Here is a 112,122-nt window from a genome sequence, read left to right on the forward strand (position 1 = left end):
AGTCAACCAGACTATAGGGCGCATTCGGCAACCGCCAGCGGCGCCCCGCCCTCGTTGTGCCGGTATATAGACCCCACCCAACAAACCTGTCAACATCGATTTTGAAGAAATTATGAAAAATATGACAGAGACTTTTGCGGCGCGGCTTTCGCACGCAAAAGCTGCGCCTCGTGGACATAGCCGGCGAATTGAAATGTGATTGGACCGGCCACAAACATGCCCAAATCCCGACATAGCGCTCGCTCCCATGCCACACGACCAGTCCCGCTTATCATTCTGCACCATGCAGCATTTGCACAGGCTTGCGGGACCGCGCGTTGACATAGGCAAGCTGGGAGGGCAAAACTGCGTCCCAATCGATTTCATACCAGTACAAGGCTGGTCGGCAAGCGCCGAAAAACCTCATAAGCCCGCAGTCCGTAACGGCGACAGGATCAACACTTAACAGTATGAACGAGTACGAGGGGCACTCATCAATCGATCCGGGCAACGAGCCGCCGTTGATTACGGACGGCCGCCGTGGCCCGCCGGATCGTCGAGAGATCTCGGCACGATGGCTTGCCGGCACCTTTCTTACCGGGATCACTTCCAGCATATTGATGGGTGTGGCCCTGTTTGCGGCGCTTGACGGCCGCGAACAGCTGGCAACGCCGCCGGAATTGATGGCCCGCAACGCGATGCCCGCGCCGGGCGGCAATTCCGATGTCACCAAAGGCGCTCGCGTTGCCGCAACGACACCCATCCAGAAGAACCGCGACCGCAGGCGGCTCGATGTTTCGACGATGTTCAAGGATGGCGAGCGTGACGTTATTCGCTCAATGCCGTTCGAATTCGTCCACATCGCGCTCGCCGACGTCCATAATACCAATCGCCGATATCCCGCGTTCAATCCCCTCGATGTCTTTGCGGAAGCCAATGAGGGCACGGACCCCACACCGAAAACCGGCCTGATCTACGGTGCCAAGGTCGAGAGCGAAGTCAGCCTCCGTACCGTGGACTTCCCCCTGGCCACGGCGCAATACGATCCCGCCGATGATCTGAGTGTGGATGATGTGGAAGAGGTTGTCCGCAACACTGGCTCGCTTCTGACCGACGGCGCAATCCAGGTCGCCTCTCTCCATTACGTGGACCCGCTGCGATTTGGTACAGACGAGGATCCTTACAATCTTCGCAGTCCCCTTGCCGTCAAAATCATTCAGGAAAACGTCAGCGTCTCTCCCCGGTTGTCCGAAGACGCCGAGAGCGCAGGCTATTCGGAAGAACTTATTCCGTTCCGCAGTGACAAGGATATTCTGGCGGCGCTCAACGATGCCGGCTATGAGGACGGCGACGCGACGGGCATGTCGGAGGCCATCGCCAAGCTGTTGAACTCGCCGCGTTTGAAGAGCGGCAGCGTATTGCGGCTAGGAATCGAGTCCCGGAGCAATACCGACAGGATCATGCGTGCCAGCGTCTACAATGGAAGCACGCATGTCCTGACCATCGCCCTCAACGACCGCGACCAATATGTCCCGGCAGACGAACCGGAGATGACACCTGGCCTTCAGGTTGCATTCGACGACAATCCCCCCGTCTCGCGCCGGACCGAGGATTTGCCCACGATCTATGACGGCATCTATCGCGCCGGCGTTGCCTACGGCATGACGGATTCCATGATCAAGCAGCTCATCAGGATGCTTGCTTCCGATGTCGATTTCCAGTCGCAGCTTTCCCCCACCGATGAACTGGAAGCCTTGTTCTCGCTCCCGGCAGATTCGGAGAAGGCTGGCGACGATTCGGAAATTCTCTATGTTGCTGCCAATTTTGGCGGCGACCTGAAGAAATTCTACCGGTTCCACAGCAAGGACGGCAACACCGATTATTATGACGAGGATGGCAAGAGCTCCAAGCAGTTCCTGCTGCGGAAACCCGTACCGAACGGCATCTTCCGTTCTCCCTTCGGCATGCGGCGTCATCCTATCCTTGGTTATTCCCGCATGCATACGGGGGTGGACTGGTCAGCTCCGCGTGGAACACCAATCATCGCTGCAGGCAATGGTGTCGTCGAACGTGCGGGGTGGACCAACGGCTATGGCAACCAGACGCTCATTCGCCATTCCAACGGCTATGAAAGCAGCTATTCGCACCAGAACGCTATCGCCAGTGGTGTGACCCCGGGTGCAAAGGTGCGGCAGGGCCAGGTTATCGGCTACCTCGGATCGACAGGGCTTTCGACCGGCCCTCATTTGCATTACGAAGTGATCGTCAACGGCTCCAAAGTCGATCCGATGCGCATCCGCCTTCCAAGCGGCGGTGAACTTGGCGGCGATGATCTAGTCGCATTCAAGCGTGAACGTGAGCGCATCGATCAGCTTCTTAAGGACGACGAAGCGAAGGGCACCAAGGTCGCTGCCAGCGGCTGAACTTATTCCTGGAATTCGACCGTCACGCCCTTCTGCACGAGCTTCGACAGTTCCGTCGCATCCCAGTTGGTCAGACGCACACAACCGTGGCTGTTCGTCTTGCCGATCTTTGACGGTTCAGGTGTGCCGTGGATCCCGTAGGTCGGCTTCGACAAGGCGATCCACACGGTCCCGACAGGTCCGTTCGGTCCCGGCGGTATCGTCAAAACCGAATTGTTCTCACCTTGCTTGAAATTGATTTTCGGGTTGTAGGTATAGTTCGGATTGAGAGCGACGCGCTCGACCTGCACCGTACCTGAAGGCGATGGAGTATCCGTCGACCCGATCGTTGCCGGATAGGCAACGACCAGGCGCCCTTCGGCATTATATCCGCGAACTTGCTTGCGTCCCTTGTCGGCGATGATGCGCGTTACGGCACCGCCGGCATTTTGCCCGATATTTGCAACCTGAATGGCAACGCCCGGCGTGTTGAAATCCATACCCGGATTGAGCTCTTTCAGATAGTTCTCGTCCATGTGAAACCGCTCGGCCAGCATTTCCGTCACTGAGGTGAAGGCCATGCGCTCCAGTTGCGCCTTGTGGCTGTAATCTTCCGGAATGGATGCAACGAATGGGTAAGCGGCATCTTCGGATGTGATCGTATAGGACATGAACGCCGGACCGCCGGTCTGTTCCAGCGATGCGTTGATGCCTTCTTCGTTGAGAGGATCGAACTGCTGCCCGGTCATTTCCTCGAATGCGGCAACAGCCTTGTCGACGTTCCCGCCCTTGTGACCATCGATAACGCCTGGCGACACACCTATCCGGTCAAGCAGAACCTGGATGGCGGCGATCTTGGCTTTCGCGCCCTGCCCCTTCGGCAATTCTATCGCCGGTGCCGGGTTTGGATGAACCGGTATCTGCTCCTGCTGCGGAACGTCTGTCAAGCCATCGCCAGGCGAACCCGGCTCTACAAAGTTCGGATCGGTGGGCTGCAAACCCGATTCGCCGTTTGCGGGAGGCAAAGGTTCGCGGTTGACGCTGCCATAGTCGCTCTCGGAAGGCAGTGCCGTGCCGTAAGGATCATTCGAAATCGCACCCGTGTCATAAGGATCTTGTGGCGCATCGGGAAAATAATCCGTCCCCTCATTCGATTGATTGGTTTGCGCCTCTTCGACCGAAACGATCCGCCCACGACGATCCACGGTAATTTTACGGCCATACTCGTCGAAATAGGATCGATAAGCTTGCCGCCGCTCACGCGGTTCGAACCATTGCGCAACGGTGTAGGAAGGCTGATCGTCAACGACGGGCACAGCGCTTCCTGCGGCTTGCGCGGCGAACGGAGCGGCAGCACCAATTGAAGCAATCAACAACATACCAAATAATGAATAACGATAAGACGTCATGCCTTTAGCTTCCGGTTTTCTGCCACTCACTTGTCGTTAAGCATAAATGACCGATTTTCCTGTCTTTATGGTTAATGACGATAGGCGTTTATCGTTGCATTTATCGAATGAACGGGACGTGAAAATGGCCGCTATATGGCGGCCATCTCCTTTGTTTGCTGTTTTGTGCAGCGCGGACTTACGCGGCCTCGCTCTTTTCCCGTTCGGGAGTGGATTTAACAGACTTGAAGTTCAGCCTGTCCGACCCCGCGGTGATCTTGACCGTGGAGCCATCCAATATATCGCCGAGCAGTATCCTTTCAGCCAGCGGGTCTTGTACTTCCTTCTGGATCACGCGCTTCAACGGTCGCGCACCATAGGCAGGATCGTAACCTTTCTCGGCCAGCCAGTTCGTTGCATCCTCATCGATCTTCAAAACGATCTTGCGATCCGCCAGAAGCGACTGCAGATGCTGCAGCTGGATTGCCACGATCTTGCCCATCTCCTTGCGCTGCAACCTATGGAACAGAATGATCTCATCCACACGGTTGAGGAACTCCGGTCTGAACGATGCCTTGACGACGTTCATCACCTCTTCACGAACCTCCTCGACATCCTGGCCTTCTGAGAGCCCGACGAGGTACTCGGCCCCAAGGTTCGATGTCATGATGATCAGCGTGTTGCGGAAATCGACAGTGCGCCCCTGACCGTCGGTCAAGCGGCCATCGTCGAGAACCTGGAGAAGCACGTTGAACACATCCGGATGAGCCTTTTCGATCTCATCGAAGAGAACCACCTGATAAGGCCTGCGCCGGACAGCCTCGGTAAGAGCACCACCCTCTTCATAACCGACATAGCCGGGGGGCGCGCCGATCAGCCGCGAGACCGAATGCTTTTCCATGTATTCGGACATGTCGAGCCGGACCATGGCCGTCTCGTCGGAGAACAGGAATGAAGCCAGAGTTTTCGTCAACTCCGTTTTGCCGACACCTGTTGGCCCAAGAAAGATGAACGAGCCGATAGGCCGGTTGGGATCCTGCAATCCTGCACGCGCACGGCGAATGGCTTTCGACACGGCCTGGACTGCTTCGCCCTGACCGACGACCCGCTTGGCCAGCTCATCCTCCATACGCAACAGCTTCTCACGTTCGCCTTCCAGCATCCGGTCGACCGGTATGCCAGTCCAGCGCGAGACAACCTGCGCGATATGATCCGGTGTCACGATTTCTTCGACCATCGAGGTTGAACCGTCATGCTGTTCAGCCTCCGCCAGCTGCTTTTCCAACTGAGGGATCGTCCCGTAGGCAAGCTCGCCGGCCTTCTGGAATTCACCGTTGCGCTGAGCAGACGCAAGTGCATTGCGCGCATCGTCAAGCTGCCGCTTCAAGTCCGCCGCATGACCGAGTTTCTGCTTTTCAGCCTGCCATGTGTTGGTTATCGCGGTTGACTGTTCTTCCAGATCGGCGAGTTCCTTTTCCAGCCGCTCAAGACGATCGCGGGATGCGTCATCCTTTTCCACCTTCAGCGCCTCGCGCTCGATCTTCAACTGCATGATACGCCGGTCGATCTCGTCCAGTTCTTCCGGTTTGGAATCGACTTGCATGCGAAGCCGTGCTGCGCCTTCATCGATCAGATCGATCGCCTTGTCGGGCAAGAACCGGTCAGTGATGTAGCGGTTGGACAGTGTCGCCGCAGCAACAAGCGCCGAATCGGAAATTCGAACTTTATGATGCTGCTCGTATTTCTCCTTCAGGCCACGCAGGATCGAGATGGTATCTTCCACCGTCGGCTCGTCGACAAACACCGGCTGAAACCGGCGGGCAAGCGCCGCGTCCTTTTCGACATGCTTGCGATATTCCTCGAGCGTCGTCGCGCCAACACAGTGCAGTTCGCCGCGAGCCAGTGCCGGCTTCAGGAGGTTGGAAGCGTCCATTGCGCCCTCGGCCTTACCCGCGCCCACAAGCGTGTGCATCTCGTCGATGAACAGGATGATCTCGCCGTTTGCCGAAGTGACTTCGGACAGGACACCTTTCAGCCGCTCCTCGAACTCACCACGATATTTCGCTCCGGCAATCAGAGCGCCCATGTCGAGCGCCATCAACTGCTTGTCTTTCAGTGATTCGGGCACATCGCCATTGACGATGCGCAGCGCAAGGCCTTCGGCAATTGCCGTCTTGCCGACGCCCGGCTCGCCAATCAGCACCGGATTATTCTTGGTACGACGCGACAAGACCTGAATAGTGCGGCGGATTTCATCGTCGCGTCCAATTACCGGATCGAGCTTCCCGGCCCGTGCATCCGCAGTGAGGTCGCGTGCATATTTCTTCAAGGCATCGTAGGTGTTTTCGGCTGAAGCCGAATCTGCGGTCCGCCCCTTGCGAATATCGTTGATGACGGCATTGAGCCCCGCAGCGGTCACCCCGGCACGGCTCAATATGTCCGCTGTCTTGGCCGACTTTTCGATGGCCATCGCGGTCAAAAGCCTTTCGACAGTAACAAAACTGTCGCCCGCTTTCTGCGCCAGTTCCTCCGCAGTCGTGAAAACCTTGGCCAAGGGCTGAGCAAGATAAAGCTGGCCGTTACCGCCGGTCACTTTGGGCAGGGCGTCAAGCGCCGCCTGCAAGCCAAGGCGTACATCAGCTATGCGGCCGCCTGCCCGCTCGATCAGGGATGCGGCAAGGCCCTCCTCGTCATCGACCAGGACCTTCAACAAATGTTCGGGTGCAAATTGCTGGTGGTTGGATGAGAGGGCAAAGGTCTGTGCTGACTGGATGAACCCCCGGACGCGCTCAGTATATTTTTCAATGTTCATATGGTGTGTCTCCTTTTCCCGAACGACCCTTCAAGCGGCATCGCACGGTGTGTTGGTGACGGGCCTCCTGCAAGAGGCAGACCCATTCGCTCGAAGCAGATATGGGAATATTGTCCGCTGCCTGCAAGATCGAAATTCCAGCTTTAGTACTGCCTGCGACTGGTTGTTCTAGCACAAAAAGCCCCACCATTGCCACGCCCTCATCCGACTCTGGCCATAGCTGCATGCTGGGGAGGTGGGGCGGTCGTCGAAGCGCGTCTTGGAAGAGAAGCGATCAACATTGCCATCCGGCAAAAATTGTACCCTCGGTCTGATACTTCTCATCGACAACCGAAATAAAAACGCCACCCGCAGGTTTCCCCGCGCGTGGCGTAATTTTCGATCCAATCAGATCAATCAGGTCAAATGTCGGATTCGACCGCCGTCCGGCGCTTCTTCACCTCGGCAACGATGCCGGCAGGCGAAAGATCGTTGGCGGTGTCCGGAGCACTTGCCTCCGCACCATTTTCCTCCGCGACACGCGGCCGGGCTGGCCTACGGCCACGCGGGGCGCGACGCGCTGGCTTTGCTTCGGCAGCAGCCTCCGCCTCGGGTGCCGCTGCGGCGCCGTTTTCAATCGGCTGAACCTGTGGCTGAGGCTGAGGTTGACGCTGGCTGACCGTGTCGTCGTCATAAACGACTTCGGCGGGCGTACCCTGAATGATTGGCTGTGGTCCGCTGCCATTGATCGGCTGATGCATAACACGCTCATGCCGTTCTTGCCGGTCGCGGCGATCCTGACGTTCCGGACGATCTTGGCGCTCAGGCCGGTCCTGGCCATCTTGACGCTGCTGACGATCCTGACGCTGCGAGAATTCCTGGCGTTCAGGACCCTCCTGACGATCGGTATCGCTGCCGTTACCGTTGCCATTATTCATGCCATCGTCATCATAGCCGTTCTCATCGTCCTGATCCTGATCCTGGTCATCGCGCTGATACTGGACAGGCGCCTGAGCCTGAGCCGCAAGAATGATTCGATTATAGTGCTCGGCGTGCTGGAGATAGTTTTCAGCCATCACGCGGTCACCGGCACTCTGTGCATCCCGTGCAAGAGTGGTATATTTTTCGGCGACGTGCTGAGCATTCCCCCGGATTTTGACATCGGGGCCGTTGCTCTCGTAGTTACGGGACAATGGGTTGGGACCTTTGCTGCGGTTATTATTGTTACCGCGTCCGCGCATGCGCCTATTCTGCTGTACTGGCCTCATACTTATCTCTTTTCAGAAAATCAGGGGCGCTAATTTGCTCACCATTTGAGTCAAAAAGCTTCGCTTCTCAAGTGCCGACCTGAAGCGCGCCCCGCGCTTCAATCGCATCCAAAGTTTCATAAAACTTTTGTGCTGCCGCAAAAACCATTTCCCCAAAGCTATTTCCGAAGAGAAATCAAACACCCGGAATTTCCGTATCAATCTCTTGACAGGCAGACCAGATTTGTTTCGGTTTAGTGCGGTACCCGGAAACTAGCCGTGTTCCGGCCAAATTCCAAGCCTTTTTTCAATCTTTTTACATTGGTGTGAATAAAAGTGCCCTTTCGCGCCCACCAATATCTCTCTGGACACCACCCAAAGCGAATTTTTCCTTTGAAAAGATCGCCTCGATATCACTGCGTTGCCCAAAACCGATTTCCAGTGCGACCGCACCACCTTGCCTGAGATGCTGCCGGGAGTGCCCGGCAATGATTCGGTAGGGCGCGAGGCCATCCTGCCCGCCATCCAGAGCCTTCACCGGATCATGCAGCGCTACTTCACGTTGCAAGCCTTTTATATCGGCGGATGGTATATATGGCGGATTGGAAACAATCAGGTCGAATGAGCCACTTATCTCGGAAAACCAATCCGAATGAAGGCCTGCAAAACGATCCGACATGTTGTTGATTTGGGCATTGTCACGCGCCGTATCAAGAGCACCTGCAGAAATATCGACGCCCACTGCACGCAATAGGCTGAATTGGTCGAGCAACGCCAATGCGATCGCGCCCGTCCCGGTTCCAAGGTCGATTAGGTCCGCTACACCCTGTTCCTCGATACGCTGGCGCAGAAAGGGGATCGCCAGCTCCACCAGGGCTTCGGTGTCGGGCCTTGGCTCGAGTGTGTCTGCGGAAAGCCCAAGTTCGATACCAAAAAAGGCACGCTTGCCGATGATCCGATGCACGGACTCGCCATCGATTCGCCGGATAAGGACTGTGTGAAGTTGCGCAACGATCGCCTGGTCGATCAACCGGGCCGGATTGCGGATCGCCTCCAGCTGATCACAGCCGGTTAGCCATTCGACCAACAGCCGTGCGTCGAGATCGGCCGTTTCGAGTCCCGCTTTTGCTAGAAGAACGCGGGCCTCTCTATGCACATCGGCGAGGCGCGTCCCAGGCTTTGTCATGGCGCTCAAAAGCTTTCGTTCATCTGGGCGAGTAACGCTGTCTGGTAGTCGGAGATCAGCGCGCTGATAAGTTCGTCGAGATCGCCTTCCATGATGCGGTCAAGCTTGTAGAGCGTCAGGTTGATGCGATGATCGGTCACACGCCCTTGCGGAAAATTGTAAGTGCGGATGCGCTCGGAGCGATCACCCGAACCCACCTGGCTGCGCCGGGCCTCGGAGCGCTCGCTATCGGCCTTCTGGCGCTGCATGTCGAACAGGCGCGAACGCAGAACCTGCATGGCCCGGGCACGGTTCTGGTGCTGCGACTTCTCCGCTTGCACCACGACGATGCCGGAAGGAATGTGCGTGATACGGACCGCCGAGTCTGTTGTATTGACGTGCTGGCCGCCCGATCCCGATGCACGCATTGTATCGATACGAATATCGTCGGGCCGGATATCGATGTCGATCTCCTCGGCTTCCGGCAGTACGGCAACAGTCGCGGCGGACGTATGGATGCGGCCGCTCGCCTCGGTATCCGGCACGCGTTGTACCCGATGGACTCCCGATTCGAATTTCAGCTTGGCGAAAACGCCCTTGCCCGAAACCATGGCAATCACTTCCTTGTAGCCGCCGGCTTCGCCATCGCTGGCCGATATCAACTCGACGCGCCAGCCATTTGCAGCTGCATAGCGCTCATACATGCGAAACAGATCACCGCCGAATAGGGCCGCTTCAGAGCCGCCAGTGCCGGCGCGGATTTCGAGGATGGCGTTGCGCTCGTCGGCGACGTCTTTTGGCAAGAGCAGAACCTGGATGTCCTTCTCCAGCTCCGCGATGCGCTCCTCGATGTCTGGCAGCTCGGCTTCCGCCAATTCCCGCATGTCCCTGTCGGTAGCATTGTCATCGAGCATCACTTGCAAGCCTTCCGCTTCGCTGCGCGCAGCGAGCAAATCGCGGATCTTGGCGACCACGGGCTCAAGCTCGGAATATTCCGATGCCAGCTTCACATAGGTTTCGGAATCAGGATTGCTCGCCATCTGCGTCTCCATCATGGAGAAACGCTTCAGCAGTTGATCCATACGATCCTGCGGAATAGAACTCACTCAAACCTCACAATGGGACGCCAGCTCGCTCTGCGAACTTGGTTAGGACATGGCGCAACGAACCGGTTTCGCCGTGGTTGTCGATCGCATCGGCGAGTTGCGCGGTAAGTTCTGCCACGTCGACCGTGCCGAGCATGGCCTTGATCGGGCCGATCGATGCAGGCGACATCGAGATGGAGCGATATCCAAGCCCGATCAGCGCCATGGCAGAAAGCGGTTTTCCGGCCATTTCACCACAAAGCGTCACGTCGGTGTTGTTGCGGTTTCCCGCATCGGCGATCTGACGCAACACCCGCAGGAAGGGCACCGACAGATTGTCGAACCGGTTGGTGATGATCGAATTGCCGCGGTCGACCGCCATGACGAATTGAAACAGATCGTTCGAGCCAACCGAAACAAAATCCACCACCGACATGAGTTCGTCGAGTTGCCACAGCAACGATGGCACCTCCACCATCGCCCCGATCTTGACCCGCGTCGGCAGATTGTGGGCGAAGCGCGACAGGTGTTGCACCTCACGGTTTATCAGTTCGCTAGCCTTGCGCACTTCTGCCACTTCCGTGACCATCGGCAGCATCAGCCGCAATTCGCGTCCGCCCGCCGCTTTCAAAAGCGCCCGCACCTGCGTGCGCAAGAGCCCCGGGCGATCGAGCGTCAGGCGGATCGCCCGCCAGCCCATGGCAGGGTTTTCTTCATTGGCATCGCTGCGGAAATAGGGCAGCACCTTGTCGCCCCCTATATCGAGCGTCCGGAATGTCACCGGTTTATCACCCGCGGCATCCAATACGGAGCGATAGAGCCGCTCCTGCTGTTCGGCACGCGGGAAAGTCGAGGCGACCATGAATTGAAGTTCGGTACGGAACAGGCCGATACCCGCAGCACCCGCTTCCACCAATTGCGGCAGGTCGACGAGCAGACCGGCATTCATCAACAGCGAAATATGCACTCCATCCTTCGTCACCGAAGGCTGGTCGCGCAATTCCCGGTAAAGCGCCTGACGCTTGGCACGGAACTTGACCTTTTCCGTGTAGGCGGCCTCCACGTCCGACTGCGGGCGCAAATGCACTCGGCCGTCATCACCATCGACGATCACCGCGTCGTTGTTTTCGGCCATGGAGACGACGCCCTTGACCTGCCCGGCAACCGGGATGCCCATGGCACGGGCTACGATCACCACGTGGCTGGTCGCGGCACCATCTTCGAGCACAAGACCTCGCAGGCGTTCGCGCGGGTAGTCGAGGAGTTCTGCGGCGCCCATCGAGCGTGCGATAATGATGGCGTCCTTGGCGAGGGAACCCGCCATGGTCTTGACGTCGCGGCCCATCAGCTGGCGCAGCAAACGGTTGGCAAGGTCGTCGAAATCGCTCAGCCGCTCGCGCATATAGGGATCTGTCAGGTGCATCATCCGGGCGCGCGTATCGCTCTGCACCTTCTCGACGGCGGCTTCCGCGGTCAGGCCGTTGCGAATTGCCTCTTCGAGACGCCGCACCCATCCCGTATCGTGAGCGAACATTCGATAGGCTTCGAGCACCTCGCGATGCTCGCCCTCAAAGGCCACATCGCGGCGCGACAACATGTCATCGATCGAAATGCGCAATGAACCGAGCGACGTTTCGAGCCGGTCGATTTCCGTGTCGATATTCTCGTTGAAGAGATTTGTGACGACAATGCGCGGCTCATGCAGCACCACGTGCCCGAGGCCCACGCCATCATTGAAGGCGCTGCCGCTGAAGCTCATGGGCTTGCCCATGTCGAGTTCGACCCCTGGCCGCGCAAGCCGCGTCAGACTGCCAGCGGCAACCATTTCCGCCAGCACCATGGCCGTCGTTTCAAGTGCTTCGACCTCATCCTCGCGATAGACGCGTTTTGTCCGGTTCTGGACGACGAGGACGCCCAAGGTGCGACCCGCCCGGAGGATCGGCACACCAAGGAATGAGTTATAAACCTCCTCGCCTGTCTCCGGCAGATAGGCGAAGGCCGGGTGGGTCTGCGCGTCGGTCAGATTGAGCGGGCGGGCGCTGGCTGCGATGGTACCGACAAGGCCCTGCCCAAGACGCAATTGCGCCAGATGCACGGCGGACGGATTCAAACCTTCGGTTGCGTAAAGTTCCAGGACACCATCGGAGCGAAGCACGTAGAACGAACACACTTCCGCAACCATGTTCTGCGCAATATCGCGAACAATCCGGTCAAGCCTCTCCTGCGGCTCAAGCGCCTCCGCCATTAGCTCGCGAAGACGCTTCAGCATGACACGGGGACCTGTTGTCTGCTCGCGCGTTGGCACTGGGAGCCTTTCTCCATAAGAATACCGGCAAGACCGGATAGCCTCACCGCATTCGAGTGATCATGTCAGCCAGCGACGCGGCCGACAAACATTTTCTTGATTCTAATGCTTATCCAGACCGTACACAGAATGCAAAGTGCGTACGGCAAGTTCCGCATACGGGCCATCAATCAGAATGGAAATCTTGATCTCCGAGGTCGTGATGGCCCGGATGTTGATACCCTTGTCCGCGAGCGCGCGAAACGCCGTCGCTGCAACACCCGCGTGACTGCGCATACCAATACCTATGACCGAAACTTTGACCATGCCGGCTTCCGACTGGATGATATCGCAGCCGATCTCCGCCTTGACTTTTTCGAGGACGACGAGAGCTTTGTCGAGATCCCCCGAAGGCACGGTAAAGGTCATGTCAGTTTTGGTGCCGTCTTCTGACACATTCTGGACGATCATGTCGACATTGATGTGGGACTCGGCGAGCGGGCCAAAAATAGCGGCGGATATGCCCGGACGGTCGGCAACACGGCGCAGCGAAATCTGGGCTTCGTCCTTGGCGTAGGCAATTCCTGTGACAACCTGCTGTTCCACGATTTCTTCCTCGTCGCAAATAAGTGTTCCGGGCGGATTGATGAGATCACCCATGCCCGGCGCATCGGGGTCCTCGAAACTGGACCTGACAAAGGTGCGCACTTTGTGCACCATGGCAAGCTCGACAGATCGCACCTGCAGGACCTTCGCGCCAAGAGATGCCATCTCCAGCATTTCTTCGAACGATATGCGCGACAGCCGCCGCGCCTTTGGTTCAACGCGCGGATCGGTCGTATAGACACCATCGACGTCGGTATAGATATCACATCGATCGGCCTTCACCGAAGCTGCGATTGCAACCGCACTGGTATCTGAGCCGCCGCGTCCCAAGGTGGAAATGCGATTGTCCGGACCAATGCCCTGAAATCCGGAGATAACAGCCACCTGGCCCTCGGCGAACCGCTCGATGAGGAATGAACCGTCGATATCGAGAATTCTGGCAGCGCCGTGGGCGTTGTCGGTCTTGATCGGAATTTGCCAGCCTTGCCAGGAACGGGCGTGGACGCCCATCGCCTGCAGGGCGATTGCAAGCAGACCAGCCGTCACCTGCTCACCCGATGCGACAATTGCATCATACTCGCGCGCGTCGTGCATTGGCGATGTCTGCCGCGTCCAGGCCACGAGCTCATTGGTCTTCCCGGCCATGGCGGAAACCACAACAGCGACCTCATGTCCCGCATCGACTTCGCGTTTGACATGCCGGGCCACATTACGGATGCGGTCAATATCGGCCACCGAAGTGCCGCCGAATTTCATCACAATGCGTGCCATGGGAAGGTACCGTTCTGGAATGCCTGAAATATATTGGTGAGGAGCCGCTTGAATCGAAAGAGCCACCCGCCAAATGAATGCGGCTCCCATAGCGAAAATATCACCGGACTGCAAGAACGCCCGACGGTTGTTTGATCTATCGCTCACTCCGGCAGAACGACGCGCCCCAGCCGCAGCGGGCAATTGCAATGACAGTGCCGTTCGTCGTAAACATTCCGTTCGCTGATCTGGAGGAGACGCAGCATGGACCGATTCACCGGCGGCTGCCTGTGCGGCAACGTTCGAATTGTGGCGTCGGGACGCCCATACCGGGTCGGACTTTGTCACTGTCTCGACTGCCGCAAGCATCATGGGGCACTTTTCTACGCTGCCGCGGTATTCCCTCAGGATGCGGTGACGATCGACGGTGAAACACGGGACTACGCCGGGCGTTTTTTCTGTCCCCGCTGCGGCTCGTCCGTTTTCGCCCGCACAGCCGACGAAGTCGAAGTGCATCTGGGAGCTTTGGACGCCCCAGACCAACTGATGCCAACCTACGAAAGCTGGACCATTCGTCGCGAGGCGTGGCTGCCGCCCTTTCCGCTCATCCAACGATACGACCGTGATCGTGAAGGCGCAGGGCGTTTCGAGGATTAGAGCTCCAGGCCGTCAGGGTCAAATGCCGAGTACGGCTTGACATTTTTTGCTGGAAGGGTCCACTCGAAGAGAGCAACAAGGACAGAACCGATGGCAACAGCACAGCGCACCACAATTGATGACGCAGAAGTCGAGCGTTTCTCGCGCATGGCAGCAGAGTGGTGGAACCCGCAGGGCAAATTCCGTCCGTTGCACAAGTTCAATCCGACGCGCCTTGCCTATATCAAGGAGAAGGTCTGCGCCCACTACGGCATCGATCCGAATGTCCCGGCGCCTTTCGCGGGCTTGCGTATTCTTGATATCGGTTGCGGTGGTGGCCTTCTGTGCGAACCCATGGCGCGTCTGGGAGCGACAGTTGTTGGGGCCGATGCCGGCGAAACAAATATCGAAGTCGCGAAGATTCACGCGGCGCAGAGCGGACTCTCGATCGATTATCGCGCAACGACAGCCGAAGCCCTCGCCGATGCGGGAGAACAGTTCGACGTCGTTCTGAATATGGAAGTCGTCGAGCATGTTGCCGATGTCGAGCTCTACATGACTGCCTGTTCCCAAATGGTCAAACCCGGCGGCATGACCTTTGTCGCCACCATCAACCGGACCCTAAAGGCGCTCGGCCTTGCCATCTTCGGCGCGGAATATGTGCTTCGCTGGTTGCCGCGCGGAACGCACCAATATGAAAAGCTGGTCCGCCCGGAAGAACTGGAAACTGCCTTGTCGCAGGCAGGGCTGGAGGTCGTGGAAAAAGTCGGCGTGACCTACAATCCCTTGGCAGACAGCTGGAACCGTTCACGCGATACCAATGTAAATTATATGGTTCTGGCTACGCGACCTTAGTAGCTGTCTGCTGCATCTGCTGGGCCTTCGTGGTCATCAACACGCCAATGGTGATGATCGCCGCACCGATCCAGGTTGCGAGCTGATAGACCTCCCCAAGAAAAAGCGTTCCAGCGAGCAATGCAACTGCCGCGCCGACATAGCCGATCTGGCTGAGATAGACCGGTCCGCCGACGGCCTGGAGCCGGAAGTACAAAGCGAACATGCAAGCTGACGCCAGAACCTGGGCAAAGACCAGCCAAGGCACAGCGCCGAGCGGTTCAGCGGGAAATGTACCTGTCACCCAGAAAATAATCGGAACCAGCAGCACCGCTGTGGTCAAATGGCTGCCAGCAGCAAGCTCGGTTGGATCCGCATCGTCCGGCCAATCGATCGTGCGATAGACATTGCCGAGGGCGAGCAGTACCGGGATGAGCAAGCCGATCGCCACCCAGAGAGGTTCAGCCGGCTGGCCGACCTGACCCCGGGTAAACCCTACGAGGACGGCCCCTGCAAAGCCGGTAAATATGCCGAGAAGTCCAAGGAGATTGGGGCTGCGCATCTTGAAAAGGATGGAAAGCAGCAGAGTAAATACTGGTGACAACGTGTACATGATCCCCGTAAACCCCGAGCCGAGATGCGGAATCGCCGAGAGTGTCATCAGGTTAGGAATGGCATAGGAGATCAGTGAGGCGATCAGATAGTACCGGATCATATGCGCATCGAGACGCGGACGCTTTCCCATGAGAAGGAAGGCCACCAGAAGCACCGTTCCGGCACCGACCGAGATAACGAACGCCCATAGAGATGGAGCAATGCCCGCGGCAAAAGCCAATTTGCCGAAGGGCAGAGTCAACCCCAGAAAAGCGCCCGTTAACACGAGCAGCGCGGGGGCGGAATTCAGAAATTGCATGGAATTCATCCGGTTAGTCAGAATCGACTACCGCACCATAGACATCGCCATCAGCCTATCAAGCTCAATTGTGGTCGTCGGGAAAGACCGGCAGAGGCATTACATCGACACCGTCATCCACGAGCGCTTCGACTTCGTCGCGCGTGGCCTCGCCATAAATGCCGCGCTTTTCTGCCTCGCCAAAGTGAATTTTGCGGGCTTCCTCGGCAAATTCATTGCCAACATAGTCGGAATTTTCGCGAACCTTCCTGGCCATTTCACGTAATTCACTTGCCATCTTGCTCATTGCGATGGCGATCTTTTCCTTTTGACGGCCAACTGCAACCGACGGCGCCATCAAGGCCTTGTCGACTTTGTGCGAACCACAAACGGGGCAGGAAAGAAGCTGTTTCTCCACTTGCGTGTCGAAATCGTCATTGCTGCGAAACCAGCCTTCAAACTCGTGGTCATCGTCGCAATGGAGGGAAAAATGAATCATGATGCGGCGTTGAACCTCGTCACCTGTCCATCGTTTTCCACGACAACCCCGAACGGTCGGGCGTTCTTGAGGTTGGGCACCTTCGTGCGCGCCGCTGCACTCAGTGCCGGATCGATATCCGCCACGATAACCGCGGGTGCCGCATGATTGGCCTCCGCCAAAACCTCACCCCACGGCGCGACGATGATGGAATGACCATAGGTCTCCCGGCCATCCTCATGCACGCCGCCCTGAGCCGCCGAAATCATGAAGGCGCCATTCTCGATCGCCCGGGCACGCTGCAACACATGCCAATGCGCTTCACCGGTCTGCCGCGTGAAGGCGGCGGGTGCCGAAATCACCGACGCACCGGCCAATGCCTGGGCCCGGAACAATTGCGGAAAGCGCACGTCATAGCAGATGGCGAGACCGAGCCGAGCAAAAGGCAGATCAATCACGACCGTATCGGCGCCCGGCGCGTAGACAGCGGACTCGCGCCAGCTCTCGCCATTGTCGAGATCGACGTCGAACATGTGGATCTTGTCATACCGTGTGAGAATACTGCCATCCGGCCCGAAGAGAAACGCCCGGTTGGCAATCTTGCCATCGTCGCGAGCAATCGCAGTCGATCCTATATGAAGATGAATTCCGTGCGATGCCGCTAGCTCCGAAGCCGTGCGAACGATGATGTCGTCGCTCTCGCTTTTCAAAACACTGGCAAGAGCCTTGCGATCGCGCTGCAACGAACCGGTCATTTCCGGTGTCTGGACGTAGACAGCACCTTGTCCGGCAGCCTCGGCAACATAGGTCGCGAGATCGGCGGCATTGGCTTGAGGGTCTGTGCCCGAGCGCATCTGGATGGCGGCAGCGCGAAATGAACTCATATCATCGTCCTCAAGCGAGTTCGCCGGTCTTCAACAATCTGTCGAGACGGCCCTGATTTTCCAGCGCATACAAATCATCGCAACCACCGACATGTGCGTCGCCGATGAAGATTTGCGGAAATGTCGAGCGGCCATTGGCACGCGCCAGCATTTCCTGACGAGCGGTGGGCTCGATCGAGGCATTGTGCTCAGTGAAAGCGACGCCCTTTTTAGACAGAAGGCTTTTGGCGGCTGTGCAATAACCACAACCGTTACGCGTATAGATTGTTACATCAACCATTAGAAAGCTCCGTTTGCCTTTCTATATAGGCATCAAAACTTCAGGCGAAAAGACCTGTTTTTTGCGCATAAGTAGTGCCAGGGTACACTCAAAGCGACAATTCTTTGGATAACACCCGGCCGAAAGTCAGGACATCAACGCTGACTGCACCGCCTCGAAGCAAGGCGCGGGCCGCGGCCTGGACGGTCGCACCGGTTGTGTAGACGTCGTCGATCAGGAGGACATTGCGGCCGCGCACCTTGATTTCCTGCGTCACGGGCACCTTGAACGCTCCGCGCACATTGGCGACACGTTCACTCAGACCGAGGCCCACTTGCTGTTTCGTCTGTTTAATGCGTTTGAGCGCATCCGGATCGAATGCCTTGCCGCTCGACCGCGCCAGATGCCGGGCAAGTTCGGCGGATTGGTTGAACCGGCGAAACCAGAAACGCCGTGCGTGCAGCGGCACAGGCACGATAATATCGCATTCATCCAGCAATTCGCCACCGGCGCGCACCATCCAGCGCGCCATCCATGGCCCGAGGTCAGTGCGATCATTATATTTCAGCCGGTGCACCAAATCGCGGATAACGCCTTCGTGCACAGCGACCGAGCGGGCGCGCCGGAACGGGGGCGGGTCGGCAATCGCTTCCGCGGAGAGGATTTCAGCGCCAAGATCATGACTGAAGGGGATGCCGAGCACCGGGCAATAGGGCTTCTCGATGAAACGCACCCTTGACCAACATTGACCGCACAGTGAGCCCGGCTCGGCCACATGCTTGTCACAGCCGGCGCAAACCGGAGGAAACAGCAGTCCAAACAACCCATTGGTTGCGCTGCGTGCGAAGAGACTTATCGCTGCTCCGATTGTTTTCCCGCTGGTTTCCATTGCAATTCGTTCCAATGCAACGCATCTACGCCCCAACTATACAGACATCAGAGAAATCCGGAATGGATCGGCATCAGGTCTTCGATCGAAATTTACTGCTGGTGAGGCGTTTGCGCGCTTTGCGTCAGCATGGAAATTCGGCGGATTTCCTGCTTGCGCGCGCTTGCGAAGATCTGGAGGAGCGCCTGTCGGCCGTTGAACGCAAGTTCGGCGTTGCCGTGGATCTGGCAAGCCACACGGCTCTCGCCGCGCAGGCAATCCAGCGGTCCGGCAAGGTCACGACAATCGTGCGCGTGGAGCAAGCACAGCAGTTTCTCGACAACGCGTTCCCTGCAATCGTCGCGGATGAGGAGATCCTGCCGCTTAAACCGTCCAGCATCGACCTTATTGTGTCACTATTATCCTTGCATCTCACCAACGACACGCCAGGCACCCTCTTGCAAATCCGTCGAGCGCTGAAACCCGACGGTCTGTTCCTCGGTGCGATGGCCGGCGAGAATACGTTGGCGGAATTGCGCGAATGCCTGTTGGCGGCAGAGAGCGAGTTTTATGGTGGTGCCTCCCCGCGGGTCGTACCGTTTGCCGATGTCCGCGATGCCGGCGGCCTGTTGCAGCGCGCGGGTTTTACCTTGCCGGTCACCGATATGGAGACCTATACGGTGCGCTACGACTCGGCCTTCGCCCTGATTCGTGACCTGCGTGCCATGGGCATGCAGAACGTCCTGATCGGACGGTCGCGGCGGCCATTGAGGCGGCATTACTTCATGCGGGTTGCGGAGATTTATGCGGAGCGGTTCAGCGATCCCGACGGCCGGATAAGGGCAACTTTCTCGTTCATCTGGATGTCAGGCTGGGCTGCGCATGAATCGCAGCAGAAGCCTTTGAAGCCCGGCTCCGCCAAGGCATCGCTTGCCGATTTTCTGAAGGATGCGGAAACACTCGAGAAGAAATAATCGTGTGCCCATATATCCCGCCACGGTAGAGTTTTCTCAGCAGTCGCCGATCTTTGAGCCATCGCTGTTCAATATACAGACCGCCTTGGGCGAAGACTGCAGGACGCTCCGGCGAATCGTATAGGTGGACGTCGTTACCGGTTCGGGCTTCTTGATCGACCCGGTCTGGATCTCATCTATGGAGCGGCTGGTCGAATAATCGACGACAGCCTGCGAACCGCGGTCGGCAAGCGGCGCAATGATCAAAGCCAGCGCAACGGCTGCGGAGCCGAAAAGCAATGTGATCCGCAAGATACCTCCGGCTGCACCCGAAAGAGCGCTCGGTTGCAACAGTTCATCATCGAGATAGTCGTTCTTACGCCCCATGCCCCACCTGAAATACGCGTCAAGATTAACTAAAAGTCGCTCAATCAGGTGAAGGATCAATTAAGCATCAGAGTTAACGCGGCAAGAATACAGTCTGGGGTTGCGAAAAAATTATAGGAGATCGACGAGGAACGGGATGAGCGGGATATCTGCCGGCGGCATTGGATAGTCGCGCATATCCTTTGGCCGTACCCATTTGAGAACCTGGCCCTCAATCCCGCGGGGTATCCCCTCATAGCGCCGGCAGATAAACAACGGCATCAGCAGATGGAAGGTTTCATAGGTGTGGCTGGCAAAAGTCAGCGGCGCGAGGCAAGCCGGTTTGACAATGATGCCGAGTTCTTCGTGCAGTTCGCGGATCAGGCATTCTTCCGGCGTTTCGCCCGGATCGACCTTGCCGCCCGGAAACTCCCAGAGACCGGCGAGCGATTTACCTTCCGGACGCTGCGTCAGCAACACCCGTCCATCCGCATCGACCAGCGCGCAGGCCGTCACGAGAAGGATCGGTCGTTCGCTCATGTCCCCGGCGCCTGCCTGTAAGAATAGCGATAAGCTTCATTAAAGCCCATCTGCTCGTAGAGCGCGACGGCGCCGGTGTTGGCTACTTCGACCTGCAACCACGCTTTCTTCGCGCCGTGCTGCACGGCCCATTTCAATGCCGATTTGATAATCGTGCGGCCGAGGCCCACGCGACGCCGGTTAGCCGCCGTTCCTATATTGAAAAGACCTGCAAGTGCGCCATCCTGCACACAGATCGCCGTTGACACCGGTACTGCACCCTCTTCGATAACGAACAAGCCCTTGGATGGACGAATAGCATTGATAACTTCAAAAAGGCCAGGTTTTAGCGTCGCATCGTCTCCCTGTACCTGCAAGGCGGCGTCGATAAATCGACCTATGTCTTTGAGCGGAATTTGATCGATTGCGTCCGCAAGATCGACATTCGCCAGATCGACGACCATGACCATGGATTCGTCGAAACGTACCCAGCCGAGCTCCTCGAGGTATTCGTCGAGCGCTTCCGGCGCGAGTGGTGACTGGCGGAAAATCGGCGGTCTGCCATAGGCGCGAAACCGTTGTGCTGCACGTGCCACCCGCTGTTCGAGATTGCCGGTATCACCGGGATCAAGCGGATTGACCGAATTCAACCGCTTCGATGGGTGGCTGGCCGTCATGCGAATTGCCCAGCTTCCATCGTAATGCACCGACGATGCGGGCCAGGACCGGAAGCCGACTGCCTCAAACTGTCTGATTTGGGCTAACTGCATGCATGATCCCTACTAAAGCCGAAGCGAAAATTCGTCAGGGCGTGGCATAAATGTTTTTTTCGAGCACCCAAGCGCAGCGCAAATTGGGTACGTGGGCATCGGAGCGGAAAAAAGCGCCATTTGCTGCACGTCATGGCGAATTTTCGGAGGGCTTTCAGCTGCGATAATCGCCATTGATCGCCACATATTCCTTGGTCAGGTCACAGGTCCAGACAATCGCCTTGCCTTTGCCGAGACCGATGTCGACACGGATCTTGATATCGTCATTCTTCATATAGGCGGAGGTCGCTTCTTCCGAATAGTCCGGATCGCGCTCGCCTTCGCGGGCCACGCGGATATCCCCGAACCAGATCGCCAGCCGGTCGCGGTCCGCCGGTTCGCCCGCCTTGCCGACGGCCATGACGACGCGGCCCCAATTGGCGTCCTCGCCAGCAGCAGCTGTCTTGACCAGCGGCGAATTTGCAATGGACAACGCAATGCGTTTGGCAGATCGCGCGGAGGTTGCACCCGTTACGCTGATTTCGAGCATCTTGCGTGCGCCCTCGCCGTCGCGCACCACTTGCAGCGCGAGATCCTTCAGAACGCGGTCAAGCGCTTTGGCGAAAGGCTTGAGACGCTTGTCCTTGAGCTTCGTAACCGGCGCGGCGCCCCGCTCGGCAGCCGCCCCGGTGGCGAAAAGCAGCAGTGTGTCGGATGTCGATGTATCGCTGTCGACGGTCACGGAATTGAAACTCTTGCCCACGGATTTCGACAGGAGCTTCTGCAGCACATCGGCCGCGATCGGCGCATCGGTGGCTACGAAAGACAGCATCGTGGCCATATCCGGCGCGATCATGCCAGCACCTTTGGCGATGCCGTTTATTGTCACCGGCACGCGGCCCAGGAGTACTGTTTCGGTTGCGACCTTGGGAAATGTGTCGGTCGTCATGATGGCGCTCGCGGCATCTTGCCAGCGCTCGGCAACGGCATTCTTCGTCATGTCCGTCAAAAGATGGCTGAATTTACCCGCATCGAGCGGCTCACCGATCACGCCGGTCGAGGCCAGAAAAACCTGATGAGGCTTGCATCCCACAGCCTTGGCGGCCGCTGCAGCGGTCAACTTGGCAGACTCGCGACCCTTTTTCCCGGTAAATGCATTGGCATTGCCGGAATTGACAACGACGGCCCGCGCCGTGCCACCCTCAAGACTTGTACGGCAGTAATCCACGGCTGCCGAAGGGCATTTGGACCGTGTGAATACACCGGCCACCGCCGTTGGCCGATCGAATACGATGAGCAAAACATCTGTCCGGCTCTTGTATTTGATACCGGCTTCAGCTGTGGCGATCTTTACTCCGTGGATTTCCGGCATGGTCGGATAATGTTTCGGAGCCAGCGGAGAGACGGATGTGGACATCGGCTACCTCAAGAAGCGCTTTTTTGACAGGTCACAAATTACCGAAGGAAGACCCGGCGACTTGCACCGGGTCTTATAGTGTTACTGCTGGGCTTCGGTTGCAGCCTTGATCGCCGCTTCCGTTGCCGGATCGGTATATTCGATCTTCAAGTCGCCGCGGTCCTTCTTGACCAGCTCCATGTACTTCTCGCGAATGAGGATGGATTTCACCTGGTCCTTGACCTGATCGAACGCCGGCGGCTGTTGGGTGCGCTTGTCTTCGAGCTTGATCACATGGAAGCCGAACTGGGTCTGTACGGGTTCTTTGGTGTACTGGCCGACTTCCAGCGCATTGGCTGCCTTGTCAAACTCCGGCACCATCTGTCCTGGTCCGAAGTAACCGAGGTCGCCGCCCTGGGCAGCGGAGCCGTCCGTCGACTTCTCCTTGGCGACGTCTTCGAATTTTGCTCCGCCATCGAGCTGCTTGATGATGGCTTCGGCCTCTTCCTTGGTCTTCACCAGAATGTGACGGGCGCGGACTTCATTTTGTGGCGGCATCGCTGCGATTTCCTTATCGTAGCGGGCGCGAATGTCAGCGTCGGTGATTTTGTCGACAACTTGCTGCTTGAAGTAGTCATTGTGCAGGGCGCGGTCCTTGAGGAACTCGAGACGAGCCTGGAATTCAGGGGTCTGGTCAAGCTTTTCGGCCTCAGCCTTGGCCGCAAGCGACTTGATGTCGATAATGGCAGCCAGGGCGGCCAATCGCCGCTGGTCGTCAGGCAGCTTGGCAAATTGCGGATCGAGGTCCGCAGAAATCTGGTCTACATCCTTGTTGGTGATCTTGCTGCCGTTGATCGTTGCAAGCACTTTGTCGGGATCGGCCTTGGCAGTATCCGCCTGTGCGGCATCTGGCTTGGCTGGTTCCGTTTTACCGGCTTCCTGGGCCATTGCCACAGAGGATATACCGGTCAAAAGTGCAGCGACAGTCATTAATGAAAGGGTTTTACGCAATTGGTTCATGGGTCAATTTCTCCTTGGGAGGACCGGTACGGGGTATGAATACGGCAGAATTTTGCCATGAGGCTGCGATCGATCGCTTGTTGCTTCAACATTGACATCATTCGTGCCCCCTCTTATCTGTCCATCGGCTTTGCGTCCAGATAGCTTGGCAACAGATAGACTTATACCTTGGGCTTGGTGTCCGTAATGTATCAGGCGTCTTGAATGTCAGGTTTTGGATGCCTCAAATGCCACAGTTGCTGGCAAAACGTATTATAGAGAGGACCAGGGATGGTCAGTTTCGGCGGCCTCGCCCGCAAGATTTTCGGCTCCTCGAATGAGCGCCGCGTCCGCAGCTTCAAACCCCGCGTTGACCAGATCAATGCGCTTGAGGCAGAAATCTCGTCGCTTACCGACGAAGAGCTCAAGGCAAAAACCGCGGAATTTCGCGAAAAGCTCGCCAATGGCACCAAGCTCGACGATCTCCTTGTTCCGGCATTCGCCGTGGCACGTGAGGCTGCCAAGCGTGTTCTTGGCATGCGCCCGTTCGATGTCCAGTTGATCGGCGGCATGGTTCTGCACAATGGCGGCATTTCCGAAATGCGCACCGGCGAAGGCAAAACGCTTGTCGCTACCCTGCCGGTCTATCTGAATGCGCTGGAAGGCAAAGGCGTTCATGTCGTCACCGTGAACGACTACCTCGCCACCCGCGATGCGCACTGGATGGGCCAGATTTATAATTTCCTCGGCCTCTCCTATGGCATCATCGTGCATGGTCTCGACGATGAAGAGCGTGCCAAGGCCTATAACGCCGATATCACTTACGCCACCAACAACGAACTCGGCTTCGACTACCTGCGCGACAATATGAAATATGAGCGCGCCCAGATGGTGCAGCGTCCGCACAACTACGCGATCGTCGACGAAGTGGATTCGATCCTCGTCGATGAAGCGCGCACGCCACTGATCATTTCCGGACCGCTCGACGACCGGTCCGATTTCTACAATCTCATCGATACGTTTATCAAACCATTGAACCCTGAAGACTATGAGATCGACGAGAAGCAGAAGACTGCGATCTTTACGGAAGAGGGGACCGAGAAGCTCGAAAACCTCCTGAAGGAAGCCGGCCATCTCAAGGGCGAAGGCCTTTACGATATCGAAAACGTTGCCGTCGTCCACCACGTCAACAATGCATTGCGGGCGCACAAGCTCTTCCAGAAGGACAAGGACTACATCGTTCGCAACGACGAAATCGTTATCATCGATGAGTTCACCGGCCGTATGATGCCGGGCCGCCGTTTCTCGGAAGGCTTGCACCAGGCGCTTGAAGCCAAGGAACATGTGACGATCCAGCCGGAAAACCAGACACTGGCTTCGATCACCTTCCAGAACTATTTCCGCATGTATAAGAAACTTGCCGGCATGACCGGTACAGCTTCCACCGAAGCGGAAGAATTCGGCAACATCTATGGTCTCGAAGTAACGGAAATTCCGACCAATCTTCCGGTTCAGCGTCTCGACGAGGACGACGAGGTCTACCGCACCGTCGAGGAAAAATACAAGGCGATCGTTCGCGATATTCGTGAAGCCACGGCCAAGGGCCAGCCTGTTCTCGTTGGCACTACGTCGATCGAAAAATCCGAGCAATTGGCTGAACGCTTGCGCAAGGAAGGTTTCAAGGACTTCCAGGTTTTGAATGCGCGCTATCATGAGCAGGAAGCCCATATCGTCGCGCAAGCCGGCGTACCGGGTGCAATCACCATCGCCACCAACATGGCAGGTCGTGGTACCGACATTCAGCTAGGCGGCAATCTGGAAATGCGCATAGCACGCGAACTCGACGATATGGCCGAGGGCGAAGAGCGCAAGGCAAAAGAAGCGGCGATCCGGGCGGATATCGCCAAGCTCAAGGAAAAGGCACTTGCGGCTGGCGGGCTTTACGTTCTTGCGACCGAACGCCATGAAAGCCGCCGCATCGACAATCAGTTGCGCGGCCGTTCAGGCCGTCAGGGCGATCCCGGGCGCTCGAAGTTCTTTCTGTCGCTGCAGGACGATCTGATGCGGATTTTCGGCTCCGAACGCATGGATGGCATGCTGCAGAAGCTTGGCCTCAAGGAAGACGAAGCCATCGTCCATCCCTGGATCAACAAGGCGCTGGAAAAAGCGCAGAAAAAGGTCGAGGCGCGCAACTTCGATATCCGCAAGAACCTTCTGAAATATGATGACGTGATGAATGATCAGCGCAAGGTCATCTTCGAACAACGCATCGAACTGATGGACAGCACCGATCTCAGCCAGACCACCAGGGAAATGCGCGAGGATGTGGTGGACGATCTGCTCGCACGCTACACGCCCGAAGGCGCTTACGCGGAACAATGGAAGATCGCCGAACTCGACGAGGATGTGCGCAATATTCTCAATCTCAACCTGCCGATCACCGAATGGGCCCTTGAAGACGGCATTACGCCGGACGATATCCGGGAGCGTCTGACGGAAGCCGTTGAGAAGGCAGCCGCCGATCGTGCCGAGCGCTTTGGTCCGGAAATCATGGCCTATGTCGAGAAGTCTGTCATTTTGCAGACCCTCGATGCCCTGTGGCGCGAACACCTGGTCAATCTCGACCATCTTCGTTCGGTCGTCGGCTTCCGCGGTTACGCCCAGCGCGACCCGCTCAATGAGTACAAGAGCGAGGGGTTCGAGCTCTTCCAGACGCTTCTTGCCAATTTACGCCAGAACGTCACGAGCCAGCTGATGCGCGTGGAGCTCGTGCGCGAAGCCGCAAGCGCGCCTGAGCCGGAATTGCCGGTGATGGAAGCACATCACCTCGATGGCCTCACGGGTGAGGACGATTTCGGTGGCGGCAGTGCTCTTGCGGTACAGCAGGATTTGCGCGTCGTCGATCCGAAGGATCGCGATCCGAATAATCCGCAGACGTGGGGCAAGGTTGGCCGCAATGAGGCCTGCCCTTGCGGTTCGGGCAAGAAATACAAGCATTGCCACGGCGCTTTCGTCTGACACACCCGAAGGCCGCGTCCCAACGCGGCCTTTTCTCTTCCTCCAACTGCACAAGCCGTTGACTTTCCGAACCGTTTCTAAACGTTTACGCAGTAAGCGTCTTTCATTGGAAACGAGTGGAGCTGCCATTGCGAATTTCTGCGGTCAAAGCTGCAGACCGGTATCTGCCGGGGAAACTGTCAAAGCAGCTCCGTCCGTTGCTCGTCCGCTGCGACCAGCTGTTTGACGGTTCAATGGAGCACGCCGCAGCGCAGCGCGTGTCACTCATCGCCTTTTCCATCCGTATCATCAGCGCCGCCATCGCACTCGTGTCGCAGGTCATCTTCGCACGCTGGATGGGCCAGTTCGAATACGGCATTTTCGTCCTTGTCTGGGTGACGGTCGTTATTCTCGGGAATCTCTCCTGCCTGGGTTTCCAGACCAGTGTCATCCGCTTCGTGCCGGAATATCTGGAACATGGCCAGCTTGATCACCTGCGCGGCATTTTGTTCACGAGCAAGATATTCGCGCTTGGCCTGACAACCTGCATCGCGATCATCGGCGCTGCCGGCGTCTATTTCTTGCGCGATGCAATCGAATCCTACTACGTCGCGCCCTTCATCATCGGCTTCATCTGCCTGCCGATGATAGCGCTCGGCGATACGCTGGACGGAACCGCCCGGTCACGATCCTGGGCATTGGTCGCGTTGACGCCGACCTATATCATCCGTCCAATTCTCACCCTTGTCATCATGACCATCGCCCATATCGCGGGCTTCCCGCCGACAGCAGTCGCAGCGGTGATATCGGCCATCATAGCAACCTATATGACCTCTTTGGTGCAATTATCCGTCGTCAATCACAGGTTCAAGGAGGTTGTATCGGCCGGTCCAAAAGCGATCCGTTTTGGAGAATGGTTCGCGGTCTCGCTGCCGATCTTTCTGGTCGAAGGATTCTTCTTCCTTTTGACCAATGCCGACGTCCTGATGGTCGGCCGCTTTATGGATCCGGACAAGGTCGCGACCTATTTCGCGACGGTCAAATTGCTCGCATTGGTCCATTTCGTCTATTTCTCGGTCAAGGCGGGTGCCGCCCAGCGCTATGCCGAGTTGATGCATACCCATGATCATGACCAGCTTGCGCAATTTGCCAGCGATACGGCGCGCTGGACCTTCTGGCCATCCTTGGCTATGGCGCTCATCCTTCTCGTTCTCGGCAAGCCGCTGCTTCTGCTCTTTGGCGCCCAGTTTACCGATGGTTATCCGCTGTTGTTCATTCTGGTGATCGGTGTCGTCGCCCGCGCTTCGGTCGGTCCTGCGGAAAGCCTCCTCAATATGGCCGGCAAGCAGAAAATCTGCGCCATGGTCTATGCGGTCACACTGATTGTTAATATCTGTCTCAGCATTGTATTGATACCGGCCTACGGCCTTGCCGGTGCCGCTTTTGCGACTGCATTCTCGATGGTGTTTGAAGCGGTGACGCTGGCGCTGACTGTTTACAATCGTCTGAACATTACGATGTTCGTTTTTGCGGGCAGGACAGACGCTGCCAAGGAAGAAGTCTGATGGCAGCCATACCGCTTCTCGAAGAACTTGCCGGAGGCCCGTCCTCGCAGATTCTCTCCCAGCTCTCGGGCTTCGAGTCGCACGAGGCAAGCAAGCAGCTCGAGGAAACCCTGGGCACGCGTGCCGTTCCACGCAAGCTTTCCGTCTATTCTGCCTCTGCCGGTTTCGAACTGCTCGATGAACTCGAATATCTGACCTATCGCACGGTCGAACCGAACATCTTCTTCAATCCGCGTTTCCTCGCCCCCGCAATGCCACGTCTCGACGACCGGCAGGTCCGCTTCATGGTCATGCGCGACGAAAACGATGTGAAGAGCCGTCTGCGCTTCCTCATGCCCTATACGATCGAGCGGCCGGGGTTCAATGTGACGGCTTCCATCATCCGCGCCTGGGCCACGCCCTTCGGGCCGCAGGGTACGCCGTTGATCGACCGGGACGATCCGGTCGGCGTGCTCAATGACCTGTTCGACATGCTGGGGCGCAAGCACCTGAAGTTCCCCGAAATTCTGGTGCTGCCGGACATACTGCTGAACCGCACCGCGGCACAGCTGATCCGCGCCATCGCGCTGGATCGCAATCTTACGATGGTGACCGTCAACCAGGTCGAGCGGCCCTTCCTTGAAAGCACCAAGGAAGGCGAAGAGTATTTGCGTGCTGCAATTGGTGCCAAACATGCCAAGGAATATCGCCGGCTGTGGCGCCGCCTCGCCGATAAGGGCAAGCTGACCTATACCGTCAGCCGCAGCGAAGAAGATATCCGCGTGCGGCTGGAGGATTTTCTCGTGCTCGAAGCCAGCGGCTGGAAAGGCCAGCGCGGCTCCGCCATGGCGGTCGACCGTTTCCGGGCTGCCTTTGCCCGCGAGGCGGTCAACAACCTCGCGACCCGCGATCTTGCTCGCATCCACACACTCGAACTCGACGGCAAGACCATCGCCGTTCTCGTGGTCTTCGTCGAGGCCGGCGAAGCGTGGACGTGGAAAACCGCCTATGACGAAAGTCTCGCAGCCTATTCGCCCGGCGTTCTCCTGATGATCGAGATGCTGAAAAACCATCTGGACGATCCGAACATCGATCGGACGGATTCCTGCGCCGTACCTGACCATCCTGTCGCATCGCGCCTGTTCATGGAACGTGAACCGGTTGGCACGCTGGTGATCGGGCTGACACCCGCCGCCGACCGCGCCGCCCGTCAGGCGGCTTCCCAGCTTCACCTTTACCGGCGCACGCAGAATATCGCGCGTCTCGTCCGCGAACGCCTGCGGAATTTGACGGGCCGGAAGTAGGCCGGGTTATTGTCAGGTCATGCGGAGAGAGCGTCGCTGTGCATTTGGCGTTGCCAGGATAGCGTCAGGCTTCTAGATAGCAGAAGCGCTCCTCGACGATCTTTCCATCCTGGACCGTATAGATTCCAACTTCATCCATGGTCATGCGCTGACCCGTAGCCTTGGGTGTAACGTCCATGGTGAAGCGCACAACAAACTGGTCGCCGTTGACATATGGACCTTCCACGTTAGCACCATGCACGTCGTGGTTCGCCTGCCACCACTCGCCCTTGGCCTTGACGGCATCCTTGCCACGGCAAACGGCCATTGGGCCTTCCATGGCTTCATAGCTTACGATGGCGTCGGAATTGTATTTTGCGCCCGCGCCCTCGTGATCACCGTTTTTCAGAATATTCGTGAAATCCTTTGCAAGTTCTAGCGTTGTCATGTGCTGTCTCCTGTTCAAAGCGATAGGCTCTCACCATACCATTCACCGCCGATGGTGAATATGTTCTTCTGAAGAGGTCACGCCACTTTGAATTTTGGGAAAACGAAACCGCCCATCCAACGGCATTTATACGGCCCGCAGACCTGTACCCGTGAAGGTTCGGACCTTGATCTGACCGCTTTGAACAAGACGCTCAACCTTGCCGTCGGTAGAATTGCCGCTGCGCTTCTGGTACTCGGCCTGAAATATTTCGCCTACGTGCCGACTGCTGGCATTGCCTTTTCGGAAGCACTGGAGGACATCATCCTGTTGGTGCCCCCTGCCGGAATCGAACCAGCACTCCTTTCGGAACCTGATTTTGAGTCAGGCGCGTCTACCAATTCCGCCAAGGGGGCCGCAAGAGCGTCGGACATGGGTGGACCCACGACCGTGAAAAGCCAAATACATGCAGAGCCACCCTTCGGTCAACAGCAATAAGAGGATTTCTTAAATGTAACACAGTCGTGTGTTGCCCTGCCCGCATGAGACAAATAGAGGCCAATGGCCAGGAAAACAGCCTTGGCAAAAATTGAGCGAAACGATTCCATTTGGTTTCGGTTTGCTCTAAAGATCACCCGACCTTTCAAAATAGCCTCCCCACAGGAACCGACTTGATGCTGCGCAGACTATACGATTGGACCATGTCTCTGGCTGCGCGCAAATCGGCGGAAGTCTGGCTTGCCGTCATTGCATTCATCGAAAGCTCGGTGTTCCTTGTCCCCGCCGATGTGCTGTTCCTCCCGATGGCGCTGGCGCGTCCGCAGCGCGCCTACCGTTATGCGCTGGTGGCGACCGTCGCGTCTGTCCTTGGAGGCATAGCGGGCTGGCTGCTCGGCTACTACGCCTATGAAACATTGGCGAAACCGATCCTTGAAATGTACGGCAAGCTCGAGGCCTTCGAACAATTGCGCGGTTCGACCAGCGCCGATGCGATCCTGCTCCTGCTCGTCACATCGGGCCTCGCCCACCTGCCGCCCATCAAGGTCGTGACGATCCTTTCCGGAGCGGCTGGCATCAATATCTGGCTGTTCATTATCTCGGCGGTGCTTGCGCGCGGCGCGCGCTTTTTCTTCCTGGCCTGGCTGTTGAGGCGGTATGGGGAGCCTATTCGCGGCTTCATCGAAAAGCGACTTGGCCTGATTGCAGGCGCAGCAGCCCTTGTCCTGATTTTGCTCTATGCAGTGTTCCACTACACACAATTGTAAGGCGATTGCCATGAACGAGGACGCGAGATACGATGACTGCAACCAATTCCTCCATCCATTTCAGGACGGCTCTGTTTCTTCTCCTCGCCATGGTTTTCACGGTCGGGACCGCGCTCGGCTTCCAATATGTTGGCGGATATCTGCCGTGCAAACTGTGCCTGGAACAGCGCTTTCCCTATTATGCCGGCATTCCGCTGATGGCATTGGCCGTTGCTTCGTCCAGTCTGAAATGGCCAGCGAGCCTTACGCGCCTGCTTTTGGCACTGGGAGGGCTCCTCATGCTCATTGGCCTCGGCCTCGCCGTCTTCCATGCGGGCGTCGAATGGAAATTCTGGGCGGGACCGACGGATTGTACCGCAGTGTCGATGTCCATCACCACCGATGCGGGTAATCTTCTGAAGGATATGAACGCCATTCACCCGCCCGCATGCGATACGGCCGCGCTGCGCGTGCTTGGCCTGTCCTTTGCCGGCTGGAATGCCATCGCGAGCTTTATCCTGATGATCGTTGCTTTCCGGGGCGCAAAGAAGGCGTAGGCGGCACTTGTCTTTCCCCCAAGAAGGGGGTCGGCACAGGTCTCAGGGTTCGAGTTCGACATCCCAGTAGAGATAGTCCATCCAGCTTTCGTGCAGATGGTTTGGCGGAAACAGCCGGCCGTTATTGTGCAAATCATGCACCGTCGGCTCATAGGGCTTCTGCCGCGGCCACATTTTGGCACGGTTCGGCATCAGCCCGCCCTTGCGAAGATTGCAGGGCGAACAGGCTGCCACGACATTCTCCCAGATCGTTTCGCCGCCGGCGCAGCGCGGGATGACGTGGTCGAAAGTCAGGTCTTCTTCCGAGCCGCAATATTGGCATTCGAACCGGTCGCGCAGGAAGACGTTGAACCGGGTAAAGGCTGGATTGCGGGAGGGTTTGATGTATGTCTTGAGCGATACCACGCTCGGCAGCCGCATCGCGAAGGAGGGCGAGGAAACCTCATGCTCATATTCGGCGACGATGTTCACACGGTCAAGAAAAACCGCCTTGATCGCGTCCTGCCAGGACCAGAGCGACAAGGGATAATAACTGAGCGGACGGTAGTCCGCATTGAGTACCAGAGCCGGTAACCCGTCCGGCGAGACGGCTATTGTCAAGGAATCAACTCCCAATCCAACCATCAGGCTTGCATTATTGTAAGCTGGACGTGACAGGAATGTGAAGCAAATTGCGGTGTTTGCTGAGGAAAAACCCCGTTATTTCAACTTCATGGCACTGGTGTGCCATCACGGCCACGCGTTGCGGCATAGTAAGCCCAGAAAAGTCGGGCGGCAACACCGCGCCACGGCGTCCAGCGCTCGGCAAACAGCCGCAGCGCCTTGGAGTCCGGCCGCACTGATTCGCCGTAGGCATGGGCATAGGCGTGCTGAAGCGCGACGTCTCCCGACGGGAAGACATCCGCATGGCCCGCAGAAAACAGCAGATAGACTTCCGCTGTCCAGGGACCGATGCCCTTCACACTGGTCATGACCTGCATGGCCTCGTCGATCGGCATGTCCGCCAAAGCGGTCAGGTCCAGTCTTCCGGCGATGACCGCTTCGCTGATCCGGGCGAGAGTCGCCTGTTTGGCGCGGGATAGGCCGGCAACCCGCCACGCCGCCTCGCCGGCCGCAAGATAGTTTTCCGGTGTCAGGGGGTCGACGATGCTGACAAGCCGCTTCCAGATCGAATCGGCGCTGGCCTTGGAGACCTGCTGCGAAACGATCACCGAGGCGAGGCTTTCGAAGCCCGGTACGGAGCGGCGCAGCGGCAGCGGCCCGGCGCGTTCGGCTATCGCCACAAGTTCGGGGTGGGTTTGCAGCAAGGCATCCAGTCCTTCCGCGATATCCTCCAGCGTATCAATTCTGCGCATTTCAATCGTTCACTTTGCTTCGTTTGGGAAACACCGTATCAATTGCCGCGATACCCACGCAAGAACGCCACGCATCACTCATGACAGTTCCGGTATTTCGTTTTGCCCCAAGTCCCAACGGCCATCTGCATCTCGGCCATGCTTATTCGGCGTTGCTCAACCAGCAGATGGCGCGCGATGCAGGCGGCAGATTGCTCCTGCGCATGGAGGATATCGACCGGGAGCGCTGCACCCCGGAACTCGAACAGACCATGCAGGAGGATCTGCGCTGGATCGGCTTCGATTGGGAAAAGCCGGTCCGCCGCCAGTCGGAACACTTCCCTGTCTACCGCGAAGCGCTGGATAAACTGATCGATATGGACCTTGTCTATCCATCGTTTCTAAGCCGCGGCGCGATCAAACGCGAAATCGAAAACCTCGGCGGAAATGCGAGTTGGCCGCGCGATCCGGACGGAGCCCTGCTCTATCCGCAAACGGACCGGCAGCTGTCAAACGTCGAGCGCGAACGGCGTTTGAGTGAAGGCCAAGCGTTTTCGTGGCGTCTGAACATGGACCGTGCACTCGAACATATCGGCGAGCCACTCTTCTGGACCGAACTTGCCGGTGAAAGACGTACCATTGAGGCCGCACCCCGCGATTGGGGGGACGTCATCATTGCACGAAAAGATATGCCGACGAGCTATCATCTATCCGTCGTCATCGACGATGCGCTGCAAGGCATCACCCACGTCGTGCGCGGCAAGGACCTTTTCCAGGCGACGAGTGTTCATCGCCTGCTGCAGCGATTGTTCGATATCGCGCCCCCTCTCTATCACCACCATGCACTTATCCTGGATCACGACGGCGAGAAACTTTCAAAAAGCCGCAAGGACACCGCGTTGCGTTCACTGCGGCAAGAAGGTGTCACCTGTCAGGAGATACACGCTATGGTCGGGTTGTGATCTATCGCCGATGTTCGTTCGGGTATAGATCAGCATCACAATGCATTCCCGATCCGGTCCCGTGACTATGCCTGTCCGCTATTTTCCCGCTCTGTTCGTCGTCCTTTGGGCCACCGGCTTCATCGGCGCGCGCTATGCCATGCCCTACATAGAGCCGTTCTATTTCCTCACGGTACGGTTTTTGATCGCGGGCGCCATCCTCGGCCTCTGGGTGGTACTCGATGGTAATCATTGGCCCAGTAAACGCGGTGCAATGCACGCGATCATTGCGGGGTGTCTCATTCACGGAGCCTATCTCGGCGCTGCGTTCTGGGCCATCCATAATGGATTGCCCGCAGGCATGTCGGCACTCGTCGTTGGCCTGCAGCCCTTGATCACGGCACTGCTCGCGGGGCTGGTACTCGGCGAAACCATCCAGCCGCGCCATTGGGCCGGACTTGCCGTCGGCTGCATCGGCGTCGCCATGGTCCTGTGGCCGAAGCTCGTCATTTCCGCCGGCGGCATCACCCCGGCGACTGTTTCGGCAGCAGTCTTTTCGGTTGTTGCCATCAGCATCGGCACCGTCTGGCAAAAACGCTTCGTCGGCACCATCGATCTGAAGGCGGGTACCACCCTCCAATATCTTGGCGCCGCGGTCCTTACCGGCCTATGCTCGCTGTTGCTGGAGACACACACGATCATCTGGTCGGGCGAATTGGTATTTGCCATGTTCTGGCTGGTATTCGTCCTGTCGATCGGCGCCGTGCTTCTGCTGATGCTGCTCATCAATCAGGGTGCGGTGTCCAAGGTTGCGTCGCTGTTCTATCTGGTTCCAGGCGTTACGGCGCTGATGGCCTATGCTCTGTTCGGCGAAACACTGACACCGTTCCAGCTCGTGGGAATGGTTATTGCCAGCCTGGGCGTTGCGCTCTCGACGGGTCAGAGACGCGCGGCTTCCTCGATTTCCCAATAACGGATGATCGCGGCGTTGATTTCCGCGCCGATGATGAAGATCGCCGCGACGATATAAAGGAAAACGATCGCCGCCATGATCGATGCGAGGCCCGCATAAGTCGACACATAGGTTGCAAAGGTTTCGAGATAGCTTGCAAAGATCGTGGCACCAACGGTCCACGCAAGCAGCGTCAACAGGACCCCGGGCAATATCTCGACAAAACGGCGATGCCCGGCCGGCAGCCACAAATGCACCACCAGCAAGCCGATAATCAGCACGGCCGAAGCAATACAATAGCGCCAAAAACTGATCGTTCCTGACACGAGAACGAGCTCCGGGATATAGATGGTCGCGATACGCATGGCGAGCGGTGCCAGGATCAGCAGGAAGCTGATAGCCATGATGCCTATCGTTGCGACGATGACATAACCGAGGCTTTGCAGGCGGCAATAGATGATCGAGCGCGTATCGATCACGCGATAGGCACGGTTGAGCGCCACGCGCAGCGCTTCGATACCGTTAGAGGCGAAATAGGCCGCCGCGATCACGCTGATCGTCAAAAGCCCGCCGCGCTGAATATTGAGGACATTGCGCACTTCCTGCGCAATCGGCTTGGCGATCACCTCCGGCCAGGTATCGAAAATCACGTGGACAGCCGTATCGGTAAAGGCGCTCGCCCCAAGAAAACTTGCGAGGGAAGTCGCAAATATCAGGAATGGAAAAAGCGCGAGAATTCCCGAAAGGGCAACATGGCTTGCGAGTGCCCACCCATCATCGGTGCTGAAATGCCGCCACGTATCAACGACAACACGCCAAAGAAAAGATTTTGCCCTACGCATTGATGATTGTTCGCCCCTTCAACTGAGCAGATTGCAAGGCGCCGGGGAATATGTGAAGTCTTTTCATGCAATCAATTGAAAAACATCCGGAAAACATGACCCGTTCTAGAACGATTTTGATCACAGGATGTTCCAGCGGGATAGGTGCCTATTGTGCCCGGGCGTTGAAGCAGGATGGCTGGACCGTCTTCGCAACCGCCCGGAGTCCCGCCGATATTGAAATGCTTCAGGCCGACGGCCTGGCCGCCTTTTACATGGACTACAGCAAATCCGCATCGATTTCTGCGCTGGTCGAAGCAGTGCTCATCGAAACAGGCGGCACGCTGGATGCCCTTTACAACAATGGTGCCTATGCGTTGCCCGGCGCTGTCGAAGACATTCCGGTTGCAACACTCAGGGAACAGTTCGATGCGGCGTTCTTCGGCTGGCATGAACTCACGCAGCTGATCGTCCCGGTTATGCGGGCACAGGGTCATGGCAGGATCGTACATTGCTCATCCATTCTCGGGCTCCTGCCGATGAAATGGCGCGGCGCCTATGTCGCAGCGAAGTTTGCGCTTGAGGGTCTCATGCTGACACAGCGCATGGAACTGAAAGGCTCCGGCATCGAAGTCTCGCTTATTGAACCTGGCGCAATTGAATCGCGCTTCACCTCGCATGCCTTCCAACAGGTCGAGCGCTATATCGATGTCGAAAAATCGGTGCATCGCGAGGTCTATCGCAAGCTCGTCGGTCAATTCTCGCTGGAAGGTCGCAGGTCGCGCTTCAAGCTTGGTCCTGAGGCTGTTTACGCTGTTCTGAAGCATGCGCTGGAGAGTCCGCGCCCCAAACCGCACTATCTTGTGACGCGACCAGCGAAAATTGCCAATTTTGCGCGCAGATTTCTATCCGCACGTGCGCTATATCGCGTGCTTGCGAGCCAGTCATGACAGGAGCAGACTGCAGGCAAGTCTGACGATCAAGGAATAGAGTATGGATGTCATTTTCAAATTTCTGGCCCTCGTGGCGATTGCCGCGGTGACCATCGTGCTCCTCATTGGACTGCGCAACATGATGAAGGGTGGCGACGCCAACTTCTCCAACAAGATGATGCAATTGCGCATCTTCCTGCAGCTGATCGCCATCATCCTCATCGTCGGTGCGATCTATTTCCACCGCTCGGCAGGCTGATCATATGGTCAAGCTGAACAAGATTTACACGCGTACGGGCGATGACGGCACGACCGGCCTCGGCAGCGGCGAACGGCGCGTGAAACATGATTTGCGCGTCGAAGCCTATGGCACGGTGGACGAAGCAAACTCTTGTCTCGGGCTCGCGCGCCTGCATACGGAAAAAGACTTCCCCGAGCTGGACGCCATGCTCATGCGCATCCAGAACGATCTCTTCGATCTCGGTGCCGATCTTGCAACGCCCGATACGGGTCAAACCCTCCCTTACGAACCCTTGCGCATTATCGACAGCCAGGTCCTGCGGCTTGAAGCGGAGATCGACATTTTGAACGCAAACCTTGCACCGTTACGCTCTTTTGTGCTGCCCGGCGGCTCGCCGGCATCCGCCGCGCTGCACCTTGCCCGCACCGTGGCGCGCCGCGCCGAGCGGCAGATGGTCGAACTCGCGCAGAAGCCTGGCGAGACAGTCACGCCGGCCGGCCTGAAATACATCAACCGCGTGTCGGATTTTCTCTTCGTCGCCGCCCGCGTGGTCAATGACAATGGCGCGAGCGACGTGTTATGGGTGCCCGGACACAATCGCTAAATGTCGCAATCGCTGAGGCAGGGAACCGGCGCCGATGTTCATTCCATTGCATGACGCCAACAGTCTCAAATACATCAAGCTGGAATATGTGACGCTTTCGCTGATCGTCATCGACGTGCTTGTCTATCTGGCCATGGCTGTTGACGGCGAGGCTGCCCAGGCCGCAGCGATCGGCCTCGGTTACATACCCGCCGTCATCCATGACATGGCAGTTCTGCCTGCCAGGTATTACTTCGTCCCGTCCGATTTCACCTATATCACCTACGCTTTCCTGCACGCCGACATCTTCCATCTCGGCGGCAATATGCTGTTCCTCTGGGTTTTCGGCGACAACGTCGAAGATGCGCTTGGCCACATCAAGTTTCTGATCTTCTATCTTCTGTGCGCCGCCGCCGGAGCGTTCCTGCATGGCGTGATCCTGCCAGATTCAGAAGCACCGCTCATCGGTGCTTCTGGCGCCATCGCCGGCATTGTCTCGGCCTATCTGCTATTGCATCCACACGTAAGGGTCTGGGTGCTGGCCTTTGGGCGCATACCCCTGCGCATCCCGGCGATCTATCCGCTCGTGCTCTGGGTCGTGACACAATTCGCGATGCTTTTGTGGGGCGGGCAGGAACAGGTTTCCTGGCCGGCCCATGTCGGCGGCATCATCGCCGGCGCTGTTCTCATCGTGTTCATGAAGCGCCGAAGCGTGCCATTGTTTGACCGGGCTATCGTCTCGCCGCGCGCCGTCGTGGTGGAGAAAGAACCGGAACCCGTCACCCGCGAGGCAGAACCGGTCAAGTGGGGCCGCTGATCGTTTTCATTCAATCGTTTGAACTGCCGTAAGCAGATTGACCTTTAGGTCGCTCATATTTACGGTCCCGCGCAACTCAGACGCGCCAGTGTCGTTTTTTTCACCTCCATGTCGGCTTCCGGCAAGCGGGTAGCACCATCGGACAGGTAAATCTGTCCTTCGTTTATTTGAGAGGGAATCCCTATGAAAGTCCTCGTACCGGTAAAGCGGGTAGTCGATTACAACGTGAAGATCAGGGTAAAAGGCGACGGTTCCGGCGTCGAACTTGCCAATGTGAAGATGTCGATGAACCCGTTCGACGAAATCGCAGTCGAGGAAGCGCTTCGTCTGAAGGAAGCCGGCAAGGTAGAGGAAGTGGTCGTCGTATCGATCGGACCGGCGCAGGCGCAGGAAACCATCCGCACCGCCCTCGCCATGGGTGCCGACCGCGGTATTCTGGTCAAGGTCGACGATATCGTCGAGCCACTCGCTGTCGCCAAGATCCTGAAAGGCGTCGTCGATGCCGAACAGCCGAAGCTGGTCATCCTCGGCAAGCAGGCTATCGACGATGATGCCAACCAGACCGGTCAGATGCTTGCGGCGCTGCTCGGCTGGAGCCAGGGCACCTTTGCCTCGAAGGTCGAGCTCGGTAGCGACAATGCCAAGGTCACGCGCGAAGTCGATGGCGGTCTGCAGACAATCGAAATCACGCTCCCCGCTATCGTCACCACCGACCTCCGTTTGAACCAGCCGCGTTATGCCTCGCTGCCGAACATCATGAAGGCCAAGAAGAAGCCGCTGGATGAAAAGTCCGCTGCCGATTATGGCGTCGATACCAAGCCGCGCCTCAAGGTCATCAAGACTGAAGAGCCGGGCGGCCGCAAGGCAGGCGTCAAGGTCAAGGATGTGGCGGAACTCATCGGCAAGCTGAAGAACGAAGCCGGCGTTCTGATTTAAAGGATAAGGAATTTCACCATGGCTATTCTTCTTTTTGCCGAACACGATAACGAGACCCTTTCCGACCAGACCGCCAAGGCGCTGACGGCGGCGCTAGCCATCGGCTCGGATGTGCACGTCCTTGTCGCGGGCAAAGGTGCCAAGGGCGTCGCCGAGCAGGCTGCAAAGCTCTCGGGCGTCAAAAAGGTTCTCCTCGCCGATAGTGACGATCTGGCCAACCGCCTTGCCGAGGCAAGCGCAGCGCTCATCGTTTCGCTCGCCGGCAATTACGACACGATCATTGCGGCCGCGACCACCAACGGCAAGAACATCCTGCCGCGTGTTGCTGCCCTCCTGGACGTCATGCAGGTCTCGGACATCATCGAGGTGGTCTCGCCCGATACCTTCAAGCGCCCGATCTATGCGGGCAACGCCATCCAGACCGTACAGGCAACCGATGCAACGAAGGTCATCACCGTGCGCACCGCAACCTTCGCGGCTGCCGGTGAAGGTGGCTCGGCTTCCGTCGAGACCATCTCGGCTGCAGCCAACCCCGGCCTGTCGAAGTTCGTCGAAGCCAAGCTTTCCGGCGGCGACCGTCCAGAGTTGACGTCCGCCCGCATCATCATCTCCGGTGGCCGTGCTCTCGGCTCGAACGAGAAGTTCAAGGAAGTCATCCTTCCTGTCGCCGACAAGCTCGGTGCGGCTGTCGGTGCCTCGCGCGCTGCGGTGGATGCCGGCTACGCTCCGAACGACTGGCAGGTTGGCCAGACCGGCAAGGTGGTGGCGCCGGATCTATACATCGCCGTCGGCATCTCCGGCGCGATCCAGCATCTGGCCGGCATGAAGGATTCGAAGGTCATCGTCGCCATAAACAAGGACGAGGAAGCCCCGATCTTCCAGGTCGCTGATTACGGTCTCGTCGGCGATCTCTTCGTCATCCTGCCGGAGCTTGAAAAGGCACTTTGACTATTTAATTCGAACTTTAAAATGAAATTGCTTGGCCGGGGTAGACGAACGCTACCCCGGCCATTTAGTTTGTGTGATATATTCATAATAAGACGGGATGGAAACATGGCTGGCACGATCAAAACCGTAGGCATTGTTGGCGCGGGCCAAATGGGCAGCGGCATTGCACATGTCTGCGCTTTGGCTGGATACGATGTTTTGATCCATGACCAGTCGGCCGAACAGATCGAAAAAGCCCTCGCCACCGTCAACGGCAACATGGCCCGCCAGGTTTCCCACGGCAAGCTCGAGGAAGCGCAGCGCGTCAAGGGAATGTCGCGTATCCGTCCGGCATTGCGGATGGAGGACCTTTCCGGTGTCGATCTTGCGATTGAAGCGGCCACGGAAGATGAGACCGTCAAACGCAAGATTTTCGCGCAGCTTTGTCCCAACCTCAATCCGGAAGCCATCCTCGCCACGAACACGTCATCGATATCGATCACACGCCTCGCTGCGACCACCGATCGCCCGGAGCGATTCATCGGCATTCACTTCATGAATCCGGTTCCGGTGATGCATCTGGTCGAGCTTATCCGCGGCATCGCGACAGAAAACGTTACATTCGAAAGTGCCCGCGAATTTGTCGCCAGCCTCGACAAGACCATTACCGTATCCGAGGATTTTCCGGCATTCATCGTCAACCGCATCCTTTTGCCGATGATCAACGAAGCGATCTATGTGCTCTATGAGGGCGTCGGCTCGGTCGATGCCATCGATACCGCGATGAAACTCGGCGCCAATCATCCCATGGGGCCGTTGCAGCTGGCCGATTTCATCGGCCTCGATACCTGCCTGTCGATCATGCAGGTTCTTTATGACGGGCTGGCGGACTCCAAATATCGCCCCTGCCCGCTCCTGGTAAAATATGTTGAAGCCGGTTGGCTCGGACGCAAGGCCGGCCGCGGCTTCTACGATTATCGCGGCGAACATCCCGTTCCGACACGCTGAATGTTCTCCACGCATGACTGTTGAGATTCATGCTATGACGGGACGACAACCGTGGTTTTCGAGCACCGGAGCGCGGAAAAACGCCATTTGCAAGCCGTCAGAGCCTGAAAATCGATGAGCGGCGACGACAGCACACCGTATGGTCCGGACACACGGCGCTTGTCCAAAGTCCTTGTCGAGATCGGCGCGGATCCGGCGTCGAGAATATCGTTCGACGACATTCTCGACGCCTTGTCTGAGCGCAGTTTCGGTGCGCTGATGATCCTATTCGCGGCGCTCAATCTTGTGCCGCTTCCACCGGGCACGTCCACGATCTTCGGCATTCCGCTGGTGTTGCTTTCGATCCAGATGCTGCTTGGTTTTGAACAGCCGTGGTTTCCGGCCTTCATGCGGCGGAAATCGATGCATGTCGAAACGTATCGCCGGTTCATTGCAAGGCTGGAGCCCATGCTCGTTCGCTTTGAAAAATTGGCGCGCCCGCGCTATTGGTTCGTTCCGCAAATGCTTGTCGAGCGGGTCGTCAGCATCGTCGCGCTGCTGATGTCGCTGATTGTCATCCTGCCGGTGCCGCTGATCAATCAGCTGCCGGCGCTCAGCATTGTCCTTTTGGCCATCGGCCTTGGCGAACAGGATGGCGTCTGGCTTGGAACAGGCCTCCTGGTGGCTGCGCTTGCCGCGGGCATCGCCATAGGCCTTGGCGCTTCGGTCGGCCTCGCGGCCCTGCATATTTTCGGTTGAACATGAACGAAGATAAAAAGATCACAATCTACGTCGACGCCGATGCCTGCCCGGTCAAGGCGGAGATCTACCGTGTCGCCGAGCGTTATGGCGTGAAGACCTTCGTTGTCTCCAACTCGATGATGGCAATTCCGCGCGATCCGATGATCGAGCGTGTCATCGTCAGCGATGGTTTCGACGCAGCCGACGACTGGATCGCGGAGCGTGTCTCGCGCGGCGATGTTGTGGTGACGGCGGATATTCCGCTTGCCAGCCGCTGCGTCAAGGCTGGGGCCGATGCCATTTCACCAACCGGTCGCGCCTTCACGCAAGCATCGATCGGCGATACGCTGGCCACGCGCAATCTCATGGACGAGCTTCGTTCTGCCGGGCAGATCACCGGCGGGCCGCGCCCATTTTCCCCGAAAGATCGTTCGAGCTTTCTTTCCGCTCTCGACCTCGCTATTGTGCGTTTGAAACGTGCGGGCTTCACCTCCTGACGGGAGTGCGGATGGGAGCTATGCGTTTCTTGGCATTGACGGAACGCGTCGCAGGCTCTACGAGAGCGCAACAAAGCTACATGCGTGCCGCTCGTGCTCCCATTGACGCCGAGCCAACAACACGCTCAAACCAGCACTGAAAGTTCATTGATGACTATTTTTGATTCTATCGCTCCGGCGTTGTCCGGTGCATTGGCAGCCCGTGGCTACGAGACCCTGACGCCGGTCCAGACCGCTGTGCTGGCCCCGGAAGCCGAGGGCGCCGACCTTCTGGTCTCCGCCCAGACCGGCTCCGGCAAGACTGTCGCCTTCGGTATCGCTATCGCCCCGACCTTGCTTGAAGGCGACGACCGCTTCACATCGATTGGCGCACCTTACGCTCTGGTCATTGCCCCGACGCGCGAACTGGCATTGCAAGTTCGCCGCGAGCTCGAATGGCTCTACGAGGCCACCGGAGCGCGCATCGCCTCTTGCGTTGGCGGCATGGACATGACCAAGGAGCGCCGCGCACTTCAACAGGGCGCGCATATCGTCGTCGGCACACCCGGCCGTTTGCGCGACCATATCACCCGCGGTTCGCTCGACATGAAGGAACTGCGCGCGGTCGTGCTCGATGAAGCCGATGAGATGCTCGATCTCGGTTTCCGCGAAGACCTGGAATTCATTCTCGGCGAAGCACCGAAAGACCGCCGCACCCTGATGTTCTCGGCAACGGTACCAAAACCCATCGCCCTGCTTGCCAAGCAGTTCCAGAAGGATGCGCTGCGCATTTCCGCCACAAGCGACCGCGAGCAGCATGCAGATATCGAATATCACATCATGCCGGTGGCGCCGCGTGAGCGTGAAAACGCCATCATCAATTCACTGCTTTTCTACGACGCACAGAACACCATTATTTTCGGATCGACCCGCGAAGCTGTGAAGCACCTGACCAGCCGCCTGTCCAATCGCGGCTTTTCCGTCGTTTCTCTTTCAGGTGAACTCAGCCAGGCCGAGCGCACCAACGCGCTGCAGGCGATGCGCGATGGCCGCGCCCGGGTTTGCGTTGCAACCGACGTTGCGGCACGCGGCATCGATCTGCCCAATCTGGACCTCGTAATCCACGCCGACCTGCCCAACAATTCCGAAACGCTTCTGCACCGAAGCGGCCGTACCGGACGCGCGGGTCGCAAGGGCATCTGCGTTCTGATTGTGCCCGCATCTCGCCGCCGCACCGCCGAGCGCCTGTTGCAGGGTGCCAAGCTGTCGACGACCATGGTGCCGCCACCGGACGCCGACGCCATCAACAAGCGCAACCACGACCGCATTCTCAACGATCCTTCGCTGACGGAAGTCGTGAACGAGGAAGAGGCAGGGTATGTGGCCGAATTGCTCGGCTTACATTCTGCCGAACAGATCGCCGCTGCCTACCTGCGCCAGCAGATGGCGGCCCGCCCTGCCCCGGAAGAACTTTCCAACACGCCGTCGCATGTCCTTGAACCTATCCGCAAGGGCAGCTTCGAGGATCGTCCTGGCCGGGGTGAGCGCACGTCGCGCTCGGATCGCTTCGTTGAGTTCGAAAGCGGCGCATGGTTTTCCTTGAGCGTCGGCCGCAAGCAACGCGCCGAGCCCCGCTGGCTCCTGCCGCTGATCTGCAAGGCCGGCGATATCACCAAGACCGACGTCGGCTCGATCAAGATCCTCGAGACAGAGACGCGTTTTGAAATCACCGCCAGCAAGGCCGATGCCTTCATGGCGCGGATAAAGCAGTTCGGTTCTGGCGAAAAAGGCGTGAACATCACGCGCAGCGAAGGGCCTGGCCCTTCATCGCCGCGCCGGACTGAGGGCGGCGACTTCAAGCCGAGGAAGCAATTCGGCGAGAAGCGCGAATTTGACAATCGCAAGTCGCGCTCCAATGAAGAGAAGCCCAGGACCGATTGGGCGGCCAAGCCTGCCAAGGCAAAGCCGGAAGGCTGGACCACAGAAAAGCCTGAAAAGCCGAAGAAAACACCAAAAGAGCGCAAACCAGGCGAACTGCATGGCTTTGACAAGTACAAAGCCAAGAAGGCACGGAAAGCCGCAGCGGGAGGAGCTGAGTAATTCAGCGCGTTCGCATAATCTATAAGAAGCTCCATCTCACGATGGAGCTTTTTTTATGCCCAACCCTGGACGCCAAGTTCTGCCAGCCGCTTCACCGCCGTTGGCGGCATGGGTGGCGGGTTGTCCGACTGCGCCGCTTCGATCAAAAGCTCGTCGCAGGCAGCTTCCGTGACCTCCTCGAGCTTCTTCAAGAACGCGTCATTGTCGAGACCTGGCTGGATCGGCGGCAGAATGCGGCAGCGGATGACCCCGGGATAGCGCATGAACTTTCGGCGCGGCCAATAGAGCCCGGCATTGTGCGCGATCGGAACGACGGGAACGCCGAGTTCGCCATAGATGTGCGCGACGCCGTATTTGTAATGCGGCGGCGCCCCTGGCGCGGTCCGTGTGCCCTCGGGGTAGATCATTAGCTGTCGCCCTCCTGCAACAGCTTCGCGCGCACCTCTGACCGCCACTTTCATGGCCGCTGAACGCTTGCCGCGATCGATCGGTACCATTTTCATTTTCTGAATGTACCAGCCGAACAGCGGGATCCAGGTCAGTTCCCGCTTCAGGATATAGACCGGATCGGCGATGTGCGGCAGGAAGGCATAGGTATCCCAGAAGGATTGGTGCTTCGGCGCACAGATATACGGACCGTCCGGGATATTCTCCAACCCGTCGATGTGGACGTCCGCGCCGACGATCACCTTTTGCAGCCACAGATTTGACTTCGCCCAGTTTTTCGGAACGCTCCACGCTTGCTTGCGCGGGCTCAGGAAATAATAGGGCGTGAAGATGATCATCCGGACGATCAAATTCAGATAGAACAGTGTGTTGAAAACAATTGATCGGATGATCGTCATTTAGGACTCGGGATAGGATTGGCCTGCGCCTTCCTATACCAATGCGGCCCTGCCGTGAACTCTCAAAAAGTCTTCGCGCCAAGCTTGAACCCGAACAGGCTATCGGGGAGATGCGAGCGAAGTTCAGCACCAAGATATTTCATGTATTCCACCAGAAGCACCCGCACCACCAGGCCGCGGGAAATCCAGTCGCCGTCGCGCAGGTTGGTGTTGATAATAGGATAGGGGATGAATTCGATGTCCTGCGAGACGCGCCGGAGTTCCACCATCGTGCGGGGGATATGATAGTTGTTGGTGACCACGATCACCCGCTTGTACTGGTTCATATGCGCCCACTTGACGCTCTCGGCCGCATTGCCGACGGTGTCTTGCGCCGAACGGTCGATATCGACGCAGCATTCGAACAGGGTGGCGTCGCCGCCGGTCACACGCTGCAGTTCATTGCGATTGGTCGTCGGATGCACACCACTGATGAACAGGCGCTCGCCGCGCTTGTTCTTGAGGAGATCGAGCGCCCCTTCGATCCGCGAATAACCGCCGGTCAGAACGATTATCCCATCGGCAGGCCGCGTAAGGTCCGGCGCCTCCATGGTCGTGACGCGATCGGCGAAAAGAATGAACCCGCCGATGAACAGGACGAGGCCGAGAATGCAGACGATGAACAACGGCAGCACGATGCGCCTGCGGACGAAGGCGAGCAGCCGTCCGCTGCGCGTCGTAGCGATGTGATCTTGCTGGTTGCCGTCGTCTGCGCCGCCCATGATGGATTAAAAATGCCTTGTTCGAGGTTTGTTCTTGTTCTGTTTAAAAGAGAGTGCCGGGGCTCAGCTCTTGTACAATCCGGATATTAAAATGAATGAAATGGCATCAGGTTTCGTGACTATCACCGCTACGCCCGTCAACCCGCCTTAAATGCGCTATGACCGTCATTCTTGTTGTAATCATGGTCAGAATGCTGACCGCCAATATGATGAGAATGACGCCCGTATAGCCGCCTGATCCGATGGAAAAATTGCCGAACAGCGCCGTCGCCTGGTCGGCCTCGGGCGTCGCCAGATTACGCGACGACCACCAGCCGATACAAAGGAAAATGATGATGGCAAGCGCGCCGCCGCAAGCGGCACCCTTGAGCGCCGTCCAGAAGAAATGCCGCTCGAACTGACGCGCCACGAAATTCTGGTCGGCACCGATAAAATGCAGAACTTCGATGATATGTCCGTTGCCGGCCATTGCTCCACGCGTTGCAAAAATAACCGTCAGCACAGTCGCTGCCACGACGAGCGCAAGCACCGCCATGCCGATCAGGACCGTCGAACGCGCCATGGAAACGAGCCGGTCGACCCAGTTGCGATGATCGTCGAAACTGGCGCCCGGAACCTCCTTGACCAGCGCCGCGCGAATTGCCGCGAAATCCGGCGGTGAAGCTTCGTCGAGCGTCACGATCACCAGCCTTGGCACCGGCAGCTCGTCAATATCGAGACCGGTTCCAAGCCATGGCTCGAGCAGGCGCTCGGTCGCGGCACGGTCGATGATGCGCGTCGATTTCACGCCGGCAAAACCCTGTGCGATGGTGCTCGCCTGGTTGAGCAGCGCTTCCATGTCCTGGCCCTCGACCGGACGTATCTGAATGGTAGCCTCGGTCGAAATCTGGCTTTGCCACGTTGCGGCCGTCGACTGGACGAGACTGACGGCGCCAACGGTAAGGCAGGCGAGGAAAGTCATGATAGCAATGACGATCATCAGGGCGTGGCCAACAACATTGCCGGCGGGCACGATCGGCGCCTGCCCGCTTTTGGCCCGAAACCGCTCCATGGCACGGCCAAACAGATCGAGCGCCAGATATTTGATGCGGGCGGCGTCAATCATAAATGTCGAGCCTTCCCTGATCGAGGATCATGCGCCGCGCGTTAATCTGGTCCATCAGCGTCAGATCATGCGTCGCAATGACGACCGCCGTGCCCGAGCGGTTCAGCTCGCCGAAAAGCCGGAGCAGGCGCCGCGCCAGCGGCGGATCGACATTGCCGGTCGGCTCATCGGCGAGCAGAATTTCAGGTTGGTCGATCAAAGCCCGCGCGATTGCCGCGCGCTGTTTCTCGCCGCCGGAAAGGACGGGCGGCAGCACGTGCATGCGCTCGCCAAGGCCAACCCAGTCCAGAAGCTCTTCGACTTCGGCGCGATAGGTCGCCTCCTCCTTGCCGCGCACACGCAGCGGCAGCGCTACATTCTGATAGGTGGTCATGTGGTCGAGCAGACGGAAATCCTGGAAAACCACGCCGATGCGGCGTCGCAGCAGCGGCATTTCCTTAGACGAGATCGTGGCGATATCCTTGCCAAAGACGTTGATCAGGCCGCGCGTCGGCTTCAGCGTCATGAACAACAGCCGCAGCAGTGACGTCTTTCCTGCACCCGACGGGCCGGTCAGGAACTGGAACGACCGCGGTGAAATATGGAGGCTCACATCCCGCAGAACCTCCGGACCCATCCCGTATCGCAAACCGACATTCTCAAAGCGAATCAAGCGTTACTTTCCAATCTCGTGTCCATGCGTGTTCTATTTTGTGCGGACGGATTTGGCCACCCATCAAACGCAGCCGGGCATCGGCCAAAACATTAATTTTTGTGGGATAGGCTGTCTCATGATTCGGAAAAAATTGTCTGCATGAGGGCAGACGATGCCAAAACCGTATTTTGCAAAGATCGATCCAATGGAAACCAAAGATAATCTGAGTTTGAATGTCGCGCCTTCCATCGACAAGGGCGGTGCACAGGATGTCGATTTCGAGACACTGTCGCGCGGCCCCATGACGAAGGAGCCCGGGGTTGAAACGTGGCAACGCCTTCTACCCAGCGATGAAGCGATGACGATATTGCATGCGCGCGAAGGCGTCGAAAGCGGGGCGCCGGGCTTCGGCTACTGGCTCGTGGTCGCGTTGGTTGCCGTCTCCGTCTTCTGGATAACGGGCGGCCATACATTGTTGTCCGGAGCCTCACCCGCTGACGATCCGTTGCTGACCACAGGTTCGGTTGCGCGCAACATCGACATGGCACGTTAGGGTCAGGACCCTAGAGCAAAATTTGTTTATTCAAAACTTGCTCTAGGTTTCCAGGCGGTGATCGCGCTATAGCAGTTGCAGTATAGTTAACCGGAAAAAACTGCATGCCAAAGGTCGGCGGAAAAAATATCGACGTACTCTTCAGCGCCGAGACAATCGCGGAGCGGAACCTCGAACTTGCCAAGGCGATCGTTTCGAGGAATTTCGAGAACTTGCTGGTGATCTCGATCCTCAAAGGATCTTTCATCTTTGCCGCCGACCTCATTCGCGCCATGCATGATGCGGGGGCAGAACCGGATGTGGAGTTCATAACGGTATCGAGCTATGGAAAGGGCACGGAAAGCACCGAAGTGCGTTTGCTCCGCGATATCGACAGCGATGTGCATGGCCGCGACGTGCTCCTGATCGACGATATTCTCGAATCGGGAAAAACGCTGAAATTCACCCGGGAACTCATGCTGGAACGGGGCGCGCGCAGCGTTTCCATCGCCGTGCTGCTCGACAAGAGCGTCAAGCGCAAGACCGATATCGAAGCCGATTTCAAAGGTTTCGAATGCCCGGATTATTTCGTTGTGGGATACGGCATGGACGTTGGCCACTCATTCCGGCAACTACCCTATGTGGGTGTGGTGGTGGATTAGCCCGACATCCGGGCTAGGCCGTGACCTGAGCTCAATCAAACTTCAGCAATCTCTCCAGATAGTCTTTTTCCATCTGCGGGCTCAGCGCATTGCCGAGGCGCTTGCGGATTTCGTCCAGGATTTCGCGTGCCCGCTGGATATCCAGGTCTTTGGGGACGATATTCTTGGAGTCGTCGAAGAAATCACCCCTGGACCGTTGGCGTCCCAAGGGATCGAGCCTGCCATTTTGCTGCTGCTGGCCGTTGGGTCCGCCGGTCTGACCTTCCTGGCCCATGGCCTGCTGCATTTGTTTCATCATGTCCTGCCCGCCGCGACGCAAGGCATCGAGCGCGTTGCTCTGCCGGTCGACCGCCTGGCCGCCGTCTGCATCGCCCAGTGCCTTTCCCGCCTGGCCCATGGACTTGTTGGCATCACCAAAACCTTCACCGGGATTGATGCCGAGCCCCTTCAAATCTTTCATCATTTGTTCGAGATCGGACTGCAGCTTCCCTTGGCCTTCTTGCAAGCCGCGCAGGGCCTTGGCGATATCCTCTTCGGACATCTGACCTTGCTGACCCTCCTGGCCATTTTGACCCTGCTGGCTCTGGCCCTGATCCTGCTGCATGCCATTCTGACGCTGTTGCTCAAGCCGGTTGGTCTGATTCATCATCTCCTGCTGGCGCCGCATCAATTCGCCCAGCTTATCCATCTGCTGTCGCATCTCGCCTTGCTGGCCCTGCTGGTTTTGCTGCTGGCCCATCTGCAGATTGTTCATCATGTTTTCAAGTTCGGAAAGCAGTTGCTGCGCCTGGTCCTTCGATCCCTGTTTGGCCAGGTCCTCGATGCGGTCGAGCATGCGGTTTATATCCTCCTGTCGCAGCTCCATCGCGTTAGGATTGGGCATCTGGGCCATGTTCGGGTTTTTCTGGGCTTTCTGGGCAAATTCGCGCAGATATTCGTTCATGGCGCTGCGCAATTCTTTCATGCGCTTTTCGATTTCTTCCTGGCTTGCACCCTGTTCGATCGCCTGTTTCAAGGCTTCCTGCGCCTGACGCAGGCGCCGCTCGGCATCCGAAAGAGCGCCGTCCTCGATGCCACGCGCGACTTGCCACATATAGGCAACGACGTCGCGCAGCTGGTCGTCGCTGCGCGCAAGATTGAGCCGCGAGCGCACGCTGCGCAAAGCGAGGTAATGAGACGCATTCTTGATCGTCTCTTCCGGCCAGATGGTGATCGCATCCAGCATATCGAGCACTTGCGGCTTGGCATTGGCGTTGAGCGCCAGGATGCGGCGCTGTTCCACGACAGCCTTGGCCAGCGGGTTGGCGAAGGGGCGTTCGGGCATGACGAACGTCTTGGTCTCGCTTCTGGCTTCCTGCTTCGCGTCATCGGTTGCGACCAGGGTCATACGAATTTCCGAACCAGCCCATGGGTGCTCGGTGAGATCCTTGGTGGTTGTGGTTTCCTTGGGTTGGTCGCCGCGCCGCGGCAGTGCCAGAGGCAGGTCAGGCGCTTTGTAGAGCGGCCGCGCATCCTTGTCGGCAGGCAATGCCTGCTCGATTTGGGCCACCGCGCTCGATGCGCCGTAATCATCCTTGATTTCGTAGGAAAGCTCCATCGTGCCGTTGGCAGCACTGGAAGGATCCTTGGTGAAACGGACCGAAGGCGGCTGGTCGGGCGTTACCGAAAACGCCCATTCGGCAAGCGGGTTGCCATCATCTGACAGGCTGACCGTGCCGTTGGCACCGATCGGCAGTTCGAAATTACGCGGCCGGGCTTTGGCGGTGGTTGGAGTGTCTTCCGGCTTGCCTTCATCCTTCGCCGCAATATCAGTTGCCTCACCATCCATGGGCGTCTGGGTGACCTTCTCCGATCCGCTGCCGCTGATAATGCGGACGATAAGCGTGCTGTCCTGCGGAATGGTGAACTGCTTTTCCTCGTCATTGGCGGCCGCTGTCAGGAACAGCGGTGCGCGTCCCGTATAGCGCGGAGGCGTTACCCAGGCATCGATACGGGGCGGGATGGCTTCGCTCTTGCTATGACTGCGGAACGCATCGTTGACGCGGCCGCCGAGCGGGCCACCGGAAAAGGCAAAAGCGATGACGAGAAGCAGGCCGACAATGCCGCGCAACGCCCAGGGATCATGTTCCGGAATACGCGTTTGCGGCAGGCCGCTCTTCAGGTTCTGGATGCGCTCGGCCATGCGCTTGCGGTGTTCGTCCCACAGCGCCTGAGCAAACGGATCAATGCTCTTGTTGACGAGCTCTTCCGACTGGATGGTGATCGGCTGGTGATCGAGCGTGTTGACGCTTTCCAGCCGCTGGCTGATTTCCGAGTGATCGGGCAGACGAAATCTCAACAGGAGATAGAGACAGAGGGGCAGGGAGAGAACGAAAAGCCCGAGCAGCGCCAAGCGCAACGCATCGGGAATTATCCGGAAAATACCGAACCAGGACAGACACAGGAAAACGGCAATGGAAAGCAGCAGCGGCAAAACAAGCGGCCACAGGCGTTCGAACACAACGGTCAACCATGTAGACAAACGGAGGCGATCGATACTTTTGAAAATATCGAACCTGTACCTGATCGCGTCCCGTTTGTCGGGTTGTTGATCGGTCATTCGCACTCCATCTCGCCGGCATCGACAGTGCCGGCATCATAGAACAATACCATTCATCATGGCAAAGGCGAGGCCTTGGGGTAAAAATGCGATCATAGTTTTGTGTAGAGCGGGTGTTCAAGACCTCTCCCCGCCGCTCGCCTCCGCCCCTCCCCACAAGGGGAGGAAGCTGCGCAGCAGGGGGGGTAATCTTGGGATCGCTACAGCCACTCGGGGATGGAATCCAGGCCGATCAGTTCGTCATAGGTCGTTCTGGGGCGCACCACATGGAACCGGTCGCCATTGACCAGAACCTCCGGCACGAGCAGACGCGTGTTATAGGTGCCGGCCTGTACCGCGCCGTAAGCGCCTGCCGTTCCGATGGCGATGAGATCACCCGGGGCCGGGCGCGGCAGATCGCGATCGAGGCCAAGATAATCGCCCGTTTCGCAAACGGGACCGACGACATCGCCGCGAATCCGCGGATCGTTGGCCGCGGGCTCCTTGACCGGGCGGATCATATGAAACGCATCGTAAAGCGTCGGACGGATAAGATCGTTCATGGCCGCGTCGACGATGATGAAATTCCGCGCATCGCCCTCCTTGAGGTAGATCACCTCGCTGACCAAAATACCGGCATTGCCGACGATGAGACGGCCCGGCTCGAAAATGGTTTTCAGGCCCAGCGGCTTGATATGCTTTTGCACGATTTGCGCATAGGCATCTGGCAGTGGCGGCGGGTTATTGTCAAAATGATAGGGAATGCCCAAGCCTCCGCCGAGATCGACATGCTTGATATCGTGGCCGTCTGCCTGCAACTGCGCCACCAGTTCGGCCAGCAGCCTGAAGGCATTGTCGAACGGCTCGAGATCGGTGATCTGGCTGCCGATATGCATGTCGATGCCGGTGACCTTGAGACCGGGCAGCTTGGCGGCATGCGCATAGATCGTGCTGGCCTTCGCAAGAGGAATGCCGAACTTGTTCTCGGATTTGCCCGTGGAAATCTTCTTGTGGGTCTTGGCGTCCACATCCGGATTTATGCGCAACGATACCGGCGCAATCTTTCCCGCAGCAATGGCGCGCCCGGAGAGTATTTCCAGCTCCGGTTCGGATTCGACGTTGAAACAATGGATTCCGGCGGCCAGCGCATAGTCCATTTCGCCGGGCTTCTTGCCGACGCCGGAAAAAACGATCTTGTTGGCCGGGATGCCTGCAGCGAGAGCGCGGCGCATTTCGCCCTCGGACACCACATCAGCGCCTGAGCCGAGGCGAGCCAGTGTCTTCAGGACGGCCTGATTGGAGTTCGCCTTGAGCGCGTAGGCGACGAGCGTATCCATATCGGCGAATGCCGCCGAGAAGACCTTGAAATGCCGTTCTATCGTCGCGGTGGAATAGCAATAGAAGGGGGTTCCGACCGCCTTGGCAATGTCGGGAATGCTGACACCCTCGGCATGAAGAACGCCGTCTCTATAGTCGAAATGGTTCACGGACGTGCCTAGATCAGCGGGTCGAGGATGAAGCGCTTGTCCTGAACCGGCGGTTTTTCGGTCTTCGGCTCGCCGGGCATCGTCGTAACGGATGCCGGCGGCAGCTCAGGGTCGCCCTTTCGGCCACAGGCTGAAACAACGCTTAAAATTGCAATCGACATCAGTATTGTCGTCAAAAAAGAACGGCTCGTCATAAGTTTGATCCCGAATGGCGTTTACTCTGTCTAGCGTATGAAGGCGCTCTTTGCACCCCCATCGCCAGCCAATATTGTTTTAGCGTTTTGCGATGCGCTTTTGCCAGAATTTGATCTGACGGCGTACCTCGCCTGGCGCCGTACCGCCATAGGATTTGCGGCTGCGCACCGATTTGTCGACGGTTAGATAACCGAACACCGCATCGGTGATGCCGGGATGTATCGCCTGCAGGTCCGCCAGCGACAGCTTGCCGAGCTCGGCTTTCTTCTCTTCCGCCAGCGCCACCGCACGACCGGTCACATGATGCGCCTCGCGGAACGGCAGGCCGAGTTCACGCACGAGCCAATCGGCAAGATCGGTCGCAGTGGAATAACCGGAACCGGCCGCCTTTTTCATTGCGGCAGTGTTGATCGTCATATCACCAACCATGCCGGTCATCGCGGCAATGCATAATTCCAGCGTCTCCGCCGCATCGAAGACGGCTTCCTTGTCTTCCTGCATGTCCTTGGAATAGGTCAGCGGCAGACCTTTCATTACCGTCAGGAGACCGACCAGCGCGCCGGTGACCCGCCCGGTCTTGGCGCGCACGAGTTCGGCGGCGTCGGGGTTCTTCTTCTGCGGCATGATCGACGAGCCGGTGGAGAACCCGTCTGACAGGCGCACGAACCCGAACTGCGGCGTCGACCAGATGACGATCTCTTCGGCAAGGCGCGACAGATGCGTTGCGGTGATCGCTGCGGTCGAGAGGAATTCCAGCGCATAATCGCGGTCCGAAACACTGTCGAGCGAGTTGCGGGTCGGTTCGCGGAAACCCAGGGCCTTGGCCGTCATGTGCCGGTCTATCGGGAAACCGGTCCCGGCCAGCGCCGCAGCACCGAGCGGCGATTCGTCCATACGGTCGATGGCGTCCCGGACCCGGCCCAAATCGCGGCCGAACATCTCGACATAGGCCATGCAATGGTGACCGAAAGTGACAGGCTGCGCCGTCTGCAGATGCGTGAAGCCTGGCATCAGCGTCGATGCATGTTCCTCGGCACGCTTCAAAAATGCTTCGATGAGCTGCTTCAGCGCAATCGCCGTCCTCTCGAATTCCGCCTTGACCCAGAGGCGGAAATCGACGGCGACCTGATCATTGCGCGAGCGCGCCGTGTGCAATCGGCCCGCCGGTGCGCCGATCAGTTCGGCCAACCTTGACTCGATATTCATGTGGATGTCTTCGAGCTTGCGCGAAAACGTGAACTTTCCGCTCTCTATCTCTGACAATATCGTGTTCAGGCCCTTTGCGATCTTGTCGTGATCGTCCGCCCCTATTATGCCGGTTTTCGCAAGCATGGCAGCATGGGCAAGCGAACCTTGAATGTCCTGGGCGTAGAGTTTCTGGTCGAAGCCGATGGAAGCGTTGATTTCTTCCATGATCGCGGCGGGACCCGAGGCAAAGCGGCCTCCCCACATTTCATTGCTGTTCTTCTTGTCGGACATGGGTAGCGCCTTAGGTGAGAAGCGAGAAGTGTAAAATGACGGACGGCAACGAAACGCACAAAACGCCACGCGACAATAGCAGGAAGATCATCCTGTCTGCAGCACTCGCAGGCATTCTTGCCGGTGCGGTTGCGGTATACGTGATGGAGCGGCCCTCTGGCAATATTGTCGCCGGCACAAACGCGTCCGATCAATGTGCTTTGAAAACTGCGGATGCCAAGAAGATAGACGGGGCAGCCGTTGGCGCCATCGCGGCCATGCGCGGCGCGGATTCACCCCAGTCCATGTCCGCTTTGACTTTCACCGCTCCCGATGGAAAGCCCGCGCGCCTCGGCGATTTCAAAGGCAAGACGCTTCTCGTCAATCTGTGGGCAACCTGGTGCGTGCCTTGCCGAGAGGAAATGCCGGCCCTCGATGCGCTGGAGACGAAGAAGGGTGGCGACAATTTCCAGGTCGTGACCATCAATGTCGATACGGGTGACGACGAGAAGCCGAAGGCGTTTCTCAGCGAGATCGGCGTCAAGTCGCTACAGCTCTATCGCGATCCATCGATGGGCGTATTCAACGATCTGAAGCGGAAGAACCTCGCTTTCGGCCTGCCGGTTACAATGCTTGTCGACAAGGAGGGTTGCCAGATTGCGGCGATGAATGGTCCGGCGGACTGGTCCAGCGATGACGCCGCCCGTTTTATCGATACAGCCACCAGCCTGTAGGAACCGTCTGGATCAGGGTCCGTTCAGATTTCATGGCAGGGCGAGGCGAAATTTGCAGTCCGCCATGGCAAGAACCTTAAGAGACCTAGCGATCCACGGCTGCGACAACCGCCTCCATCCAGTGGTCGCGGATTTTCATCTTGTGCATGTGCTCGAGCGTACTGTGCACATAGTCTTCGTTGCGGCCCGATTGACCCACCGAACCGCGCACAGCCGTCGCAGCTTCGCTGACGGAAAGCCTGCCCGCATACTGAACATGGTTGCGGTCGACGATATAGGTCAGCGCCTCGACCTTGCGTCCGTCTTCGAGCCGTATGGCCAGCCGTCGTTCGAGATAGACATGGGTGACCAGTTCGCGAGCTCGCAAATAGGCGACGACCTCGTCCTCGAGATCGCCAGGCACGCGAAACGCCATCCCCAGACAGGATCCGCCGCGATCGAGGCCGAGCACCAGCCCAGGGCGCTCCGGCGTTCCACGATGCACATAGGAGCGCACGCACAGCGCTCTCCGATAGCCGTTAAGGCGGGCGTGCAGCGTTTCCACATGTGCAAAGCCTGGCTTCCACATCAGAGAGCCGTAGCCAAAGACCCAAAAATCGCCCATATCCGTCCTGATAGCTCGATCTCATTGAATATCTTCCCGTGACCGATAGCGAGACCCGCCCCATGCCGTCAAGCACTGCCGAAAAGAGCCGCAAGCCTTCGAAACTTCCGATCATCATCGGTGCATTGGTTATCCTTGCCGGCGTGATCTACACCGGCGGCTGGTACTATCTGGCCGATCAGTTGGAAAGCCGGGTCGCGACGAACATTGCAGCCTTCAAACAGCAGGGTATCGACGCCACCTGCGAAAACGCCAAGGCGAGCGGTTATCCCTTACGCGTCGGTCTCGACTGCTCGAAAGTGGGTTGGGTCGACCAGGCCAAAAATATATCCATCACTGCCGGCAGCTTTCGTTCGGCAGCGCAAATCTACGACCCGGTCCAGATTGTCAGCAGCGTCGAAGGCCCTGCCACCGTTGACGTGCCCGGCGCTCCGCCCCTTGACGTGAAATGGGAACATCTCGCCACGAGCGTTCGGCTCGACAAGCCGCTTCCAAAACAACTGTCGATTGAAGGCAGCAATGTCATGGTGAATGAGCGCGGAAACGCGAGCAATCCTGTTCCCCTCGCTGTCATGCAATCCGGGAAACTTGAGTTCAACACCGCCCAACCGCAGATGGATATCGCACTATCTTTCGGCAAGTTGAAGCTCGCCGACAATATCGTCCTCGACAGGCCATTGCCGGAGTTGACGGGAGCTGCCGATGTCCAGCTTGCCGATGGTTTCGCGCTTCTGGCAAAACCCGAGCGCGATCTGTCGGTTCTGCGCGGCCAGACGGGAACGCTGCGCAAAGTCGAATTGTCCTTCGAGGATGGCAGCGGCATTGCGATTTCCGGTCCGTTTTCCGTTGCCGATGATGGGCGCATCAGCGGTGATTTCAAGGTGACGATGCGCAATCCGGAGGGTGTCGCCAAAGTCATGCAGGGCATTTTCCCTGAAGCAGGCAATACGATTTCGACCGTTGTTCAAGCGATGGCGTTCGTTCCGAAAGATGCGAGCGGCGCACCAACCCTTCCCATCACGGTGAAGAACGGCAAGATGTCGGTTGGCTTTATCGGTATAGGACGGTTGCCCGCGCTGTAAACTTGCTCTCGGCCATCGACGAAAGTACTATTGATAATAGTTATCAAGCCCTGATACATTTCTTGAGAGCAATAACCATGGCCAGCAGCGTGAACCTCGGAACAAAGCTCGAAGCCTATGTGGATGATCTGGTGAAGTCCGGGCGTTACAATTCACGCAGCGAAGTGTTGCGCGAAGGCATAAGGTTGGTTGAGGAGCGTGAAAAACGCCTCGCCGCCCTTGATGCCGCACTTGCCCGGGGCCTTGCTGATGTGGAGGCAGGTCGTGTGAAACCTCTTGGCGAGGTCGCCAATCGCCTGAAGGCAAAATACAAACGGATGCATCAAGACAACAACTCGTGATCGTTACCATCACCCAAGAGGCTGAAGATGATCTGGAAGGTATCGGCGACTACATCGCCCGCGATAACTCCCGACGGGCCGTAAGTTTTGTCAGTGAGTTAGTGGAACGATGCGAGCGTCTTGCAGACATGCCCCGCCGATTCCCGCTCGTATCGAATTATGAACATACCGGTATTCGCCGCCGTCCCTTCGGCGAATATTTGATCTTTTATCGTGTCGACGAAACGAGCATCAATATTCTCCACATATTGAATGGCGCTCAGGACTACGAATCCGTACTGTTTCCAGATCCCTGAACATCGTCATGTCGGTGGAGGTCGATCACGTTGACGGCTGTCCTGCCTTTTGCCGTCCAAAGTCCGGCGCATCCACTTCCTGACCGGCATCGATGATGCCGCGGCGGACGGCACGCGTCCGGGTGAAAAGGTCGAAAAGCGCGTCGCCATCGCCCCAGCGAACGGACCGCTGCAATGAGGCAAGATCCTCGGAAAACCGCGACAGCATTTCAAGGATGGCGTCCTTGTTGTGCAGGCAGACATCGCGCCACATGGTGGGATCTGATGCGGCCAGACGGGTGAAATCGCGAAAACCCGAAGCTGAATATTTGATGACCTCGGAATTCGTCACTTCTTCCAGATCGCTCGCCGTCCCGACGATATTGTAGGCAATGAGGTGCGGCAGGTGAGAAACGATCGCCAGCACACGGTCGTGATGCAGCGGGTCCATCGTGTCGAGGCGCGAACCGCAGGCTTCCCAGAACTTTGTCAGCTTCGCGATAGCATCGGGGTCCGTACCCTCCAATGGTGTGAGGATACACCACCGGTTGATGAAGAGATCAGCAAACCCGGCATCGGGGCCGGAATACTCCGTTCCTGCCAGCGGATGCCCGGGAATGAAATGCACATTCGCGGGAAGTTCCGGCTGCATCTGTGCAATGACCGAGCCTTTGGTCGAACCGACATCGGTAACGATCGCGCCGGGCTTCAGCGAAGCAGCGATCTGCCGGGCCACTTCGCCTGACGAGCCGACCGGCACTGAGACGATAACGAGATCGGCGTTCTTCACCGCCTCGGCGCTGTCGAGTGTATAGCTATCGCCGAGGCCAAGCTCTTCGGCCCGAGCCAGTGTGCCTTGGCTGCGGGACGAAATGACGATCTTGTCGGCAAGGCCCTCGCGCTTGATGACGCGCGCCAGCGACGAACCGATAAGGCCGATGCCGATCAATGCGATTGTATTAAAATGAACTTCGGACATGTTTCTATGACCTGTAACTGCGCTGAGATTCGCGCTATGACGCGGCAAAAATGGTGGTTTTCGAGCACCGGAGCCCAGCGTACATTGAGGTACGTGAACACTAGAGCAAGTTTTGTTTATTCAAAGCCAGTTCTGTTTCGCGGATGGCGAGACAACCCACGCGGAAGGTGGCGAGGCCGATGTGTTTCCATCGGACGACGCCGCCTGACAAAGTGGGTGGCCGCCAGCCGGAAACCGATAAGGCCGGGTGAATTTGGCCCAATTCCGTCGGGCTTCGGCTTCGTCCGATGGAAAGACATCGGCCTCGCCAAATCCCTCGACCTTGAACCAAATTCCCTCCGGCAGAACGGCTCTGAATAGACAAAATTTGCTCTAGAGCACAGGAAAACGCCATTTGCAGCCCGTCATGGTATGAATCTACTTTAGGAATTCGGAGAGCGCAGCGACTACGCCCAGATTGGCTTCTTCGGATCCAATGGAAAGGCGCAACGCGTTCGGAAATCCGTATCCCGTGACGCGGCGCAAAATATAGCCTTTGCTCGTGAGGTAGGCATCCGCCTTCTCCGCCGATTTCGCCGGATCTTCGGGGAAGTGGACGAGAAGGAAATTTCCGACTGACGGCGTGACCCGAAGCCCAAGCCCCGTCAATTGTTCGGTGAGCCATACAAGCCAGGTCTCGTTAAACGCGGCAGCCTCCGCGACATGCGCGCGGTCGCGCACAGCGGCACTGCCGGCAAGAATGGCCGCCGAGTTCATATTGAAGGGGCCGCGAATGCGATTGACCGCATCGATGACGTGGACCGGCGCGAACATCCAGCCGATGCGAAGCGCCGCCAGCCCGTAAATCTTGGAAAAGGTCCGGGTCATCACGACGTTCTCGAAGGATGATACGAGTTCGACCCCCGCTTCGTAGTCATTGCGGCGCACATATTCTGCGTAGGCAGCATCGATCACCAGCAGTACATGCTTTGGCAGGCCACCATGCAGACGGCGTACTTCTTCGAAAGGCAGGTACGTGCCGGTCGGATTGTTTGGGTTGGCAAGGAAAATTATCTTCGTGCGCGGCGTGACAGCGCTCAGTATGGAGTCGACCTCGGCCCGTTCGCTGTTTTCGCGTGCAACAACCGGGCCCGCGCCTGCGGCCATGATGTAGTTTCTGTAGACCAGAAAGCCATGTTCCGTGTAAATCGCCTCGTCGCCGGGCGAAAGATAGGTCTGGCAAAGCAGGCCAAGCAGTTCGTCAGAGCCATTGCCGCAAAGAATGTTCTCGGGGTTTAGACGGTGCACATCGGCGATCGCCTTTTTCAGTACCGTTGCCTGTCCATCCGGGTAAATCGCAAGCTTCTCAGCGGCCTCGCGAAAAGCATCTATGGCGTGCTTGCTGGCGCCGAGCGGCGTTTCATTTGCCGACAGCTTGTGGACCTTCGCGACACCCGGAGCATGTTCCTTGCCGGGGACATAGGCTGCTACGTCAAGTATACCGGCTTTCGGAGTTGGGCGCATGTCTTGTCGTGTCGTTGTCATAATTGTTGGGGTCCGTAACGGGCAAAAGCACCGTGCGGACATAGCTGCATGGAGCCCGGATGTCGAGAACAACTTGACTTTGCGCGAACTGCGACCATACCTACGCGCGATCACGCCCTCGATTGCCCAGACATGACGAAAATCAGCCGACCATCCGCTAAAAAAGCTCAGCAAAGTCAGGAAGCGACAAATCCCCACAGTCCGGTGGTAGATTTTGGCGCCGGCAAGCCGTTGCATCTCGATAGCGGTGTATCGCTTTCGCCGTTTCGTATCGCCTATCAGTCCTATGGCGAACTGAATGCCGATAAATCCAACGCAATCCTCGTCTGTCATGCGCTGACCGGCGATCAGCATGTCGCCAACGTTCATCCCGTAACCGGCAAGCCCGGCTGGTGGGAGTTGCTCATTGGCCCGGGCAAACCCATCGATACGGACCGCTATTTCGTCCTCTGTTCCAATGTACTCGGGGGTTGCCTTGGCTCGACAGGCCCAGCCTCGATCAATCCCGAAACCGGCAGGGCCTATGCGCTTGACCTTCCGATCATCACGATAGCGGACATGGTGCGTGCCCAGGCGATGCTTATAGAGCACTTGGGCATCAAACAGCTTTTTGCCGTGATCGGGGGATCCATGGGCGGCATGCAGGTGCTGGAATGGGCGTCGAGCCATTCCGACAAGGTCTTTGCGGCCGTAGCGATCGCCACCGGTGCGCGCCACTCGTCCCAGAATATCGCCTTCCATGAAGTGGGGCGGCAGGCGGTCATGGCCGACCCCGACTGGAAGGAAGGCCGCTACCTCGAGGCAGGCACTGTCCCGCGCAAAGGTCTCTCGGTCGCCCGCATGGCGGCCCATATCACCTATCTGTCGGAGACGGCCTTGCACAACAAGTTCGGGCGCAATCTGCAGGACCGCCAGAACGTGACCTTCGGGTTCGACGCGGATTTCCAGATTGAAAGCTATCTGCGCCATCAGGGCACGACGTTTGTCGAGCGTTTCGATCCGAATTCCTATCTCTATATGACCCGGGCGATGGATTATTTCGATTTGGCCGCGGAACATGGCGGCCGGCTTGCCGATGCCTTCGCCGGATCGAAAACCCGGTTCTGCATTGTTTCATTCACCAGCGACTGGTTATTCCCGACCAGCGAAAGCCGAACGGTCGCCCATGCGCTGAATGCGGCGGGAGCGTCCGTGTCCTTCGTCGAGATCGAATCGGATCGGGGCCACGACTCGTTCCTGCTCGATGAGCCTGAAATGTTTTCCACGATCACCGGATTCATCCGCTCTGCTGCGCGGGCCAAGGGGCTTTTGCCGTCATGAGCGTGAATGTTCACCCGCGCGTCGATTTTGCCGTCATCGCTTCGCTGGTCAAACCCGGCTCGCGCGTGCTCGACGTCGGCTGCGGCGATGGTGAACTGCTGGAGCTTTTGCAGAACACCAAGGATGTGGATGGACGCGGCGTCGAGCTCTCGCAAAAGGGCGTCAACGAATCGGTGGCGCGCGGCCTGTCGGTCATCCAGGGCGATGCCGACAGCGACCTCAAATATTATCCGGATGGCGGCTTCGACTATGTGATCCTGTCGCAGACCTTGCAGGCGACCCGCAACCCGAAAAATGTCCTCACCGAACTTCTGCGTATCGGCGAAAAAGCCATCGTGTCATTTCCCAATTTCGGGCATTGGCGGGTCCGTACCTCGCTCGCGATCAACGGTCGCATGCCGGTCACCAAAGACCTGCCCTACAGCTGGTACGACACACCGAATATCCACTTCTGCACCATCAATGATTTTGTCGACATGACCAAGGAAGTCGGCGCCGAGGTCGAGTCCGCCGTCGCGCTGAATGCCTTGGGAGAACGCCTTGGATTCAATATGCCATGGGGGTTCTGGAACCTCTTCGGCCAGCAGGCTGTGTTTTTGCTCAAGCGTTAGTGACCCTGGTAGGGATTTGCGCAAGGATCCTCGAATCGTGCACAAAGAATCGCGATTCCCATGCAAGAATCATCGATTCTGACGCAAGAATTTCAATCGATGCGGGTAATTTGGTTGTGCTAACGCGAACTGGCGCTTGCCGTACCTTGCGGAGAGAGCACCGGTACGAACACACGCCGCGACGCACGCTTGGCAACGGGCAGTCCTTGATAGATGCGTTTTTGCGCCTCGACGATCAGCACGCCGGAGAACATCGGCCAAAACCGGCGGCCCACCCGTTCAAACAATGAAGAAGGCCGCATCATCGCTTTTCGCGATGACGGCGGGAAGAACAGAGCTTCGCCCCACGGTCCGGGCGTGAAGTTTGCCTCCCTGAGGAGACGGGTCAATTGACCCCGGCTGTAGGGGCGCCCGCTGCCGAAAGGCGTATGTTCGAACCTTGCCCACAGGCCGCGCCGGTTCGGAACGACGATGACCAGCCGGCCGTTGGGCGCCAGAACTCGCCACATTTCCTTCAGTGTTTCGCGTGGGTCTTCGGCATGTTCCAGCGCATGTATCATTAAAACTCTGTCCACTGCGGAGTCGGGCAGAGGCAAATCCTCTTCGAATATCAATGCGGTAGCGGATGGTTCGACGGGCGGCCAGCTGGCTGCCCCCTGCCCGGCCGGCATGAATGCGAACGTGCGTTCTGTGTCGCCGCGGAACCGGTCGAGGTAAGGTACGGCGTATCCGAGACCAACTAGCCGCTCGCCTGGCAGCTTCGGCCAGAGCGGCACCAAGGCCATCGTAATGGAGCGCTCGGTCAGATGGCCGAGCGTTGAAGCGTAAAATGAGCGAAGATCGATGATGTCGAGATGCATGGCCGCAACGTAACATGGAAGATGAGAACATCAAGAAATGACATGGGTTGCAGGCTTGGCTTAACCGGGATTATCTTGCCCGGCAAAGAATGAAGAGAACGACCATGCCCCAATTGCAGATAGAACAATTCACGGCTCGCAGCGATAATTTCGGCGTGCTGATCCATGACCCTGAGAGCGGCCTGACCGCGTCCATCGATGCGCCCGAGGAACAGCCGATTCTCGACGCGCTCAAGCGCCGTGGCTGGAAATTGACCCATATTTTCACCACGCATCACCATACTGACCATGTCGAGGCCAATCTGGCGCTCAAGAAACGATTCGGCCTGGAAATCATTGGTCCGGAGGACGAAAAGGCGAAAATACCGGGTATTGACCGCGGCGTCCGTCACGGTGACCGTTTCAAGTTCGGCAGTTTCGAGGTGGAGGTCATTTCCACACCGGGGCATACCGCTGGCGAAATCTCCTTTCATATACCTGCCGCCAAGGTCGCATTTACCGGCGACACCCTGTTTTCGCTCGGTTGCGGCCGGCTTTTCGAAGGAACGCCGGCGACCATGTTCAAGTCGTTGCAGCGGTTGATCGGACTGCCGGGCGAGACGGAAATCTATTGCGGACATGAATACAGCGAGAGCAATGCGCGTTTTGCCCTGACGATCGACCCCGAAAACTCGGCGCTCAAGGAGCGAGCCAAGGAAATCAAGACTTTGCGGGAGGCGGATTTACCGACCCTGCCAACAACGCTCGTGCGCGAGATGGCGACCAACCCATTTCTTCGCTGGCACGATCCAGCAATCCGCAAAAACCTCGGGATGGAGGGCGCGACCGATGAGGCGGTTTTTGCTGAAATCCGCAAGCGCAAGGATAATTTTTGATGGTGTTGACGGCAGACGAGATTCGCGGGCACCTCGGACTTGAGCCGCATCCGGAAGGCGGCTCCTATGTCCAAACTTTCCGCGACAACCAAGGTGAACGGCCGGAAGGCGGGCGCGGGCACTCGACGGCCATCTACTTTCTGCTTGAGGAAGGCCAAATTTCGGCCTGGCACCGCGTCAAGGATGCCGCGGAAGTCTGGCACTGGTATGGAGGCGCACCCCTGCTTTTGACCGTGGCGACTGAAGGCTCCCCGCAAGAAACCCATACGCTTGGACTTGACCTTGCAAAAGGTGAACGCCCGCAAGCCGTTGTTCCAGCAGGACAATGGCAAATGGCCAAGAGTCTTGGCGCATGGACGCTTGTCGGGTGCACGGTTGCCCCAGGATTTGATTTCGCTCAGTTCGAAATGGCGGAGCCCGGCTGGGAGCCGTGACGGCGCTTGAAGAGCATATCCTTCGCTGCGATAACCGCGCCCAGCGTGATCAAGAGGCAGGCGAGCATGACGCGTCCTGTAGGCTCCGTCACCCCGGCGGTGATCAGAACAAGCGTTGAAAGCAGCGGTGCGGCATAGCTTGACGCGCCAAGCACCTGGATATTCCCATGCTTGACGCCATAGTCCCAAACGTAGAACGCCGCACCGACCGGGAATAGTCCAAGCCCAAGGACGGCTAGCCACTGGGTCATTCCATCCGGCCAGACTGTCTGCTCGAGCAGGAGGTGAGAAAGAAGCGAGAGGATGGACGTTGCGATGCAGAAGCCCGTCACAGCATCCGTTGGCACGTTGGAAAAGCGTCGCGACAACAGCGAATAGGCGGCCCACGTCAGTGCGCAGAGACCCGCCATGGCATAGCCGAAGCCAAATTGCGGATCGAAGCCGAGGCCGCCACCTTTGGTTATGATCAGCACTGTTCCAGCCAAACCTAGCAGCGTGCCTAGAATGTGAAACCAGCGAAGGCGCTCACCAGGCATCAGGGCGGATCCGACAACGATGAAAAGCGGCCAGAGATAGGCGATGAGACTGGCGTCGACAGCTGGAGCGTTGCGTAGTGCAGTAAAATAGAGGAAGTGATAGCCGAAGAGCCCGACGACGCCGAGCAGCCAGACCTTTGCGGGCTGGCGCAGATATCGTGCAGCACCCGGCCGCCACAACCAAGAGATCACCCCAAGGCTCGCACCGATAGCGAACGTCATCGCGGTCAACTGAAATGGCGGAACCTTACCCGACACATCAGTGAAAAGCGCGAGCATCGCCCACATGATGATCGCGAGGAAACCAACGAATGTAGCCAAAAAGCACCCCGGATTCGAAGACGGCTATCCCGCCGCGTCTATTGTGTCTTTTCGAAACGGGTTGCGTAAACAGTCACCGTACCGATCTGCGTGCCGATTTTGGCCTGCACTGGTGAATAGATAGCGGACTTGCCGAGCGATGCAAAGGTGAGACTGATCTTGCTCGAGTTCTTCAGATATTCGATAGCTTTTCGCCCTGACTGATAGCCGGCGATCGGGACGAATTTGGCCGAACAAGTGATGGCGTCACCCTTGAAACCCTCGGTGGCAAAGGGCTGCGCCCTACCCGATGGAGAAAGTTTCAAATCCACGCGTGTCTGGCCATCGAAGAGATGCAAAGTCTGCTTGCAGACCTGATCAAGACTGCTTGCTGCCACCATCACGCCGGAAATCGGATCGGCCACCGACTGGAGGTCGGCGGGTTTCAGATCCACCCAGTTTTTCTTCTTGTTGATCGGCGGATCGTTGGTGGTACTCGTTACATTGCCGTTGGTAAAGGCGATCGATGTGCTCTTGTTCCGGTTACCGTGCCGGTATTTGACAACATAGGAATTCGGTACGGGCCCGGTCTCGGCGAAGTGACCGGTAACGTCCAGTTTGCCGTTGGTGTCATCGAACAGGCTACCCAGCCCCGAGCTCGCAAGGGACCCGACAACTTTGTAAGCGCGATCATCGCTGACGCTGGTTGAAAAGCTTGCCTTGGCAATCGACAATCCGAAGAGTGAAACGCGATAATCGGTCTGAAACGACTGAGCACCGTGCGCCGGATGCGCGCCCATCAGCGCTATTGCAGCGAGCGGCACCAGCATTCGCGTTCGGCTGGCATACTGTCTATGGGCATTCATTCTTGTCATTCTTGTCAAAAGCATCCCTGCAGTGATTGTTCGGTCATATTAGCGAGTCCTGACCCTAAAGCGGGCAAAGTTGTGATATACATCGAGAAGCTGGCCTGTATTATATAAAAGCAGCGCCAAACATGGCATAAGTGCACTTGACGCGCGCGGCCCATATCACTATAGAAACGCGACTTCCCAATAGGCCGCCCATCCGATAAGCGAGCCGCTGCATGGCAACGTGCGATGGTAGCAGGAAATATTCGGACAAAGGCGAATGAAAAATTTGAAGGTGAGACCAGATGTCCCGCACATGTGAATTGACCGCTAAGTCGGTGCAGTATGGTAACAATGTGAGCCACGCGAACAACAGAACGCGCCGCCGCTTCTTGCCTAATCTTTGCCACGTAACGCTGATCTCCGAAGCCCTCGGTCAGAGCTATCGCCTGCGCGTTTCGGCCCATGCCCTGCGCAGCGTCGAGCATCGCGGTGGTCTGGATGCGTTCCTGGTCAAGGCTGACGAGAAGGAGCTGTCGCAACGTGCTCGTCTTCTGAAGCGTCAGATTGCCAAGAAGCTTCTTGAAGCTCCGGTCGCTGCTTAACGCGCATCGCTGCCATTTTTCTCGTCGTCGAGGCCAGCATATGCTGGCCTTATTGCTGGTTCCATTACCCAGGATAAAAAAATGCCGCTGCAACGCGCCTACACCTTTTCGGACTTTATTCTCCCCGTTTCAGCTATGTGCGCGGTCGTTGCCGCGTCCAATATCCTTGTTCAGTATCCTTTCGATCATTTTGGATTGGGAGAAATCCTGACCTACGGCGCCTTCACCTATCCGATAGCCTTTCTGGTCAACGATCTTGCAAATCGCACATTCGGCCCGGCCTTTGCCCGGAAGGTCGTCTATGTGGGGTTTGCGATTGCCGTCGTCCTGTCGATCTGGCTGGCAACACCGCGCATCGCTGTGGCATCCGGCACAGCATTCCTGACAGCCCAGCTTCTGGACATCACCGTATTCAACAGATTGCGGCAGCTGACCTGGTGGAAAGCGCCTTTTGCCTCTGCCATCTTCGGTTCGCTGTTAGACACACTGCTGTTTTTCTCGATCGCCTTTGCTGCTAACTTTGCCTGGATAGACGCGGCGACAGGACACGCCGATTCGTCACTCGCCATGCTGGTGCCGTTCCTTGGGCGGGAAATTCCATTGTGGATGTCCTTGGGTTTTGGCGATCTGATGGTCAAAATGTTCATGGCTGTCGCGATGCTGGTGCCTTACGGAGCGATCCTTGCAATCTTCGCCCCCGCTATCTACTCGGCAAACCGGAATTCCAGATAGAGATTCCGTTGCAGGATGGAATGATTATCATCTGATACGAGCGACAGTCGGGTAGAACCGTCTGCCGTCTGCCAGAGGTCCAGCCCTTCCATATTGTCTATCTGGTCTCGCATGTCCGCCTGCAGGATGAATTCCCCATCGACCGTCGCCCCAGGTTTGATGCTTGCCACGGGTATCCTTCGTATTCTCAGGACCACGCCGCTGGCTATGGTGAAGCGGCGCTCAAGCAGCAACAAATCACCATCGGGCAGGAAATCGCCATCGCTGACGTCGAAATCATCGCGGCGTTTGACAAAGAAAATGCCCTTTTGCGGCCCCTCCAGCACTGCAGCGAACATATCCCCAGCCTTGTTGATGCTTTTTTCGGTTACTGCAACCCGCGCCCCGTGCAATGGACCCGAGGCCGGCGAGTAGGCTATCGTCTCTATGCCGCGGTTGTTGCGCAGCTCTTCCCTCGGTATCGGCAGAGGAACATTCTTTGGCGTCGATGCAAAGCTCGCAAGGTCCAACGCATATTCCGCAATCCGGTGGATGCGCTCGAACGAAACCGTTATTGTATCGCCATAAACGCTCATGCCTTCGGCATCGGAGTTCCACTTGCCCTCTACAGGAAGACCTTCCTCGCTCTGGATCGGTGCCAGGCGAAAATTGCCGATCGATGCGGGTCTGCCCTCTTCATCGCGCTGCATCGTACCCGCATACCAGAAGCCAGTATCGGTGACGCCGAGAAATTTCTTTCCTGAATCCAGATAGCGAAACGCGGATAGGCCGCCAAAGTCGGAACTTGGAGAGGTCATTTCCAGGCCGCCAACGAATTCAAGCTCTCCGAATCGCCTCTCGGACGAGCCGATGCGAAAATTGGAGATGACATGGGACTCGATCACAGCAGGGGCAACGACCGCGTTTTCCTCGGCTGAAACCGGCATTGCAACGAGGAACACGAGGCAAAGCGATGCGCGCCGAAAAGCCAGCGCAGTTCGGTTCATGTTATCGCCGCACTGACTTTTTTGCGCTCTGTCGTTCCGGCTCTTCAAACAGTGAAGCCAGCTGCTCCGTCATTGCGCCGGCCAGCTCCTCCGCGTCGACGATAGTTACAGCGCGGCGATAGTACCGGGTCACATCATGACCGATACCAATAGCGATCAGCTCAACCGGCGAACGTGTTTCGATCTCCTCGATCACAGCGCGCAGGTGCCGCTCAAGATAGTTGCCCGGATTGACCGAAAGGGTAGAATCATCAACGGGAGCCCCATCCGAGATCATCATCAGGATACGACGCTGCTCAGGACGGCCCAGCAAGCGCTGGTGCGCCCATATCAGGGCTTCGCCGTCGATGTTCTCCTTCAGGAGCCCTTCACGCATCATCAATCCCAGATTGCGCCGTGAGCGCCGCCACGGAGCGTCAGCGCGCTTGTAGACGATGTGGCGCAGATCGTTCAGACGTCCAGGATTGGCGGGTTTGCCGCGCTCCAGCCAGGCTTCACGCGCCTGACCGCCTTTCCAGGCCTTGGTGGTGAACCCGAGGATTTCCACCTTCACGCCGCAGCGCTCCAGCGTCCTTGCCAGAATGTCCGCGCAGGTAGCTGCAACAGTTATAGGCCGCCCGCGCATGGATCCGGAATTGTCGATGAGCAGCGTCACGATCGTATCGCGGAAATCGGTATCGCGTTCCTGCTTATAGGAAAGTGGTTGCGTGGGATCGATTACGATACGCACAAGGCGCGCACTGTCGAGGTAGCCCTCCTCCAGATCGAAGTCCCACGAGCGGTTTTGCTGCGCCATCAGACGGCGTTGCAACTTGTTTGCCAGGCGGCCAACGACAGCAGAGAGATTGGCGAGTTGCTTGTCGAGGAAGGCCCGCAGACGTTCCAGCTCTGCCTCGTCACAAAGCTCTTCCGCATCGGTCGTTTCGTCGAATTCTTGCGTGAAAATCTTGTAGCCGCTCTCACTTCCGAGGTTCGAGAACGGCTGGTTGGGACGCCGCGCCTCACCCGGTATCTCGGCGTCAGCGTCCGAATCCTCGTCCATATCGTCAGAAGATGCGTCGGCGGCTTCGGTCTCGCCCGACTGGCTGTCGTCGCTGGATGTATCGGAATCGTCATTCTCGGACGAATCGCTGCCTTCGTTCTCGTCCGAACCGCCTTCATTGTTTTCTTCCGGTTCAGGCGAGTCTTCGTTATTGTCCTGGCTATCGTCTTCCTGGCTCTCCTGCGCCAGCTCTTCCGCCATCTCCATGGAAGCCAGCATCTCTCGTACGACGCGAGCGAAAGCATTCTGATCGTTGATCTTGGCGCCGAGATGATCGAGGTCTGCCGCGGCCTTCTCCTCAATCCAGTCACGCCACAGGTCAAGCACGTTGCCAGCCGATTCCGGTGCTTTGCGACCCGTAAGCTTTTCACGGACCAGCAGCGCCACGGCTTCTTCCAGCGGCGCCTCGGCTTTATCTGTTATTGCCGGAAAATTGGCCCGGGCATATTTATCCGAGAGCATGGAAGTCAGATTCTCGGCGACACCGTCCATACGCAGCGCGCCGATGGCTTCGACACGCGCCTGCTCGACCGCGTCGAAGATCGCCCTCGCCTGCTTGCCTTCGGGCGCCAGCGTCGCGTGAATACGGTCATTGTGACAGGCTTTGCGCAGCGCCATCGAATCGCCAAGGCCGCGTGTGACGGCAACATCATTGGCAGTTGGACGCTTGGGCAGATCGGGAAGCCGGGCCCGATGACCAGTCAGGGCCGGCTTGTCATTACCGAATCCGACTTCCATTTCATGGTCGCCGGCGATCGCACGCATGCATCCCGTAAGCGCGCGCTTAAAAGGCTCGGAATCAACCGGACCTTTCGGATTCGCACGTGAATTGTCTCCGGGACCAGCCATCTTTATCGTGACGCTCAGCCAATGACCACATTGGCGGTCGATTCAGGCAGTTCCTTGCCAAATGCCCGCTGATAGAACTCGGCAACCAGTGGACGTTCGAGTTCATCACACTTGTTGAGGAAGGTCAGACGGAAAGCAAAACCCACATCTTTGAAGATATCTGCATTTTCAGCCCAAGTGATCACGGTACGCGGGCTCATGACCGTCGACAGGTCGCCATTGATGAACGCTGCGCGCGTCATATCAGCAACGCGCACCATCTTGGAGACGATCTCCTTGCCTTCCTTGTTCTGATAATGCTTGGCCTTGGCGGCAACGATAGCCGCCTCATTGTCGTGCGGCAGATAGTTGAGGGTCGTCACAATGGACCAGCGGTCCATCTGCGCCTGATTGATCTGCTGCGTGCCATGATAAAGACCCGTCGTATCACCGAGGCCAACCGTATTGGCGGTGGCAAACAGCCGAAAAGCGGGATGCGGGCGGATAACGCGGCTTTGGTCGAGTAGCGTCAGACGACCTGACGATTCAAGCACGCGCTGGATGACGAACATGACGTCCGGACGTCCCGCATCGTACTCGTCGAATACAAGCGCGACATTATGCTGATAAGCCCAAGGCAGGATGCCGTCGCGGAATTCCGTGATCTGCATACTTTCCTTGACGACGATCGCATCCTTGCCAACAAGGTCGATACGGCTGACGTGGCTATCCAGATTGACACGCACGCATGGCCAGTTCAGCCGCGCGGCTACCTGCTCGATATGAGTCGATTTGCCCGTACCGTGGTAGCCAGAGACCATGACACGGCGGTTGAACGCAAAGCCCGCGAGAATGGCCAGCGTGGTCTGTTTGTCGAATAGATAATCCGTGTCGATTTCCGGCACATAAGCGTCACCTGCCTTATAGGCAGGAACCATCATATCGGTTTCAAAACCAAACAATTTTGCAGCAGAAACCGTTGTATCCGGCAAATTCGCAATATCGCGATCAACCTTATTCATCATGCCTCCAGCGCGACTGCACGCGCAGACGCATAAAGATAGTTTGGAACCTCGCTGTGAAGTCCCGAATTAGGCTCAATCTTGGGTTAGCAGAAACCAGCCGCTTTGAGCAATTGATAGGCCTGGATTACGTCACGGAAACGATCCTCGGAAGCCCTGTCACCGCCATTGGCATCGGGGTGATGAATCTTCACAAGCTCTTTATAGCGCGACTTTATGTCTTCGCCAGTGGCTTTTGCGCCAAGCCCGAGCGTATCCAGTGCTTTCGACTCCAATGGTTTGAGCTTGCGGATATGAACCCGCGCCTCATTGAAAACGCTGTTGGGATCACGGAATCTGTTCTGATATGCCGCGCGACCCGAACGCAGCTTCGAAAAATCCGGCGACGTCTTGGCGCTGGCGCTCGCTTGAGCGCGCGAACTGGCACTTGCGCCCGCTCCGCTTCCAGGCAGTCCCGCTACGGTCCAGGTAGGACGGTCGCCCGTCAAAGCTTCCTTCTGGTATCTGGCTACCTCGGCATCCGAGAGACCGGAAAAATAATTATAGCCCTTGTTGTACTCACGCACATGGTCGATGCAGAAATGGAAGAACTCGCCTTCCTTCTCACGCCCCACCGGCGCGCGATGTGGTCCAGGTTTGTCGCAACCATCCCATTGGCAGACAGGTGTGCGCGATTTCTCCTCGTCCACCTTTTTCGGGCGGATGCGGATGCTGTCAAAATATTTCGAACTTGAGGTCATCGAATCAGAATCATCAACGGATCGGTTGGCGGAACAAGAATTGACATTTACCCATGGATAGACCTAACGCCTGAAATGGCGGTAAATTTGTGATCATGGATGGATTTGCCAAGTGAAACTACCATATGGGCGCAGGAGAACGAAATGTCCACTCAGTCAGTGATCGAAAGCAAACTGATGCAGGTTTTTCACCCTGTTTCGTTGGCAGTCATCAATGAGAGCCATCTGCACGCCGGCCACCATCATTCTGACAGCGAGCATCATGGCACATTTGACGGTTCAGGCGAAACGCATTTTCGTGTGCGGATTGTCGCGGAGGCATTCGCCGGCATGTCGCGCGTTGCGCGTCATCGCGCCATCAATGAGGTGCTGCAGGACGAACTGAATGGCAGCGTCCACGCGCTGGCGCTTGAACCCGCGGCACCGGGTGAGGCGACACGCACCTAGAGCTCGGCTCAACCCAGCTTGTCGTCATCCTCGATTGGTCGAATGCGCAGCCTTGTGATGCGATTTTTTTCCCGCTTCAGGACTGTGAAACGCTTGCCATGGAAGGTGAAGGCCTGCTTTTCCTTTGGAATGCTCTGTGTTTCGTGGATTACGAGGCCGGCAATGGTCGTCGCTTCGGCGTCGGGCAAGTGCCAGTCCAAGGCCCGGTTAAGATCGCGAATGGGGACTGAGCCGTCAACCAGCACTGAACCATCCGGTTGAGGACGGCAACCCTGCACGTCGATATCGTGCTCATCGGCGATATCGCCAACGATCTCTTCGAGAATATCTTCGAGAGTAATCAGCCCTTGCACGTCACCATATTCATCCACCACGATGGCGATATGCGCTTTGCGTCTCAGAAAGGCATTGAGTTGATCTTGCAGGCTTGTCGTGTCCGGAACGAACCATGGCTTCGTCGCCACCTTCATGATATTGATCTTGGAAAAGTCCCGATTTGCATCGCGGATCGCCCGCACCAGATCCTTTGCATGAACAACGCCGACAATATTGTCGTTGGCGCCCTTCCAGACCGGAATCCGCGTATGATGACTCGCCAGGATTTCTGTGATGATGGTTTCGATGGGGTCGTCCGCGTTGACCGAATCCATGTCGGTCCGATGGATCATCACGTCATAGACTTCGAGTTCGCGCAGGTCGAGAAGACCGCCGATCTGGTCCCGGTCACCTTTAACGACAGAGCCTTCCTTATGTAATAGATCGACAGTGCCGCGCAGTTCTTCCTGGGCTGACAACATTGACGTGCCTGCCGCAAGATTGATGCCGAACACTGCAAGAATCTGGCGAACAATCCAATTGACGAGATCGGAGAGCGGGCCAAGCAAAAACACCACTATCTGGGCGAACCGGACAAGGGCGAGCGAATTTCTGTCGGGACTCGAAATAGCCCAGGACTTGGGCAACACCTCCGCGAAGATGACCAGCAACACTGTCATTATCGCCGTGGCGTAGGCAACGCCGGCTTGGCCAAACAACGTCAGCAGCATACTCGTCGTCAAGGATGAGGCCAGAATATTGATGAGGTTGTTGCCGATGAGCATGACACCGATAAGCCGGTCCCGTTTCTCGATCAGATTTTCCACCACGGCCGCGCGTTCGTCGCCGCGGTTGGACAAGCGATGCATACGCGCACGGGACACGGCAGTCAGAGCAGTCTCAGACCCTGAAAACAAGGCAGACATCAGGATCAAAAGGAATATGATTCCGCAGAAGATCCAGATTTCCAGCGTCATGTCGGATGTTTCTCCTGCAAAAAGCTTAGCACGGCCGACGGCGGCACGTCTTTTGCGATAAACGACTGGCCAATGCCGCGAGTCAAAATGAAGGTGAGCGCCCCGCGGGCTACTTTTTTATCCTGGGCGATATAGTCCATCAGTTTTTCCGCGGACGGCAGTTCTCCGGGGATATCGTCGATGGAAACCGGGAGCCCGACCTGGCGCAGATGGGTTTCGACACGAACCGCATCGTCCGGGCTCGCCAGATTCATCTTTGCTGAAAACTGGTGGGCGAGAACCATCCCGATGGAAACCCCTTCGCCATGCACCAAGCGCCCGGAATCGTAATTCGTCGCGGTTTCCAATGCATGGCCAAAGGTATGGCCAAGATTAAGCAGTGCGCGATCCCCTGTTTCGCGTTCATCTCTGGCGACTACATCGGCTTTGGATTGGCATGATATGGCGATGGCCTCAGTGCGTTCGGGTCCGCCAGCGAAGATTCCGCGCCAATTCTTTTCCAGCCAGGCAAAAAAATCCGGCCGGTCGATCAGCCCATATTTTGCAACTTCAGCATAGCCGGCACGAAACTCGCGCGGCGTTAATGTGTCGAGCACATCCGTATCGGCCAGAACGAGTTGTGGCTGATTAAAGACGCCAACGAGGTTCTTGCCGTGCGCAGTGTTGATGCCCGTCTTGCCGCCAACGGACGAATCGACTTGCGCCAGCAGCGATGTGGGTATCTGGATGAATCCCATACCGCGACGGGCAATGCCTGCCGCAAAACCGGCAAGGTCGCCAATGACACCGCCGCCGAAAGCAACCACGATATCGCCGCGCTCAAGACGCGCGGAAAGAATTGCATTGGTTACGGTTTCGAGCGTCTCGAAACCTTTGGATTTCTCCCCGGGTGCGACCAAGATGGGCGTAGAATCCAAACCGGCAGCTGTCAGGCTTCGCGTCAGCCGATCGAGATGCAAAGCTGCAACAGTCTTGTCGCTGACAACGGCGACACGCGCCGATTTTGCCCGCTTTGCAATTTCATCTCCGGCCCGATCGATCACTCCAGCCCCGATGACAATATCATAGGAACGATCCCCGAGCTTGACGGGTACAGTGGTAGTGGTCACCGCGTCGGTCATGAACCGGTTTCCTCATTGCTGCGGGATGCAATGCCGTCAAGATGGCCGGCAATTGCCTGCATTGCTTCGAAGGCAATGATTTCCTTCTTTTCCTCGCGAGAGTTCACCACCAGATCGGCGTTCGTATAAATAGGGTGGCGCTCGGTCATAAGCCGCTCCATCACACCTCGGGGATTGTCGTTTTTCAAAAGCGGCCGGTTTTGTTTGCGCGCAACACGCGCCATCAGCACATCAAGTTCGGCCTTCAACCAGAGTGAAATACCCTCCGAAGCGATAGCTTGGCGGGTAAGTTCATTCATATAAGCACCGCCACCGGTCGCCAGCACGATCGGTCCATTTTCAAGCATGCGCGCAATAACACGCCGCTCGAGGTCACGAAATTCGGCTTCTCCATAGGCTTCAAAAAGTTCTGGAATAGTCATGGTCGAGACTTTTTCGATCTCGTTGTCAGCATCGAAGAATGGCAGCTCGACTAGTGCCGCCAGTTTTTTGCCGACTGTGGATTTGCCCGCGCCCATTAATCCGATAAGCACGATGGACCTATGTCCGAGGCGCTCCCTAATGGATTTGGCAAGCTCCGCGATATCGGGCGCCCCAACTATGTCTTCAGTCATATTCATAATTGCGTTTCGACAGGAAAACCGTGCTGTCGTCAAGCAAACTATGGCATTAGAAGACACAAGCTTCATTAAATCATAAGGGTTTCAGCTGCAGGATTATGGAACCCAGTGCCAAAGCCGACGAAGACGATTCAGACAGAAAATGCCAACGCTCACACGATTGATTTTCGTCCTCGCGATTCTCGCGGGCCTCGTCTATGCCGGCATGGTTGCGCTGGTAACTTTCGTGCATCCCACGCAGACGGAGATGACCATTCGTATTCCATCTGAAAAACTCAATCCGAAGCCTGGTACCCCGAAATAAGCCGATGCGAGCAGCAGCAGCCATAGAGACCTTCCTGGAAATGATGAGCGCCGAACGTGGCGCCGCACAAAACACATTGGATTCATATCGCCGGGATCTTGAAGATGCTGCAGGGTTCAGCGTTGCAACAGGTATTCAGTTGACCTTTGCGGAGCCCGAAACAATCCGGTCATATCTCGACGACATCGCCGGACGGGGTTACGCGGCAACGTCTCAGGCGCGGCGGCTTTCAGCCCTGCGCCAATTCTTTCGCTTTCTTTATATGGAGAATATTCGCACCGACGATCCGACCAGCACACTGGATACGCCGAAAAAGGACCGCTCCCTGCCAAAAATCCTGAGCGAGCCGGATGTGGAAAAGCTGCTTTCCCGGGCTGAGGAAGAGACCCTTGACGCAAAATCATCCGGTGCCGTTCATCTCCAGGCGCTGCGACTGCACGCATTGCTCGAAATTCTTTATGCAACGGGCCTGCGTGTCTCTGAACTTGTTGGTCTTCCCGTAACGGTTGCGCGCTCTGACAATCGATTTCTCATGGTCCGAGGCAAGGGCTCGAAAGACCGTGTGGTTCCCTTATCCGGCAAGGCGCGCGACGCGATGGCAAAGTATTTGGCGGCGCGTGACGCATTGCCCGATCTCTCCGCCAGTGTCTGGTTGTTCCCGGCCATATCCGAAAGCGGCTTTCTCGCACGACAGGTGTTCGCACGGGAACTGAAAGGGCTTGCTGCGCGGGCAGGCCTCAAAACATCGGCGATATCGCCCCATGTTTTGCGTCATGCCTTTGCCAGCCACCTCTTGCAAAACGGCGCGGACTTGCGCGCTGTGCAACAATTACTCGGCCATTCGGATATTTCGACCACGCAAATTTACACACATGTGATGGAAGAGCGGCTGCATCAGCTTGTCACGGAGCATCACCCTCTGGCAGACTAAATGCTGGTTCACCGATGGAGTGGACCCAGGAAGCTGGCGGGATGGCCATGTGGCGGCTGCTAAAGAGACTGTTTTACAGACCAGCGTCATCGTCTGTCGAACCCGACAGCGAGGTGATCCACTTTGACGAAAGGGGATTTAGCCGCTCCAGCCATCTGACGCGCACGATGAATTGGCGGCAAAGCTGGCGCTGGGATGAAATAACCGCGTTTGGATTTGACTTCTCGCCTTCCATGTTTCCTGATCCTTGGTTCGGCGACGTCATGGAAGGCCGCTGGTTCTTTGCTGTAACCAGCGAAAGCGGTCCGGAACATATCTATTTTGACCAGACCTGGCTCGACATCGATCACCTGCCACCGGTTCTCGTGCAAAATTTGCCCGGGCTTGATCTGGACGAAGTGCGGCAGGGGCTGATCGTAGCAGCTGGCGGCTTTCACAACTATGCAGGTGAAGGCAGATGGATTGGCTGGCAGCGCACCAAGCCCCCAAAGCGCGCGAGGCGCTCAAACTCCGCCAAGCCGGTGAAACGCAAGAATCCCGCCAAATAAACCACCATCCCTTTGCCGCAATTCCCACTATAACGTGCGCCGCCAATGCATGATCTCAGCCTTGCTTCCTTGACATGCGCCTCGGCAACAGCCAGTTAGGTCGTGAAAAATCCACCGTTTTGCAGGCAGACCCCTCGTCCATGTACAACTACCTTGACTTTGAAAAGCCGGTTGCTGATCTCGATGGCAAAATTCTCGAGTTAAAGAAGCTCGCCGAGGAAGGCGACGCTCTCGACACCAACGAAGAGATCATGCGGTTGGAAAAAAGATCCGCCGAGGCGTTGCGCGATCTTTACCGCAAGCTGACCCCGTGGCAGAAGGCGCAGATTGCTCGTCATCCCGACCGCCCACACTGTGTGGATTATATCTCAAAGCTCTTCACCGATTTCACGCCGCTTGCAGGTGACCGCAACTACGCCGACGATGATGCCATCCAGGCCGGTCTCGCCCGCTTCAATGGTCAAGCCGTCGCCGTTATCGGGCAGGAAAAGGGCAACGACACCAAGACACGCCTCAAACACAATTTCGGCATGGCCATGCCCGAAGGCTATCGCAAGGCCGTGCGCATCATGGATCTGGCCGACCGCTTCAACTTGCCGGTGATTACGCTCGTTGATACAGCGGGCGCCTTTCCGGGGATCGCGGCGGAAGAGCGCGGACAAGCGGAGGCCATTGCCCGTTCGACTGCCACTTGTCTGAACCTGAAGGTGCCCATCGTCTCAGTTATCATTGGAGAAGGCGGGTCCGGTGGAGCCATAGCGATCGCCACGGCCAACCGCGTCTATATGCTTGAACATTCGATCTACTCGGTGATTTCACCAGAGGGCGCAGCGTCCATTCTCTGGCACGATTCCACCCGGGCCAAGGATGCCGCGACTTCGATGCGTATCACCGCACAGGATCTTTACGAATTGAAGATCATCGATGGCATAATTCCCGAACCAACGGGCGGCGCGCACCGTGGCAAGGATGCGGCAATCGAGGCGACGGGCAACATAATCAATGTCGCCCTCAAATCCATGGGCAATATGGATCGGGACATGCTTAGACAGGACCGGCGCGATAAATATCTGGCCATCGGCCGTAATCTTTAGCCTCTAAAGAAACCGCAGCCAGCAATCCATATGAAAATAGTTGAGTTTTTTGAGCGAAGCTGCTTGCATTTCATAGCTCAACCGATTACCAACCCGCTGCGCAGACTAACGCGCATCTGTGGCACGCGCCCGTAGCTCAGCTGGATAGAGCACCAGACTACGAATCTGGGGGTCAGAGGTTCGAATCCTTTCGGGCGCGCCATTTCCCCAAAGTCTGCCCGATGTAAGACCTGCATAGCTTGCAGCGCGCCCGTGGAACATTTCGCGCCGCATCAAGTTATTTCCTCGCTGGTTTGCAAGAGGACGACACCCATGTTTGGCAAATTATTTACGCGGATCGCCAACAACGTTGCACTGGCTGCTGGCAAGCCGCTTACCTTCATACTCTGTTGCTTGACCGTGGTCGTTTGGGGGGTGACCGGCCCAATTTTTGGCTTTTCCGACACTTGGCAATTGATCATCAATACCGGCACAACCATCATTACATTTCTCATGGTCTTTCTTATCCAGAATACGCAAAACCGCGATGGCGTTGCGATTCAGGCAAAGCTCGATGAATTGGTGCGCGTGAGCGAGGCCAAGAACGCCTTTATAGGCATCGAGCATCTCACCGAAGAAGAGGTCGAGAAGTTCCGCAAGCAATGTGAAGCCGCGGCCAAAAAGGCTGACAAGGCATTGGCAGAAAAAACCGCAAAAGATACCGCTCAGCGTCGCTCGCCTGCGAGAACGTCCAAGGCAAAAGTCCGAGCCTGATCAGCAGGCGAGAATGTCAAATCCACCTGCCGCGCCTGCCGTTTCGCACGGAGGTTATCCATCATTTCGTTGCAAGGCAGCTATGCAAACTTGTCACTGCAAGTTTGGCAGGCTGTCTACTATATGAGCAGCATGATCGAAAAATGATCAAACAAACAAGAACTTACAAGGTGAGTGAAATGAACCTGATCCGCTCTTACAATAACTGGCGCCGCTATCGTGACACCGTCACGGAGCTGAACCGCCTGTCCGCACGTGAACTGAACGACCTTGGCATCTCCCGCGGCGACATCTCTTTCGTCGCCAAGAAGGCCGCTTCGGCTCAGTAAGCAAATTCGATTAACCTCCGGGGCTTTCTCCTCCCAAGCCACGGATGGTCTAGAGATCAGTCTCCTCCTCCCAGCTGATCTTTACAAGTAGCACCCACCGCTCCTCCCGCGGTGGGTGTTGTTTTATGGATATACTCTTCGACGCGTTGCATCTCTGCTTTCTACCCCGTAACAGTCGAATATCGACAGGCCGGGAGATACTCATGACAGGCGGCATCCACCACATCACCCTGATTACCCGCAAGGTTCAGGCAAATGTTGATTTTTATGCTGGCTTCCTAGGTTTGCGCCTCGTCAAGCGCACGGGCGGTTATGAAGACGCGACCCAGCTCCATCTCCTTTATGGGGACGCATCAGGCAATCCAGGTTCTCTGATTACCTTTCTCGTATGGGAAGATGGTTCGCCGGGTCGCGTTGGTTACGGGCAGTCAAGCGAAGTCTCGCTCGCTATTGCCCCTGATAGTATTGGCTTCTGGCTGACACGCGCCTTGCAATTCAACATTGCAACCTCGGGACCGGCACAGGAATTCGGCGAACCGGTGCTGCGTTTACATGATCCCGACGGCGTGATCGTGAAGCTCGTAGGAACCCAAGCCGTGAAAACCGACGATCTTTGGGCCGGTGGCGACATTCCTGTATCTCATACGATCAAACGCGTCCGCGGCGCGACAATATTGACCGAAAAACCGCAGGAAACCTGCACATTCCTTGCAGATTATTTTTCTTACATTTCAGGCGAGCAAACCGAAACGATTACAAGAATGGTTTCGGCGGCCGGCGATTGCATCGACGTTCGCGACGCAACGGGCTTCTGGAGCTCGGCACCCGGAACCGGAACGATTGACCATATCGCGTTTCGCGCTGCGGACATTCCCGTTCTAACGGAAACATATGATCGCATGGTAGCGCATGGAATGACCGCAACGGCGCTGCATGACAGGAAATATTTCCATTCGATCTACGTTCGCGAGCCCGGCGGCGCCCTGCTCGAAATGGCCACCGACGGCCCCGGCATGCTGATCGACGAAACACCCGAAAAGCTCGGTACCCGTCTTTTCATCCCGCCGCATTTCGCTGCGGAGGCTGAAAACCTGAAAGTAATGCTGCCGCAATTTGGCTTGCCGAAAGAGGAACGCTTCATCTATCGCGAGCTTCCCTTCATTCACCGGGTCTACATGCCGGATATCACATTTGGACAAACACTGATCCTCCTGCATGGATCGGGAGGCAATGAGGCCAGCCTTATGCCGTTTGCCTCGAAGGTTGCGCCGCACGCCACCTTGATTGGTTTGCGCGGACGCAGCACGGAAGAGGGTTCGGCCCGCTGGTTCCGGCGCTATGGACCACTGAGCTTTGATCAAAAGGACATTCGTTCAGAGTCCGAAGCACTTGCCGCGTTTATAGAGGGCGCGGTTGAAGCCTACGGCCTTGATCTCCAACGGACTACCTTTCTTGGCTATTCCAATGGCGCGAACATTCTCGCGGCAATGATGCAACTGCATCCGGGCATTGTCCGCAATGCAGTTTTGTTACGCGCAACAAAAGTGCTGGAAGAGACGCCCAAGGCTGATCTTCTCGAGACGAAAGTTCTCGCAATCACCGGCGACCACGATCTGTTTGGAGCCCATGCGCTCGCGCTTGCGGCGGAACTGCGAAGCGCCGGAGCTGATATCACCGTCAAGGCAGTGTCCGCCGATCATGAAATCGGACCGCACGACATTGACGCGGTCCAGCAATGGCTGACCTCATAGAGGAACAGGCCGAAGTTTCTCCGGCCTGGTCAATTCATCACGATAGAGGCTTCAGCCCAGCTTCGATCGAAGCGCGCTTGCCTTCAAGGAATGGCGGCAACGACAAACCCTCCCCGAGAGTCTCCAAGGGCTCATCGACCGTGAAGCCCGGACCATCCGTGGCGATTTCGAACAAAATACCGTTAGGTTCGCGGAAGTACAGCGAGCGGAAGTAGTAGCGCTCCACCTCACCGCTTGACGGCATCCGGAATTCGTTCAGGCGTTCGGTCCATTCATGCAATTGCTGCACGTCCGGCGCGCGAAATGCGACGTGATGCACAGCACCGGCACCCTGCCTTGCAGCGGCTAGATCCGGTTGAACGGCCACGTGCAATTCAGCAGCAGGACCACCCTCGCCCATCGCAAACACATGAACATGCCCTGCGCCGTCAGGAGATGGGTAAGTGTTGACCTTGCGCATATTCATCACATGAAGAAGGATCGCCTCCGTGTTGGTAATATCGGGCACGCTAAGGGTGATTGGACCGAGCCCGCGGATCTGATGCTCAGCCGGGACAGGGCTCCTGTCCCATGGGTGCGATGCTCCAGCGCCGCCATCATTGATGAGCCGGAACCGTTGTCCTTCGGCATCTTCAAAATCGAGCGAGTCGTAACCACCGACTTCAGCAATATCACCGGACTTCACGCCGAGTTCGGTAAAGCGAGCTTTCCACCAGACCAGACTTTCTTTGCTGGCCACACGCAATCCTGTGCGCGAAATGCTGTGCGTGCCTCGACTTTCAGGGCCAACCGGCCAGTCGAAGAACGTGAGATCGGTGCCAGGCGTCGCCTCTCCATCCGCATAGAACAGGTGATAGGCGCTGGTGTCGTCTTGATTGACGGTTTTCTTGACCAGTCGCAGGCCAAGCGTTTGCGTATAGAACCGCAGATTTTCCGGCGCATTCGCCGTTATAGCAGTCAAATGATGAATGCCTGTCAGTTGTAAGGTCATCGAAGCCTCCTGAATTGGTTCGTTCGGGCATGATCGCCGTTACGGTCAATATCTGCGTTGTGTAGCGGTCGATAAAGACGGGATTTCTGCAACTTGTGTTCTACAAAAACGAACCAAGGAGAAATTCTGGTGTTTTAAATCGGCCTAACGTCCATTATAACCAAACGATGAAATGGCGCTTTGACGATCTTCTCACTTTTCTCGACGTAATGGAAACCGGGAGCGTCACCACCACTGCCGCGCGACTCAACCTTTCGAAATCAGTAGTGAGCAAGCGCATTTCTGATCTTGAAGGTGCGCTGGGTATAGAATTGTTTCAACGTTCGCCACGCAAGTTACTCGCCTCCGACCACGCCCGCGACTTTGTCGAGCGTATCAGGCCTCTGGTTCGGGAAATCGTTGAAGCCACCGACACTGTTGGTGAGCGACATAGCGCCATTAGGGGCAATTTGAGAATTGCCGCTCCAATGTCGTTCGGGACTCTTTATCTTGGCCGAATGATTGCCGACTTCGCCAGGCAATATCCTGATCTGGAAGTCGCGGTGGAACTTGAAGACCGCATGGTCGATCTCGTGCGTGGCGGTTATGATGTTGGCATCCGGATCGGCATCCTCAAGGATTCAAGCCTTATTGCCCGCAAGCTTTGCACAGACGCCCGGGTTATTTGCTGCAGCCCGGCTTTCGCCGCAGCCAATGGCTTGCCAAAGCGACTCGAAGAATTGAACTCTTTCGCCTGCATCGACTACTCAAACGTTAATACCAGCCAGCTATGGCAATTCGAAAACCCGGCTTCCCCCAATAATCCGGTCTCTGTGGCCATGCATGGCCGCATCGTCGCCAATAATGGCGAAGCCATGCGCGACATGGCCATCGCCGGTCTGGGGCTGGTGCTTCTTCCAATGTTCATTGCCGCCGACGCCCTGCGAGCGGGTACGCTCATTCCGGCGTTGCCGGATGTGACGCCAGTTCCTTACAAAATATATGCGGTGTATCCGCCTACGCGGCATGTCTCGGCCAAGGTTCGAGCATTTGTAGACCACCTTGTGCGCCATATCGGCGACCCGCCCATCTGGCAGATGACGGTTCCTTTCCATGCTGAAAAGCCTTAGTCGAAGGGCAAACTCTGCGAATCAACTGGCGCGGTTTGCGAGCCTCTTCAGAGCGTAATCGGGAATTTCATAGCCGGTTTTTAAAAAAACCCTGTAAACACTGGGTATAAACCCGCTTTTTGGGCGTTCTTGCTGATGACAGAGCGGGAATCGCGTGCCATACAGACGCCTCCGATCAACGAATATACTGAGGAAACCGCCAAAATGAATACGTCCGATCTCATTGAAAAGCTCGTCGCTGATCAGGGTCTTACAAAAGTTCAGTCCAAGGCGATTGTTGATAGCGTTCTTAAGGGTATCACTGATTCCGTCGTAGCCGGCGATGAAGTTTCGCTGCCAGGCTTTGGCAAGTTCAAGGTCCAGTCGCGCGCCGCTCGCGAAGGCCGTAACCCTGCTACGGGCGCAACGATCAAAATCGCAGCGTCCAAGAAAGTTGCTTTCCAGCCCGCAAAGGCCCTGAAGGACGCGCTGAACGGCTAATTCGTTCGTCGCAAATTTCAAAAAAGGCGGTGCAGGTGCGCCGCCTTTTTTATTCGAATCCGGTCACGGCCTCGTAACGAAATTTGGGAGCAGTGGGCTTTGCCATAAATCCGCCCTGCATTCGTTGCAGGTGACGTTTGTGCAATGGAGCAATTTTGCGCAAGTGAAGTAAGGCTTTATCAACTATACCAGATGCATTTATGATATGGCGGACCAGAGATCCGCACGTTTCAGGGGCCCTCGCGAAACAATTAGTAACTGGTAGCAGCTGCAATAATGAAGACATTGGCACATATCCTTGCGGCATTCATGCTCACCCTGCTTGTAGCGGGTTGCCAAAACTCGTCAATCGATGACCTGTCTCCTAATGGCGCTGGCACGCAGCTACCGGAGAAGCTCGTCCGGAGCATGAAGGCTAAGGGCATGAGTCTCACATCGCCCGTCATGTTTCGCATATTCAAGGAAGAAAACGTCCTCGAAGTCTGGAAGCGCAAAGATAATGGGCGTTACGAGATGGTAACGAACTACCAGATCTGCAAATGGTCGGGAAAACTTGGCCCCAAGTTCATCGAGGGTGATCGTCAGGCACCTGAGGGATTCTATGCAGTCCGCCCGGCGCAGATGAATCCGAAATCGAGCTATTACCTCTCCTTTAACACTGGCTTTCCCAATGCCTTGGACCGCGCCCTTGGCCGTACTGGTGCCAATCTGATGGTGCACGGCGCGTGCTCGTCGTCGGGTTGTTATTCAATGACCGATGCACAGGTCGCACAGATTTATGCTTTCGCCCGGGATGCCTTTAAGGGCGGTCAGGAATCCATTCAGCTTCAGGCCTATCCTTTCCGCATGACCGCAGCCAACATGGCGCGCTACAAGGATGATCCGAATTACGCCTTCTGGAAGAACCTGAAAGAAGGTTATGACCATTTCGAAATCACCAAGGTGCCGCCGAAGGTGGATGTCTGCGAAAAGAAGTATGTCTTCAACCACACGTCCGATCCTAATGCCCCGATTGCGGCGACGGCAACCTGTCCGCCCTCCGATCAGCCAGAATCGCTGAAAATGGCATATCAGTCGTACCAAACCAGTTACGAGACCGCTTTCTCTACAATGGTCGGTAAAGGCAAGATAACCCCGCCCAGCCGCTCGATCCAGGGCATTGCAGAAGCCAAGATCATTGCTGACTGGAGTGCTCGCCGTGCTCGCGGTGAGCGCGTGACGCAAGAGCCGCCATCTCTTTCGCCGCAGGACAAGGACGCCGCGACCAAGCCACAGGTCATGGTTCGCCTGGCTTCCGCGGTCGCGGCTGACAAGGCACGGGAGGAGCGCGACGCTTCTAAAAGAACGCGTATGGGAAAGAGCATGGCCTCTGCCTCTGCCGCCGCCGCACCCATAACCCTTGCCCCGCCGGCAGCTTCGTCATCTCCGGCAGCCCAGCAACAATCGGCACCTGCCCCGCAGACCACCGCCGCTATCGCATCGGAAGCTCCTGCTGCTGCCGTCGAGCAGCCGGCCCCGGTGAAGAAGGCCTGGTGGAAGATCATCGGCAACTAAAAAGTAATCATGCCGGAAAAAGCAGTTATACGTGCTGAGATATATGATCTTCGCGGCTTGAATTGTCCCTTGCCGGTGCTCAAGACCCGCAGGAAGCTTGCGGATATGGTCCCTGGCAGCCGCATTTGGGTCGAAACAAGCGACCCGCTAGCTGTTATCGACATGCCGAATTTTTGCACGACCGAGGGTCATAGGCTGATCGAAACTCTCAGCATCGACGGTGGCCACCGATTCCACATCGAATGCGGTTCACTAGCCTAGTTTCACACCGGAAATCGCCAGCGGGTTGTCAAAGAGGGCAGCACGATCCGGCATATCGATCTGTGGTCGATCAAGAAATGCGTTGAAGAGCTGGCTGACATAGCTCTCCGGCAAATCCTTGACGATCAACACCAGGCGCGTTTCGCGAACGCCATCCGGCCACGCTGCCAGCCGCGCTGGTGGATGAAAAATCTGCTGCACCCCATGTATGACGAGCGGCCGCTCCGGATTGTCCTCCAACTGTACGATACCCTTCACGCGCAGCAGTTTTTCGCCGTGGGTCGAACGCAACAGGTCGAGGAACATATCAAAGCTGTGCAAGGATATCGGGGCATCGTGTTTCAGCGAAAATGACCGAATATTTGTGTCGTGCCGGTTGACGTCGTGATGATGGTTCCCGCGGTGGTCATGGTGGTGCCCATGATCGATTTTATCGTGTTCATGCTCGCGCTCACGGTAGGCTTCCGCTTTTAGCCAGCGCTGAACATCGACGGTCTTGGTTTCTGGATTATAGACGCCGCATTCGAACAATGCCGCGTATCCCGTGCGCGAGTCGGCTGCGTCGATCAGGTCGGCCCCTGGATTTAACGCAGCAAGCCTTGTGCGCAGCGCCGGGAGTTCGCTTTGAGCTTCCGGCAAATCTGTCTTGGTTATAACGATGCGATCAGCAACAGCAGCCTGTTTTATCGCTTCCTCGTGCGCGTCGAGCGTTGCCATGCCATTGATCGCGTCCACGGCGGTGATCACGCCATCAACGCGAAAGGCTTGCAGCAGCACCGGGTGGCCCATGACAGCATGCAGAACCGGTGCGGGATCGGCAAGCCCGGTCGTCTCGATGATAATCCGTTTCAATCGTTGCAATTTGCCGGTCTGCAATCGGTCGATGAGATCCGAGAGCGTATCAATCAGCTCACCGCGCACGGTGCAGCAGAGGCAACCATCGGAAAGCTCGATAATGCCGTCGCTGGCCTTCTCGACAAGCAGATGATCAATGCCCACATCACCGAATTCATTGATGATCACCGCCGTATCGGCGAGAGCCGGATCCTTCAGCAGCCGGTTGAGCAGCGTCGTCTTTCCCGACCCTAGAAAGCCTGTTAGTACAGAGACCGGAATGGGACCGTCGGCCATCAGTTCACTGCCTTCAGGGCCTCGCTTGCATCCGTCAGCGATGAGCGATCTGGTCGCGGCATCGGAACAGGAACGCGGCTCAACTCCATCCCCAATGAATTGATTTTCGCCGGCAGCAGTGCAACTTTTTCCACTGCCGGTTCATGTTCCATCCTTTTCATATAAGGTGACCCCTGAACAATGTGCCCTTCGAGGTCCTTGCCGTCCCAGGTATCGGACCCCGATGCCTCCTTCGAACAAACACTGGGCCGCATGTTAACCGCCACGTCCCGTGTGGGTGCACCATAAGGCTGCAATGTATCAATTGTTGTGCCACTGCCATGGGTCTCGAAACCTTTGGCAAGAAGTTCCGCTGCCTTCGTCGCCCGCGTCGTCAGCTTCAATTCGCCCAAAACCACAGTGATGATGGTCCTGCCGTTGCGAGTTGCGGAGCCGATCAGGTTATAGCCCGAGGGGCAAACAAATCCGGTCTTCATGCCATCTGCACCCTGAAACCGGCCGATAAGCGCATTCAGATTGGGCTGAAGCTTCTTGCCACCATAGTCGATGGCTTCGATATCAAAATAATGCGCGTACTGCGGAAATTCGCGGCGCAGCTGCAATGTCAGGATCGCGAGATCTCGCGCAGTCGTATAATGGTCATCCGAGTGAAGACCATTTGGATTAACGAAATGCGAACCCGTCATACCGAGACGCTTGGCTTCGGCATTCATAAGCACAGCAAATTTGTCGGAAGAGCCGCCCAACGTCTCACCCACCGCCATGGCGACATCATTGGCGGACTTGACCATCATGATCTTGAGCGCATTGTCCAGTGTCAGCTCGGAACCAACTTTGTAGCCCATCTTGCTTGGAGGCTGTTTGGCGGAAAGCGCCGTGATCTTGATTGGCGTATCCAGGGTAACCTGGCCTGACTCGATCATGCGGAATACCACGTAAACGGTCATCAGTTTGGTCAAAGACGCTGGATACCAGCGTTGGAACGCGTCTTCTTGCGAGAGGATTTCGCCGCTTCCGGCGTCGACTGTAATGTTCGCACCGGCAAGGGCCGCCGATGCAGCGGTCATCGATATCACGCAACCCGAAAGAAAGAGTGCTACAGTTTTCCGCATTCCTGAAATTCCGACCTGTCTATGTAAACAACCTGGAAAGGCATTAAGCCGCGCTTCACACCGGGCAGCAATGCCCTTATCTATCTTATGTGGCGGGCAAAAGGCAAAACACCTTTATTCTGTTCACTGAAATGTCAGATTTGGATTTGGAGTTCCCCTCGAATGCCTTTGCTCAATCGCGCGATCGAAATGCAGGACGAGGTTTCCGCGTGGCGGCACCATCTGCACCAGAACCCGGAAATAATGTTCGACGTGCACGAGACAGCGCGGTTCGTTGCAGAAAAGCTGCGCCAATTCGGGTGCGACGAGGTAGAGACCGGCATTGGGCGCACCGGTGTCGTCGGCATTATTCGCGGGCGTCACGGCCAAGGTCCGACTGTGGGCTTGCGAGCCGATATGGATGCACTGCCGCTCACTGAAGTTACCGGCAAACCCTGGGCATCCCGTACGGACGGCAAAATGCACGCCTGCGGACATGACGGCCACACCGCAATGCTCTTGGGTGCCGCGCAATATCTGGCCGAGACCCGCAACTTTGGGGGTTCAATCGCGGTTATCTTCCAGCCCGCGGAAGAAGGCGGTGGCGGTGGCCGTGAAATGGTTAAGGACGGCGTAATGGAGCGTTTCGCCATATCGGAGGTCTATGGCATGCATAATATTCCCGGACTTCCCGTTGGTCAGTTCGCCATTCGCAAGGGCCCGATCATGGCAGCAACGGATGAATTCACCATCATTGTCGAAGGTCGCGGCGGCCATGCTGCGCAGCCGCACCGGACCATCGACCCGGTCGTCATCGGCGCTCAATTGGTCAATGCCCTGCAAACCATCGTCTCGCGCGGCACAGACCCGCTTGATTCTGTAGTTCTGTCAGTCACCAAGTTTCATGCCGGCGATGCTCACAACATCATCCCTCAACGGGCCGAACTTGCAGGCACCGTTCGCACCTTGCGCTCAGAAATGCGCGACTTTGCCGAAAAGCGCCTCATCGAGGTCGCTGAAGGCGTTGCCGGAGCTTTAGGCGCAACCGCAAGTGTCAATTATGCGCGCAACTATCCGGTAACGTTCAACCATGGTCGCGAGACAGACTTCGCGGCCAAAACGGCCCGCAGGGTCGCTGGAAACGACGCGGTCAACGAGGAAGTCGCGCCCATGATGGCCGGCGAGGATTTTTCTTACATGCTGGAAGCACGTCCAGGCGCCTTTATTTTCATCGGCAATGGTGAAAGCGCCTCGCTGCACAATCCGTCCTATGATTTCAACGACGATGCAATCCCGCACGGCATCAGCTACTGGGTGCAATTGGCTGAAAGTGCTCTCCCCCCGTCATCCTGATCGGAACCGGACTGCTGGAAATTTCCACGCATCTTGAGACTTGGCGACCGCCGCGAAAAACAGTATGTCAGGTCAGTTGGTCCCGTAGCTCAGTAGGATAGAGCGACAGATTCCTAATCTGTAGGCCACTGGTTCGAATCCAGTCGGGATCACCATACTGCCTTCCACCGCATTTCTTCGATCAAGAACGGATTTCGTCCGTGGTCTGCTCATGCTAAAGGGTTACTTGCAGTTGCAAAGCAAATGCAATATGTTCGTCATCATATGCCCTATACCAAGTTTTGGCCGCTTCGATCTGTAGTCGAAGCGGCCTTTTTTGATGTCCGGGTCATGAGGCGGTCTTGTCTAGTTATTTTCACAAACTAGCGATTCGACTCTGCTTTGGCTGCCATCGCCGCCCGCACGTTCTTGTTGAGATCGGCTTTGGCAGATTGATATTCGTTGACTGAAGTCCAGTAGCGTAATGTTATTGCTGCGGTCGCATCACCCAGTTCGGCCACAAAGGCTGAAGGAGCGGGGTCTTTCTTGACTCGCTTGTCGGCTTCGGTGAGCTCAATCAAGGATTTCTGCACCTGGTCCAACTCATCCTCGTTGGAAACAGTAATCGTGATGTCATTGCGACGAATACCGTTTCGGGTGAAGTTTTTCACGGGCAGGGTCCAAAGCGTCGAATTGGGGGCAAGGATGTATATGCCGTCCGCCGCACGCAATCGCGTCGCAAATAGTCCAATTTCTTCGACTGTCCCGCTTACACTGCCGACCTCCACATATTCGCCGATACGAAGGGGACGGAGTGCCAAAAGCATGATCCCTGCCGCGATATTCTGCAAAGTTCCTTGCAAAGCCAGCCCGATGGCCAGGCCAACGGCACCGATGGCGGCAATAACCGAGGCTGTCTGGATGCCGAATTGCCCGAGCACCATTACCACAACAAGGCCGAGCACCACATACCGTGCGATCTTGGAAAAAAACCGGCGCAGTGTCAGGTCAAAGCCGCCGACTTGCCCAAGCCCGGCATAGACCCAGCGCTCGACGAGACCGGCGACGACGAATCCGATGATCAGCAACAGAACGGCGCCAATTACCGAGAACGCGTAAGCAACGACAAGGGCGCTTGCTTCACGAATGCCAGTCTGAATTGCGGAAAACGCGTTCTGAGGATCAAGTTCCATGAGAGATTCCTTTCCGGCAAGAGAATACCAACACTAAAACTGCGATGTTGGTTACCCTATTGAAGGCAAAAGGCCAGTTAATGTTTCCTTTGTTAAATCACATCGGCTTGCGAACCGCATAGACAGTGACCGGCAGAGCAGAACGCCAGGTATCAAAACCACCGAGAGGTTGCGCATACGAAAGAGCAAGCTTTGTAAGTTCGCCGCCATGGGCGGAGCGCCAGCCAACGATTGCCATTTCACTCTGAATGGTCACAGCATTGGCAACCAGGCGCCCACCTGGCTTCAGACCCTTCCAGCACGCCTCCATTACCCCCTCATCGGTGACGCCGCCACCGATGAAGACGGCATCAGGTTCGGGGAGCTCTCGCAAAGCCACCGGTGCTTCACCGCGCACAATCTGCAGGTCGGGTACACCCAGCGCCCGGCTGTTGTGCAGGATCAAATCTTGCCGCTTGTCATTGGCTTCAATTGCCAAGGTCCGGCACGAACTGTGCGCGCGCATCCACTCAATGCCGATCGAGCCGCAACCTGCCCCAACATCCCATAGAAGTTCGCCCGGGAGCGGCGCAAGATGCGCCAAGGTAACGGCGCGGATGTCCCGTTTGGTCAATTGTCCGTCATGTTCGAACGCTTCGTCGGGCAGACCGGCAATCGTAGGATAAGACCGGACTGGCCGGATCGCTTTACCGCAATCCACAGCAAGCACATTGAGATCGGCACAGCGATGATGGCTCCAGGCATTTGCAGTCCCGACAATTCGCCGCTCCACCGCGCCGGCCAGATGCTCGAGCACGGTTAATTGCGCTGAGCCGAACCCGGTTTCGCTCAACATCCGCGCAACCTGTAGAGGTGTGCCGCCATCATTGCTGAGGATCAGCAACCGTGCTCCAGGCGCGAACGCCTTGAACAGAGTCTCAATTGGCCTGCCATGAACACTCAGCAGTTGTGTGTCCTGTATCGGCCAGCCCATAGCGGCGGCGGCAAGCGAGAATGATGAAGGAGCTGGAATTATTCGCAGCTCATCGGCCGCAAAATAGCGCGTCAAAGTCGCGCCTATGCCGAAATGCATCGGATCGCCGCTGGCCAACACCGCGACAGGCTGGCCGCGAGAGGCAAGGAGCATGGGGTAAGCATCTGAGAATGGGCTAGGCCATGCAACGCGTTCAGCAGCCAGTCCTTCGGGCAACAGATCCAGATGGCGTTTACCGCCGAAAATCTTTCCGGCACGTGCCAGGGCATCATGGGCATTGTGACCGAGACCACCATATCCATCTTCACCAATACCGATAATCGTCAGCCATCTCATCATCATAGATTCCATTGCATTGCAGTGACCATGCTTGCCCCAAACCGCTTGATGGGTCAACGAAGCGGGTGTTACGAGAAAGGTTGGCACGCCCCGAGGCATCCTGTAAAACCGACAACGCCATGAGCCATCTGACAACCACCTTCCAGCGATCAACCGTCGAGGCGCGGCGCTCTGCCTGCCCAGGGTTGTTCCGCATGACAAAGGCTCTAGACGGCGGTATCTGCCGTTTGAAACTAACCTTTGGCGATCTGAGCTCAGTTCAGGCGCGCTGCGTCGCCGATGCAGCACAGCGCTGTGGCAACGGCACGATCGAAATCACCAATCGTGCCAATCTGCAAATTCGCGGTGTGGGGCCGGAAATGGAAGAATCGCTGATAACGTCTTTGCTGGAAGCAGGACTCGGACCATTGAGCGATCGAGGCGATGACGTTCGCAATGTTATGATCAGTCCGTTTGCTGGATTTGACCAGACGCTGCCGGACGTGCGGCCTTTCGCGTTGAGCGTGCTGACAATCGTGCAGACGAATCTGCTCTACCAGACTCTTTCGCCTAAGTTTTCCATTCTCATCGATGGAGGCGAAAGCGTTGCGATGGTTGATCACCCCCATGATCTTTGGCTCAGTCCTATCGATCTGGAAAGCAGTGCGCCCCGCTTCGCGTTCGGCGTTGCAGGCGTGCCCCCCACAAAAGCCGATGCTCAGCCTGCCCTCGGTAGTGTTCCGTCCGGGCAAGCATTTGGTCTCATCACCGGCATTCTCGATATCTTCATCGGATGGTGCCGTGGACATCCGGAAGCTTCGCGCCTGCGACATATGATAAGCGAGATGGGTACGGAATACCTCGTAGAACAGCTCGAACTGCGCTTAGGGGTTCCACTGCGAAGCGAGCAGATTGCAAATTGGCGCAGAGCCCCTGCCCGCGAAAATGGTCATCTTGGCCTCTCGGTCGATTTGAACAGCTCACATTGTTTCGTGGGCGCCATGCCTCCACTTGGCCGCCTTGATCCGAGCCTTTTGCACTCGCTTGCAGAACTTGCCGACCAATATGCCAACGGAAAATTGCGTATGACACCGTGGCAAAGCGTTCTCTTGCCGCAAATTTCTGTGGGCGACGCAAAAGCTACGCTCGCTGCGCTCCAAGCACTCCGACTTGGCACCAATCCTAAAAATGCTCTTGCGATGATGATCAGCTGTTCGGGGTCGGCGGGATGCGGTTCGGCCCTGGCAGCGACCCAGTCAGACGGGCTGAAGCTTGCGTCACTTTTGCAGGATAGCCCGGCAGTTCCGCAAATCCATATGAGCGGCTGCAGCAAATCCTGTGCGTCGCCCTCGGCAAAACCCATAACGCTCGTGGCAACGGCGGCCGGACGTTACGACATCTTTCTGTGCACGACCAATGGACCGTCGCGTTTTGGCAAGCTATTGGCTGCCAATGTCACTATCGACGAAGCTGCCGAATTGATCGGTGAGAATTCCGGCTCTGGGGGGCCACTATATGCTTGACTATATCCGCGACGGTCAGGCGATCTATGATCGCTCGTTCGCTATCATTCGTGCTGAAGCCGATTTGAAGGGCATCCCAGCTGATCTGGAAAAATTGGCCGTGCGCGTCGCCCATGCGTGCGGCATGGTCGACGTGATCCAGGATCTGGCGTTTTCCGAGGGTGCTGCAACGGCTGGCCGCAACGCATTGCTGAGCGGCGCGCCGATCTTGTGCGACGCTCGTATGGTTGCGGAGGGTGTCACGCGGTCACGTCTACCGGCCGGAAATCAGGTCATGTGCATGCTAGGAGACCCCTCGGTCGCCAAATTGGCACGCGACATGGGCAACACCCGCTCTGCCGCGGCGTTGGAACTATGGCGCCCGCACCTTAAAGGTGCAGTTGTCGCCTTCGGTAATGCGCCCACCGCCCTGTTTCGATTACTCGAAATGATCGATGAAGGCGCTCCAAAACCGGCGCTGATTATCGGCTTTCCAGTCGGCTTTGTGGGCGCGATGGAATCCAAGGCGGCCCTTGCCGAGGACAGCCGCGGAATTCCCTATGTCGTCGTGCATGGCCGCCGAGGCGGCAGTGCCATGGCTGCGGCAGCGATCAATGCCCTCGCTTCGGAGAAAGAGTAATGCAAAAGCCCGGGCGGCTTTTTGGACTGGGCGTTGGCCCCGGCGATCCTGAACTCATTACATTGAAGGCGTTGCGTCTGCTCAAGTCTGCCCCCGTCGTCGCGTATCACGCAGCCAAAGGCAAGAAGGGTAACGCCTTGGCCATCGTCGAGCGCTATCTTGATGATGGGCAACTCCTCGTCCCGCTGATTTATCCAGTCACGACCGAGGTACTACCGGCGCATATGAACTACGACGCCATCGTCAGTGATTTTTACGGCGAGATAACTGCGCTTTTGCGCACTCATCTGGACGCGGGAACTGATGTCGCGGTTATCGCCGAGGGGGATCCATTCTTCTACGGATCCTTCATGTACATTCACGATCGACTGGCTGAATACTACGAAACCGAAGTCGTGCCCGGTGTCTGCTCGATCCTGGGCGGGGCCGCCGTGCTTGGTGCACCTCTGGTTTATCGTAACCAGACGCTTACCGTTCTCTCCGGCGTGCTTTCTGCACAGGATTTGAAAACCCGACTAGCCACCACTGAAGCTGCGGCGATCATGAAGCTTGGTAAAAACCTCGCGAAAGTGCGTGGTGTAATCGACGATCTTGGCCTTCTCGATCGGGCGCTTTATGTCGAAAGGGCAACGATGGAGGCACAACGGATCGTTCCATTGGCGGAGGTCGATCCCGAATCCTCGCCCTATTTCTCATTGATTCTCGTTCCGGGAGAGAAATGGGCGGGTAGCTCCGAATGATATACCCGATAGCCATAGTGGCCCTGTCGGCGCTCGGCATGAAAACGGCATCGCGAATGAAAGCGAGCATGCCGGGAGTAACTATCTACGGGTTGGAAGCCCGTATTGAAGGCGCCGATATCTCCTACGCGAACTTCGGCGAAACAGTCCGCCAGCTCTATCGGAACGGTCATGCAGTCATCGCTCTCTGCGCCGCCGGCATTACTATCCGCTCCCTCGCCCCGGTTCTTGGTGACAAGGGAGCCGAGCCACCCGTTCTGGCGGTCGCTGATGATGGCAGCGCTGTTGTTCCCCTCCTGGGTGGTACAACGGGCGTGAACGTTCTTGCCCGGCAGATAGCAGCTATTCTCGAGGTCTCACCTGCAATCACGACATCGGGCGAGCTCCGGTTCGGCACTTGTCTGCTCAACCCTCCGCCAGGCTTTGAATTGAAAAACCCCGAGGATGCCAAAGTATTCATTGCCGACTTACTTGGGGGCAAGACGGTTAAGATAGAGGGGGACGCACCTTGGCTTGAGGACGCTAACCTTCCGCTGGATGACAACGCGGAATTACGCATTCTGGTTACGTCTTCGGATGTTGCACCCCAAAAAGGCGATCTGGTTTTTCAACGCAAGCTGACGGATTCCAAGAGCGGTATCTCCCCCAAATCTATTCAACCCGACCATAAGCCTGGGCGGCTTGCGGTGGTCGGTCTCGGGCCAGGGAACCCCGATTTCATGATTCCGGCGGTCAAACGGGAATTGAACAACGCCGACGATGTGCTTGGCTATGAGACCTACGTCCGGATGGCAGGACCTTTCCGCTCAGACCAGACCCTGCATATGACCGACAATCGCGAGGAAATGCAGCGCGCGCGGCACGCTTTCGAGCTTGCCGCAACGGGCCGCTCTGTCGTGATGGTTTCTTCCGGTGATCCCGGTGTTTTCGCCATGGCTGCTGCAGTGGTCGAGGCATTGCACGAATCTGCGGACGCCTCCTGGCACCTTGTGAAGCTGGAAATCCTGCCCGGGGTTTCTGCCGCGCTGGCAGCAGCCAGTCGCAGTGGAGCACCACTCGGTCATGATTTCTGTGTTCTTTCGCTTTCCGACAATCTAAAGCCATGGGAGATCATTGAAAAACGCATCTCATTGGCGGCCGAAGCAGACCTTGCAATGGCTTTCTACAATCCGATCTCAAAACATCGTCCCTGGCAATTGCCACGCGCCATCGATATCCTGCGCAAGTACCGGGGTGGTGATACCCCTATCGTCCTTGGACGAGATATCGGCCGTCCTGCGGAAATGTTGCGTGTCCTCACGCTTGCCGAGCTAACCCCCGATCAGGTGGATATGCGAACGGTAATGATTGTCGGATCGTCGCTCACGCGCAGTTTTGAGCGCAGGGACGGCGGCAAATGGGTCTATACGCCCCGCTGGTATGGCACCAAGCCCGAAGGTTGAACAGAAAGTCCATGCCGGAAAAAGGACTGAGCGCTTCGCTTTTGTATCGACGCATTTCGACGCTGCTCACTATGATCCTGCAAGATTAGATCGCCTGCACCCGGAGTTATCATGCCAGACAAAAATTATGTCCTTACCCTTTCCTGTGAAGATCGACCGGGTATCGTTGCGTCGGTAACGACGGAGCTGGCCGGCATGGACGCGAATATAGCCGAGAGCAATCAGTTCTGGGACAGACAGACAAATCGCTTCTTCATGCGCATCGCTTTCACTGCCGCCGAAGGCACAACCAAGGATGATGTCGAACGCGCTTTAAAACCCGCAATTCAGCGTTTCGACATGAAAACCACGCTTGTTGACCAATCGAAAAAGCCCAAGATCATCATCATGGTATCCAAGTTCGACCATGCGCTGTTGCATCTGTTCTACCAGATCAAGGTTGGCTGGCTTGATGCCGATGTTGCTGCGATCGTTTCCAATCATGAGGACAGCCGCCGTTTTGCCGAACACGAGAGCATTCCTTATCACGTACTGCCGGTCTCCAAGGACAACAAGATCGAGCAGGAAGAGGCGCTGCTCAAGATCGTCAAGGACACCGGCGCTGACCTTGTTGTTCTAGCCCGCTACATGCAGGTCTTGTCGGACAATTTGTCGAAACGATTGTTCGGCAAAGTCATCAATATCCACCATTCCTTCCTGCCTAGCTTCAAGGGTGCCAAACCCTATCACCAAGCTTTCGAACGCGGCGTGAAGCTTATCGGCGCGACAGCGCATTATGTGACGCCCGACCTCGATGAGGGTCCCATTATCGAGCAGGAGACCGAACGTGTTACTCACGCCATGAGTGCGGAAGATTTCGTTGCCACTGGCCGCGACATCGAAAGCCGCGTGCTGGCGCGGGCAGTCAAGAAGCATCTCGAATCGCGCGTCATGCTCAACGGTCACAAGACGGTTGTATTCGGATAGCCGCCTTCGGCTTCACTTGGTGGAAAAGTAGTTGTCCAGATTGGAAACGACACGGTCGGCCATCGCCTTGCGCGTTTCGACCGTGGCACTCCCCATATGCGGCTGCAGCACCACATTATTGAGTGCAAACAGGGCTTCGGGGACGTTCGGTTCGTCCACGAACACGTCGAGGCCGGCGCGCCCAAGTTCTCCCGACTGCAACAGCTCGACCAGGGCGGTTTCATCGACGACGGTGCCGCGTGCGACATTGATAAAGGTTCCCTCGGGGCCAAGCGCCTGCAGGACCTCGCGCGAAATAACGCCTTTCGTTGCATCCCCGCCGGGCAAGATCGCGATCAAGCCAGAGCATCTGCGGGCCATTTCTACCAAATTATCGAAGTGCTCGTATGAGACGTCGCGCTTTTTGTTGCGCGTGTGATAGACGACCTCGCAACCAAAAGCGGTCAATTTTTTTGCAATGACGCTGCCAATCCGACCGAGACCGACCAGTCCGATCTTCTTGCCTTCTATCCCGAGCGCCAGCGGTGGTGTTTCCCCTCTTGCCCAACGTCCCTCCCGAACGAAACGATCATTTGCGACGATGTCGCGGGTAGCAGCCAATAGAAGTGTGATCGCCATATTCGCCGTGTCTTCATTAAGAACGTCCGGGGTATTGGCAATCTTTATGCCTTTGGTCGCCGCGTAAGCAATATCCAGCGAATCGGTGCCGACACCGAACGATGAAACAATCTCGAGTGCAGGCAACAAATCGATCATATCCGCCTTGAGGCCAGTGAACGTACTCGTGACTGCCGCGCGAAAGCGGTCTGCATTTTGCTGCAAAAAGCCTAGAGCATCTTTTTCCTCATAGAGCTTTTCAACTGCATATCGCTTCTCCAACTCCTCCGTTAAGTAGGGCATGAGAGGGCCAAGCAAGAGAAGAGGTCGTTTTTCCATCAAATTGCATCCTGTCGAGTGCTTCCAGATCGAGTTAAGACAATAGCTACACTCGGGTGTCAAAGACAAACCATTTGCTTATGAAGCACGCCTTTATCTGTAATCATCCTGTGAGTTGGCGCTTGCCTTTTGAGACGCATTGGTGTGAAAACCATCGCACAATTGCTGCGGGACAGAATATGATAAAGACAGTTGAAATCGCCGATCTGAAAGAAATCGCAAGGCGGCGCGTACCGAAAATGTTCTTCGACTACGCCGATTCCGGTGCATGGACGGAAAGTACCTATCGGGCGAACGAAGAGGATTTCGGCAAGATCCAGCTGCGCCAGCGTGTTGCGGTCGACATGACGGACCGTACCCTTGAAAGCACGATGGTCGGCCAGAAAGTTTCCATGCCTGTCGCTCTCGCACCAACCGGCTTGACTGGTATGCAGCATGCAAATGGCGAGATGCTGGCGGCCCAAGCGGCCGAAGAATTCGGCGTTCCGTTCACGCTCTCAACAATGAGTATCTGTTCGATCGAGGATGTCGCATCGGTTACAACCAAGCCTTTCTGGTTCCAACTCTATGTCATGCGCGACCGCGACTTTATCTATAATTTGATCGACCGTGCCAAAGCTGCCAAGTGCTCGGCTTTGGTCCTGACGCTCGATCTTCAGATTCTGGGTCAGCGCCACAAGGATTTGCGCAACGGTCTATCCGCACCCCCCAAATTTACACCGAAACACATCTGGCAAATGGCAACTCGTCCACAATGGTGTATGGAGATGCTCAGGACCAAGCGCCGTACATTCGGCAATATCGTCGGCCACGCGAAAGGCGTGGGCGATTTGTCCTCGCTGTCAGTCTGGACAACGGAGCAGTTTGATCCACGCCTCTCCTGGAGCGACGTCACCTGGATAAAAGAACGGTGGGGCGGCAAACTTATCATCAAAGGCATTCTCGATGTCGAAGATGCGAAGATGGCGGCGGCGACTGGTGCCGATGCGATCATCGTATCCAATCATGGTGGCCGCCAGCTTGATGGGGCGCCATCGTCCATATCCGTTCTTGCAGATATCGTCGACGCCGTGGGGGACAAGATTGAAGTGCACTTCGACGGCGGCATCAGATCTGGACAGGACGTGTTGAAGGCGCTCGCCATCGGAGCAAAGGGCACATATATCGGTCGAGCCTTTCTTTATGGTCTGGGTGCCGGCGGAAAAAAAGGCGTCACCGAGGCATTGGAGATCATTCGCAAGGAGCTCGATATTACGATGGCCCTTTGCGGCGAGCGCGACGTCACGGTTCTCGACCGAAACAATCTCTACAAGAGCGGCCTCGAAACAAAACCCCGAATGGCCGAAGTGAAGAAGAAGCGCGCCCGAACAGCCAGCGCGTGAAGGCTAGAAAACGCTCTTGAAGAAACCAAGACCGGACAGCTGCTTCGAGTCTTCGAACTTTACGGAGACATCTGAGGTAAGGTTGTCCAGCCTTCCAGCCGTTATGGCCTCAAGCATCGTCTTGTAAGCGCGAGAACCCTTGAAATATTGCCCGCCTTCTATGGCCTTTTTAACAAAGTCTTCTGTTTCACTGAAGAATTTGAAATGCAGCAGTGAGCCGTAGATCGGAGAAAAGTTGCGGTGAAATGGCCAAGGCTTATGGATGCTGATGGTAAACGCGATATCGTGTTCCACGTAGAGCAGCGGGTATTTCATCAATTCGTCGTAGTGCTCGGGGTAGTTCAACAATCTTTCTCTCGGCCCTCCCATCATCGACATGGCCGAGTTCGTGCGGAATAGGCGATAACCTCGCCGATCGAAAGTATCGGCGACCTCCCAAGGCATCACGTTCGAGGATCCATCGAAAACCGCCGACTTGAGCGAGGCTGATGGATAGCAATCGATCATCGGTGCCGGGCAGTGCAGCACTCCCTTTGACTGTAGTCCCGCAATTAGCTCAGGTAACTTTCTTGTCTCGCACTCATCATAAATAAAATACTCGTCGCAATCGACATTCATGTACCAGCGCTTGGTCCCATAAATCCGGACCAGAGCCTCACGCCAAAGGTTGCCGCCGTTTGCCTGGCGATATCGGATATTCGAACCAAAAAGATCGACGTCATTTTCGTCGAGCAGTTTTTCTCGCGTGCCATCGGTCGACTGGTCGTCCACGCACAAAAAACGCGTTATTCCCAATTTGCGGTAATGTGCGAGGAATGACGGCAGAAACTGGATGCTGTTATGCGTCAGAAAGATGAGTGGTATGTCTTTGGACCCAAGCGGCCGAGTGTCGTCTTTCCTGAGAGAGAATATTTCAACCGGGTCATGACGCTTTTGTACATTGAAGTTACGCCAACGCGTGAGCAATGACCGGCTTCGGCTGCTTGGGAACGCGGCTGGACTGTCAGGACGGTATGGAAAGGGAATTTCCGGTCTTGAAAACAAGAAAGTTTGGTGTCGTTTCAACAGGTGGTTCCGCCTTGAACGAGAGTCAGTTCTTTGATGAGCATGACCCTAGGAGGCCGACCGATTAAACTTGCGCGTGTGGAAGGTCAAGTGCGGCCCGATGAGCACCGGCGCCCAGCCTTACCGAGGTGAAGGCCGAAATGTGCGCCGCAATTTGGCGGCAATAAGGGGTTTTTCTTTTCCACATTTGGTTTAAAACCCTACCCTGACTCTCAGAATATAAAGCGAGGCATTATGCAAAATGAACTTGATATCTACGTGGGATGGGATTCACGCGAACCGATCGCCTATGAGGTCGCCAAGAGCACTGTATTGAAACATGCAACCATCCCCGTTCGAGTAATTCCGATCAAGTTGGAAGAGCTCGTGGAAAAAGGCGCGTATACGCGTGATGTTGATCCTCTCGCCTCGACTGAATTCACCTATTCTCGCTTCTTTACACCCTGGCTTGCAGACTATAAGGGTTGGGCTCTCTTCTGCGATTGTGACTTCTTGTTTTTCGGTGACGTAGCAAAATTGCTCGCATACCGGGATGAAACGAAAGCAGTGGTCTGCGTCAAGCATGACTATACGCCGAAGGCAGGCACGAAGATGGACGGCAAAGTCCAGATCAGCTATCCGCGCAAAAACTGGTCTTCGTTCATGCTGTTCAATTGTGATCACCCTTCGACCCGCCAACTCACCCCGGAAGTTATCAATCGGGAAAGCGGTGCCTATCTGCACAGGATGCAATGGGCGCAAGACGACGAAATCGGCGAGATCCCGGTTGAATGGAACTGGCTGGAAGGCTGGAACGAAAAGCCGGCGAACGGCTATCCAAACGCCGTCCACTTCACCAATGGCGGACCTTGGTTCAAGGATTGGCAAAATGTAGATTACGCCGACGAGTGGCGCGCGGCCGCCAGCGCTGTCGATCCGAATTGGAAACCGATTTGAATCTCCGATAGTCCGGATTTGCAGATAATAAACCGCGCTGCCTTTAACGACACGCGGTTTACCCCCTCAAGCGCGAAACGATGCGCCCGTATCTAACGCATAGAATCTGCTGAAAGTCTCGTCTGTCCATAGTGGAAGGCCGGAGTTTTTAGCGACCTCTTGGTCAGCAGTGTAGAGCGGATATCCTCGATCGATAAGCACCTGTAGTATCTGCTTGTCCGTACCTGCGTGCAGACGTTTTAGATTGGCATCGTTATAAATGTGTCCTGACGAATCGGGATTGATTCCACTGATGATGATAGCTTTGGCTCCGCTCAGAATGGCATAAAAAACCGCCGTAATCCCATTCGAGAACTTCATATCATCATCGATTTCGACGTTGAGCCTCCCCATCACCGCCTCGTACATTGCCATACGCTTGAAGCGGTCGATCATCTTCACGTCGTCATAACGGTAGTTGAACGCGGCGAGCCCTTTTTTTAGCAGGTCCAAGCTTTTAGGCCAGCGTACGACGTAAAGGAGCCGTGTATGTTTTCCGTCAAGCACTTTGCGAACGTGCAACGCGTTGGTGGTTTGTCCCTCGACCTGATTAAACTGCATGAAGGTCGCATCTGGAGCGTCAACGCCCCACTTGTCCAAAATGCTTTGCGAACCATTGATTGTTATCACGTGAAATTGTGTGCCGAAGCCGGCTGGAACCGTTGAAACGGGTGCCGACCCGACGACCACGACTGGTCCCGTGAATTCAACCGGATGCGTTGGCGCCCGGGGTCGCAAAATCCTGTAAAGAACAGACCGACGCATCTTGGTCAGGATCTCAAACCGAGGCAACCTCATGAAGCCGGCCTTTCACAATGCGGTTTGAACATCCTCGCGCATAAGGGTTATGATATGCGGATATACTGGTACGCCCAAGGGGAATCGAACCCCTGTTTGCGCCGTGAGAGGGCGCCGTCCTGACCGCTAGACGATGGGCGCGTCGCAGGTAGCTATGAGGGGGTATAATCAAGCGTGTGGCAAAGTGCAATAATGATTTCTCATCAACTTCCAACTGATCCCTCGCCCAATCAATTGCCGGCGGCCTCCGAAATTCGTGCCACCACGCGTTTGGTTGCAATATCGTAGAGAAGGATTTGCCGGGTTCCGTCGGCCAATCTCGTTTCCAAAGAAAGAGTGTTGTTGGCGAGATTGTGGGAAAGTATCCGCGTCCCCGGATCGAGTGTTATCGCCTCACCGGTCATCGCCGTGCCGAGTGGTTGTCCAGGAATCTCGGACCGAACCGGCGTAGCCACTTCAGGAACCGGCTGGCTAATCTTGTAGACAATGGCCGCCAGCACCGCCATAAGACCGATCACCATGATACCGATGGAAACAGCCAATAACCGGATCATCTTGCGCCGGACCCGTTCCATTGCCGGATCAAGGGGCTGTTCGTCCCCATCGGTGTCCGGGTTCATGTTGTCCATATATACTGTTCTCCGAGGTTCAAACCAAGCCTCCTGTAACGAAGGGACCGAGGTTTTGAAAGAGCTAATTACCGATACTGATTCAAGCGGCAAGAGACTGGATGCCTGGCTTTCGGCGCAGCTGACGCCAGATCTTTCGCGCAATCGCATTCAATCACTCATCAACGGCGGTCAAGTTAGTATCGACGGCAGACCCATCCGCGAAACCAAACACAAGCTGCGCGAGGGTCTCCGCGTTACGATCGAAATTCCGGCGCCTGAAGATGCGGCTCCCAAGGGCGAAGATATCGCACTCGATATCCTCTACGAGGACACCGACCTCATCGTCATCAACAAACCTGCCGGCCTTGTCGTCCATCCCGGCAATGGCAATTGGACCGGGACCTTGGTCAATGCGTTGATCCATCATTGTGGCAATACACTGTCCGGCATCGGCGGTGTCAGGCGGCCCGGCATCGTACATCGCCTCGACAAGGAAACCAGCGGCATCATGGTTGTCGCCAAGAACGATCTTGCTCATCGTCATCTCAGCGCTCAATTCGCTGATCACGGACGGTCAAATGATCTCGAACGCGCATATCTCGCCATCGTCTGGGGAACACCTGATCGGACAACCGGCACGATCGATGCTCCTCTCGGCAGATCACATCGCGATCGCACCAAGCAAGCTGTTGTCCATGAAGAACGCGAAGACGCCCGTCATGCGGTTACGCATTTCGAGGTCAAGGAGCGATATGCCGCGAAGGACGATGCCACCGCTCTCGCATCGCTCGTTGAGTGTCGCCTGGAGACCGGCAGAACACATCAGATCCGTGTACACATGGCTCATACGGGACACCCGCTAGTAGGCGATCTGGAGTATGGCAGTTCTTACAAGACCAAGGCCAACAAGCTCGACGAGCCCTTGCAAAGCATCGTCAAGGGCTTCATCCGGCAGGCACTGCATGCCAGGCTTCTTGCTTTCGAGCACCCGTCGACCGCCGAGCTTCTGCGGTTTGAAGCACCAGTACCCCAGGACATGGCAGAATTGATCAAAGCTTTTCGAGAAAGAACATGATATAGTTGACGCGAGGAACCTTTGGCGAGGTTCGCAGTTGGTTTAGCGAAGCCAAAACCTGACCCTATTGTTCACATTTATGTGACAGATTGTTTCGCTGCTTAATGCACCGTGTTTTTGACAAAATGATACCTATATATTGATAGCGCTAATCCGCCCACGCCAAGCTATTGGGTGGGCGGTTAATGCGGACCCGCCGATAATGGGGGTCTATTCCAAAATGAGGAGGGGTGCTCAGTGGCCCAAAATCTTCCAAGTATCTTAGGTGGTGACGGTGGATTGACCCGTTACCTAGAAGAAATTCGTCGCTTTCCAATGCTCGAACCGCAGGAAGAGTATATGCTTGCCAAGCGGTATCTTGAGCATGCCGATCCGAAAGCGGCGCACAAGCTTGTCACAAGCCATTTACGTCTCGTTGCCAAAATTGCGATGGGTTATCGTGGCTATGGTCTGCCGATCGGCGAAGTTATATCCGAAGGAAACGTAGGTCTGATGCAGGCTGTAAAACGCTTCGAACCGGAACGCGGCTTCCGTCTTGCCACATATGCAATGTGGTGGATCAAGGCTTCGATCCAGGAATACGTCTTGCGTTCGTGGAGCCTGGTCAAAATGGGCACGACCGCAAACCAGAAGCGTCTTTTCTTTAACCTTCGTAAGGTGAAGAGCAAGATTCAAGCGCTCGACGATGGCGATCTGAATCCTGAACAGGTCAAGGAAATTGCCACACGTCTCAGTGTTTCCGAAGAAGAAGTCGTTTCGATGAACCGCCGCCTGTCTGGCGACGCATCGTTGAATGCGCCAATTCGTTCTTCCGATGGTGAAGCCGGTGGTGATTGGCAGGATTGGCTTGTCGATGACCATGATAGCGCTGAAACGATGCTGATCGAGCAGGACGAGTTAGAAAATCGCCGCGAGATGCTCACGGGGGCGATGTCGTCACTAAATGACCGCGAACGTCGCATCTTTCAGGCACGGCGCCTTGCCGATGATCCTGTAACTCTGGAGGATCTTTCGACGGAGTTCGGCATCAGCCGCGAACGTGTTCGCCAGATCGAAGTTCGCGCATTTGAAAAAGTGCAGGACGCCGTCAAGGCAGCAGCTATCAGGCAGCAGAAAGCACTCGTTTCGACGGGTTCTGACGCGCGCTGAACTGGTTTGCCGGTAAAAAAAGGCCGCCTCTGCGGCCTTTTTTGCGACTGCTTAGCCTCCGGCCTTCGCGGCCCAGGACTTTAAAACCTCATCAAACGCTTTCTCCCCGGGTAAGCCCTTCTCAAGGGTAATCAGGGCGCGCCTACCCGTCTTATAGGCGATGGGTATGTCGATCCACGATTGGCGCCGTATCAGTGACATGTTGGTGTCGACAGCTGTCTTTGCGTCGTTCATGGCAATGATGAAAAAATTATCGGCGATCTTGGCCGGAATAGCGACAAGCGGACTTCCCGGAGCCTGCTCGGTGTCCTTGAAGGTCATGCGTGAGACGTTATCGATCGATCCCCCTGGAAAGCCCTCCGGCACAGTAAAGATCATCTCGACCAGATGGCTGGCAGGAAGGGACTTATCCCCATTGCGCCGTATGATCATGCGCAAATTGATGCCTCGGTCGGGAATAGTGACATCAGCCTTTATGGCAGGCTCTGGTGGAAGGTCATTGCCAGGAGATTCTTGAACAACGGACCAGACTACACCGCCTGCATCGGCAGTCCCGGCATCCTGCCCGGAGCGCTCTTCATAGAAGAAGGCTTTCTGGCCGATAGGCAGAGCGGCAGGCGGTGTTGTTTGGCCAGCGGCTTGCTGCTGACCCTGCGTCTTCGGCGCCTGTGCCGGCTGATCCGGCGTCGACGCGGCTACGGACGTACCCTCCCCCAATGAAGGAGTGTCATTCGCAGGGCCGGGATTAATCTCCTGGCCGTCCGGGAGGAGACGTTGAGTAAGCTTTGGTTCAGGCTTTGGCTCCCCGGTCTCGGCCTTGGGTGATGGACCAGGCGTGGGCTGAGCCGGCTTGGCCGGCGATGCAGGAGTGGCTGGCTCGTTCGTCGCGGTCTTGGCCGGCGTCGTATCCCTGTTCGTCAGATTGGCCAGATAGGTTTTTAAGGCAGTCGCCTCTTGAGCAATTCGGTCGCGATAGTTCCACCCCGCATAACCGGCGCCAGCTATGATCAGTAGCAACGCTGCTATGCCAAGCAGAGGCACCAGCGAACGTCTCTGCGCCGGTCGTTTAAGGGGACCGCGCGAATAGACGCCATAATCGCCTGAAGAGCGATCCTGGGTGGCTGTGGTCAGATCATCATCCTGCTCTTCCGGACCGCGTCCTGAATCCACAGACGACCTGGTTACCGGAAAGGCATCATGATTGTCTTTCTCGGCCCGTATTGACCGGCCCGTATCGTGGCTTGACAGAAAGTCTTCCAGTGCATCCGGCTGGGCTTCGACTTTGGTAAAGGAGGGCGCTGGAGATTTGGTCGAAGCAGCGGGCGCCAAAGTTGCCGATGCCGGTACTGATACTGGTGTTGGAATGGGTGGAGGCGACGAAACCGGAGCGGGCTCGGGTATGATATCCTCGACTGCAGGCGCAAAATCGGACTCGACCTCGGCAATGGCGTCTTCAAGCGCCTTTATCTGACGTGTGCTCACGGCCTCTGGAGCATTCAGCGTTGCGAGCTTCTGCTCAATCGTTGCACGAGCTTTCGCATACACACGCTGCCGTAGCGCTGGCGTTGGGTCTGCCAGCCCGTCAATTGTCTTTCTCAATACCGCAACGAAATCTGCCATTCACCCAAACCTATGGTTTTGTTGTGAGATTATCTCCAGGACGCTCCTGACTCTAATCATGAAAAGGGTCGGTAACAAGTATCGTATCGTCGCGTTCAGGGCTGGTGGACAAAAGCGCGATCGGCGCATCGATCAACTCTTCTACATAACGCACGTACTTGATCGCCTGCGCCGGAAGTTCGCTCCAGCTGCGGGCACCGGCCGTGGTCCCTTTCCAACCTTCCAGAGTCTCGTAGATCGGCGTAACCCTCGCCTGCTGGCCTTGACCAGCCGGAAGATAGTCAATGACTTCGCCATCGAGCTCGTACCCCGTACAGACCTTGATCTCGTCGAGCCCATCCAGCACGTCAAGCTTGGTCAAAGCGATACCGCTGATGCCGTTATTGGCAACAGCTTGGCGGACCAGAACAGCATCGAACCAACCGCAGCGGCGCTTGCGCCCCGTAACAGTCCCAAATTCATGGCCGCGTTCGCCGAGAAATTGGCCGACTTCATTCTGCTGTTCCGTCGGGAAAGGACCCTCGCCAACGCGCGTCGTATAAGCCTTGGTGATACCAAGAACATAGTGCAGTGAGCCTGGACCAATTCCGGAACCGGCCGAGGCCTGTCCCGCAACAGTGTTCGATGAGGTCACGAAAGGGTAGGTGCCGTGGTCGATATCAAGGAGGGTACCTTGCGCGCCTTCAAAGAGGATGCGTTCGCCGGCTCGTTTCTTCTGGTCGAGCACATACCAAACCCTATCCATAAATGGCAAGATATGTGGCGCAGCTTCGTTGAGTTCAGCAAGCAACCTTGCGCCGTCGACTTCCTCTATGCCGAGACCGCGTCTAAGGGGATTGTGATGCGCAAGCAAACGTTCGATCTTGGCAGGCAGCGTATCCGGATCAGCAAGATCGAGGACGTGGATCGCGCGGCGGCCCACCTTGTCTTCATAGGCCGGTCCGATGCCGCGACCCGTCGTTCCGATCTTTGTACCGGAATTGGAGGTTTCGCGTCTGCGATCGAGTTCGCCGTGAATTGAAAGAATTAGCGTCGTGTTTTCGGCAATCTTCAGCGTTTCGGGTGTAATGACAACGCCCTGTGCTTCAAGTTTCTTCTTTTCAGCGATGAATGCGTGTGGATCGAATACAACACCGTTGCCGATAATTGAAAGCTTGCCCTGGCGCACGACGCCCGATGGCAGGAGCGACAATTTATAGGTCACGCCATCAACCACCAGCGTATGCCCCGCATTGTGACCGCCCTGAAAGCGAACAATGACGTCAGCACGTTCTGAAAGCCAATCGACAATCTTGCCCTTGCCCTCATCACCCCACTGGGAACCGATCACAACAACATTTGCCATCCAAAACTCCTCAAGTCACAATCTCGTAGTGCTTATGCTCGACTACCTCTCGGATGCAGCAGCAACACCTTTATGGCGCACAATCCTCCGGAAAACCGATTCTCGTTTGAGGTTATGCGCTAAATGCGGTGCTTCTATACAGGCTGGTTCATAAAAGCGCGACAATTCTTTCGATTGCCAACCGACCAATTTGGCTTTATCGCGCGATTAACCTGTCGTCTCGGTGATTCACGCGGGGATGATCAACTGTAGGCGACAGAGCTATGAACCGCACGGCTTACGTTTTTCTTTTGACGACTGCCCTGCTGTGGGGCGGCAATGCTGTTGCAGGCAAATTCGCTGTTGGTCACATTTCTCCAATGCTTCTGACGTTGTTGCGTTGGCTGCTTGCCTTCCTTTTTATTAGCGCTTTCAGTGTGAAGCAGGTTCGACGAGACTGGGAACAGTTGCGGCCAAATCTACCGATGCTAGCCGCACTAGGCGCTTTCGGCTTCACATTTTTCAACATGGCGCTCTACAGCGCACTAAATTACACCTCCGCGATCAATGTCACGATCGAGCAAGCCGGCATACCAATGGTAATCTTCGTGGCAAATTTGATGTTGTTTGGCACACGTGTACAACCAGGGCAGATTTTTGGGTTTAGCCTTTCACTTGTTGGAGTCGCCTTGACTGCCGGTCATGGAAGTTTCGCACGTTTGGCTAGCCTTGACGTCAATTTTGGCGACGCGCTGATGCTTCTCGCGGTACTGCTCTATAGTGGCTACACTGTCGCGCTACGCTTTAGACCAAGCATCAATTGGCAAAGCCTCATGACGGTAATGACCTTTTTCGCTTTTGTTACGGCCATTCCGTTCACGATTTGGGAATGGCAGAATGGAACGATGACCTCGCCTGACCGGACAGGAACAATGGTTGTCCTTTACACCGCCCTTTTTCCTTCGCTCGCGGCACAGGTACTCTTCATCAAAGGCGTCGAATATATCGGTGCGAACCGCGCGGGCTTATTCATCAACGCCGTTCCAATTTTTGGGACACTGCTGGCAGTCGCATTGTTGGGCGAGGACTTCCAAATCTATCACGCTATAGCTCTGGTCCTCGTCCTGGGCGGAATCTGGATAGCCGAACTCAGCGGACGCAAGCATGCCGGTACTAGCGAAGCTGGCGCACCATGAAACAGGCGTCATCAGAATAGGTTGCAAGCTTTTCAAATAGTTCCGGTCGATCAACTGTCTCAAATCCGTGTCTTTGCCAGAAAATCGATGATCCATTGACTGCAACGAGGGACATCGTTTGGCAGCCGAGTTGTCTGGCGTAGTCGATCACCGTTTGTACGATTTCACTTGCCGCGCCACTGCCGCGCGCCGCATTCACCAAAGCTATGTCGTGGATATAATAATTGTCTGGCCGTTCCGGCAACGCCACGAGCACCGTATTCAAAGGCGGAATATCAAAGCTCTTCCACGGGTGAGTGATCGCGTAACCAAGAGTGTTTGCACCGTTCCCGAAAACATAAGCACCTTGCCCGTGCAATGAAAGACGGTTGAAAAAAACCGCATCATCCTCCGGAAAATCAGGATGAACCTCAGCCGCGACGGCGCTGACAGAAGCAAGATCGCTTGCTTCCATCAAACGCCAGCACGGTACATTTTCGACGGACTTCATGGCCGGGTGTCCGTATAATCAACCGATGTCGAACTCCAACGGTTTTGCGGAAACGATCGCCTTGTTAACGCGCAATTCCTCCAGAACATGGTCCGGAATCCGTTCGTCGAGATAGAGCATGGCAATTGCGTTTCCACCGGGGTTGTCGCGACCAAGCGAGAAATTCGCGATATTGACATTGTTGTTGCCGCAGATAGTACCAAGCAAGCCAATCATTCCCGGCGTATCATTATTGGTTGTGTAGAGCATATGTTGACCGACTTCGGCATCAAGATTGATACCCTTGATCTGGATGAAACGTGGCTTGCCATCCGAGAAACAGGTGCCGGCAATTGAACGCGTCAGCGAGTCAGTCTTCACGGTGAGCTTTATATAACCATCAAATACGCCGGACTTATCGCGTCTTACCTCGGAAAGAACGATACCACGCTCCTTCACCATGATCGGCGCGGAGACCATGTTCACATCGGCCACCTGAGGACGGATAAGGCCGGCCAGAGCAGCGCTTACCAGCGCCCGCGTATTCATTGCGGCCGTGGAGCCATCGAACAGAACCTCCACCTCCTGGATGGGATCTTCGGTGACCTGGCCAACAAATGCTCCGAGCACCTCCGCAAGCTTGACGAATGGCCTCAATCGCGGCGCTTCTTCTGCAGTGATGGATGGCATATTGATCGCGTTCGAGACAGCACCCTTGATCAAATAGTCCGACATCTGCTCGGCGACCTGCAGCGCGACATTTTCCTGTGCTTCGCTGGTCGAAGCACCAAGATGCGGGGTGCAGACAACATTGGGAAGATGGAACAATTCATTCTCGGTAGCAGGTTCCACCTCAAATACATCAATGCCAGCGCCGGCCACCTTGCCGGACTTCAATGCGGCAATGAGGTCCTTCTCGACGATGAGGCCGCCGCGGGCGCAGTTGATGATGCGCACGCCATCCTTCATCTTGGCGATATTCTCGGCATTGATGATGCCACGTGTCTTGTCGGTCATCGGCGTATGCAAGGTTATGAAATCGGCCCGCGCCAGCAGCTCATCCAGTTCGACTTTCTCGACGCCGAGCTCTTCCGCCCGGCTTTCCGAAAGGAAGGGATCGAAGGCAATCACATGCATTTTGAGGCCGACGCCACGTGCGGCGACGATGGATCCGATATTACCGCAACCGACAATCCCAAGCGTCTTGCCCGTGATCTCGATACCCATAAAGCGGTTCTTCTCCCATTTGCCGGCGCGGGTGGACGCATCGGCCTCGGGCAATTCGCGCGCGACTGCGAACATCAAGGCAACGGCATGCTCGGCCGTCGTTATAGAGTTGCCGAACGGTGTGTTCATTACGATAATGCCGCGCCGTGAGGCGGCTGGAATATCGACGTTGTCAACGCCAATGCCCGCCCGCCCGACAACCTTCAGATTCGTTGCGGCCGCAATCAGCTTCTCCGTGACCTTGGTCGCAGAGCGAATAGCCAGCCCGTCGTATTGGCCGATCACTTCGAGCAGTTTTTCCTTATCCGGACCAAGGTCGGGAAGATAATCGACATCGACGCCGCGGTCCTTGAAGATTTGGACCGCTGTAGGAGAGAGCTTATCGGATACGAGTACACGTGGTGCCATCATGGCCTCCATCTTTCAATGAGTAGTGTTGAATCTGAATGATGCTATTGACGGCCGCAGTGCTGCAGCCGTAGGGCCCGAATTCAGGCCGCCTGTTTCAGAGCGGCTTTCTGCGACTGGAAAGCCCAGTCGAGCCAAAGCGTCAAAACTTCAAGGTCAGCCGCCTCGACAGTGGCACCCGCCCAGATACGCAGGCCCGACGGCGCATCGCGATAGGCGCCGATGTCATAGGCGACGCCCTCTTTCTCCAGCACCGCCACAAGGTTCTTGGCAAAATTTGCCTGGGCTTCTGCATCGAGAGCGATGATATCCGGGTCGACGATCGTCAGACAGACAGAGGTGTTGGATCGTGTTGCCGGAACCCTCGCGAGATTGGCAATCCATGGCGTGCGCTCAACAAAAGCATCTAGAACAGCAAAATTTTGGTCCGCGCGGCCCATCAATCCATCAAGCCCCCCGATGGACTTCGCCCAGGCCAAGGCATCGAGGTAATCTTCAACGCATAGCATCGAGGGCGTATTGATTGTCTCGCCAGCAAAGATGCCTTCGATGAGCTTGCCGCCCGAAGTGAGCCGGAAGATTTTCGGCAAAGGCCATGCGGGCTTGTAAGTCAGCAGCCGCTCAACCGCCCGGGGGCTAAGGATCAACATGCCATGTGCACCTTCGCCACCCAGCACTTTTTGCCAGGAGAACGTCACAACGTCGAGCTTGTCAAAATTCAGTCTTTGCGCAAAAGCCGCGGACGTCGCGTCGCAGATGGTGAGTCCTTTACGGTCGGCGGGAATGAAATCACCATTCGGTACCCGGACGCCGGACGTCGTGCCGTTCCACGTGAAGACAACGTCCCGGTCGAAATCGACCTTGGTAAGGTCGGGTAGCTCGCCGTAACCTGCTTCGATGGTGCGGGCATCGCCAAGCTTCAGCTGCTTGATAACATCAGTTACCCAGCCGGAGCCGAAGCTCTCCCACGCAACCATGTCAACACCGCGCTCGCCAAGCAGTGACCAGAGCGCCATCTCAACAGCCCCAGTGTCCGAGGCCGGTATAATCCCGATGCGGTAGTCCG

The 112,122-nt window shown here is 56.7% G+C and carries 112 protein-coding genes, 4 tRNA genes and 1 pseudogene (1 of these 117 only partly in view); 58 read left to right on the top strand and 59 right to left on the bottom strand.

Going from position 1 to position 112,122, the window contains the following annotated elements:
• The first annotated feature begins 449 nt into the window (after nt 1-449).
• Entirely contained in the window at nt 450-2,402 is a 1,953-nt protein-coding gene (locus J2X72_RS00005) for a M23 family metallopeptidase (RefSeq protein ID WP_209999619.1), read from the top strand.
• 2 nt (nt 2,403-2,404) lie between these two features.
• Here J2X72_RS00005 and J2X72_RS00010 read toward each other — a convergent pair whose 3' ends face one another.
• From J2X72_RS00010 to J2X72_RS00045, 8 genes and pseudogenes are all read right to left on the bottom strand, one after another.
• Nucleotides 2,405-3,790, bottom strand: coding sequence for a L,D-transpeptidase (locus tag J2X72_RS00010; protein WP_310067097.1), 1,386 nt, complete (start codon nt 3,788-3,790; stop codon nt 2,405-2,407).
• Between the two features lie 178 nt (nt 3,791-3,968).
• Nucleotides 3,969-6,581: an ATP-dependent chaperone ClpB gene (clpB, locus tag J2X72_RS00015; protein ID WP_310067100.1), complete on the bottom strand. Its 2,613-nt coding sequence runs from the start codon at nt 6,579-6,581 to the stop codon at nt 3,969-3,971.
• Between the two features lie 401 nt (nt 6,582-6,982).
• Nucleotides 6,983-7,321, bottom strand: a complete 339-nt coding sequence (locus J2X72_RS00020) for a hypothetical protein (protein ID WP_310069352.1) — start codon at nt 7,319-7,321, stop codon at nt 6,983-6,985.
• Between the two features lie 309 nt (nt 7,322-7,630).
• A pseudogene (locus tag J2X72_RS00025) lies at nt 7,631-7,828 on the bottom strand (DUF4167 domain-containing protein); the annotation flags it as partial.
• 295 nt (nt 7,829-8,123) lie between these two features.
• Nucleotides 8,124-8,993: a peptide chain release factor N(5)-glutamine methyltransferase gene (gene prmC / locus J2X72_RS00030; RefSeq protein WP_310069202.1), complete on the bottom strand. Its 870-nt coding sequence runs from the start codon at nt 8,991-8,993 to the stop codon at nt 8,124-8,126.
• Nucleotides 8,994-8,998: 5 nt separating this feature from the next.
• On the bottom strand, nt 8,999-10,054 hold the full coding sequence (prfA, locus tag J2X72_RS00035; protein WP_405044614.1) for a peptide chain release factor 1: 1,056 nt from the start codon (nt 10,052-10,054) through the stop codon (nt 8,999-9,001).
• 31 nt (nt 10,055-10,085) lie between these two features.
• Nucleotides 10,086-12,326, bottom strand: coding sequence for a phosphoenolpyruvate--protein phosphotransferase (gene ptsP, locus J2X72_RS00040; protein ID WP_210000057.1), 2,241 nt, complete (start codon nt 12,324-12,326; stop codon nt 10,086-10,088).
• Nucleotides 12,327-12,464: 138 nt separating this feature from the next.
• The gene (locus J2X72_RS00045; RefSeq protein WP_112532270.1) at nt 12,465-13,718 is read right to left on the bottom strand and encodes an aspartate kinase; all 1,254 of its coding nucleotides are present in this window, start codon (nt 13,716-13,718) and stop codon (nt 12,465-12,467) included.
• A 243-nt stretch (nt 13,719-13,961) separates the two neighbouring features.
• Here J2X72_RS00045 and J2X72_RS00050 point away from each other — a divergent pair, with 243 nt between their 5' ends.
• The gene (locus J2X72_RS00050; RefSeq protein ID WP_310067111.1) at nt 13,962-14,354 is read left to right on the top strand and encodes a GFA family protein; all 393 of its coding nucleotides are present in this window, start codon (nt 13,962-13,964) and stop codon (nt 14,352-14,354) included.
• 90 nt (nt 14,355-14,444) lie between these two features.
• Nucleotides 14,445-15,188: a bifunctional 2-polyprenyl-6-hydroxyphenol methylase/3-demethylubiquinol 3-O-methyltransferase UbiG gene (ubiG, locus tag J2X72_RS00055; protein ID WP_310067113.1), complete on the top strand. Its 744-nt coding sequence runs from the start codon at nt 14,445-14,447 to the stop codon at nt 15,186-15,188.
• Here ubiG and J2X72_RS00060 read toward each other — a convergent pair.
• The 5 genes from J2X72_RS00060 to J2X72_RS00080 all read right to left on the bottom strand — a co-directional run bounded on the left by J2X72_RS00060 (nt 15,175) and on the right by J2X72_RS00080 (nt 18,569).
• The gene (locus J2X72_RS00060; protein WP_310067115.1) at nt 15,175-16,080 is read right to left on the bottom strand and encodes a DMT family transporter; all 906 of its coding nucleotides are present in this window, start codon (nt 16,078-16,080) and stop codon (nt 15,175-15,177) included. The genes ubiG and J2X72_RS00060 overlap by 14 nt on opposite strands.
• A 64-nt stretch (nt 16,081-16,144) precedes the next feature.
• Nucleotides 16,145-16,558 carry a DUF1178 family protein gene (locus tag J2X72_RS00065; RefSeq protein WP_310067118.1) on the bottom strand — a complete coding sequence of 138 codons (414 nt, stop codon included), beginning with the start codon at nt 16,556-16,558 and terminating at the stop codon, nt 16,145-16,147.
• Nucleotides 16,555-17,421: a carbon-nitrogen hydrolase family protein gene (locus J2X72_RS00070; RefSeq protein ID WP_310067121.1), complete on the bottom strand. Its 867-nt coding sequence runs from the start codon at nt 17,419-17,421 to the stop codon at nt 16,555-16,557. The genes J2X72_RS00065 and J2X72_RS00070 overlap by 4 nt, the downstream gene beginning before the upstream one ends.
• Nucleotides 17,422-17,431: 10 nt before the next feature.
• Complete coding sequence (gene grxC, locus J2X72_RS00075) at nt 17,432-17,701, bottom strand: glutaredoxin 3 (RefSeq protein ID WP_209999596.1); 270 nt, start codon at nt 17,699-17,701, stop codon at nt 17,432-17,434.
• Nucleotides 17,702-17,789: 88 nt separating this feature from the next.
• Nucleotides 17,790-18,569, bottom strand: coding sequence for a ComF family protein (locus J2X72_RS00080; protein WP_209999595.1), 780 nt, complete (start codon nt 18,567-18,569; stop codon nt 17,790-17,792).
• 62 nt (nt 18,570-18,631) lie between these two features.
• Between J2X72_RS00080 and J2X72_RS00085 the strand changes: the two genes are divergently transcribed.
• Nucleotides 18,632-19,522 (top strand): methyltransferase domain-containing protein, encoded by an 891-nt coding sequence (locus J2X72_RS00085; RefSeq protein ID WP_310067125.1) that lies wholly within the window; start codon nt 18,632-18,634, stop codon nt 19,520-19,522.
• A gap of 36 nt (nt 19,523-19,558) precedes the next feature.
• Here the strand turns inward: J2X72_RS00085 and J2X72_RS00090 are convergent, their stop codons facing one another.
• The 5 genes from J2X72_RS00090 to J2X72_RS00110 all read right to left on the bottom strand — a co-directional run bounded on the left by J2X72_RS00090 (nt 19,559) and on the right by J2X72_RS00110 (nt 23,551).
• A complete protein-coding gene (locus J2X72_RS00090) occupies nt 19,559-19,888 on the bottom strand; it encodes a hypothetical protein (RefSeq protein WP_310067128.1) in 330 nt (109 codons plus the stop codon).
• 111 nt (nt 19,889-19,999) lie between these two features.
• Nucleotides 20,000-20,407, bottom strand: coding sequence for a (deoxy)nucleoside triphosphate pyrophosphohydrolase (locus tag J2X72_RS00095; protein ID WP_310067131.1), 408 nt, complete (start codon nt 20,405-20,407; stop codon nt 20,000-20,002).
• The gene (locus tag J2X72_RS00100) at nt 20,404-21,156 is read right to left on the bottom strand and encodes a GNAT family N-acetyltransferase (RefSeq protein WP_310067134.1); all 753 of its coding nucleotides are present in this window, start codon (nt 21,154-21,156) and stop codon (nt 20,404-20,406) included. The genes J2X72_RS00095 and J2X72_RS00100 overlap by 4 nt, the downstream gene beginning before the upstream one ends.
• Before the next feature lie 154 nt (nt 21,157-21,310).
• On the bottom strand, nt 21,311-22,552 hold the full coding sequence (argJ, locus tag J2X72_RS00105; protein ID WP_310067137.1) for a bifunctional glutamate N-acetyltransferase/amino-acid acetyltransferase ArgJ: 1,242 nt from the start codon (nt 22,550-22,552) through the stop codon (nt 21,311-21,313).
• Nucleotides 22,553-22,633: 81 nt separating this feature from the next.
• Nucleotides 22,634-23,551 carry a peptidylprolyl isomerase gene (locus J2X72_RS00110; protein WP_209999568.1) on the bottom strand — a complete coding sequence of 306 codons (918 nt, stop codon included), beginning with the start codon at nt 23,549-23,551 and terminating at the stop codon, nt 22,634-22,636.
• 270 nt (nt 23,552-23,821) lie between these two features.
• Between J2X72_RS00110 and secA the strand changes: the two genes are divergently transcribed.
• The 3 genes from secA to bspF all read left to right on the top strand — a co-directional run bounded on the left by secA (nt 23,822) and on the right by bspF (nt 29,375).
• Nucleotides 23,822-26,548 (top strand): preprotein translocase subunit SecA, encoded by a 2,727-nt coding sequence (gene secA, locus J2X72_RS00115; protein WP_310067142.1) that lies wholly within the window; start codon nt 23,822-23,824, stop codon nt 26,546-26,548.
• Nucleotides 26,549-26,676: 128 nt separating this feature from the next.
• Nucleotides 26,677-28,092: a lipopolysaccharide biosynthesis protein gene (locus J2X72_RS00120; RefSeq protein ID WP_310067143.1), complete on the top strand. Its 1,416-nt coding sequence runs from the start codon at nt 26,677-26,679 to the stop codon at nt 28,090-28,092.
• A complete protein-coding gene (gene bspF, locus J2X72_RS00125) occupies nt 28,092-29,375 on the top strand; it encodes a type IV secretion system effector crotonyl transferase BspF (protein WP_310067146.1) in 1,284 nt (427 codons plus the stop codon). Before J2X72_RS00120 ends, bspF begins: the two co-directional genes overlap by 1 nt.
• A gap of 64 nt (nt 29,376-29,439) precedes the next feature.
• Here bspF and J2X72_RS00130 read toward each other — a convergent pair whose 3' ends face one another.
• Together J2X72_RS00130 and J2X72_RS00135 are read right to left on the bottom strand one after the other, a co-directional pair.
• Nucleotides 29,440-29,802, bottom strand: coding sequence for a SnoaL-like domain-containing protein (locus tag J2X72_RS00130; RefSeq protein WP_209999557.1), 363 nt, complete (start codon nt 29,800-29,802; stop codon nt 29,440-29,442).
• A gap of 310 nt (nt 29,803-30,112) precedes the next feature.
• Nucleotides 30,113-30,197 (bottom strand) — tRNA-Leu (locus J2X72_RS00135).
• A 258-nt stretch (nt 30,198-30,455) separates the two neighbouring features.
• Here J2X72_RS00135 and J2X72_RS00140 point away from each other — a divergent pair.
• Nucleotides 30,456-31,046 (top strand): YqaA family protein, encoded by a 591-nt coding sequence (locus J2X72_RS00140; RefSeq protein WP_310067151.1) that lies wholly within the window; start codon nt 30,456-30,458, stop codon nt 31,044-31,046.
• A gap of 32 nt (nt 31,047-31,078) precedes the next feature.
• Nucleotides 31,079-31,582, top strand: coding sequence for a disulfide bond formation protein B (locus J2X72_RS00145; RefSeq protein WP_310067155.1), 504 nt, complete (start codon nt 31,079-31,081; stop codon nt 31,580-31,582).
• A 42-nt stretch (nt 31,583-31,624) separates the two neighbouring features.
• Here the strand turns inward: J2X72_RS00145 and J2X72_RS00150 are convergent, their stop codons facing one another.
• Together J2X72_RS00150 and J2X72_RS00155 are read right to left on the bottom strand one after the other, a co-directional pair.
• Nucleotides 31,625-32,182 carry an HNH endonuclease gene (locus tag J2X72_RS00150; protein ID WP_114431685.1) on the bottom strand — a complete coding sequence of 186 codons (558 nt, stop codon included), beginning with the start codon at nt 32,180-32,182 and terminating at the stop codon, nt 31,625-31,627.
• Between the two features lie 110 nt (nt 32,183-32,292).
• Nucleotides 32,293-32,937 carry a DNA-3-methyladenine glycosylase gene (locus tag J2X72_RS00155; protein ID WP_310067162.1) on the bottom strand — a complete coding sequence of 215 codons (645 nt, stop codon included), beginning with the start codon at nt 32,935-32,937 and terminating at the stop codon, nt 32,293-32,295.
• Between the two features lie 80 nt (nt 32,938-33,017).
• Here J2X72_RS00155 and gluQRS point away from each other — a divergent pair, with 80 nt between their 5' ends.
• Together gluQRS and J2X72_RS00165 are read left to right on the top strand one after the other, a co-directional pair.
• Nucleotides 33,018-33,878, top strand: coding sequence for a tRNA glutamyl-Q(34) synthetase GluQRS (gluQRS, locus tag J2X72_RS00160; protein WP_310067164.1), 861 nt, complete (start codon nt 33,018-33,020; stop codon nt 33,876-33,878).
• A 67-nt stretch (nt 33,879-33,945) separates the two neighbouring features.
• Nucleotides 33,946-34,830, top strand: a complete 885-nt coding sequence (locus J2X72_RS00165; RefSeq protein WP_310069206.1) for a DMT family transporter — start codon at nt 33,946-33,948, stop codon at nt 34,828-34,830.
• On the opposite strand, the gene J2X72_RS00170 is transcribed toward J2X72_RS00165, so the two are convergent.
• On the bottom strand, nt 34,797-35,651 hold the full coding sequence (locus J2X72_RS00170) for a YihY/virulence factor BrkB family protein (RefSeq protein WP_209999509.1): 855 nt from the start codon (nt 35,649-35,651) through the stop codon (nt 34,797-34,799). The two genes, J2X72_RS00165 and J2X72_RS00170, sit on opposite strands and share 34 nt — an antisense overlap.
• A gap of 65 nt (nt 35,652-35,716) precedes the next feature.
• Between J2X72_RS00170 and J2X72_RS00175 the strand changes: the two genes are divergently transcribed.
• From J2X72_RS00175 to J2X72_RS00220, 10 genes are all read left to right on the top strand, one after another.
• A complete protein-coding gene (locus J2X72_RS00175; protein WP_310067169.1) occupies nt 35,717-36,580 on the top strand; it encodes an SDR family oxidoreductase in 864 nt (287 codons plus the stop codon).
• A 43-nt stretch (nt 36,581-36,623) separates the two neighbouring features.
• On the top strand, nt 36,624-36,821 hold the full coding sequence (locus tag J2X72_RS00180) for a twin transmembrane helix small protein (RefSeq protein ID WP_209999507.1): 198 nt from the start codon (nt 36,624-36,626) through the stop codon (nt 36,819-36,821).
• A 4-nt stretch (nt 36,822-36,825) separates the two neighbouring features.
• Nucleotides 36,826-37,407: a cob(I)yrinic acid a,c-diamide adenosyltransferase gene (locus J2X72_RS00185; protein WP_310067175.1), complete on the top strand. Its 582-nt coding sequence runs from the start codon at nt 36,826-36,828 to the stop codon at nt 37,405-37,407.
• Nucleotides 37,408-37,441: 34 nt separating this feature from the next.
• Nucleotides 37,442-38,203: a rhomboid family intramembrane serine protease gene (locus J2X72_RS00190; protein ID WP_310067178.1), complete on the top strand. Its 762-nt coding sequence runs from the start codon at nt 37,442-37,444 to the stop codon at nt 38,201-38,203.
• Between the two features lie 183 nt (nt 38,204-38,386).
• Complete coding sequence (locus J2X72_RS00195) at nt 38,387-39,139, top strand: electron transfer flavoprotein subunit beta/FixA family protein (RefSeq protein WP_209999501.1); 753 nt, start codon at nt 38,387-38,389, stop codon at nt 39,137-39,139.
• A gap of 18 nt (nt 39,140-39,157) precedes the next feature.
• On the top strand, nt 39,158-40,087 hold the full coding sequence (locus tag J2X72_RS00200) for an electron transfer flavoprotein subunit alpha/FixB family protein (protein ID WP_209999499.1): 930 nt from the start codon (nt 39,158-39,160) through the stop codon (nt 40,085-40,087).
• Nucleotides 40,088-40,192: 105 nt separating this feature from the next.
• On the top strand, nt 40,193-41,074 hold the full coding sequence (locus J2X72_RS00205; protein ID WP_209999497.1) for a 3-hydroxybutyryl-CoA dehydrogenase: 882 nt from the start codon (nt 40,193-40,195) through the stop codon (nt 41,072-41,074).
• A gap of 114 nt (nt 41,075-41,188) precedes the next feature.
• Nucleotides 41,189-41,812, top strand: coding sequence for an exopolysaccharide biosynthesis protein (locus tag J2X72_RS00210; protein ID WP_310067184.1), 624 nt, complete (start codon nt 41,189-41,191; stop codon nt 41,810-41,812).
• Between the two features lie 2 nt (nt 41,813-41,814).
• Complete coding sequence (locus tag J2X72_RS00215; RefSeq protein ID WP_209999478.1) at nt 41,815-42,291, top strand: YaiI/YqxD family protein; 477 nt, start codon at nt 41,815-41,817, stop codon at nt 42,289-42,291.
• 150 nt (nt 42,292-42,441) lie between these two features.
• Nucleotides 42,442-44,370, top strand: a complete 1,929-nt coding sequence (locus tag J2X72_RS00220) for a DEAD/DEAH box helicase (RefSeq protein WP_405044622.1) — start codon at nt 42,442-42,444, stop codon at nt 44,368-44,370.
• Nucleotides 44,371-44,423: 53 nt separating this feature from the next.
• Here the strand turns inward: J2X72_RS00220 and J2X72_RS00225 are convergent, their stop codons facing one another.
• The 4 genes from J2X72_RS00225 to ftsE form a co-directional block, all read right to left on the bottom strand.
• Entirely contained in the window at nt 44,424-45,215 is a 792-nt protein-coding gene (locus J2X72_RS00225) for a 1-acyl-sn-glycerol-3-phosphate acyltransferase (protein WP_310067188.1), read from the bottom strand.
• A 62-nt stretch (nt 45,216-45,277) separates the two neighbouring features.
• The gene (locus J2X72_RS00230) at nt 45,278-45,976 is read right to left on the bottom strand and encodes a YdcF family protein (protein ID WP_310067191.1); all 699 of its coding nucleotides are present in this window, start codon (nt 45,974-45,976) and stop codon (nt 45,278-45,280) included.
• A gap of 106 nt (nt 45,977-46,082) precedes the next feature.
• Nucleotides 46,083-47,081 carry a cell division protein FtsX gene (locus J2X72_RS00235; protein ID WP_405044623.1) on the bottom strand — a complete coding sequence of 333 codons (999 nt, stop codon included), beginning with the start codon at nt 47,079-47,081 and terminating at the stop codon, nt 46,083-46,085.
• Nucleotides 47,074-47,697 (bottom strand): cell division ATP-binding protein FtsE, encoded by a 624-nt coding sequence (gene ftsE, locus J2X72_RS00240; RefSeq protein ID WP_245426436.1) that lies wholly within the window; start codon nt 47,695-47,697, stop codon nt 47,074-47,076. The genes J2X72_RS00235 and ftsE overlap by 8 nt, the downstream gene beginning before the upstream one ends.
• 223 nt (nt 47,698-47,920) lie before the next feature.
• Here ftsE and J2X72_RS00245 point away from each other — a divergent pair, with 223 nt between their 5' ends.
• Complete coding sequence (locus tag J2X72_RS00245) at nt 47,921-48,268, top strand: hypothetical protein (protein WP_310067193.1); 348 nt, start codon at nt 47,921-47,923, stop codon at nt 48,266-48,268.
• A gap of 104 nt (nt 48,269-48,372) precedes the next feature.
• Entirely contained in the window at nt 48,373-48,909 is a 537-nt protein-coding gene (hpt, locus tag J2X72_RS00250) for a hypoxanthine phosphoribosyltransferase (protein ID WP_209999467.1), read from the top strand.
• Between the two features lie 31 nt (nt 48,910-48,940).
• On the opposite strand, the gene J2X72_RS00255 is transcribed toward hpt, so the two are convergent.
• From J2X72_RS00255 to argH, 4 genes are all read right to left on the bottom strand, one after another.
• Nucleotides 48,941-51,508: a TIGR02302 family protein gene (locus tag J2X72_RS00255; protein ID WP_310067198.1), complete on the bottom strand. Its 2,568-nt coding sequence runs from the start codon at nt 51,506-51,508 to the stop codon at nt 48,941-48,943.
• A 200-nt stretch (nt 51,509-51,708) separates the two neighbouring features.
• Entirely contained in the window at nt 51,709-52,974 is a 1,266-nt protein-coding gene (gene lysA / locus J2X72_RS00260; RefSeq protein ID WP_310067201.1) for a diaminopimelate decarboxylase, read from the bottom strand.
• An 8-nt stretch (nt 52,975-52,982) separates the two neighbouring features.
• Nucleotides 52,983-53,168 (bottom strand): LPS translocon maturation chaperone LptM, encoded by a 186-nt coding sequence (locus J2X72_RS00265; protein ID WP_209999448.1) that lies wholly within the window; start codon nt 53,166-53,168, stop codon nt 52,983-52,985.
• A gap of 79 nt (nt 53,169-53,247) precedes the next feature.
• On the bottom strand, nt 53,248-54,648 hold the full coding sequence (gene argH / locus J2X72_RS00270) for an argininosuccinate lyase (RefSeq protein ID WP_310067205.1): 1,401 nt from the start codon (nt 54,646-54,648) through the stop codon (nt 53,248-53,250).
• 35 nt (nt 54,649-54,683) lie between these two features.
• Here argH and tlpA point away from each other — a divergent pair, with 35 nt between their 5' ends.
• Nucleotides 54,684-55,361 carry a thiol:disulfide interchange protein TlpA gene (tlpA, locus tag J2X72_RS00275; RefSeq protein ID WP_310067208.1) on the top strand — a complete coding sequence of 226 codons (678 nt, stop codon included), beginning with the start codon at nt 54,684-54,686 and terminating at the stop codon, nt 55,359-55,361.
• Nucleotides 55,362-55,446: 85 nt separating this feature from the next.
• Here the strand turns inward: tlpA and J2X72_RS00280 are convergent, their stop codons facing one another.
• On the bottom strand, nt 55,447-55,965 hold the full coding sequence (locus J2X72_RS00280; protein ID WP_209999438.1) for a gamma-glutamylcyclotransferase: 519 nt from the start codon (nt 55,963-55,965) through the stop codon (nt 55,447-55,449).
• Nucleotides 55,966-56,027: 62 nt separating this feature from the next.
• Between J2X72_RS00280 and J2X72_RS00285 the strand changes: the two genes are divergently transcribed.
• The 3 genes from J2X72_RS00285 (at nt 56,028) to J2X72_RS00295 (ending at nt 57,684) form a co-directional block, all read left to right on the top strand.
• Nucleotides 56,028-57,047, top strand: a complete 1,020-nt coding sequence (locus tag J2X72_RS00285) for a DUF2125 domain-containing protein (protein WP_209999436.1) — start codon at nt 56,028-56,030, stop codon at nt 57,045-57,047.
• Between the two features lie 77 nt (nt 57,048-57,124).
• Entirely contained in the window at nt 57,125-57,388 is a 264-nt protein-coding gene (locus tag J2X72_RS00290; RefSeq protein ID WP_310067213.1) for a type II toxin-antitoxin system ParD family antitoxin, read from the top strand.
• Nucleotides 57,385-57,684 (top strand): type II toxin-antitoxin system RelE/ParE family toxin, encoded by a 300-nt coding sequence (locus J2X72_RS00295; protein ID WP_310067215.1) that lies wholly within the window; start codon nt 57,385-57,387, stop codon nt 57,682-57,684. Before J2X72_RS00290 ends, J2X72_RS00295 begins: the two co-directional genes overlap by 4 nt.
• 25 nt (nt 57,685-57,709) lie before the next feature.
• Here the strand turns inward: J2X72_RS00295 and J2X72_RS00300 are convergent, their stop codons facing one another.
• Nucleotides 57,710-58,642: a prephenate/arogenate dehydrogenase family protein gene (locus tag J2X72_RS00300; protein WP_310067218.1), complete on the bottom strand. Its 933-nt coding sequence runs from the start codon at nt 58,640-58,642 to the stop codon at nt 57,710-57,712.
• A 417-nt stretch (nt 58,643-59,059) separates the two neighbouring features.
• Nucleotides 59,060-60,166 (bottom strand): histidinol-phosphate transaminase, encoded by a 1,107-nt coding sequence (gene hisC / locus J2X72_RS00305; RefSeq protein WP_310067223.1) that lies wholly within the window; start codon nt 60,164-60,166, stop codon nt 59,060-59,062.
• 132 nt (nt 60,167-60,298) lie between these two features.
• Between hisC and J2X72_RS00310 the strand changes: the two genes are divergently transcribed.
• Complete coding sequence (locus J2X72_RS00310) at nt 60,299-61,486, top strand: homoserine O-acetyltransferase (protein ID WP_310067227.1); 1,188 nt, start codon at nt 60,299-60,301, stop codon at nt 61,484-61,486.
• Nucleotides 61,483-62,097 carry a methionine biosynthesis protein MetW gene (metW, locus tag J2X72_RS00315; RefSeq protein ID WP_209999420.1) on the top strand — a complete coding sequence of 205 codons (615 nt, stop codon included), beginning with the start codon at nt 61,483-61,485 and terminating at the stop codon, nt 62,095-62,097. The genes J2X72_RS00310 and metW overlap by 4 nt, the downstream gene beginning before the upstream one ends.
• 119 nt (nt 62,098-62,216) lie before the next feature.
• On the opposite strand, the gene J2X72_RS00320 is transcribed toward metW, so the two are convergent.
• A complete protein-coding gene (locus J2X72_RS00320) occupies nt 62,217-62,957 on the bottom strand; it encodes a class I SAM-dependent methyltransferase (RefSeq protein ID WP_310067231.1) in 741 nt (246 codons plus the stop codon).
• A gap of 104 nt (nt 62,958-63,061) precedes the next feature.
• Here J2X72_RS00320 and gloB point away from each other — a divergent pair, with 104 nt between their 5' ends.
• Together gloB and J2X72_RS00330 are read left to right on the top strand one after the other, a co-directional pair.
• Nucleotides 63,062-63,832: a hydroxyacylglutathione hydrolase gene (gene gloB / locus J2X72_RS00325; RefSeq protein WP_310067234.1), complete on the top strand. Its 771-nt coding sequence runs from the start codon at nt 63,062-63,064 to the stop codon at nt 63,830-63,832.
• Nucleotides 63,833-63,834: 2 nt separating this feature from the next.
• A complete protein-coding gene (locus J2X72_RS00330; RefSeq protein ID WP_310069214.1) occupies nt 63,835-64,266 on the top strand; it encodes a cupin domain-containing protein in 432 nt (143 codons plus the stop codon).
• Here J2X72_RS00330 and J2X72_RS00335 read toward each other — a convergent pair.
• Both J2X72_RS00335 and J2X72_RS00340 read right to left on the bottom strand, forming a co-directional pair.
• The gene (locus tag J2X72_RS00335; RefSeq protein WP_405044642.1) at nt 64,230-65,090 is read right to left on the bottom strand and encodes a DMT family transporter; all 861 of its coding nucleotides are present in this window, start codon (nt 65,088-65,090) and stop codon (nt 64,230-64,232) included. The two genes, J2X72_RS00330 and J2X72_RS00335, sit on opposite strands and share 37 nt — an antisense overlap.
• 71 nt (nt 65,091-65,161) lie before the next feature.
• Nucleotides 65,162-65,968, bottom strand: a complete 807-nt coding sequence (locus J2X72_RS00340; protein WP_310067237.1) for a DUF3108 domain-containing protein — start codon at nt 65,966-65,968, stop codon at nt 65,162-65,164.
• Nucleotides 65,969-66,258: 290 nt separating this feature from the next.
• Between J2X72_RS00340 and rpmB the strand changes: the two genes are divergently transcribed.
• Complete coding sequence (gene rpmB / locus J2X72_RS00345; protein WP_112523551.1) at nt 66,259-66,558, top strand: 50S ribosomal protein L28; 300 nt, start codon at nt 66,259-66,261, stop codon at nt 66,556-66,558.
• A gap of 81 nt (nt 66,559-66,639) precedes the next feature.
• Entirely contained in the window at nt 66,640-67,290 is a 651-nt protein-coding gene (locus tag J2X72_RS00350; protein WP_310067239.1) for a queuosine precursor transporter, read from the top strand.
• Here the strand turns inward: J2X72_RS00350 and J2X72_RS00355 are convergent.
• The 4 genes from J2X72_RS00355 to J2X72_RS00370 all read right to left on the bottom strand — a co-directional run bounded on the left by J2X72_RS00355 (nt 67,263) and on the right by J2X72_RS00370 (nt 71,908).
• Nucleotides 67,263-68,276 carry an esterase-like activity of phytase family protein gene (locus J2X72_RS00355; protein ID WP_310067241.1) on the bottom strand — a complete coding sequence of 338 codons (1,014 nt, stop codon included), beginning with the start codon at nt 68,274-68,276 and terminating at the stop codon, nt 67,263-67,265. The two genes, J2X72_RS00350 and J2X72_RS00355, sit on opposite strands and share 28 nt — an antisense overlap.
• Before the next feature lies 1 nt (nt 68,277).
• Nucleotides 68,278-70,167, bottom strand: a complete 1,890-nt coding sequence (gene cobT, locus J2X72_RS00360; RefSeq protein WP_310067243.1) for a cobaltochelatase subunit CobT — start codon at nt 70,165-70,167, stop codon at nt 68,278-68,280.
• Between the two features lie 14 nt (nt 70,168-70,181).
• Nucleotides 70,182-71,168 carry a cobaltochelatase subunit CobS gene (gene cobS / locus J2X72_RS00365; protein WP_310069216.1) on the bottom strand — a complete coding sequence of 329 codons (987 nt, stop codon included), beginning with the start codon at nt 71,166-71,168 and terminating at the stop codon, nt 70,182-70,184.
• A gap of 86 nt (nt 71,169-71,254) precedes the next feature.
• Entirely contained in the window at nt 71,255-71,908 is a 654-nt protein-coding gene (locus tag J2X72_RS00370) for a J domain-containing protein (RefSeq protein WP_209999403.1), read from the bottom strand.
• Between the two features lie 144 nt (nt 71,909-72,052).
• Here J2X72_RS00370 and J2X72_RS00375 point away from each other — a divergent pair, with 144 nt between their 5' ends.
• Complete coding sequence (locus J2X72_RS00375) at nt 72,053-72,355, top strand: BolA family protein (RefSeq protein WP_310067246.1); 303 nt, start codon at nt 72,053-72,055, stop codon at nt 72,353-72,355.
• 8 nt (nt 72,356-72,363) lie between these two features.
• On the opposite strand, the gene J2X72_RS00380 is transcribed toward J2X72_RS00375, so the two are convergent.
• Genes J2X72_RS00380 through J2X72_RS00390 form a run of 3 tightly spaced genes read right to left on the bottom strand, consistent with a single transcriptional unit; the run spans nt 72,364 to nt 75,388 of the window.
• Nucleotides 72,364-73,647 carry an HlyC/CorC family transporter gene (locus J2X72_RS00380; RefSeq protein WP_310067251.1) on the bottom strand — a complete coding sequence of 428 codons (1,284 nt, stop codon included), beginning with the start codon at nt 73,645-73,647 and terminating at the stop codon, nt 72,364-72,366.
• Nucleotides 73,644-74,768, bottom strand: a complete 1,125-nt coding sequence (aroB, locus tag J2X72_RS00385) for a 3-dehydroquinate synthase (RefSeq protein ID WP_310067253.1) — start codon at nt 74,766-74,768, stop codon at nt 73,644-73,646. Before aroB ends, J2X72_RS00380 begins: the two co-directional genes overlap by 4 nt.
• Entirely contained in the window at nt 74,765-75,388 is a 624-nt protein-coding gene (locus J2X72_RS00390) for a shikimate kinase (protein WP_405044624.1), read from the bottom strand. Before J2X72_RS00390 ends, aroB begins: the two co-directional genes overlap by 4 nt.
• A 142-nt stretch (nt 75,389-75,530) precedes the next feature.
• Between J2X72_RS00390 and J2X72_RS00395 the strand changes: the two genes are divergently transcribed.
• The 8 genes from J2X72_RS00395 to J2X72_RS00430 all read left to right on the top strand — a co-directional run bounded on the left by J2X72_RS00395 (nt 75,531) and on the right by J2X72_RS00430 (nt 81,098).
• On the top strand, nt 75,531-75,692 hold the full coding sequence (locus J2X72_RS00395; protein WP_209999397.1) for a histidine kinase: 162 nt from the start codon (nt 75,531-75,533) through the stop codon (nt 75,690-75,692).
• 4 nt (nt 75,693-75,696) lie between these two features.
• Complete coding sequence (gene xerD / locus J2X72_RS00400; RefSeq protein ID WP_310067259.1) at nt 75,697-76,623, top strand: site-specific tyrosine recombinase XerD; 927 nt, start codon at nt 75,697-75,699, stop codon at nt 76,621-76,623.
• A gap of 14 nt (nt 76,624-76,637) precedes the next feature.
• The gene (locus J2X72_RS00405) at nt 76,638-77,171 is read left to right on the top strand and encodes a hypothetical protein (RefSeq protein WP_209999394.1); all 534 of its coding nucleotides are present in this window, start codon (nt 76,638-76,640) and stop codon (nt 77,169-77,171) included.
• A 140-nt stretch (nt 77,172-77,311) separates the two neighbouring features.
• A complete protein-coding gene (locus J2X72_RS00410) occupies nt 77,312-78,265 on the top strand; it encodes an acetyl-CoA carboxylase carboxyltransferase subunit alpha (RefSeq protein ID WP_209999392.1) in 954 nt (317 codons plus the stop codon).
• 125 nt (nt 78,266-78,390) lie between these two features.
• A tRNA-Arg gene (locus tag J2X72_RS00415) sits at nt 78,391-78,467 on the top strand.
• Nucleotides 78,468-78,577: 110 nt separating this feature from the next.
• Nucleotides 78,578-79,018, top strand: a complete 441-nt coding sequence (locus tag J2X72_RS00420; protein ID WP_209999384.1) for a low affinity iron permease family protein — start codon at nt 78,578-78,580, stop codon at nt 79,016-79,018.
• A gap of 179 nt (nt 79,019-79,197) precedes the next feature.
• The gene (locus J2X72_RS00425) at nt 79,198-79,347 is read left to right on the top strand and encodes a DUF1127 domain-containing protein (RefSeq protein WP_106666964.1); all 150 of its coding nucleotides are present in this window, start codon (nt 79,198-79,200) and stop codon (nt 79,345-79,347) included.
• Nucleotides 79,348-79,550: 203 nt separating this feature from the next.
• Complete coding sequence (locus J2X72_RS00430; RefSeq protein ID WP_310067269.1) at nt 79,551-81,098, top strand: VOC family protein; 1,548 nt, start codon at nt 79,551-79,553, stop codon at nt 81,096-81,098.
• Between the two features lie 37 nt (nt 81,099-81,135).
• On the opposite strand, the gene J2X72_RS00435 is transcribed toward J2X72_RS00430, so the two are convergent.
• On the bottom strand, nt 81,136-82,089 hold the full coding sequence (locus tag J2X72_RS00435) for a ring-cleaving dioxygenase (protein WP_310067270.1): 954 nt from the start codon (nt 82,087-82,089) through the stop codon (nt 81,136-81,138).
• A 167-nt stretch (nt 82,090-82,256) separates the two neighbouring features.
• On the opposite strand from J2X72_RS00435, the gene J2X72_RS00440 reads away from it, so the two are divergent.
• From J2X72_RS00440 to J2X72_RS00455, 4 genes are all read left to right on the top strand, one after another.
• The gene (locus J2X72_RS00440) at nt 82,257-83,198 is read left to right on the top strand and encodes a LysR family transcriptional regulator (protein WP_209999379.1); all 942 of its coding nucleotides are present in this window, start codon (nt 82,257-82,259) and stop codon (nt 83,196-83,198) included.
• Nucleotides 83,199-83,402: 204 nt separating this feature from the next.
• On the top strand, nt 83,403-83,678 hold the full coding sequence (locus J2X72_RS00445) for an HU family DNA-binding protein (protein WP_099997835.1): 276 nt from the start codon (nt 83,403-83,405) through the stop codon (nt 83,676-83,678).
• A gap of 276 nt (nt 83,679-83,954) precedes the next feature.
• A complete protein-coding gene (locus J2X72_RS00450) occupies nt 83,955-85,232 on the top strand; it encodes a murein L,D-transpeptidase family protein (RefSeq protein WP_310067278.1) in 1,278 nt (425 codons plus the stop codon).
• Between the two features lie 9 nt (nt 85,233-85,241).
• Nucleotides 85,242-85,493, top strand: coding sequence for a sulfurtransferase TusA family protein (locus J2X72_RS00455; protein ID WP_209999376.1), 252 nt, complete (start codon nt 85,242-85,244; stop codon nt 85,491-85,493).
• Here J2X72_RS00455 and J2X72_RS00460 read toward each other — a convergent pair.
• On the bottom strand, nt 85,485-86,624 hold the full coding sequence (locus tag J2X72_RS00460) for a GTP-binding protein (RefSeq protein WP_310067282.1): 1,140 nt from the start codon (nt 86,622-86,624) through the stop codon (nt 85,485-85,487). The two genes, J2X72_RS00455 and J2X72_RS00460, sit on opposite strands and share 9 nt — an antisense overlap.
• Nucleotides 86,624-87,736, bottom strand: a complete 1,113-nt coding sequence (locus J2X72_RS00465; RefSeq protein ID WP_209999372.1) for a D-alanyl-D-alanine carboxypeptidase family protein — start codon at nt 87,734-87,736, stop codon at nt 86,624-86,626. Before J2X72_RS00465 ends, J2X72_RS00460 begins: the two co-directional genes overlap by 1 nt.
• A 162-nt stretch (nt 87,737-87,898) precedes the next feature.
• Between J2X72_RS00465 and J2X72_RS00470 the strand changes: the two genes are divergently transcribed.
• On the top strand, nt 87,899-89,068 hold the full coding sequence (locus J2X72_RS00470; RefSeq protein ID WP_310067286.1) for a M20 aminoacylase family protein: 1,170 nt from the start codon (nt 87,899-87,901) through the stop codon (nt 89,066-89,068).
• 78 nt (nt 89,069-89,146) lie between these two features.
• A tRNA-Arg gene (locus J2X72_RS00475) sits at nt 89,147-89,223 on the top strand.
• A 207-nt stretch (nt 89,224-89,430) separates the two neighbouring features.
• Here J2X72_RS00475 and J2X72_RS00480 read toward each other — a convergent pair.
• Entirely contained in the window at nt 89,431-90,240 is an 810-nt protein-coding gene (locus tag J2X72_RS00480; protein WP_310067288.1) for a mechanosensitive ion channel domain-containing protein, read from the bottom strand.
• 97 nt (nt 90,241-90,337) lie between these two features.
• On the bottom strand, nt 90,338-91,552 hold the full coding sequence (gene cbiE, locus J2X72_RS00485; protein WP_310067290.1) for a precorrin-6y C5,15-methyltransferase (decarboxylating) subunit CbiE: 1,215 nt from the start codon (nt 91,550-91,552) through the stop codon (nt 90,338-90,340).
• 119 nt (nt 91,553-91,671) lie between these two features.
• Between cbiE and cobG the strand changes: the two genes are divergently transcribed.
• The 5 genes from cobG (at nt 91,672) to purU (ending at nt 96,821) form a co-directional block, all read left to right on the top strand.
• The gene (cobG, locus tag J2X72_RS00490; protein ID WP_310067293.1) at nt 91,672-93,054 is read left to right on the top strand and encodes a precorrin-3B synthase; all 1,383 of its coding nucleotides are present in this window, start codon (nt 91,672-91,674) and stop codon (nt 93,052-93,054) included.
• Nucleotides 93,047-93,673, top strand: a complete 627-nt coding sequence (locus J2X72_RS00495; protein ID WP_310067295.1) for a precorrin-8X methylmutase — start codon at nt 93,047-93,049, stop codon at nt 93,671-93,673. The genes cobG and J2X72_RS00495 overlap by 8 nt, the downstream gene beginning before the upstream one ends.
• Nucleotides 93,673-94,413: a precorrin-2 C(20)-methyltransferase gene (locus tag J2X72_RS00500; RefSeq protein WP_310067297.1), complete on the top strand. Its 741-nt coding sequence runs from the start codon at nt 93,673-93,675 to the stop codon at nt 94,411-94,413. The genes J2X72_RS00495 and J2X72_RS00500 overlap by 1 nt, the downstream gene beginning before the upstream one ends.
• Nucleotides 94,410-95,855 carry a precorrin-3B C(17)-methyltransferase gene (cobJ, locus tag J2X72_RS00505; protein WP_405044625.1) on the top strand — a complete coding sequence of 482 codons (1,446 nt, stop codon included), beginning with the start codon at nt 94,410-94,412 and terminating at the stop codon, nt 95,853-95,855. The genes J2X72_RS00500 and cobJ overlap by 4 nt, the downstream gene beginning before the upstream one ends.
• Before the next feature lie 111 nt (nt 95,856-95,966).
• Nucleotides 95,967-96,821: a formyltetrahydrofolate deformylase gene (gene purU, locus J2X72_RS00510; RefSeq protein WP_209999356.1), complete on the top strand. Its 855-nt coding sequence runs from the start codon at nt 95,967-95,969 to the stop codon at nt 96,819-96,821.
• Nucleotides 96,822-96,833: 12 nt separating this feature from the next.
• Here the strand turns inward: purU and J2X72_RS00515 are convergent, their stop codons facing one another.
• Nucleotides 96,834-97,757 carry a 2-hydroxyacid dehydrogenase gene (locus J2X72_RS00515; RefSeq protein WP_310067300.1) on the bottom strand — a complete coding sequence of 308 codons (924 nt, stop codon included), beginning with the start codon at nt 97,755-97,757 and terminating at the stop codon, nt 96,834-96,836.
• 179 nt (nt 97,758-97,936) lie between these two features.
• Between J2X72_RS00515 and J2X72_RS00520 the strand changes: the two genes are divergently transcribed.
• Nucleotides 97,937-99,139 carry an alpha-hydroxy acid oxidase gene (locus tag J2X72_RS00520; RefSeq protein WP_209999353.1) on the top strand — a complete coding sequence of 401 codons (1,203 nt, stop codon included), beginning with the start codon at nt 97,937-97,939 and terminating at the stop codon, nt 99,137-99,139.
• Nucleotides 99,140-99,142: 3 nt separating this feature from the next.
• Here the strand turns inward: J2X72_RS00520 and J2X72_RS00525 are convergent, their stop codons facing one another.
• Complete coding sequence (locus J2X72_RS00525; protein WP_310067305.1) at nt 99,143-100,204, bottom strand: glycosyltransferase family 2 protein; 1,062 nt, start codon at nt 100,202-100,204, stop codon at nt 99,143-99,145.
• A 234-nt stretch (nt 100,205-100,438) separates the two neighbouring features.
• On the opposite strand from J2X72_RS00525, the gene J2X72_RS00530 reads away from it, so the two are divergent.
• Nucleotides 100,439-101,140 carry a glycosyltransferase gene (locus J2X72_RS00530; RefSeq protein WP_310067308.1) on the top strand — a complete coding sequence of 234 codons (702 nt, stop codon included), beginning with the start codon at nt 100,439-100,441 and terminating at the stop codon, nt 101,138-101,140.
• A gap of 66 nt (nt 101,141-101,206) precedes the next feature.
• On the opposite strand, the gene J2X72_RS00535 is transcribed toward J2X72_RS00530, so the two are convergent.
• The 3 genes from J2X72_RS00535 to J2X72_RS00545 form a co-directional block, all read right to left on the bottom strand.
• On the bottom strand, nt 101,207-101,977 hold the full coding sequence (locus tag J2X72_RS00535; protein WP_405044626.1) for a membrane-anchored protein: 771 nt from the start codon (nt 101,975-101,977) through the stop codon (nt 101,207-101,209).
• Between the two features lie 66 nt (nt 101,978-102,043).
• A tRNA-Glu gene (locus tag J2X72_RS00540) sits at nt 102,044-102,118 on the bottom strand.
• 89 nt (nt 102,119-102,207) lie between these two features.
• Nucleotides 102,208-102,606: a fimbrial protein gene (locus tag J2X72_RS00545; RefSeq protein WP_209999342.1), complete on the bottom strand. Its 399-nt coding sequence runs from the start codon at nt 102,604-102,606 to the stop codon at nt 102,208-102,210.
• A 55-nt stretch (nt 102,607-102,661) separates the two neighbouring features.
• On the opposite strand from J2X72_RS00545, the gene J2X72_RS00550 reads away from it, so the two are divergent.
• Nucleotides 102,662-103,663, top strand: coding sequence for an RluA family pseudouridine synthase (locus tag J2X72_RS00550; RefSeq protein ID WP_310067315.1), 1,002 nt, complete (start codon nt 102,662-102,664; stop codon nt 103,661-103,663).
• A 237-nt stretch (nt 103,664-103,900) separates the two neighbouring features.
• Nucleotides 103,901-104,812: an RNA polymerase sigma factor RpoH gene (rpoH, locus tag J2X72_RS00555; RefSeq protein ID WP_209999339.1), complete on the top strand. Its 912-nt coding sequence runs from the start codon at nt 103,901-103,903 to the stop codon at nt 104,810-104,812.
• Between the two features lie 51 nt (nt 104,813-104,863).
• On the opposite strand, the gene J2X72_RS00560 is transcribed toward rpoH, so the two are convergent.
• Nucleotides 104,864-106,432: a transcriptional regulator gene (locus J2X72_RS00560; protein WP_310067318.1), complete on the bottom strand. Its 1,569-nt coding sequence runs from the start codon at nt 106,430-106,432 to the stop codon at nt 104,864-104,866.
• A gap of 52 nt (nt 106,433-106,484) precedes the next feature.
• Complete coding sequence (locus J2X72_RS00565) at nt 106,485-107,777, bottom strand: adenylosuccinate synthase (RefSeq protein WP_310067321.1); 1,293 nt, start codon at nt 107,775-107,777, stop codon at nt 106,485-106,487.
• A gap of 263 nt (nt 107,778-108,040) precedes the next feature.
• On the opposite strand from J2X72_RS00565, the gene J2X72_RS00570 reads away from it, so the two are divergent.
• Complete coding sequence (locus J2X72_RS00570; protein WP_209999336.1) at nt 108,041-108,952, top strand: DMT family transporter; 912 nt, start codon at nt 108,041-108,043, stop codon at nt 108,950-108,952.
• Here J2X72_RS00570 and J2X72_RS00575 read toward each other — a convergent pair.
• The 3 genes from J2X72_RS00575 to J2X72_RS00585 all read right to left on the bottom strand — a co-directional run.
• Complete coding sequence (locus J2X72_RS00575; RefSeq protein ID WP_310067325.1) at nt 108,930-109,442, bottom strand: GNAT family N-acetyltransferase; 513 nt, start codon at nt 109,440-109,442, stop codon at nt 108,930-108,932. The two genes, J2X72_RS00570 and J2X72_RS00575, sit on opposite strands and share 23 nt — an antisense overlap.
• 18 nt (nt 109,443-109,460) lie before the next feature.
• Nucleotides 109,461-111,056 (bottom strand): phosphoglycerate dehydrogenase, encoded by a 1,596-nt coding sequence (serA, locus tag J2X72_RS00580; protein WP_310067327.1) that lies wholly within the window; start codon nt 111,054-111,056, stop codon nt 109,461-109,463.
• Nucleotides 111,057-111,139: 83 nt separating this feature from the next.
• Nucleotides 111,140-112,122, bottom strand: partial view of a phosphoserine transaminase gene (locus J2X72_RS00585; RefSeq protein ID WP_310067329.1) — the 3' portion only. The gene runs 193 nt beyond the window's last position; 983 of the gene's 1,176 nt are visible here — the last part of the coding sequence; its start codon lies beyond the right edge, outside the window; its stop codon occupies nt 111,140-111,142.

This window comes from Phyllobacterium sp. 1468 (assembly GCF_031455525.1).
Lineage (GTDB): Bacteria > Pseudomonadota > Alphaproteobacteria > Rhizobiales > Rhizobiaceae > Phyllobacterium.

What these genes read in the sequence shown, in the direction of transcription:
- J2X72_RS00005 (WP_209999619.1), top strand. Translation starts at nt 450, where the DNA reads ATGAACGAGTACGAGGGGCACTCATCAATCGATCCGGGCAACGAGCCG.
- J2X72_RS00010 (WP_310067097.1), bottom strand. Translation starts at nt 3,790, where the DNA reads ATGACGTCTTATCGTTATTCATTATTTGGTATGTTGTTGATTGCTTCA.
- clpB (WP_310067100.1), bottom strand. Translation starts at nt 6,581, where the DNA reads ATGAACATTGAAAAATATACTGAGCGCGTCCGGGGGTTCATCCAGTCA.
- J2X72_RS00020 (WP_310069352.1), bottom strand. Translation starts at nt 7,321, where the DNA reads ATGCATCAGCCGATCAATGGCAGCGGACCACAGCCAATCATTCAGGGT.
- prmC (WP_310069202.1), bottom strand. Translation starts at nt 8,993, where the DNA reads ATGACAAAGCCTGGGACGCGCCTCGCCGATGTGCATAGAGAGGCCCGC.
- prfA (WP_405044614.1), bottom strand. Translation starts at nt 10,054, where the DNA reads ATGGATCAACTGCTGAAGCGTTTCTCCATGATGGAGACGCAGATGGCG.
- ptsP (WP_210000057.1), bottom strand. Translation starts at nt 12,326, where the DNA reads ATGCTGAAGCGTCTTCGCGAGCTAATGGCGGAGGCGCTTGAGCCGCAG.
- J2X72_RS00045 (WP_112532270.1), bottom strand. Translation starts at nt 13,718, where the DNA reads ATGGCACGCATTGTGATGAAATTCGGCGGCACTTCGGTGGCCGATATT.
- J2X72_RS00050 (WP_310067111.1), top strand. Translation starts at nt 13,962, where the DNA reads ATGGACCGATTCACCGGCGGCTGCCTGTGCGGCAACGTTCGAATTGTG.
- ubiG (WP_310067113.1), top strand. Translation starts at nt 14,445, where the DNA reads ATGGCAACAGCACAGCGCACCACAATTGATGACGCAGAAGTCGAGCGT.
- J2X72_RS00060 (WP_310067115.1), bottom strand. Translation starts at nt 16,080, where the DNA reads ATGCAATTTCTGAATTCCGCCCCCGCGCTGCTCGTGTTAACGGGCGCT.
- J2X72_RS00065 (WP_310067118.1), bottom strand. Translation starts at nt 16,558, where the DNA reads ATGATTCATTTTTCCCTCCATTGCGACGATGACCACGAGTTTGAAGGC.
- J2X72_RS00070 (WP_310067121.1), bottom strand. Translation starts at nt 17,421, where the DNA reads ATGAGTTCATTTCGCGCTGCCGCCATCCAGATGCGCTCGGGCACAGAC.
- grxC (WP_209999596.1), bottom strand. Translation starts at nt 17,701, where the DNA reads ATGGTTGATGTAACAATCTATACGCGTAACGGTTGTGGTTATTGCACA.
- J2X72_RS00080 (WP_209999595.1), bottom strand. Translation starts at nt 18,569, where the DNA reads ATGGAAACCAGCGGGAAAACAATCGGAGCAGCGATAAGTCTCTTCGCA.
- J2X72_RS00085 (WP_310067125.1), top strand. Translation starts at nt 18,632, where the DNA reads ATGGATCGGCATCAGGTCTTCGATCGAAATTTACTGCTGGTGAGGCGT.
- J2X72_RS00090 (WP_310067128.1), bottom strand. Translation starts at nt 19,888, where the DNA reads ATGGGGCGTAAGAACGACTATCTCGATGATGAACTGTTGCAACCGAGC.
- J2X72_RS00095 (WP_310067131.1), bottom strand. Translation starts at nt 20,407, where the DNA reads ATGAGCGAACGACCGATCCTTCTCGTGACGGCCTGCGCGCTGGTCGAT.
- J2X72_RS00100 (WP_310067134.1), bottom strand. Translation starts at nt 21,156, where the DNA reads ATGCAGTTAGCCCAAATCAGACAGTTTGAGGCAGTCGGCTTCCGGTCC.
- argJ (WP_310067137.1), bottom strand. Translation starts at nt 22,552, where the DNA reads ATGTCCACATCCGTCTCTCCGCTGGCTCCGAAACATTATCCGACCATG.
- J2X72_RS00110 (WP_209999568.1), bottom strand. Translation starts at nt 23,551, where the DNA reads ATGAACCAATTGCGTAAAACCCTTTCATTAATGACTGTCGCTGCACTT.
- secA (WP_310067142.1), top strand. Translation starts at nt 23,822, where the DNA reads ATGGTCAGTTTCGGCGGCCTCGCCCGCAAGATTTTCGGCTCCTCGAAT.
- bspF (WP_310067146.1), top strand. Translation starts at nt 28,092, where the DNA reads ATGGCAGCCATACCGCTTCTCGAAGAACTTGCCGGAGGCCCGTCCTCG.
- J2X72_RS00130 (WP_209999557.1), bottom strand. Translation starts at nt 29,802, where the DNA reads ATGACAACGCTAGAACTTGCAAAGGATTTCACGAATATTCTGAAAAAC.
- J2X72_RS00140 (WP_310067151.1), top strand. Translation starts at nt 30,456, where the DNA reads ATGCTGCGCAGACTATACGATTGGACCATGTCTCTGGCTGCGCGCAAA.
- J2X72_RS00145 (WP_310067155.1), top strand. Translation starts at nt 31,079, where the DNA reads ATGACTGCAACCAATTCCTCCATCCATTTCAGGACGGCTCTGTTTCTT.
- J2X72_RS00155 (WP_310067162.1), bottom strand. Translation starts at nt 32,937, where the DNA reads ATGCGCAGAATTGATACGCTGGAGGATATCGCGGAAGGACTGGATGCC.
- gluQRS (WP_310067164.1), top strand. Translation starts at nt 33,018, where the DNA reads ATGACAGTTCCGGTATTTCGTTTTGCCCCAAGTCCCAACGGCCATCTG.
- J2X72_RS00165 (WP_310069206.1), top strand. Translation starts at nt 33,946, where the DNA reads ATGCCTGTCCGCTATTTTCCCGCTCTGTTCGTCGTCCTTTGGGCCACC.
- J2X72_RS00170 (WP_209999509.1), bottom strand. Translation starts at nt 35,651, where the DNA reads ATGCGTAGGGCAAAATCTTTTCTTTGGCGTGTTGTCGTTGATACGTGG.
- J2X72_RS00175 (WP_310067169.1), top strand. Translation starts at nt 35,717, where the DNA reads ATGCAATCAATTGAAAAACATCCGGAAAACATGACCCGTTCTAGAACG.
- J2X72_RS00180 (WP_209999507.1), top strand. Translation starts at nt 36,624, where the DNA reads ATGGATGTCATTTTCAAATTTCTGGCCCTCGTGGCGATTGCCGCGGTG.
- J2X72_RS00185 (WP_310067175.1), top strand. Translation starts at nt 36,826, where the DNA reads ATGGTCAAGCTGAACAAGATTTACACGCGTACGGGCGATGACGGCACG.
- J2X72_RS00190 (WP_310067178.1), top strand. Translation starts at nt 37,442, where the DNA reads ATGTTCATTCCATTGCATGACGCCAACAGTCTCAAATACATCAAGCTG.
- J2X72_RS00195 (WP_209999501.1), top strand. Translation starts at nt 38,387, where the DNA reads ATGAAAGTCCTCGTACCGGTAAAGCGGGTAGTCGATTACAACGTGAAG.
- J2X72_RS00200 (WP_209999499.1), top strand. Translation starts at nt 39,158, where the DNA reads ATGGCTATTCTTCTTTTTGCCGAACACGATAACGAGACCCTTTCCGAC.
- J2X72_RS00205 (WP_209999497.1), top strand. Translation starts at nt 40,193, where the DNA reads ATGGCTGGCACGATCAAAACCGTAGGCATTGTTGGCGCGGGCCAAATG.
- J2X72_RS00210 (WP_310067184.1), top strand. Translation starts at nt 41,189, where the DNA reads ATGAGCGGCGACGACAGCACACCGTATGGTCCGGACACACGGCGCTTG.
- J2X72_RS00215 (WP_209999478.1), top strand. Translation starts at nt 41,815, where the DNA reads ATGAACGAAGATAAAAAGATCACAATCTACGTCGACGCCGATGCCTGC.
- J2X72_RS00220 (WP_405044622.1), top strand. Translation starts at nt 42,442, where the DNA reads ATGACTATTTTTGATTCTATCGCTCCGGCGTTGTCCGGTGCATTGGCA.
- J2X72_RS00225 (WP_310067188.1), bottom strand. Translation starts at nt 45,215, where the DNA reads ATGACGATCATCCGATCAATTGTTTTCAACACACTGTTCTATCTGAAT.
- J2X72_RS00230 (WP_310067191.1), bottom strand. Translation starts at nt 45,976, where the DNA reads ATGGGCGGCGCAGACGACGGCAACCAGCAAGATCACATCGCTACGACG.
- J2X72_RS00235 (WP_405044623.1), bottom strand. Translation starts at nt 47,081, where the DNA reads ATGATTGACGCCGCCCGCATCAAATATCTGGCGCTCGATCTGTTTGGC.
- ftsE (WP_245426436.1), bottom strand. Translation starts at nt 47,697, where the DNA reads ATGGGTCCGGAGGTTCTGCGGGATGTGAGCCTCCATATTTCACCGCGG.
- J2X72_RS00245 (WP_310067193.1), top strand. Translation starts at nt 47,921, where the DNA reads ATGGAAACCAAAGATAATCTGAGTTTGAATGTCGCGCCTTCCATCGAC.
- hpt (WP_209999467.1), top strand. Translation starts at nt 48,373, where the DNA reads ATGCCAAAGGTCGGCGGAAAAAATATCGACGTACTCTTCAGCGCCGAG.
- J2X72_RS00255 (WP_310067198.1), bottom strand. Translation starts at nt 51,508, where the DNA reads ATGACCGATCAACAACCCGACAAACGGGACGCGATCAGGTACAGGTTC.
- J2X72_RS00265 (WP_209999448.1), bottom strand. Translation starts at nt 53,168, where the DNA reads ATGACGAGCCGTTCTTTTTTGACGACAATACTGATGTCGATTGCAATT.
- argH (WP_310067205.1), bottom strand. Translation starts at nt 54,648, where the DNA reads ATGTCCGACAAGAAGAACAGCAATGAAATGTGGGGAGGCCGCTTTGCC.
- tlpA (WP_310067208.1), top strand. Translation starts at nt 54,684, where the DNA reads ATGACGGACGGCAACGAAACGCACAAAACGCCACGCGACAATAGCAGG.
- J2X72_RS00280 (WP_209999438.1), bottom strand. Translation starts at nt 55,965, where the DNA reads ATGGGCGATTTTTGGGTCTTTGGCTACGGCTCTCTGATGTGGAAGCCA.
- J2X72_RS00285 (WP_209999436.1), top strand. Translation starts at nt 56,028, where the DNA reads ATGCCGTCAAGCACTGCCGAAAAGAGCCGCAAGCCTTCGAAACTTCCG.
- J2X72_RS00290 (WP_310067213.1), top strand. Translation starts at nt 57,125, where the DNA reads ATGGCCAGCAGCGTGAACCTCGGAACAAAGCTCGAAGCCTATGTGGAT.
- J2X72_RS00300 (WP_310067218.1), bottom strand. Translation starts at nt 58,642, where the DNA reads ATGTCCGAAGTTCATTTTAATACAATCGCATTGATCGGCATCGGCCTT.
- hisC (WP_310067223.1), bottom strand. Translation starts at nt 60,166, where the DNA reads ATGACAACGACACGACAAGACATGCGCCCAACTCCGAAAGCCGGTATA.
- J2X72_RS00310 (WP_310067227.1), top strand. Translation starts at nt 60,299, where the DNA reads ATGACGAAAATCAGCCGACCATCCGCTAAAAAAGCTCAGCAAAGTCAG.
- metW (WP_209999420.1), top strand. Translation starts at nt 61,483, where the DNA reads ATGAGCGTGAATGTTCACCCGCGCGTCGATTTTGCCGTCATCGCTTCG.
- J2X72_RS00320 (WP_310067231.1), bottom strand. Translation starts at nt 62,957, where the DNA reads ATGCATCTCGACATCATCGATCTTCGCTCATTTTACGCTTCAACGCTC.
- gloB (WP_310067234.1), top strand. Translation starts at nt 63,062, where the DNA reads ATGCCCCAATTGCAGATAGAACAATTCACGGCTCGCAGCGATAATTTC.
- J2X72_RS00335 (WP_405044642.1), bottom strand. Translation starts at nt 65,090, where the DNA reads ATGTGGGCGATGCTCGCGCTTTTCACTGATGTGTCGGGTAAGGTTCCG.
- J2X72_RS00340 (WP_310067237.1), bottom strand. Translation starts at nt 65,968, where the DNA reads ATGAATGCCCATAGACAGTATGCCAGCCGAACGCGAATGCTGGTGCCG.
- rpmB (WP_112523551.1), top strand. Translation starts at nt 66,259, where the DNA reads ATGTCCCGCACATGTGAATTGACCGCTAAGTCGGTGCAGTATGGTAAC.
- J2X72_RS00350 (WP_310067239.1), top strand. Translation starts at nt 66,640, where the DNA reads ATGCCGCTGCAACGCGCCTACACCTTTTCGGACTTTATTCTCCCCGTT.
- J2X72_RS00355 (WP_310067241.1), bottom strand. Translation starts at nt 68,276, where the DNA reads ATGAACCGAACTGCGCTGGCTTTTCGGCGCGCATCGCTTTGCCTCGTG.
- cobT (WP_310067243.1), bottom strand. Translation starts at nt 70,167, where the DNA reads ATGGCTGGTCCCGGAGACAATTCACGTGCGAATCCGAAAGGTCCGGTT.
- cobS (WP_310069216.1), bottom strand. Translation starts at nt 71,168, where the DNA reads ATGAATAAGGTTGATCGCGATATTGCGAATTTGCCGGATACAACGGTT.
- J2X72_RS00370 (WP_209999403.1), bottom strand. Translation starts at nt 71,908, where the DNA reads ATGACCTCAAGTTCGAAATATTTTGACAGCATCCGCATCCGCCCGAAA.
- J2X72_RS00375 (WP_310067246.1), top strand. Translation starts at nt 72,053, where the DNA reads ATGTCCACTCAGTCAGTGATCGAAAGCAAACTGATGCAGGTTTTTCAC.
- J2X72_RS00380 (WP_310067251.1), bottom strand. Translation starts at nt 73,647, where the DNA reads ATGACGCTGGAAATCTGGATCTTCTGCGGAATCATATTCCTTTTGATC.
- aroB (WP_310067253.1), bottom strand. Translation starts at nt 74,768, where the DNA reads ATGACCGACGCGGTGACCACTACCACTGTACCCGTCAAGCTCGGGGAT.
- J2X72_RS00390 (WP_405044624.1), bottom strand. Translation starts at nt 75,388, where the DNA reads ATGAATATGACTGAAGACATAGTTGGGGCGCCCGATATCGCGGAGCTT.
- J2X72_RS00395 (WP_209999397.1), top strand. Translation starts at nt 75,531, where the DNA reads ATGCCAACGCTCACACGATTGATTTTCGTCCTCGCGATTCTCGCGGGC.
- xerD (WP_310067259.1), top strand. Translation starts at nt 75,697, where the DNA reads ATGCGAGCAGCAGCAGCCATAGAGACCTTCCTGGAAATGATGAGCGCC.
- J2X72_RS00405 (WP_209999394.1), top strand. Translation starts at nt 76,638, where the DNA reads ATGGAGTGGACCCAGGAAGCTGGCGGGATGGCCATGTGGCGGCTGCTA.
- J2X72_RS00410 (WP_209999392.1), top strand. Translation starts at nt 77,312, where the DNA reads ATGTACAACTACCTTGACTTTGAAAAGCCGGTTGCTGATCTCGATGGC.
- J2X72_RS00420 (WP_209999384.1), top strand. Translation starts at nt 78,578, where the DNA reads ATGTTTGGCAAATTATTTACGCGGATCGCCAACAACGTTGCACTGGCT.
- J2X72_RS00425 (WP_106666964.1), top strand. Translation starts at nt 79,198, where the DNA reads ATGAACCTGATCCGCTCTTACAATAACTGGCGCCGCTATCGTGACACC.
- J2X72_RS00430 (WP_310067269.1), top strand. Translation starts at nt 79,551, where the DNA reads ATGACAGGCGGCATCCACCACATCACCCTGATTACCCGCAAGGTTCAG.
- J2X72_RS00435 (WP_310067270.1), bottom strand. Translation starts at nt 82,089, where the DNA reads ATGACCTTACAACTGACAGGCATTCATCATTTGACTGCTATAACGGCG.
- J2X72_RS00440 (WP_209999379.1), top strand. Translation starts at nt 82,257, where the DNA reads ATGAAATGGCGCTTTGACGATCTTCTCACTTTTCTCGACGTAATGGAA.
- J2X72_RS00445 (WP_099997835.1), top strand. Translation starts at nt 83,403, where the DNA reads ATGAATACGTCCGATCTCATTGAAAAGCTCGTCGCTGATCAGGGTCTT.
- J2X72_RS00450 (WP_310067278.1), top strand. Translation starts at nt 83,955, where the DNA reads ATGAAGACATTGGCACATATCCTTGCGGCATTCATGCTCACCCTGCTT.
- J2X72_RS00455 (WP_209999376.1), top strand. Translation starts at nt 85,242, where the DNA reads ATGCCGGAAAAAGCAGTTATACGTGCTGAGATATATGATCTTCGCGGC.
- J2X72_RS00460 (WP_310067282.1), bottom strand. Translation starts at nt 86,624, where the DNA reads ATGGCCGACGGTCCCATTCCGGTCTCTGTACTAACAGGCTTTCTAGGG.
- J2X72_RS00465 (WP_209999372.1), bottom strand. Translation starts at nt 87,736, where the DNA reads ATGCGGAAAACTGTAGCACTCTTTCTTTCGGGTTGCGTGATATCGATG.
- J2X72_RS00470 (WP_310067286.1), top strand. Translation starts at nt 87,899, where the DNA reads ATGCCTTTGCTCAATCGCGCGATCGAAATGCAGGACGAGGTTTCCGCG.
- J2X72_RS00480 (WP_310067288.1), bottom strand. Translation starts at nt 90,240, where the DNA reads ATGGAACTTGATCCTCAGAACGCGTTTTCCGCAATTCAGACTGGCATT.
- cbiE (WP_310067290.1), bottom strand. Translation starts at nt 91,552, where the DNA reads ATGATGAGATGGCTGACGATTATCGGTATTGGTGAAGATGGATATGGT.
- cobG (WP_310067293.1), top strand. Translation starts at nt 91,672, where the DNA reads ATGAGCCATCTGACAACCACCTTCCAGCGATCAACCGTCGAGGCGCGG.
- J2X72_RS00495 (WP_310067295.1), top strand. Translation starts at nt 93,047, where the DNA reads ATGCTTGACTATATCCGCGACGGTCAGGCGATCTATGATCGCTCGTTC.
- J2X72_RS00500 (WP_310067297.1), top strand. Translation starts at nt 93,673, where the DNA reads ATGCAAAAGCCCGGGCGGCTTTTTGGACTGGGCGTTGGCCCCGGCGAT.
- cobJ (WP_405044625.1), top strand. Translation starts at nt 94,410, where the DNA reads ATGATATACCCGATAGCCATAGTGGCCCTGTCGGCGCTCGGCATGAAA.
- purU (WP_209999356.1), top strand. Translation starts at nt 95,967, where the DNA reads ATGCCAGACAAAAATTATGTCCTTACCCTTTCCTGTGAAGATCGACCG.
- J2X72_RS00515 (WP_310067300.1), bottom strand. Translation starts at nt 97,757, where the DNA reads ATGGAAAAACGACCTCTTCTCTTGCTTGGCCCTCTCATGCCCTACTTA.
- J2X72_RS00520 (WP_209999353.1), top strand. Translation starts at nt 97,937, where the DNA reads ATGATAAAGACAGTTGAAATCGCCGATCTGAAAGAAATCGCAAGGCGG.
- J2X72_RS00530 (WP_310067308.1), top strand. Translation starts at nt 100,439, where the DNA reads ATGCAAAATGAACTTGATATCTACGTGGGATGGGATTCACGCGAACCG.
- J2X72_RS00535 (WP_405044626.1), bottom strand. Translation starts at nt 101,977, where the DNA reads ATGAGGTTGCCTCGGTTTGAGATCCTGACCAAGATGCGTCGGTCTGTT.
- J2X72_RS00545 (WP_209999342.1), bottom strand. Translation starts at nt 102,606, where the DNA reads ATGGACAACATGAACCCGGACACCGATGGGGACGAACAGCCCCTTGAT.
- J2X72_RS00560 (WP_310067318.1), bottom strand. Translation starts at nt 106,432, where the DNA reads ATGGCAGATTTCGTTGCGGTATTGAGAAAGACAATTGACGGGCTGGCA.
- J2X72_RS00565 (WP_310067321.1), bottom strand. Translation starts at nt 107,777, where the DNA reads ATGGCAAATGTTGTTGTGATCGGTTCCCAGTGGGGTGATGAGGGCAAG.
- J2X72_RS00570 (WP_209999336.1), top strand. Translation starts at nt 108,041, where the DNA reads ATGAACCGCACGGCTTACGTTTTTCTTTTGACGACTGCCCTGCTGTGG.
- J2X72_RS00575 (WP_310067325.1), bottom strand. Translation starts at nt 109,442, where the DNA reads ATGAAGTCCGTCGAAAATGTACCGTGCTGGCGTTTGATGGAAGCAAGC.
- serA (WP_310067327.1), bottom strand. Translation starts at nt 111,056, where the DNA reads ATGGCACCACGTGTACTCGTATCCGATAAGCTCTCTCCTACAGCGGTC.